Below are 111691 nucleotides of genomic sequence, written 5' to 3' on the forward strand. Positions count from 1 at the left end.
TGAACTGGGATCCGACTTCATCGTCCCCTGCGATGTCGAAGATATCGCGTCTGTCGATGCTCTGTTCGAAGCGGTGCGTGAGCGTTGGGGTTCGCTGGATTTCGTCGTCCACGCCATCGGCTTTTCCGACAAGAATGAGCTGAAGGGGCTTTACGCCGATACGACGCGGGAAAACTTCAGCCGTACCATGGTGATCTCCTGCTTCTCCTTCACCGAAATCGCAAAGCGTGCCGCAGCGCTGATGACGGATGGCGGGTCCATGCTGACCTTGACCTATAATGGATCGCAGCGGGTCATCCCCAATTACAACGTCATGGGTGTGGCCAAGGCAGCACTCGAGGCGTCGGTGCGGTATCTGGCAGCTGACTACGGTCCGAAGGGCATTCGTGTGAATGCCATCTCCGCTGGCCCCGTGCGCACACTTGCCGGCGCCGGTATTTCAGACGCGCGCGCGATCTTTTCGTGGAATCAGAAAAACGCGCCCATGCGTCGTACGCCCGATATCGATGATATCGGCGGATCGGCACTCTACCTCCTGTCGAATCTCTCGCGGGGCGTCACGGGCGAATGCCACTATGTCGATGGCGGTTTCAACATCACCTCGATCCCGACCCTCGACGTGCTTCACAATGCTGACAGCGAATAGCTGACGTCTCATCACGTTCGAAGGCCCGGCTCAGCCGGGCTTTTTCGTGTCACCGGTTGGCTGGCGCAAAGCCAAAGAGCTCTTCCGGATTCGTGACGAGCGCTTTGTAGCGCGCCTCCTCGGATGGCAACCAGGACAACACCGTGTCGAGAAGTGCTGCATCGTCTGGGTAGTCCGCCGTCGTTTTTGCGTTGTTATGCGGCCAGTTCGTGCCCCAGATGATGCGTTCGGGCGCGTGCGCGGCCATCGCCCGTGCAACAGCGGCGATATCCTCGAAATCGGGGCCGCCGGACCGGCTGGATTCATAGCAGCCTGCGAATTTGAACCAGCAGCGGCCGCGATCGATCAGTCGCTTCAGTGCGTCGATTTGCGGGCTATCAGGCGTAACGCCCGCAAAGAATTTTCCGTGATGATCGAAAATCCAGCGGCTCTTGAGGCCGGAAAGGCGCTGTTCGTGTTCAAGCAGCCGCGACCCATCGAACTGGATCGCGATACACCAGCCAAGCTGGCTTGCCATATCGTCCACCTCTTCCAGATGTGAAAGATCGACGGCACCGCCCGGAAGGTCCATGATGCGCGCGCCCACCACGCCAGCTTCGGCAAGCTCCTGCAACTGGTCCGGAGAGGTCTGGCGGGTAATGACGGCCACGCCTTTTGCCGCGGGCCCCATGGCGCGAAGACAGGCAACCAGGTTGCCATTGTCGCGCTGATGGGCGTTGCCCTGGGTAATGACGACACGTCCAATGCCAAGCCATTGCATCAGCCGGCGGTATTCGTCGGGACCGGGTGCATCCTCGGGCAGGGGAGGCCCGCCCTCTTGTCCGGGAAACTCCGGCAGATACATGTGCATCTGCGTATCGATCGTACTTTTCGGTAGAGCGGTACCCGGTTGCCTGCCTTCGAATGTTCTGATGATTGTCATGACGTCTCCGCTCCTTCGGCACGACTGGGTGGGGATAGGGGAGTGTCGATTCTTGCCGCTCTCGCCGCGGCCTAGCGCTCTACGTGCCGCAGCATTGCCCGGTACCGCTGCTGGCTGCCCTTGAGGTGCTGTCGCATCGCTTCGCGCGCTGCCGAGGAATCGCCATCGGAGATGGCATTGACGATCGTCTCATGTTCATTCTGCAGCTGGTTGAGATAGGCCGCCGCAGATTTTTCCGATTGCGATGCCCGAAGTGCCGCACGCGGAATGACGTTTTGCCCCATCACTTCAAGGAATTCGCGAAAACGCGGATTGTTGGTAGCATCGGCAATGGCGAGGTGAAGCTTGAAGTCGGCCTCTGCGGTTGGTTGTCCCTTCTCGATACAGTCCTGAACGACGGAAAGACAGCGCATGATCGCTTCCTCCTGAGCAGGGGATCTGCGAATGGCAGCCAGTTCCGCCGCTTCCGTTTCGACAGCGGCGCGCAGCTCCAGCAGCTCGATGATGGATGAAATGCGGTCGTGGTCCACATCCTGAAAAGGTTGCGCCTGCTGCGCGGGAAGGGCCAGCACGAATATTCCCGCTCCGTGTCGGGCTTCCACCAGCTTGTCGGCACGCAACGCCGCCACAGCCTCACGTACGACGGTGCGGCTGACCTTGTACATCTCGGTCAGGCCTGCTTCGCTTGGCAGCTTATCACCCTGTTTGTATTCGCCCGAAAGGATTGCCTGGCGCAAGGCGTCGGCGGTCTGGGTGACGAGCGAACCGCCCGCGCGGCCGATCGATGACTGTTCTTTCGTGCTGCCTTCGATGTTTTCGTTCAAGCTGGCCACCCATCACTCCAGGCAATATTGAGGCGTGTTTCCGCGACCTCGACGTTAATTTTCGCGCGCAAATATCCCGTAATTCCACGCAATAGGCAATATTTATATTATTTCCAGAGGATATTGATATGACGTCCTGAGGGATCTGGTCGTCTGGAAATCGTTTCATCGAAGCAATGCGATGTTTTCGTGCAAGAAAATGTAAACGAAGCCGTCATATGCTTTGTCTCGCATAAACGCTTTCGGGCAGAAATGCTTTCCTGTCATGAAGATTGAAAAAGCTCGATGCGATTACTTGTTTCGAAAGCCAGACTTGCCCGGCGCTTCGCGGCTTCGCGCGAGGGGGCGGCAGCGATAGAGTTTGCCATTCTGGCAATTCCCTATTTTCTCGTTGTCTTCGCCATCATCGAGACCTTTCTGGCGCTGGTGGGCGAGCAGCTGGTGACCAACGCGACAGATACGCTGGCACGCAAGCTGCGCACCGGACAGATTTCCAACACCATCACGCGCGAAGAGTTCAGAAAACAGTTCTGCGCCGAAGTTTCCATTCTCATCACCTGCTCGGCCGATGAAATCAGAACACCGCAGAAGCTGTATATCGATCTGAGGCGGTTCAACGCTTTTGCGGATATACCAAAAAACATCGCGCTCGTTCCAAACGGACAGTATTTCGATCTCGATACGTCGGCTTTCGGCTTTTCGCCAGGAGGTCCGTCATCCATCAACATGCTGCGGGTCTATTATCGCTGGCCGGTCATCACGGATCTGGTTCGTCCCTATCTGACGAAAATCCGCCCGCTGGACGGGTCGATGCCATCCCACTTTCTGATCGTTGCAACGGACGCCTTCCGCAATGAAGCCTATCAGTGAGCGCCGACAGATGATGACACGGTCAAAAAAGATGTTGAGCGCGCTTGGCCGAACGCTGAAGAGGCTCAAAGGTGATCGTCAGGGGTTGGGCGCGGTTGAATTCGCAATCATCTTCCCGATCCTGCTTTCGCTTTATATCACGGCCTTTGAGCTGACGATCGGCTTCAGCGTCTATAAGCGGGCAACGCGCGCAGCCGGAGCGATAGCCGATCTGGTTTCGCAGCCGCAGACGGTCAACAAGGCCTATCTCGCCACCATGACGGACGTGGCATCGGCTGTTTTCGCCCCCTACCAGACCACCGGGATGACGTTGAAGATCAGCGGTATCCAGATCGACGCGAACAAGGTCGCCAGGATCGCCTGGTCGTGGGAACAGAGCGGAAAGCCGGCCTACAATGAAGGTACGATTGTCAACATTCCCAATAACTTCAAGCAGGCGAACGGCTTCATCATTCACTCCGAATTGACGATCCCTCATTCCCTGCTGATGTTCATGTCCTCGCTGTCATCGACGATAACGCCGATAACCATCAGCCGGGACTATTATTTCGCCAAGCGCGAAGCTGACCCCATCACCTGTGGCGATTGCTGACAGCCATTTCAGTCTCGATATTCTTTTCGAATAATAGAACACCGCAGAGTGGTCGTCACTCTGCGGTGTTGATTGCCGAAATTCACTCGGACGGCATGTCCAGCGTGCGGCTGAAATACAGCGCGACGATGGTGCAGACGGCGCCAGACAGAAGATAGATACCGACTGCGAAGAGGCCGAACTTGGACGAGAAGCCAAGGGCCACGAGTGGTGCAAAGCCCGCACCAATCAGCCAGGAAATATCCGACGTCAGGGATGCACCCGTGTAGCGATATTCACGGCTGAAACGGGACGCCAGCGCACCACCCGATTGACCGAAGGACAGGCCGAGCAGGGCAAAGCCGATCAGCACGAAGAGATATCGTCCGATGTCACCCGAGGCCAGCAGAACGGGCGCTGCAAAGCTGAAGATGGCAATCAGGGCTGCCGCGATGCCGATCAGCTTGCGGCGACCGATCTTGTCGGACAGTACGCCGGAAACGACGATCATGCCGCCAGCGATAATGGCACTGACGAACTGGACGAACAGGAAGTCGGACACTCTCTGGCTGGTGTTGAGCGAAACCCAGCTCAAGGGAAATACGGTCACAAGGTGAAACAGCGCGAAGCTCGCAAGCGGCACGAAGGCGCCGGTCAAGACAACGCGGGACTGGTTGCGCAGCATCTGGAACATGGGCTTGGGCTCAAGCTCATGCTGTTGCAGCATGGTCTGGAACTCGGGCGTGACGATCATGCGCAGGCGGGCAAACAGGGCGAGCACGTTGAGAGCCAAAGCCACGAAGAATGGGAAGCGCCAGCCCCAGGCGAGGAATTCCGGATTGGAAAGCTGCGTCGTGAAGATGATGAAGAAGGCACTGGCAAGGCCAAAGCCCATGGCGGCACCAAGCTGCGGCATCATCGCATACCAACCGCGCTGTCTTTCCGGCGCGTTCATGGCCAGAAGCGACACGAGGCCATCCCATGCGCCACCGAGACCAATACCCTGGCCTATGCGGAACACGGCCAGCAGGATGGGCGCGATCATTCCGGATTCGGCGTAAGACGGCAGGAAGCTGATGGCCATGGTGGAGCCGCACAGCGTAAACAGGGCAGCCGTGAGTTTCACGCCGCGACCAAACTTCCGGTCTATCTGGAGGAATATGAGCGAGCCAATCGGGCGGGCGATGAAGGCAAGCGAGAATACCGCAAAGGAATAGAGGGTCGCGGTAAGCGGATCGACGAAAGAGAAGAAGACGTGAGGGAAAACAAGTGCCGAGGCGATGGCATAGACGAAGAAGTCAAAAAACTCAGTCATTCTTGCCAGGATGACCGCAATCGTGATGCGGTCCGGATCGACAGCGACAGGCGCTTTGGCTTGGCCGTTTATCTGATTTCCGTCTTTGTAAGATGAGGCCGTGTCGACATAACTCATGAAATTCCCTCCTGCGTATGGTCTTGCCATGTCAGTAACGCGCACGGCTCCTCATCCGTTCACATCACTGCGGCGGATTGTCACACACGGGTTTCACCTCGTCAAATGAAGTTTGTCGCCAAGGGTTGCCCAAAGGGCATCCTGTGAGATAATGCAGCGACTTCTGCATAAAGGCCGATTTCTGGTAGCCGCGATGAGCGCGGTCAGAAACTTATGTTGCACCGCGACAAACTACCTCATGTCTTTTATGACGTTTGCTAAGTATACGCCACAATACCCAAAACAGTACGAGTCCCAAAACGTGCGCACGCTTATGAAATTACCCCCAGCCCTCGTGGCTATTTCGTCCATGCTGCTCCTGAGCGGCTGTGACCTCGTTGTGATGAATCCATCCGGAGACATTGCAGTCCAGCAGCGAGATCTCATCATCACCTCCACGGTCCTGATGCTGCTGATCATCGTTCCGGTTCTGGCGCTCACTCTGTTCTTCGCCTGGAAGTACAGAGAGTCTGCCAAGGCCGAGGATTACGATCCCGAGTGGCACCATTCCACGCGTCTGGAAATGGTCATCTGGTCCGCTCCGGTGGCGATCATCCTCATGCTTGGCACGGTGACATGGATTTCGACACACCGTCTGGATCCTTATCGCCCGATCGAGCGTATCGACGAAGACCGTCAGGTGACAGCCGACATGAAGCCGATCACGGTCGAAGTCGTCGCCATGGACTGGAAGTGGCTGTTCTTCTATCCGGAGCTGGGCATTGGCAGCGTCAATGAGTTTGCAGCACCGGTCGACGTGCCGATCAACTTCAAGATCACCGGCACGACGGCGATGAACTCGTTCTTCGTTCCGGCGCTTGCGGGGCAGATCTATGCCATGGGTGGCATGCAGACCAAGCTCCACGCGGTCATCAACAAGCCGGGCGTCTATGACGGCTTTTCGGCAAACTTCTCCGGTCCCGGCTTTTCGCACATGCGCTTCAAGTTTCATGGCTTGAGCCAGGAAGGCTTTGACCAGTGGGTTGCCAAGGCCAAAGAAGGCGGCAAGGGCTTCGGCCGCATGGAATATCTGGAGTTTGCCAAGCCGAGCGAGCGTGAGCCGGTGCAGTATTTCGCCAATGTCGATCCGGAGCTTTACGACGCAATCCTCAACCGCTGCGTCGAACCCAACAAGCTGTGCATGCGTGACATGATGCATATCGACGCCAATGGCGGCGGCGGCAAGGAAGGTATCGATGTTGCCAAGGCGCTGAACTCGGTCGTCTGCACGCCTCTTTCGCCTTACGGCGTGGCGTCCGGTCCGCAGTCTCTGCCAGCAGCGATCGAAGGCCAGACATTCCAGCCGGCTGCTCTGCCTGCTGACACGAAAGCGCAACTGCAGCCCGCCAGCAAAAGCGCTGGCTGACCAGGTGAATTGCATGGGGGCGTGCGCGGCACTCGCGCAGCCCTGAGCGTCGGATCGTCCGGTGCGTAAATTCAATGATGTGGAGTGATTGTTGTCGTCCCGTTGGACGGCTGCGCTCCAGAAAATCGCAAGAGGCTAAAATGGTCGTCAATACCGATCAAACGTCGTTCCTTTTCGGGAAGCTGACGTGGGAGTCAATTCCCCTCCATGAGCCAATCCTGATCGTGACCTTTGCGGTCGTGGCCCTTGGTGGGGCCGCACTTCTGGGTGCGATCACCTATTTCCGGCTCTGGGGCTATCTCTGGAAGGAATGGTTCACCAGTATCGATCACAAGAAGATCGGTATCATGTACATCATTCTCGCCCTCGTGATGCTGATGCGCGGCTTTGCCGACGCCATCATGATGCGTCTTCAGCAGGCCATCGCATCCGGCGGTTCGGAAGGCTATCTCAACCCGCACCACTATGACCAGATCTTCACCGCCCACGGCGTGATCATGATCTTCTTCATGGCGATGCCGATGATCACCGGCCTGATGAACTACATCATTCCGTTGCAGATCGGCGCACGTGACGTGTCGTTCCCGTTCCTCAACAACTTCTCGTTCTGGATGACGACTGCCGGTGCCATCATCACCATGATCTCGCTGTTCATCGGTGAATATGCGCAGACGGGCTGGCTGGCCTATCCGCCACTGTCGGGCATTCAGGGCAGCCCGAGTGTGGGTGTCGACTACTATATCTGGGGATTGCAGATCGCCGGTGTGGGAACGACGCTGTCGGGTATCAACCTCATCGTCACCATCATCAAGATGCGCGCACCGGGCATGACCATGATGCGCCTGCCGATCTTCGTGTGGACCTCGCTGTGTTCCAACATCCTGATCGTGGCCTCCTTCCCGATCCTGACCGGAACGCTCGCACTTCTGACGCTCGATCGCTACGTCGGCACAAACTTCTTCACCAATGACCTTGGTGGAAATCCGATGATGTATGTCAACCTCATCTGGATCTGGGGTCACCCTGAAGTCTATATCCTCGTGCTGCCTGCCTTCGGCATTTTCTCGGAAATCGTTTCGACCTTTTCCAACAAGCGCCTCTTCGGCTATGCCTCGATGGTGTATGCGACGGTGGTCATCACCATTCTCGCCTATGTCGTGTGGCTGCACCACTTCTTCACCATGGGCTCGGGCGCCAGCGTCAATGCCTTCTTCGGCATCACCACGATGATCATCTCGATCCCCACGGGCGCGAAGATCTTCAACTGGCTCTTCACCATGTACAAGGGCCGCATCAAGTTCGACGTTCCCATGCTGTGGGCCATCGGCTTCATGATCACCTTCGTCATCGGCGGCATGACCGGCGTTCTTCTCGCCGTGCCTCCAGCGGACTTCGTGCTGCACAACTCGCTGTTCCTGATCGCCCACTTCCACAACACGATCATCGGCGGCGTGGTCTTTGGTGTTCTGGCCGGTATTGCCTACTGGTTCCCGAAGGCCTTCGGCTATCGTCTGGATCCATTCTGGGGCAAGCTGTCCTTCTGGTTCTGGTTCGTCGGCTTCTACTTCGCCTTCATGCCGCTCTATGTTCTCGGCCTGATGGGTGTGACCCGCCGCCTCAGCCAGTTCGAAGACACCTCGTTGCAGATCTGGTTCATCGTCGCTGCCTTCGGTGCATTCCTCATCGCACTCGGCATCGCCTCCTTCATCATCCAGCTCATCGTCAGCTTCCTGCGCCGTGAAGAGTTGCGTGATGTCACCGGCGATCCCTATGGCGGTCGTACACTGGAATGGTCCACCTCTTCACCGCCGCCTGCCTACAACTTCGCTTTCACGCCGGTCGTGCATGAAATCGATGCCTGGGCGCATATGAAGAAGCACGGTGCAGAACGCCCGGTCGATGGCTTCATCCCCATCCACATGCCGAAAAACACCGGCACTGGCGTGATCATCAGCGCGATCAGCGTCGTGCTCGGCTTCGCACTGGTGTGGCACATCTGGTGGCTGGCAATCGTCTCGATGGTTGCGATCATCGCGGTCTCCATCGCCCACACCTTTAACTACAATCGCGACTATTACATCCCGGTTTCGGATGTGACGGAAGTCGAAGCAGAACGTACGAAGCTGCTGGCAACTCAGGCGTAACAGAATGTCTCAAGCACCTGCCCAGAGCGCCGATGGCGCAGAAAAGCCGGTCTTCTACCTGAAGGAAGACCACCATCCGGAAAACGGTACATCCATCGGTTTCTGGCTGTACCTGATGAGCGACTGCCTTATCTTCGCAACGCTCTTTGCAACCTATGCCGTCGTCGGCCGCAGCTATGCGGCCGGTCCTTCCGGCGCGGATCTGTTCGATCTCAAGCTGGTGGCGATCAACACGGCCTTCCTGCTTCTGTCCTCCATCACCTATGGCTTTGCCATGCTGGAGGCAGCCAAGAAGAACGTCAACACGACGCTGGTGTGGCTGGCCATTACCGGCCTGTTTGGCCTCGCCTTCCTCGGGCTTGAACTTTACGAGTTCTCCCACCTGATCCACGAGGGTGCAACGCCGCAGCGCTCCGCCTTCCTGTCGGCCTTCTTCGCGCTGGTCGGCACGCACGGTCTGCACGTCACCTTCGGCGTCATCTGGCTGGTGACGCTGATGGTGCAGGTCAAGAAGTTCGGCCTGCATCCTGAAAACATGCGTCGCCTGACCTGCCTGTCCATGTTCTGGCACTTCCTCGACGTGATCTGGATCGGCGTCTTTTCCTTTGTCTATCTGGTTGGAGTTCTGTGATGGGTTCGAACGCACACGACCATAGCCACGCGCATGATCACGGTCATGATCACCACCACGACAGCGGTGAGGATCACGGCTCCTTCAAGAGCTACATGATCGGCTTCATTCTCTCGGTCATCCTGACGGCAATACCCTTCTGGCTGGTCATGGGTGATGTCATCGAAAACCGCACGACAACCGTGATCGTCATCATGATCTTCGGCGTCATCCAGGTTTTCGTGCACATGATCTACTTCCTGCACATGAACACCAAGTCGCAGGGAGGCTGGACCTTCATGTCGCTGCTGTTCACGCTGGTCGTCGTCATGATCACGCTCGTCGGTTCGCTCTGGGTCATGTACAACATGAACAAGAACATGATGCCGACCATGACCATGGAGCAGATGCGCAACATGCCGTAACCGGCATCGCTGCAACCTTCTGGCGGCCCGCGCAAAAAGCGGGCCGCTCTTCTCCGAGAGACACAAAACCCCATGAATCGGAGAGCGGATTCATGGGGTTTTCTGTTGAGCGGGAAAGCTCGAATGACCATTCAAAGTGAAAACACGCCGCGCAGGGGCATCCGCCCTGCGGCCATCGTCGTCATCCTCATGACCGTTGTGCTGACCGCTTGCCTCTTGGCGCTCGGCACATGGCAGGTCAACCGGCTGGCATGGAAGCGGGACCTGATTGCCAATGTCGAGGAGCGTGCCCATGCCGCCCCCGTGGAGGTGCCTGCGGCCAGCGAATGGCCTGCCATGACCGACCCATCGCAATACGAATATCGCCGCGTTCACCTGTCCGGCACATTCCGCCATCGCGACGAGGTGCAGGTCTATACGGTCTCCGATCTCGGCCCCGGCTACTGGGTGCTGACGCCGCTGCAACGGGATGATGGTTCCTCCGTCATCGTCAACCGTGGCTTCGTGCCGACCGACAAGCGCGAGCCTGCCTCGCGTCCGCAAGGCGAGGTCGAAGGCCGTGTCGATGTTGTTGGTTTGATGCGCGCGCCTGAGACCGGCGGGCTATTCCTGCGCACCAACGATCCGCAGAACAATCGCTGGTATTCGCGCAACATCGCCCAGATTGCCCAGATCAGGCAGATTGAAAATGCAGCGCCGTTTTATGTCGATGCGGATGCGACGCCCAATCCGGGCGGGCTTCCCATCGGCGGCAAGACCATGCTGACCTTCCCCAACAATCACCTGTCCTACGCCATCACCTGGTATATTCTGGCAGGCATGGTCGTTGCTGCGGGCTGGTACGTCACGCGTAATCTCAATACGCCGAAGGCAGGCAGAGCCGGTGATCCGGCGTCCGACGCACAAGAGAGTGCTTAAAGAAAGCGTTTCACCTTTTCTCCTGCGGTGATTATATCACTCGTTTGTTATCGCGGCCCTCTGCGCCGCGCTTTTTGTGGTGACATATGGCACGGGCCTTTCTTCTCGTTCTTGATTCCTTCGGCGTGGGTGGCGCGCCGGATGCCGAGCAATATGGTGATCTCGGTTCCAACACGCTTGGGCATATCGCGGAGTTCTGTGCTGCCGGTGCTGCCGATCGCGCAGGCCTGCGCTCCGGCCCCCTGAAGCTGCCGAACATGTCGGCGCTCGGGCTCTTGAATATCGCCCATCTCTCCAGCGGAGAGGCGCCAGCGGGAATGGAGCCGCCGGAACGCATCTATGGCATTCACGGCTGCGCCAACGAGGTTTCCAAGGGCAAGGACACTCCGTCGGGCCATTGGGAAATTGCAGGGACACCGGTGCGGTTCGACTGGGGCTATTTCCCGACGGAAGGTGACGCCTTCTCGCCCGAACTGGTCGAGGCCATCTGCGAACAGGGCGAGGTTCCCGGCATTCTCGGCAATTGCCATGCATCCGGGACCGAAATTATCGCCCGCTTCGGTGCTGAGCACATCCGTACCGGCAAGCCAATCTGCTACACGTCCTCGGACTCGGTGTTTCAGATTGCCGCGCATGAGCAGCATTTCGGGCTGGAGCGTCTGATCGCTTTTTGCCAGACGGTGCGCAAACTGGTCGATCCCCTGAATATCGGCCGCGTCATTGCCCGTCCCTTTACCGGCGAAACCGTTGCCACGTTTGAGCGCACCGGCAATCGCCGCGATTTTTCCGTTCTGCCGCCGGAGCCAACCCTGCTCGACCGTCTGGTGGAAATGGACCGCAAGGTTCTCGCCATCGGCAAGATCGGCGATATCTATGCGCATCAGGGCGTTTCCCGCGTCATCAAGGCCAATGGCAACGAGGCGCTTATGGATGCGACATTGCAGGCGATGGAAGAGGCCGAAAACGGCGATCTCGTCTTCACCAATTTTGTCGATTTCGACATGATCTATGGCCACCGCCGCGATGTGGCAGGTTACGCCGCAGCACTCGAGGCATTCGACGCCCGCCTGCCGGAAATTCACCGCAAGATGCATCCGGGCGATATCGCCATTCTGACCGCCGACCATGGCTGCGACCCGACATGGCGCGGCACGGACCATACGCGAGAGCGCGTGCCGATCATGGCCTTCGGCCCCGGCATTCGTGAACGCAATATCGGGATACGCTCGAGCTTCGCCGATATCGGCGAAAGCATCGCTTCCCACCTCAGCATACCAACCGGCCGCCACGGCAGGAGTTTCATGTGACGTCGCATTTGTTGAAAGCAGAAATCCACTGCCATCTGGAAGGTGCCGCCCCGCCCGCGCTGGTGGCAATGCAGGCCCGGAAATACGGCATCGACAGCAGCAGCTTCCTGCGCGATGGCGCCTATATCTGGACCGATTTTGCCGAATTCATCCGCTGTTATGATGCCGTGGCGCAAGTCTTCAAGACCGAGGAAGATTATGCGCTTCTGACCGAGACCTATCTGACCGAACTGGCCGGTGAGAACACCATCTACAGCGAACTCATCATTTCGCCCGATCACGGCGACCGGATTGGCCTGGGCGCGGATGCCTATCTCTCCGGCATCGCTGCAGGCATTGCGGCGGCAAAGGAAAAGACCGGTATCGAGGCGCGCATCATCGTTACCGGCGAGCGCCATTTCGGCCCGGACAGCGTGATTGCCGCTGCGGAATATGCGGCGCGCGTCAAACATCCGCTGATAACGGGCTTCAACATGGCGGGTGAAGAGCGGATGGGCCGGGTGGCGGATTATGCCCGCGCCTTCGATATCGCCCGCGATGCCGGGCTGGGGCTGACCATTCATGCGGGCGAAGTCTGCGGCGCGTTCAGCGTGGCGGATGCGCTCGATCTTATCAAACCGCAGCGGATCGGCCACGGCGTGCGAGCCATCGAAGACGATGCATTGGTGGCGCGGCTGGTGGAACTCGGCACGGTGCTGGAAGTCTGTCCCGGCTCCAACATCGCGCTTGACGTCTACCCGGATTTCGAAAGCCACCCCTTGAAGCGTCTTCGCGATGCGGGCGTGCGCGTCTGCATCAGCTCCGACGACCCGCCGTTTTTCCACACCTCGCTGGCGCAGGAATATGAGATTTCCCGACATGCCTTCGGTTTCAGCGATGCGGAGATCGATGCCATGACCCGCACCTCGCTGGAGGCTGCGTTCGTGGACGAGGAAACGCAGGCGCGACTTCTGGCGAAGCTGGATGCGCACGCAACCGCCTGAGCATCGATCAAGCGAAGGCAGGGCAAAATGCGCTTCCGGTCTTGCGAAATCCCCTCATTCGGTGAAATACAGAAAACATCATAGATCAGAGAAAAGGCCAGTTTTCATGGACGGCGTCACCGTTATCGATCATCCGCTCGTGCGGCACAAACTTACCATCATGCGCAAGAAGGAAACTTCCACGGCGGGCTTTCGCCGCCTGCTGCGCGAAATTTCCACGCTTTTGTGCTACGAGGTCACGCGCGATCTGGAAATGACGATGGAAACCATCGAAACGCCGATGCAGACCATCGAAGCGCCGGTTCTGGAAGGCAAGAAGCTTGTCTTCGCTTCCATCCTTCGCGCTGGCAACGGCCTTCTGGAAGGAATGCTCGAACTCGTTCCCTCCGCTCGCGTCTCGCATATCGGCGTCTATCGCGATCACGACACGCTGGAAGCGGTTGAATATTACTTCAAGGCACCGGAAAATCTCGATGCCCGCCTGATCATCGTTGTCGATCCGATGCTGGCAACCGGCAATTCGTCCATCGCCGCTGTCGAGAAGCTGAAGGAACGCGGCGCAAAGAACATGCGCTTCCTCTGCCTGCTGGCGGCCCCGGAAGGTATCAAGAACTTCCGCGAAGCCCACCCGGATGTTCCAATCTACACCGCCGCTATCGACAGCCACCTCAATGAGCAGGGCTATATCATGCCCGGCCTGGGTGATGCGGGCGACCGCATGTACGGCACCAAGTAATCAAATTTCGAAGTCTATCGGACTGCTTGTTATCAGCGTCCGTCAGAAACGCCGCCCTCAAGCGGCGTTTCTGCTTTTTCAAGCCGGAACGGCATTGACGGAAAGATCAACCCCAATTGCCACGGCTGCTGCCGAGTTCACCTCAGGCCGATCAGCGAAGCGATAACCCTTTTCCAGCAGTCGCTGCGTAAATTGCTTGTTGTAGAGGAAGCAGAAAATCAGTTGCGCGATCCCACAGCTGAAGATCGCCAGAAAAAAATGCAGCACGGCAACTCCCAGTTCGCCCCTGATGAGTGGAACGAACCAGCCGAAGAATAAGTATGTCCATGAAAAACCGTAGAAGCCCTTTCTCAGGACGCCATTTTCATTGTTTTTCATCATAACTGTTTTAGCCATTGAAATAATCCTTTCTGAGAAAATGAAGCGATAGAAAGGAATTATGAAAATACGAATTAAGTCCTGATAACAAAAAAAGGCGACCTTAAAAGATCGCCTTTCTTGTAAGACAAATGAAACGATTACATCGGAACTACTTCATCGTCGGCATGACGAATTCTGCGCCGCTCTTGATGCCGGAGGGCCAGCGGGCCGTGACCGTCTTGGTCTTCGTCCAGAACTTGATCGAGTCGGTGCCGTGCTGGTTGAGATCGCCGAAGCTCGAAGCCTTCCAGCCGCCGAAGGAGTGGTAGGCCAAGGGAACCGGGATCGGAACGTTGATGCCGATCATGCCGACATTGACGCGGCTGGCAAAGTCGCGGGCCGCATCGCCATCACGGGTAAAGATCGCAACGCCGTTGCCATATTCATGCTTCATCGGCAGCTCAAGCGCGTCCTCGTAGTTCTTGGCGCGAACGACGGACAGAACCGGTCCGAAGATTTCCTGCTTGTAGATGTCCATGTCGGTCGTGACATGGTCGAACAGGCAGCCGCCGACGAAATATCCGTCTTCATAGCCCTGAAGCCTGAAATCGCGACCATCGACCAGAAGCTTTGCGCCCTGTTCGACGCCACTGTCGATCAGTCCCTTGACGCGGATCTGTGCTTCCTTCGTCACCAGCGGGCCCATATCGGCTTTGTCATCGGTGTAAGGGCCGATCTTCAGCGCCTCGATCTGCGGAATGAGCTTTTCGACGAGGCGGTTTGCGGTTTCCTCGCCAACGGGAACGGCTACCGACACAGCCATGCAACGCTCACCGGCAGAACCGTAGCCCGCACCCATCAAGGCGCTGACAGCCTGGTCGAGATCGGCATCCGGCATGATGATCATGTGGTTCTTCGCACCACCGAAGCACTGGGCGCGCTTGCCGTTCATGGCTGCCGTGCCATAAACATATCGTGCGATTGGGGTCGATCCGACAAAGGATATTGCACCGATGTCAGGGTTGGTCAGCAAGCCGTCAACCGCGCTCTTGTCGCCATTGATGACATTGAGGATACCGGCTGGAAGGCCAGCTTCCATCATCAGTTCCGCAAGGCGGATAGGCAAAGACGGATCGCGCTCCGAAGGCTTCAGGATAAAGGCGTTGCCGCAGGCAATGGCCGGGGCAAACATCCACATGGGTATCATGCCGGGGAAGTTGAAAGGCGTGATGCCAGCGCCGATGCCCACAGGCTGGCGCAGCGAATACATGTCGATGGATGGGCCAGCACCTTCGGTGAACTCACCCTTCTGCAAATGCGGAATGCCGCATACGAATTCGCAGACCTCTAGACCACGGATGATGTCGCCCTTGGAATCTTCCACCGTCTTGCCATGTTCGCTCGAAAGCAGCGTGGCAAGCTCGTCCATGTTCTGGTTCAGCAATTCGACAAATTTGAAGAACACACGGGCGCGACGCTGTGGATTGGTGGCCGCCCATTTTGGCTGTGCGTTTTTCGCACTTTCGACGGCGGCGAGAATTTCCGCATCGCTTGCCAATGACAGCGTGGCCTGCACTTCGCCGGTAGCCGGATTGTAGACGTTGGACGTGCGGCCGCTGGTGCCTGCCACCTGCTTGCCGTCAATGAAATGGCCGATCTGCTTCACGGGTCTTTCCTCCATAAAATGATGGTCACAGTTTTGCGCTTTGAATTGCGCAAATCAATGGCCTGCAATAATCATCCATTGTGCAGAAATAGGCATAAGGCTTGCGCTATGAATTGGGACGATGTGCGTTTTTTCTTGAACGTGGCCCGAAGCGGTCAGTTTCTGGCGGCCGCCAGAAAGATGGGCGTCAACCACGCAACGCTGAGCCGCAGGGTTTCGGCGCTGGAGGACACGCTTGGCTGCCAGCTGTTCTTGCGCAGCACCACCGGCTGCACATTGACGGAGGATGGCACGCGCTTTCTGGCCTCCGCAGAACGGATGGAAACGGAAATGCTGAGCGTGCAATCCGATCTCGGGCGCGGGGATGCCGCCATCACGGGCACCGTGCGCATTGGCGCGCCCGATGGTTTCGGCGTCTCGTTTCTGGCGCCACGCCTCGGCGCGCTGACAGCGCTTCATCCCGATCTGACAATCGAGCTGGTGCCGGTGCCGCGCTCCTTCTCGCTGTCGCAGAGAGAGGCGGACATCGCAATTACGATCGAGAGGCCAGAGCAGGGGAGGCTGGTGTTTTCGAAGCTCACCGACTACTCGCTTGGCCTCTATGCATCGACGTCATATCTGGACAGCTATGGCGTGCCGACGACGGTGGAAGACCTCAAGGACCATCGCCGGATCGGCTATGTCGAAGATCTGATCTTTTCGCCGTCGCTCAATTATACCGGTGAAATTCTGCGCGATTGGGGCGCAAGCTTTGCCATATCCAGCGCTATAGGACAGACGGAAGCCGTGAGATCCGGCGCAGGCATCGGCATTCTCCATGACTATATCGCCAGAAACCATGGAGGCCTCATGCGGATTCTGCCGAGCATCTCAATCCACCGCTCCTACTGGACCGCCTTTCATGAAAATGCCCGCCAGTTGGCACGCGTCAGAACCGTGGCGCAATTTCTGCAGGACATCGTCGCAGGCGAAAGGTCCATCTTCAGCCCTGCGGCGTGAGACGGATTACATAGCAGACGATGTCATCCGCCTGAACGTCGGTCGCTGCGTCAATCGATATCGCATCCAGTGCCTTCAAGGCAAAGGACTGGTAAGCCGACACGGCAAAAGCATCACCCGTTGCCAGCACGAAAACACGGTCGCTTGGTGCATTCCTGCTGACGCAGAAACGACCCGTTACGCGCTCTACGCTGTGACTGAAACGTCCTCGCCTTGTCATGACGTTCAGGTCTGTAATCGGTCCATCGACCAGCATTGCCTCCACAGGCACATCCGCCGCGAATGTCAGCGGCTGGCTTTCACGCGTCAGCAGCACGGCCGCTCTGCCATCAACCTCCAGCCCCATGCCGTTTCCATCCAGGATGGATAGTGTGCGATCTATCCCGGAGAAAATCGAAAACGCCCCATCGCTGGCAACCGTCGCCATGCTGATGCGCCAGTCGAAATTATCGACCGATGCATCGGCAGGAAAAACGGCGATCTCCACCGTCTCTCCGCCACCGTTCTTCCACGGCATCCGCTTGTGTTCGCCTGCGCGGAAGAGTGCCATGGCGCTCAGTTGCCCAGAATGCCGGGCAGGCGCAGGCCCTTTTCCTTCGCACAATCCAGCGCGATGTCGTAACCGGCATCGGCATGGCGCATGACGCCTGTTGCCGGGTCGTTCCACAGCACACGATCCAGTCTGCGGGCTGCATCATCGGAGCCATCGGCGCAGATGACAACGCCCGAATGCTGCGAGAATCCCATGCCGACGCCTCCGCCGTGGTGCAGGGAGACCCAGGTCGCACCCGAGGCCGTGTTCAGGAGTGCGTTGAGCAGCGGCCAGTCCGACACGGCGTCGGAGCCATCCTTCATCGCTTCCGTCTCGCGGTTGGGCGAGGCCACGGAGCCACTATCGAGGTGATCGCGACCGATAACGACGGGCGCTTTCAACTCCCCGCTTTTGACCATCTCGTTGAACGCCAGCGCCAGTCGATGGCGGTCGCCAAGGCCAACCCAGCAGATGCGGGCGGGCAGGCCCTGAAAGGCAATGCGCTCCCTCGCCATGTCGAGCCAATTGTGCAGGTGTGTGTTGCCGGGCGTGAGTTCCTTCACCTTGGCGTCCGTCTTGTAGATATCCTCAGGGTCGCCCGAAAGAGCCGCCCAGCGGAAGGGGCCTATGCCGCGACAAAAGAGCGGGCGAATATAGGCGGGAACGAAGCCGGGAAAGGCGAAGGCGTTTTCCATGCCTTCTTCCTTGGCAACCTGGCGGATATTGTTGCCATAATCGAGCGTGGGAACGCCGGCATTCCAGAAATCCACCATGGCTTCGACCTGCAGCCGCATGGAAGCGCGCGCCGCCGCCTCCACGGCTTTCGGGTCGCTCTCCTGTTTTGCGCGCCATTCGCCAACGGTCCAGCCAATCGGCAGATAACCGTGAACGGGATCATGCGCCGAGGTCTGGTCGGTGACGATATCAGGACGAATGCCGCGTCTGACGAGCTCGGGGAAAATTTCGGCAGCATTTCCGAGAAGACCGACGGACTTGGCTTCACCTGCCTTCGTCCACTGGTCGATCAGCTCAAGGGCCTCATCCAGCGTATGCGCCTTTGCGTCCACATAGCGGGTGCGCAGCCGAAAATCGATGCGGGTTTCGTCACATTCCACGGCAAGGCAGCAGGCGCCGGCCATGACGGCAGCAAGAGGTTGCGCCCCGCCCATGCCGCCAAGGCCGCCGGTCAGGATCCATTTGCCCTTGAGGTTGCCGTCATAATGCTGGCGTCCAGCCTCCACGAAGGTCTCGTAGGTGCCCTGCACGATGCCCTGGGTGCCGATGTAGATCCACGAACCGGCGGTCATCTGGCCGTACATGGCCAGCCCCTTCTTATCCAGTTCGTTGAAGTGCTCCCACGTCGCCCAATGCGGAACCAGGTTGGAGTTGGCGATCAGCACGCGCGGCGCGTCCTTGTGTGTGCGAAACACGCCCACGGGCTTGCCGGATTGCACCAGCAAGGTCTCATCCTCGTTGAGGTCCTTCAGGGTGGCGACAATCCTGTCGAAATCCTCCCAGGTGCGTGCGGCGCGACCGATACCGCCATAGACCACCAGCTCATGCGGGCGCTCCGCCACATCGGGGTCGAGATTGTTCATCAACATGCGCAGCGGCGCTTCGGTCATCCAGCTTTTGGCGTTAAGCTCCGGTCCGCGTGGCGCACGGACCTCGCGTTCATTGTGGCGCGGGTTGGTCATGCTGTTACTCCCCTGTCCTTGGCATCGAGCGCAAATTTTTCCAGGCGCTGCAGAATGTCCTTGAGATGAATGCGTAGCTTTGACGCCTTGTCGCCGTCATAGGCGAAAGGTGGCGTTTCCGTTGCGAGATGGGTGGATTGGGCCAGTTCCATCTGGATGGCGTGAACGCCGGTTTCAGGCTTTCCATAATGGCGTGTCGTCCACCCACCCTTGAAGCGGCCGTTCAACACGGAGGTGTAGCCTTGCGCCTCTGCCGCACCATCGCGGACGATCGTTTCGATGGCAGGGTCGCAGGTGCGGCCCATATCCGTGCCGATGTTGAAATCTGGCAGCGCGCCATCGAACAGGAACGGAATGTGGGAGCGGATCGAGTGGCAATCATAGAGAATGGCAATGCCGTGGATGGCTTTCACCCGCGCAATTTCAGCCGAAAGGGCTGCGTGATAGGGCGCGTGAAACTGTTGCAGCCGCTTTGCGATATCCGCATCGGTCGGCTCCTCGCCCTTGTTCCAGATCGGATTGCCATCGAAATCCGTCTCAGGCACAAGGCCGGTCGTATTCTGGCCGGGGTAGAGGCTCACACCCGCAGGATCGCGGTTCGCATCGATGACATAACGATGGAACGTGGCGCGAACGGTCGTCGCGTCGTCCAGCAGTCCGGCATAGAGGTCGTGAATGTGCCAATCGGTATCGGCAAGGGTTCTGCCATTGCTGTTCAGCCGCTCCCATATGTCCGCTGGCACTTCGGTGCCGGTGTGCGGCAGCCCTAAAATAATCGGCGATGATCCCTGATGGAGTTCGAAAACCGGCATCCTCATCCCTCCAGTTTGGGCAGAATGCCGTCCGAAATGACCGAAACGAGCGAGCCGGATGCGATCAATTCCGATGCAGCCTTCAGATCGGGAGCCATGTAACGGTCATCATCCAGCGAGGGAATGACGCCGCGCAGCACGTCAACGGCTTTGAGCAATTCCGGGCTGGTCTTCAGCGGTCCGCGCAATTCCACGCCCTGAACGGCAGACAATGCTTCGATGCCGAGAATGGCAAACAGGTTTTCCGTCATCGGCAAAAGCCGCCGCGCCCCATGGCACGCCATGGAAACATGGTCTTCCTGGTTTGCTGATGTTGGCGTCGAGTCCACCGAGGCCGGGTGAGACATCTGCTTGTTCTCGCTCATCAGGGCTGCGGACGTCACCTCGGCAATCATCAGGCCGGAATTGAGCCCCGGCTTTTTCGACAGGAACGCGGGCAGGCCGTAGGACAGAGCGGGATCGACCAGCAGGGCGATACGGCGCTGGGCGATGGCACCGATTTCGCAGATCGCCAGTGCCGTCTGGTCGGCGGCAAAGGCCACCGGCTCGGCATGGAAGTTGCCCCCGGAAACAACCGAATTGTCGGAGAGAACAAGCGGATTGTCGGTGACCGCGTTGGCTTCGATTTCCAGGGTACGCGCGACCTGTCGCAGAAGGTCGAGGCAAGCGCCATCCACCTGCGGCTGGCACCGGATACAATAGGGGTCCTGCACGCGCTCATCGCCCTCGATGTGGCTGACCCGAATTTCCGAGCCCTCCAGCAGGGTGCGAAGCGCAGCTCCGGCGTCGATCTGGCCCTTATGGCCGCGCAGCGCATGAATATCCGGGTGGAACGGCGCGGAAGACCCCATCGCGGCATCGGTGGAGAGAGCGCCTGTCACCAGCGCGGCCTGTGCCGCCCGGTGTGCCCGAAACAGCCCGGCCAGCGCCAGCGCAGTGGACGTCTGCGTGCCGTTGATGAGCGCCAGACCTTCCTTTGCCGCAAGGACGACAGGCTTGAGCCCCGCCTTCTCCAGCGCGTCTGCGGCGCTCATGCAGGCGCCGCCGTAAAATGCCTCGCCTTCACCCATCATAACGGCGGCCATATGCGCAAGCGGTGCCAGATCGCCGGATGCGCCGACCGATCCCTTTTCCGGGATGGACGGGATCACGCCCTTGTCCAGCATGTCCTCGATCAGCCGCACGAGTTCCAACCGGACGCCGGAGGCTCCACGGCCGAGCGAGATCAGCTTCAGCGCCATGATCAGGCGAACGACATTTTCCGGCAATGCCGCGCCCACGCCGCAGCAATGCGAAAGAATGAGGTTGCGCTGGAGCGTTGCCACATCCGCAGCATCGATACGGATCGATGCCAGTTTTCCAAAGCCCGTATTGATGCCGTAGACCGGGGCGTTGCCAGCCGCGATCTCCGCAATACGCCGGGCGGCCTTTTCAATGCCCGCCTCGAAGGACGAATGAAGCCTTGCCGCGCCATTGTTCCAGTAGATGTCAGCGAGATCGCCAAGCGTTACGGAGCCGGGGTAAAGAATGATGCTCATGGTTTGATGGTCCGTCCTTTGAAAACATGCGCATGAAGTGGATTAAAGCCGATGCGGTAGACAAGCTCGGCAGGTCGTTCGATGTCCCAAATCGTGAAGTCAGCTGATTTTCCGGTCTGCAAAGTGCCGGTTTGCGCCGAGAGGCCCAGAGCTTTCGCCGCGTTTCGGGTCGTGCCCGTCAGGCATTCGTCGACCGTCAGACCAAACAGGGTTGCGCCCATGTTCATGGTCAATAAAAGTGATGTCAGGGGCGAGGTTCCGGGGTTGCAATCGGTCGCCAGCGCCATGTCGACGCGCAGGTCGCGAAGCATCTGCACCGGCGGTTTGCGTGTTTCCCGCAAGGCATAAAATGCGCCGGGAAGAAGGACCGCAACCGTGCCTGCCTTTGCCAGCGCGCCTGCCCCCGCCTCGTCCAGATACTCCAGATGATCGCTGGAAAGGGCGGAATAGGACGCCGCAAGCTCTGCACCGCCAAGATTGGACAATTGTTCGGCGTGAAGTTTGACCGGCAGACCCAGGGACTTCGCCTTTTGAAAGACAAGCTTCATCTCTTCGACAGAAAATGCGATGCCTTCACAAAAGCCGTCGACGGCATCGATCAGCCCCTCGGCATGGCCGCGCTCCATACCGGGCAAGACAATGTCGGAGATGTAATCTCTGTTGCGGCCCTTGTATTCGGGCGGGGTGGCGTGGGCCGCCAGATAGCTGGTGACGATCCGCACGGGGCGCAGCTGTGCCAACCGACGCGCCACCCGCAGCATCTTGAGTTCCGTTTCGATATCGAGGCCATAGCCCGATTTGATTTCCACCGTCGAAACGCCCTCGCCAAGAAGCGTATCCAGACGCCGCAGCGCTTGTTCGGTCAGTTCTTGCTCGGAAAGGCTGCGGGTGGACCGCACGGAGGAAAGAATACCACCGCCCGCCCTGGCGATCTCCTCGTAAGCAGCGCCATTCAGCCGCATCTCGAACTCCATGGCGCGATCACCGCCGAAGACCAGATGGGTGTGGCAATCGATGAGGGCGGGGGTAATCCAGCGACCAGCGCAATCGAAACGCTCGCCAGCCATGGCAAGGTCGCCAGGAAGCTCTTCCTGCAGCCCCGCAAAGGCTATTTTTCCATTACGAACGGCAATGATACCGTTTTCAACAATTCCAAGGCCGGGCAGGGTTGGGGCGAGGGTCGCCAGCCTCGCATTGTACCAAAGCGAGATGCTGTTTCCCTGTCCGCCGACGGTTGAATTGAAGTTTGCGGTCATGCCAGATTTTCCTTCCCCTGGGTTTAATATGTATATACATAATGGACCCGTAGGCAAGTGCCATGATCAGGAAATTGAGGTGCTCGAATGTGGATCCACGCCGAAACCGCTTTGTTGCCAGAGGGTTGGCAGAACAATGTCAGGCTCGAAATTGTCGATGGCAAGATCGCTTCGGTCGCCACCGGTGTCCCGGCGCAAGCTGGTGACGACCGGCAACAGCTTCTTGTGCCTGCGATGCCCAACCTCCACAGCCACGCATTTCAACGCGCCATGGCAGGTCTGGTCGAAAGGCGAGGAGAGACGGCCGACAGTTTCTGGAGCTGGCGCAAGCTCATGTATCATTTCGCACTGACCATGACGCCGGATCAGATGGAAGCGATCGCCGCGCAGCTCTACATGGAAATGCTGGAGGCGGGTTTCGGGCGTGTCGGCGAGTTTCACTATCTCCACCACGACAGGGACGGCGGGCATTACGCCAACATTGCCGAAATGTCGGAGCGCATCGCCTCGGCGGCGTCGCACACAGGAATTGGGCTGACACTCTTGCCCGTTTTATACGCCCATGCGGGTTTTGGCGGGCTGGCACCGGTCGAAGGGCAGCGGCGTTTCATCAATGGTCCCGATAGTTTTGCGCAGCTTTTCGAGGCTGCGACCCGGGTGGTTTCGACGCTGCCCGGTGGCGTCATTGGCGTGGCTCCCCACAGCCTGCGCGCGGTAACGCCGGAAGAACTGGCCTTCGCCACCCGGCTCGCACCTTCGGCCCCTCTGCATATTCACATCGCCGAACAGGTCAGGGAAGTGGAGGATTGCCTTGCATGGTCCGGCCAGCGACCGGTGGAATGGCTGCTGGACAATGCGGATGTGACGGACCGGTGGTGCCTGATCCACGCCACACACATGACGCAGGAGGAAACGGTTGGCCTTGCCCGCAGCGGCGCGGTGGCGGGACTTTGCCCGGTAACCGAGGCCAATCTCGGTGACGGTACGTTTCCCGCCCGCCAGTTCATCGATGCCGGTGGAGCGCTGGGCATAGGGTCCGACAGCAATGTGCTGATCGGCGTTGCCGATGAGTTGCGGCAGCTAGAATATTCACAAAGGCTGGCTGATCGTGCGCGCAACGTGCTGGCGCCCGCGGGCGGATCGACCGGCAGAGCCCTGTTCGATGCCGCCATTGTCGGTGGCGCGCAATCTCTGGGAACAAGGGCAGGCATCGCAGAGGGCCTTTCGGCAGATTTCCTGTTGCTCGACACATCGGCAGCACCCTATCTGACCCGTGACGATGTGCTGGATGGATGGATATTTGCCGGTCTCGCAAAGCCTGACACCGTCTGGATCAATGGCAGGCCGGTTGTGCGTAACGGGCGGCACGTGCAGCGTGACGTCATTTCAAAACGCTTTCTCGCGGCCATGAGAGACCTCATGTTAAAATAGATATCCCTAAATTACACATCTGCTCACCCCAGGGCTTGACTTGGAAAAGGGCCTCATCGATCCATGGAATCTCCAGGGAGTGCAGATAATGCCCAATTTCATCCGCCAGCTTTCCCCCACCGGTCTTGGGGTGGCTGTCATGCTGCTCGGTATGCTTCTTTTTGCGTTGAATGATGCCATGGGCAAATGGCTGGTCTCCACCTATAGTCTGGGGCAGGTCATCCTGATCCGCAGCGCCGCTGCACTCATCGTTCTCGTTCCCATTCTCTGGCGTGCGAACATATCCAGTGTCCTGCGCGTCGAGCGCCCCATGCTGCAGGCTTCCCGTGCGATGTTCTCGACAGCAGAGCTGTTCTGCTTCTACTTTGCCGTCAAGGCGTTGCCCCTGGCGGATGTGATGACCTACTGGCTCGCCGCACCGATCTATGTTGCGGCACTGTCACCATTCCTTCTCGGTGAAAAAGTCGGCTGGCGGCGCTGGACGGCAATCGCCATCGGCTTTGTTGGCGTGCTCATCGCGCTCAAGCCAAGCTCGGCATCGCTCACACCAGCCGCTCTCTTTTCCATTCTGGGCAGCGCGGCCTTTGCATTCATGATGCTGTCAGGCCGTCAGCTGAGGAATACGCCGGATACCGTGCTTGCGTTCTGGCAGATCATCGGTGCGGCCCTTGCCGGGATCGTCGCAATTGCCGTCACGCCAGACGGATGGGTGCCGTTGAAATCAGGCTTCGATCTCTCCCTGCTTGCCCTTCTCGGTATCGTCGCCATGGCTGCGCATATGCTCGTCAACAGGGCGCTCAAGCTGGCGGATGCAGCGACGGTTGCACCGCTGCAATATACGCTGCTGCTCTGGGCTGTCGTCTTTGGCTGGCTGATGTTTGGCGATATTCCACAGCCAAGCATTGTCATCGGAGCGGGGCTCATCGTTCTGTCCGGTCTTTACATCTTCTTTCGGGAAAATGCGCTCAAACGCAGGCTGGCAACAGCCGCAAACGCGCCGCTCGAGGACGTCGTCTAGCTCGTCCCGCTGCCATTTTCCCATGGTGAAAGAAGCATCCGGTTAAAGCGGCGCGATCTTGGTCGCAAAGATGGAGATGCAACTTTTATTTGCATTATCGGCTATATTAGCCGCGATTAATCTGAATTGGCCGCGAAAAACAACTTTAAACTTGACGAAATCAAAACTTTGAGAGACTACAGCCTGACATGGCCCCTGACATCGGGCCTTGATTGAACTTTGGTGCCGGGCCCCTCTGGCGAGAGTTTTACGGCGCTCTCGCGATGTCGGTACCGCCTGCTTATGACGCCGGCGGATTTAAACCCATGAATAATCTGACCATGCATTCCATGCGTGCGCTTTGCGCAATGCCTGCTCCACGTTTTCCCGTTCGGCCAGCAAGCGCGGGGGCACTGTGATGACACCGACAACAAAATCCTCACTCACCTATTTCAAATGGGCCTTCATCGTTACCGTCGTCGGCCTTTTGCTGGGCGGTTGGCTCGGTTGGGAAATGACGGGAACGGTCAGCGGCACCGCAACGATCTTCTTCATCTGTGCCGTTCTGGCGGTTCTGGAAATCTCCCTTTCCTTCGATAACGCCATCGTCAATGCCAACAAGCTGAAAGAAATGACGCCGGAATGGCAGCATCGCTTCCTGACCTGGGGCATTCTGATCGCAGTTTTCGGTATGCGTATCGTGTTCCCGCTGCTCATCGTCGTCATCGCGGCCAATGTCGGTCCGTGGAGTGCCATGGTCATGGCCGCGACGGAGCCTGAGCGCTACGCCCAGATCATGCAGGACGCCCATTTGCCGATTGCGGCCTTTGGCGGAACCTTCCTGATGATGGTTGGCCTCAGCTTCTTCTTCGACCATGAGAAGGACGTTCACTGGGTTCGCTGGTTTGAGGAAAAGATCGCAACCTATTCGTCGATCAAGGGCATCGAGATCGCCTTTGTTCTGGTCGTCATGCTGATCTTCTCGCGCATCATCAGCAACAGCGATGATCCGAGCCTCGGTCCCGAAGCTGCGACGCTCTTCTTCAGCTCAGCCATCTGGGGTCTGCTGACCTTCCTTCTGGTCGAAGTTCTCGGTGGCATTCTGGACCGCAGCCAGCAGGTGCTGGAAGGCGCAGCCAAGGGCGGCTTCGGCGCGTTCCTCTATCTCGAAGTGCTGGATGCCAGCTTCTCCTTCGATGGCGTGATCGGTGCCTTTGCGCTGACCTCCAACCTGTTCATTATCGCCATTGGTCTTGGCATCGGTGCCATGTATGTGCGCTCGATGACCATCATGCTGGTCGAAAAGGGAACTCTGGCCGAGTACCGCTATCTCGAGCACGGCGCATTCTACGCCATCCTCATTCTCTCGGTCATCATGTATGTCCAGAGCCTTGTCCACATCCCAGAGGTCATCACCGGTCTGGGTGGTGCGGCTCTCATCGGTCTCTCCCTGTGGTCCTCCATCCGCTACAACAAAAAGGAGCGGGCACGGGAGATTGAAGGCGGACAGGGCGCAGAAATCTAAGCTCTCAAAGAATGCGCCAGCTCTATCGGGCGGCGCATTTTTGTGCGAGGCGGAAATATCGCTTAAAATCTAGGCTTCGGTGACTGCGTCATCGCAGCCTTTCTGTTTTCCATGGCCTGGAAAAGATGGTGTTTCGGCGCCTCAATCCAACTGGCACGTTTGATGCTTCTCTACTGTCAAGTCCAGAGGGGACATGTCGCTCAAAATGAGCACAGCAGCCGCCGCCAGACCGATGCGCCAGTTTTGGCCTTCGTGATTGGCGGCGGTTTCGTTTTGTTCACTGATTTGCGCCAAGATTGGCGGATATGACCACGCCACACAAAGAAACGGAGTTGGAACGTGTCTGTCGAACTGTCCCCTAGTCAGGCGCTGGGCCTTTGGCACAGGGTCGTGCTTGCACAGGTCGAGCAGGATGCGCCTGATCTCACATCACGGCAGATGGCCTTGCTGCTTCACATCTATCTCGTTCCGCCGCCGCACACGGTAAGAGGGCTTGCCACCGTGCTGGGCGTCACCAAGCCGGTCATTACGCGAGCGCTCGACAGCATGGGGGCGATGGGGCTGGTTGACCGCGAGCGCGATAGCCGTGACCGCCGCAATGTCATCATCAAGCGCACGGTCAGCGGTGCTCTCTATCTGGAAAAATTCGGCGATCTCATCATCGAACATGCCCGGAGGGCTTAGCGGGCGGTGCCGAAACGTGTATTCCGGTAAAGCTGAAAGACATGAGGTAGGCCGAAATGACAGAAACCGAAACGAAACTCGATCGTCGCCTGAATATCTTTCGTCCCGATCTGGCCGATGAAAAACTTCAGGGCAAGGTTACGGCAGAGCGTTTCGTCAAAGGCTCACCCGCGCAGATAACGGTTCCTGTCATCGGGCTGAGACCGAAGCCGGATCTGACCGCCGGTATCGATACGGAACTGCTTCTGGGCGAAACACTGCAGGTCTTCGAAAGAAGCAATGGCTGGGCCTGGGTGCAGGCCGATGCGGATGGCTATGCGGGCTACCTGCCGGAGACGGCATTCGGTGAAACCGTTGTTGCTACACATCGCATCTCAGCGCCGCGCACCTTCCTTTACCCGCAGGCCGAACTCCGCAAGCCACCGCTTGCGGCGCTGTCCATGGGAAGCCTTGTCCGCTTCGTCGGTGAAGAGGAAACACGCGGCACCCGTTACCTGATGACGGAAAAGGGCGAGGGCGTCATTGCCGCCCATTGCCAGAGCGTCGAAGAGGCGCAGGCCGGCGACTACGTTTCCATTGCCCTTCGGTTTCTGGAAACGCCCTATCTTTGGGGCGGTCGCTCGGGATTCGGTATCGATTGCTCCGGTCTCGTTCAGCTTTCCATGGCGATGACGGGTAAATCGGTCCTGCGGGATACCGATATGCAGGTAAAATCCGTCGGCAGCGAAATTGAGCGCGCGGATCTCCGCCGCGGTGACCTTGTCTTCTGGAAGGGGCATGTCGGCATCATGGAAGACGAGAAAACGCTTCTCCACGCCAATGGCCATACCATGAATGTGGCACGGGAAAATCTCGACGAAGCGATCAAGCGCATCGGTTGGCTTTACGAATTGCCCACGGCCTTTCGTCGCCCCTGAGCTTCACGAAAACGTTTGGCGCATCGGCTGTTCTCGCCCATGCGCCGCTCTATATATGGGACAGAGATGTTTCCCGCAGGACCAGACGATGGCACGATCAGCAATCATTCCGGTAATTGTTTTCAGCAGTCTTTTCGCAGCCTCGGCGGTTCAGGCGCAGACGGTCTATGAAAATGGCTATATGCCAGCGCCGGACGCCTATGCCAATCTGCCAGGCGTGAAGGATCCGAAAACGCTGCAGCCGAAAGAGCGCTACAATTGCCACACGACGTCGGTCGCTTCATCCTATCCCGATGGCCCGTATCGCGATGTTTTCGGCAGCAGTGGTCTGGCCGTTCAGGGTTATCGTTGCACAGGTTCTGCAGGTGCCTCTGCCACCGGCACACGCGTGCCCACGTCGAAGGACTGGTATCCCGGCATCAATCCGCCAGCGGTTGATTTCTGATCGCACGCCGCTCCATGCGTTTTTTTGCCAGCACGCTCCTCCGGGCAGCTTTAGAACCATCTCTGCTGCAAGCGGTCTGGACTTGCCGCTGTCTTATCAGATAAGTCTTTGTTTGCGGAGCGGATCAGGCTCTTGAAGGCTCAAGGCCTTTTCGAAATGCGCGGCGATACCGGCGAGGTCCGGTTCGGGGGATAGCAGCAGCAATGACGAAGACAGATATCGCGACCCGTGTACACAATCACACATGGAAGCTCGACCCCATCATCCGCAGCCTCATCGATACGGATTTCTACAAGCTATTGATGTTGCAGATGATCTGGAAACTCTATCCGGAGGTCAATGCCACATTCTCGCTCATCAATCGCACCAAGTCCGTAAAGCTTGCCGATGAGATCGATGAGATGGAGTTGCGCGAGCAGCTGGACCATGCACGCAGCCTGCGGCTTTCTAAGAAGGAAAGCATCTGGCTCGCGGGTAACACATTCTATGGTCGCTCGCAGATTTTCGAGCCGGAATTCCTGTCATGGCTGGATAGCTACCAGCTGCCCGAATATGAGCTTTTCAAGCGCGATGGCCAGTATGAGCTGAATTTTCACGGCCGCTGGATGGATACCACGCTATGGGAAATCCCAGCACTCGCCATCATCAACGAGTTGCGGTCACGCAGCGCCATGCGGTCGCTGGGTTATTTCACGCTCGACGTGCTCTATGCCCGCGCCAAGGCCAAGATGTGGGAAAAGGTCGAGCGACTGAGAGAGTTGCCGGGCTTGCGCATTTCCGACTTCGGAACACGCCGTCGCCACAGCTTTTTGTGGCAGCGCTGGTGCGTGGAAGCCCTGAAGGAAGGCATCGGCCCGGCCTTTACCGGCACGAGCAATGTATTGCTGGCTATGGATTCCGATCTGGAAGCGGTCGGCACCAATGCGCACGAGTTGCCCATGGTGGTTGCGGCCCTTGCTGAGACCGACGAAGAACTGGCGGCCGCGCCCTATCAGGTCATGAAGGACTGGAACCGTCTCTATGGTGGCAACCTGCTGATCGTCCTGCCTGATGCATTCGGCACCGCGGCTTTTCTGCGCAACGCCCCTGAATGGGTTGCCGACTGGACGGGATTTCGTCCCGACAGCGCCCCTCCCAAGGAGGGCGGTGAGAAAATCATCGAGTGGTGGCAGAAGATGCACCGTGACCCGAAGAAAAAGCTGCTCATTTTCTCCGATGGTCTGGACGTCGATGCGATCATCGACACCTATAAACACTTTGAAGGGCGTGTGCGGATGAGTTTCGGTTGGGGCACAAACCTGACCAATGATTTTGCCGGATGTGCGCCAAAGACCATCGAAAGCTTGAAGCCCATATCGATTGTCTGCAAGGTCATCGATGCCAATGGCCGCCCCGCCGTCAAACTGTCTGACAATCCGCAGAAAGCGACGGGCGAGCCGCATGAGGTCCAGCGTTATCTGAAATTCTTTGGTCAGGAAGACCGCAAGGAACAGATCGTCCGGGTGTGAAGCGAGGGCGTCTTCGCGCCCTCGCGGTCGCGCCTACTTCTTCGCGAAGCTGCGTGAAATATAGTGGAACAAGGCGCGTATGGCCTGCGCTTCGCCGCCTATGGAAGAATGCGGGCGTTCGCTCAAGGACCAGCCATAGATGTCGAAATGAGCCCATTTCTTCGTCTGCGTCACAAAACGCTTGAGGAAGAGTGCGGCGGTAATCGACCCTGCCATGCCGCCGGCGGGCGCGTTGGTAATATCGGCTGCGCGTGAACGTATGTCCTTGTCATAGCCCATATAGAGCGGGAGCCGCCATAAGGGGTCGTCCACATCGATGCTGGCTTCGGCGATGCTGTGCGCCAGATCCTCGTCGTCGGTGAAGAAGGGCGGTACATCCGGACCCAGAGCAACGCGGGCAGCACCCGTCAGTGTCGCCATATCGATCATCAGATCCGGCGCATCCTCATCGGCATAGGCCAGGGCATCGGCCAGAACCAGTCTGCCTTCGGCATCGGTATTGTCGATCTGTACCGTCAGGCCCTTGCGGCTCTGGTAGATGTCGCCGGGGCGGAAGGCATTCGAAGAGATCGAGTTTTCAACCGCAGGCACGAGGACCCGCAGGTTGACCGGCAGTCGCGCATCCATGATCATCAGGGCCAGGCCAAGCACGTTGGCGGCGCCGCCCATGTCCTTCTTCATCAGCGCCATGGATGACGATGGCTTGATGTCGAGGCCGCCCGTATCGAAGCAGACACCCTTGCCCACCAGCGTCAGACGTGGATTGCCCTTCTTGCCCCATGTAATTTCCAGAAGCCGTGGTGCACTTTCGCTGGCGCGACCGACCGCATGGATGAGAGGGAAGTTTTCCTTCAGAAGATCCTCCCCGGAAACGACCGATACATGCGCCTTGTAATGCGCTGCAAGGCTGCGAAATGCGATTTCCAGCTGGTCCGGGCCCATGTCGTTGGCAGGCACGTTGATCAGGTCGCGGGCGAGATAGACCCCGGCCAGAACACGCTTGATCTCGGCATCTTCAGCGTCGCGAGGGATCAGAAGCTTTGCGCCGCTTCCCTTGACCGTGCGGTACTTGTCGAAGCGATATGCCCCGAGGCCAAAGCCCATGATAAGACGATTGACCGTCAGCGGTGCCGTTTCGATGTGCCAGTCGCCCTCGGGCAATTCCCGGGCCAGCTTGCCGGTAATGAAGGGCAGTTCCGACGGGTTGGTACCGAGACCAAGAAGCGCGCCCCCCAGTGCGCCTTCCGCGGAAGGGATCAACAGAATCGCGCCCGCATCGGCCTTGAAACCTGCCTTTTTCGCCCAGTCCAGCGCGATAGGATCAATCGCACCCTGTTCGATATGGGCCGGCGTCACGGCAAAAACAGGCAGCGTCTTGCCCGCTTTGGAACTGAAAGGCGTGGTGCGTTCGATATATTGATAGAGGGCCATAGGCTGCTTTCGTAAAGCTCAAGAATCGGCAAATTAACACTCTGTTAGGGTTAACAGATTATTGCTGGAGCGAGGGTTGCGTCGCGTGAATCACGCTTCCAAAGCCCTATCTGCAACCGAACCGGGGCGATGTCATGATTGCTGTTTTTAACATCTCAGCGTGTCGGACGACATTGCTTCGCAGCACATGCGCCGTTGCTCTTGCGCTTTTTCTTGGCGGTTGCGGTGCCACCAACAAGCCTGACCGCATCTCGACCGGGTCAGTGGCTCCGGTTTCTCACTCCTATGATCAGATGAACATGGAGCAGTTGAAACAGGCGGAAGCTTCCATGGGCAAGGCCTATGAGCGCAACCCGAAGGATCGCAACACTGGCCTCAACTACGCCAATCTTCTGATGATGACGGGAAAGAACACGCAGGCTCTGGCCGTCATGCAGCAGGTGGCCATCGCCTATCCGGCAGACCGCGAGGTTCTGGCATCCTATGGCAAGGCGCAGGCAGCCGCGGGCCAGCTGGAGCAGGCGCTCAACACCATTAACCGTGCGCAAACGCCGGATCGTCCGGACTGGCGCCTTTTTTCAGCCGAAGGGGCGGTTCTGGACCAGCTCGGCCGCTCGAACGAAGCCCGCGCCAAATACCGTCAGGCGCTGGATCTAAAGCCGAACGATCCGAGCATCCTTTCCAATCTTGGCATGTCCTACGTGCTTCAGAGCGATCCCCGCACCGCCGAGACCTATCTTCGCTCCGCAGCGTCGCAGCCCGGTGCCGATAGCCGCATTCGCCAGAACCTGGCGTTGGTGGTAGGCCTTCAGGGGCGTTTCGAAGAGGCGCAACGCATTGCCATGCAGGAATTGTCCGCCCAGCAGGCGCAGGCAAATCTCGCCTATCTGCGTGGCATGTTGGCCCAGCAGAATGCCTGGTCGCAGCTTTCCGACAAGAACAAAAAAACCGCCACCAACTGATCCGGTCTCATCGCTTTTCAGTATGCCTTTCACATCGACCCTGCCTAAGGACGGTGTCAGAATGTGTCGGCGATGCGAATGCCCGCCGGGCCGAGAATGACGGCCACCAGGACGGGTAGAAAGAACAGGATCATCGGCACAGTCAGTTTCGGGGGCAGGGCGGCGGCTTTCTTTTCCGCCTCGTTCATTCGCTCGTCGCGGCCTTCCTGCGCCAGAACCCGCAAGGCCTGCGCCAGCGGCGTTCCATAGCGTTCCGCCTGGATAAGGGCCTGCACAACGCTTTTCACACCATCCAGCTGCGTTCGAAGCCCGAGGTTTTCGAGCGCCGTGCGCCTGTCTTGCAGGAACGACAATTCGGCGGTCGTCAGCACCATCTCTTCAGCCAGTTCCGGAGACTGGTCGGCCATTTCCTCGGCCACCCGGCGCATGGCTGCTTCCATGGAAACACCAGACTCGACACAGATCAACATCAGGTCCAGCGCATCCGGCCAGGCGCGCTTGATGGATTTCTGTCGCTTGGACATCTGGTTGGAAACGAAGATGTTGGGCGCGTAGAACCCCAGATATCCAAAGCCGAGAACGACCATGAGGCGCAGGCCGAAGGGTCTTTCGCCGAGATTTCCCATCATGAACACCCACAGGAACGCCAGGATTAGGAAGACGAAGGGAAGAATGAAACGTGCTGCAAGGAATGTATTCAACGCATTCTGCGAGCGATAGCCGGCGGCTCGGAGCTTGTTGACCGTATTGGCATCGACGAGTGCTTCGCGCAGATTGAAGCGTTCAACGATCTTGCTTGCCGATTTGTTGTTGTTGGCGCGCAGTGTGGCCTTGCCCCCCTTGGAGGCTTCGCTCATGCGGTCGCGCTCCCGGCTTCTGATCTGGTCTCTCTCCGTCGAGACGGCCTTCATGCGTTTGGAGAGGTCACCCTTGTCGAAATAGGGAGCGGCCAGCGTATAGAAGGTGGCAAAGACCGCAATGGATACCAGCACGGCAACGATAAGATGCAGATTGGTGAGGCTGGAAAGAAGTTGATCCGTCATGACTGCCTCAAATATCGAAGTTGATCATCTGGCGCATGACGAGAATACCGATGGACATCCAGAGCGCCGATACGCCCAGAATGAGATGTCCACGCGTATCGGTAAACAGCACCATGATGTAGTCTGGTGAGGTGAAATAGACGAGCATTGCCACGATGAAGGGAAGAGCGCCGATGATGACCGCCGAAGCTTTCGCCTCCATGGAAAGGGCGGAGACCTTGGCCTTCATCTTGCGCCTTTCGCGCAGGACCTTGGAGAGATTGGCGAGAGCCTCCGACAAATTGCCGCCCGCCTGCGCCTGAATGGTGATGACAGTGCCGAAGAAGTTCACTTCCGACAGCGGCATGGTCAGCATCATGCGGTTGATGCCCTCAGGAATGCTCATGCCAACCTGCTGCGCTTCCACGACCCGCTGAAACTCGCTCTTGACCGGCTCCTGGCCGTCGGAGGCAATCAACCGCACCGAGTCGTTGAGCGGAAGACCTGACTTGATGGAGCGGTACATGACGTCCAGCGCATTGGGAAACTCTTCCAGAAACCTGTTCTGGCGCCGTTTGACGAGAAAACTCAAGACCCATCTGGGCAGCCCCAGTGCGCCGACAAATCCGCCACCCAATGCCAGCAGCAATGGAGCTTCATACAGCAGGGCTACCAGAAACACGACCAGTCCAAGACCGCCGCTCATGAGGTAGAATTTTCGCACGGATATGGAGAGACCAGCCTGGACCAGCCTGCCGCGCAGGCTCGTATCCTTCCGGTCCTTCAGTTTTTCACTCTGCTTGCGTTCAAGATCCTTGAGCGTATCCTGCACCGATTTCCGGCGCTTGCTCAGCTCCTGCACCCGGTCGCGCGCGGCCTTGATCTTGGTGTGGTCGGTTTCTGCGGATTTGACACGGCTTACCCTGCTTGCCGTCTTCTTCTCCACCTCTATCTGGGAAAACAGAAAGACGTAGGCAATCGCTCCTGCCGATATGGCGACGAGAACGATAAGCAGCATCACCGACATGTTCATCTAGTGTCCGCCCTGACCAGTCTGTGTCCTGCGCTGCGCGCCAAGGTGCCTCATTGGGATTTGCTCTCCATTTCGTCGAGCGCCGCCGCCAGGCGTTTTTCCTCATTGAAGTAACGGGCGCGATCCCAGAAATGCGGCTTGCTGATGCCGGTGGAAACGTGCCGGCCGATGATGCGACCGCTCGCGTCCTCTCCCTCCATCTCATAGCGCATGAGGTCCTGCGTGATGATGACATCGCCTTCCATGCCAAGCACTTCGGTGACCTGAGTGATGCGGCGCGAACCATCGCGAAGGCGGGCGGCCTGAATGACCACATCGACCGACGAGGAAATGATCTCGCGCACCGTCTTGGCGGGAAGGCTGAAGCCGCCCATGGCGATCATCGATTCCATGCGGCTTAAGCACTCACGCGGGGTATTCGCGTGGATCGTCCCCATGGAACCATCATGGCCGGTATTCATCGCCTGCAGAAGGTCGAAGACTTCAGGTCCGCGCACTTCACCGACGATAATGCGTTCAGGCCGCATACGCAGGCAGTTCTTGACGAGATCGCGCATGGTGATTTCGCCTTCGCCCTCGATGTTCGGCGGGCGGGTTTCCAGGCGCACCACATGCGGCTGCTGAAGCTGCAGTTCGGCTGTGTCCTCGCAGGTAATGACGCGTTCGGTCTTGTCGATGTAACTTGTCAGGCAGTTGAGAAGCGTCGTCTTGCCCGAGCCGGTACCGCCAGAGATGACGACATTGCACCGCACACGCCCGATGATCTGCAGCAGCACTGCACCCTCGGGCGTGATCGCTCCGAAACGAACCAGCTGGTCAAGTGTCAGCTTGTCCTTCTTGAACTTGCGGATCGTCAGCGCCGGGCCATCGATGGCAAGCGGCGGGGCGATGACGTTGACACGCGATCCATCGGGCAGGCGCGCATCGCAGATCGGGCTCGATTCGTCCACGCGGCGGCCCACCTGGCTGACGATGCGCTGGCAGATCGACAGAAGCTGGGCATTGTCGCGAAAGCGAATATCGGATTCGATGGTCTTGCCGCCGACTTCGATGAAGGTCTGGCCCGAACCATTGACCATAATATCGGCGATATCGTCGCGGGCGAGAAGCGGTTCCAGCGGACCATATCCAAGAACATCGTTGCAGATGTCTTCCAGCAGCTCTTCCTGCTCGGAGATCGACATGGCGAAGTTCTTGATGGTGATGATATCGTTGACGATATCGCGTATTTCTTCGCGCGCGCTTTCGGTGTCGAGCTTGGCGAGCTGCGAGAGGTCAATCGTATCGATCAGCGCGGAAAAAACCTGCGCCTTCGTCTGGTAATAATCCTCGGTCCTGGCACGCTTGCGCGGTTGCTGCGCAGGGGCGTGAGATGGGGATTGTGCCGGAGCCGGTGCCAAAGAAACCCTTTCGGCGGGCTCTATGCGGGGAGCAATGACAACAGGAGCCGCCACAGGCGCGGCGGCGACCGGACTGTTGTTTGTGGCTCTGGGGAAGCCTTCGTTGCCACGTTTTCCGAACATGTTTTTCTTCCGGCAGATCGCTGCGCAGGCAGCGATGCATTACTTGCGTTTGATGAGGTCCATGAATTTGCCGAGACCCGCACGCTTTGCCTTGCGCACGGTGGAACGGCCGGTGACGATGTGTGAAATTTGCGAGAATGTTTCGGCAATCGGTGATTTCGCGTCGATTTCGCTGATCATCCGCCCGCTATTGGCCGCATTGCCAAACAGTTGGACATCAAAGGGTATGATCGCAATCGGCTCGATTTCCAGTGGCTCGAAGAAGTCCGCAGGTGCAATTTCAGGGCGCTTCATCATGCCGACCTGGTTGAGCACGAGATGCGGGACCTTGTCGTTCGGGCGCAGTTTCTTCAGCGCGTCCAAAAGGTTCTTGGTGTTTCGCAGATTGGCAAGATCCGGCACCGCCGTGATCACCACCTCGTCAGCTTCCGCAAGCACGGTCTGCGACCATTCGGACCAGATATGCGGCACGTCAAGCACGGCCACCGGCGTGCTGCGCTGCAGAAGCTCCAGCAATGGCTGGAAGCTCAGCCGTTCGAAATCATAGGGCCGGTCCAGAAGGGAAGGGGCGGCAAGCAGCGAAAGATGTTCGGAACATTTGGTCAGAAGGCGATCGAGGAAGACCTCGTCCAGCCGCTCCGGAGAATAGACCGCTTCGGCAATACCCTGCGCAGGGTCCTGGTCGAAATCGATATTGGCGGTGCCGAAGGGCAGGTCGAGATCGGCAAGAATCGTTTCCGTCGAGAACAGGCTGGAAATGCCGAATGCGCAATTATGGGCAATGGTGGAAGATCCCACACCACCCTTGGCGCCGATGAAAGCGATGTTGCGGCCAAGCGGCTCTGCCTCGGGATCCACGAAGATCGCCGAGATGGATGAGAGCAGGTCCGGCAAATTGATGGGCGCTACGAGATATTCCGAAATGCCGTTGCGAATGAGATCGCGGTAAAGTGCAATGTCGTTATGGCGGCCGATGATGATGACGCGCGTCGTCGGATCACAGACTTCCGCCAGCGGCGCCAGATCGTTGAGCAAGGTTGCAGGCTCACGCCCGGTTTCGAGAATGATCAGGTTCGGTGTCGGACTGGACGAGAACATCGTCGCCGCCGCCTCGATTTCACCATTGGTGATTCTCATGCTCACCTTGGTCATGCGACGGTCGCTGGAAAGGCGCTCCATCAGCCTCTGGACGCTGTCGCTTTCGCAGAATGCGTGAACCGATATGCGCGGCAATGGCCTCAGCGCATCGAGATCGCCTGCGCGCACGGGCTCCTCGGCATAGGCCTCGTTCGGTTCATCGCGGTGAATATCGTAGTCTACCGGGCTCATTGTGCTTCCTGTGGGCGCGTGCGGTCCATCGTGAACATTAATCCGTGGTTGCCGTGGTCTTGCCGGAACGATAATTGCCGATCACGACGGAGCGCCGCTCGGCGTCGATCGGGCTCATGCCACGGGGCCCGACCAGATCCATCGGATTTGCCACCTGTGCTGCAAGATTGTTCTGGGATGCGCAGCCGAAATTGTACCAGTTCTTGTTGGAATAGGTATTGTCGGAAAGATCTTCTGGCCATTGCCCGCACTGCCCGGTCATGGCGGTCATCGCAATGAAGCTGAGCCGGATGGGTGCGGCATCTCCGCTTGGCGAAGCGCCATAATGGGTCTCGACGATCTTGCCCGAGGGTACGCCGGAAGATGCAAGCACGGACCGCACATGACGCTTGAGGATCGAGGCCGCAGCGGAATTTGGCGATCCCGTCGGCACCTGGATCTGCACAACGCCTGACGACGTTGCCGTATAGCTCTGCGCAAAGCCCTTGATGTTATCGGCCATCGCAATCGTTAGGCGGTTGTCGCCGGAGGAAACCGGAATATCGAGCGAATGCTGCGCTTCCGAAAGCGTTATCGGGTGGCGCGTGCGATAGTCGTCAGGAATTGCTCCCGTCGACATGGGGTCGCGGGCACATGCCTGCAGCAGCGTGGCGGCAGCCAGAACCGCGACTGTAAGACCGGTCCGGCGCAGCGGTTGAGAAACAGGTTTCATCGGATGCATCTTTGTCATTTGTAGATAAACCCTACCGAGCCCTGATAGGGCTGTGTGTGAGCCTGCTGCCTGTTGCCATAGACCTTGTTGACGCGGTTCATGAAATACATCGCCGCATCGGCTTCCGGATTGAAATTGTCGTCGGGCCGGGCGATTTCGTTGCGCGAGACCGGACGCACGAGATAAGGCGTGGCGATGATGACGAGCTCCGTCTCGTTACGGATGAAGTCCTTGCTGCGGAACAGCGTGCCGAGAACCGGGACCTTGGAAACACCCGGTATTCCCGACATTGCCTGCCGCACATTATCCTGCACCAGACCGGCAATGACGATGGAGCCACCGGATGGCAGCTCGACGCTGGTGGAAGCCTCGCGTTTACGGATGGATAGATAGGTGCTGCCGGGTACGCTGATGGTACTGCCGTTGCCGGTCGCGGCGCTGCCCTCATAGGTGGGCTCGGAAACATTGGTTTCGATCTTCAGGCTGATACGTCCAGGCGACAGGACCACCGGACGGAAATTCAGCTCGATGCCGTAGTCAACCGTGTCGGTGGATCGCGTGACGGTGGGTTGGCCGGTCGTGCTGTCGATCGTAACTTCCTGTTCGGCCGGCAGACGAAATTCGCCGCCGACATAGAATTTGGCCTGCTCTCCCGAGATGGCAGTCAGGCTGGGCTCCGCCAGCGTGCGCATGACGCCAGCCTGCTCCATGGCATTGAAATAGCTGCTGAGTGCGACCTTGCCAATTGTGCCAGCAATGTTGCCGGTACCGGCCAGGCTGGCCGCATTGCCCAAATTGGCCGGGTTGGAGAAGGAGATGCGTCCGCTCAGATCGCTGCCGGAGCCGCTGATAGAGCCGTTGAAGCCGAGTTGCTTGAGAACCTGACGGCTGACTTCAGCCACGGTTACCTTCAGGGTTACCTGATCCTCGCCCTCGATGGTCAGCATGTTGACGATGGAAGATTGCTGCCGGTCTTCGGCGAAGATGGCAACGGCGCCATCTCCATTGCTCTGGCTTGTCTCGGTGATGTTGCGGGTGGTGGCTTCACCGCCCTTCAGAAACGCGGAGGCAAGCTGCACGGCACGGGCAGAATCCTGCGGGGTGCGCACACTGCCGGAAAGAACGATGTTGTCAGAGACGATTTCAACGCGAATATCGGATTCGGGAATGAACCGGCGCAGGTTGGCCTGAAGCCCGGAAATATCGCGCTCGACTTCCAGATCGAGGCTGACGATTTCCTGACCCTGATCACCGAAGATGAAGATATTGGTCTGGCCAACGGACTTGCCGAACAGGTAGATGCGCCGCGAGCTGCGCGTCACGGCGTCCGCCATGCCGGGGTCTGCGACGAGAATGTCATGCGCATCCTCAGGCAGGTCGATGACGAGAGCCTTGTTGAGCCCAAGTTTCAGGCGCTTGCGAACACCCTGTCCACTTTCGTTGATTCGCACGATGCTGGCGCTCTGTGCCAGAGCTTCATTGCTGGGCGTGCCGAAAGAGGCGGGTATGCCTGGAAAGCCCGTAAAGGCGACACAAAAGGCCAAGCCGCCAGCGACGGATGACCGCATGGCCCGGGCAAGACGCGCGCTTGAGTAAAAGCTGGTCATTGCGAAGCTCCTCCCTGTCCTTCACGGACGATCGAGCCTGATTTGATCACCTGGATCGCCGGCTGGCCGCTGCTTCCGCTCAGCAGGTAATCCGCAGCGGTGGTGTCATTGTCCTGCGCATCGGCAACCGAGCGCAGGGCAAGCGTCAGCCGGTCTGCCATCTGCTGGGCGACGGTCATGATCTTGGCCTGTTCAGGCGTCAGTTCCAGCGTTGCGGTGGCGCCCACGACGGCACTGGTGCCATCCTCGCCTTCCTTGATCTGCTGATCGATGGCGAGAACGCGGACATTGTTGAGAACATTTTCGGTCAGGAAGGATCCACCCTCGCCCTTGCGCACCATGATGACATCAACGCGGTCATTGGGAAGCACGAAGCCGCCGGCACCGGTCGCGACAGAGATTTCCGTCGCCACCGCCCGCTTTCCTGCCGGAAGCAGCGAAGACATGATCCGCGTGCTGGAATCGACGACTTTCTCCGCGCGAAGCGGTTCGCCTTCAAACAGCGGCAGGCGAACGATGGAGCCGGTCAATTCGATGATGGCGTCGGGACGCTTGTTTTCGGTGACGAAACTGTCGTTGATGGCACCTTGCGGCCATGGTGCCCAGCGCATCGAATCAGCGGCCAGACGGCTGCCGACCGGGAGATTGGCCGACGACACCAGCACATTGACCGTCGGTTCCTTCTGGATGATGGCTTCCGCTTTTTCCACGACCTGCTGAGGGCTTGCCAGCTGCATGGCCAGAAGACCGGCAAGTGCGGCGGCAACAACGGCTACGGAAAGAATGATGACGCGCGACGGTTTCATGCACAGGCCTTGAGGGGGATCAGAATCTCTTCTGCCACCATGGCCTGCCATTCGTGTAATTATGGTTAATAAATTGTCTTCGTGACTGGTTAATGAAAAATAAACGAGGGTTCGACCTCGTTAGACCGGCGTCACATCATATGCTGCATGGCCAGCTGGACCAGGGGCGCCTCGGGATAGGTCAGCAGTCCGGCAATGGCAATGGCGATGCCGTAGGGCACCTTCTTGGCAACAAGCAGCGAATCGGGAACCGGCAGGCCGGTAATCATGATTTCCTGGCGGTAGGACCGGATGAACAGGATACCAACGGTGAGGATGCCACCAAAGAGAGCGACGGCAACCATATAGACCGCCAGCGCCTGATCAAAGCCGAACCAGATGGCCGATGCGGTCAGCAGCTTTGCATCACCGCCGCCCATCGTATTTAACGCAAACAATGCAAAGGTTGCCGCAAAAACGGCAAGGCCCGCAACAAGGCTCATGGCGAACGTCTGCATGTCCATTCCCGACAGTGGTGCGACGACCACGAATGACAAGGCCAGGATGATGGAGATGCGATTGGGGATCGTCATCGTGAAAAGGTCATTCAGCGCTGCAAAGGCAAGACACAGCGGCACGATGAGAAATATGGCTGCGGTTACCATGAAGCGCCTCTGACGTGACTGACCTATTCTAAATAGCATTGCGCCGCCCTTCAGGAGGGCGGCGTCTATGCCGCAGACTCGAGTCTGTTAGTTTGTGGCAGCAGGCATGTTTGCGTTCAGGCGAGCACCGAGGTTCGTGAACATTTGACCAAGGCGTGTTCCAACTGTCGTAGCGCCTGTGATGATCGCAACGGAAATCAGGGCGGCAATCAGGCCGTATTCAATGGCGGTCGCGCCGGACTCGTCTTTCATGAAGCGAGCGAAAATCTGTGTCATGCGGTTTCTCCTAAACTCTTTCAACTTTGTTCAGCACGCCGACAACTGTTTGCCGTTGTTCGGTTGCTGGTGAAGCTACAGAAGTTGGATTTCCAACCACTTAAAAAATCTCCTTAAAAAATGATTAAACAGACCCTGCGATGTAAATAGTAAACAGATAATTCAAGTATATTTTCAAATTTTAATGAGATGAAAAACCGCTTATTATTATGGATTTCTGGGCTTCAAACGGCTTGTTTCCTGCCCCAAAAGGATGCTCGTGGCTGTGCTATTCTGAAGCAACTCCTTTGCTTTTGTCCCGTAATGGAAATCGTCTCTGGCGCAATACCATTATGGGATTCGAGCTTAACGCTTCATTCACCAATCCCGCGCATGGTGAAAGCATCCGATCTTCCGTTCAAGGCTGCCCAGGTAAATGTCGTCCGCTTCCAAGGCTCGAATCGCTGTTGTTCTGACCGTGCTTGCCGCAATGCCGGCCACCGCGGTCCTGGCAAGTGATGAAATGCTGCGTGTGTCCATGAACCATGCGCGCGTCCTGAAGCTGGATAGACCCGTCAGCAAGGTCATTATCGGCAATTCCAAGGTGGCAGATGCGACCGTGGCAGATGCCCGCACCATTGTGCTGACAGGCCGCAGCTTCGGTACGACCAATCTCGTTCTTCTGGATGCGCAGGGCAATGCCATCGTGGACGAGCGGGTCATCGTTTCCATCGATGAAGGCAACACCGTGCGCGTCTTTCGCCAGACAGCGCGGACCGTTCTGTCCTGCACGCCCAATTGCGAAGAGCACTCTCCCAACGAGAGCGCATCTGCAGGAACCAGCGCGAGCCAATAGGCCAATTTTACTGATTTAACGTGAGAACGAAGCCCTGCCGGAAAAGCGCGCGGTCGTGGAAGCGATGCCTGTTGCACGGCTGGAAAAAGCAACGCGTGACGTCCGCCCGGCGGGCGATTTTCACTGTTGCAATTTCGGTAAGTTGTTGATCTGGCTAAGATCAAAATGGAATGGTGCCCAGAAGAGGACTCGAACCTCCACACCCTTTCGAGTACCAGCACCTGAAGCTGGCGCGTCTACCAATTCCGCCATCTGGGCGACGAGGAGCCATGTACGGGGGCAGCCGTCTGGTGTCAACAGAGATTTTGAAGTTTTGTGACGATCTTTGATTTTTCAGCAGAAAAACTGATTGTGGAAAGCGGTTAGGGGGGCGGTCCCCATGCGCGGTACCACCCTTGGCCAGAATCAGCCGTCGGCGCCGTCACTGTTGGATCGGTCCAGGTGGCCAAGGTCGCGGTCTGGTTCGATGACATCTCGCACACGCTGTTTGAGGTCCTTCGGCCCCGGAAATCCGCCGTCGCGCTTGCGTTCCCAGATGACGTCACCGTCAACAAGGATTTCAAAGCGCCCGCCGGTCGCTGGAACCAGTGCCACTTCCGAAAGGCTGTCGGAAAATGTGTGCAGCAATTCCTGCGCCATCCAGGCTGAGCGAAGCAGCCAGTTGCACTGGGTACAATAGATGATGGAAATCCGGGGCTTGGGTGCTTCGTCTGACATGGCCGTCCTCTTCAAGGTGTTTTGTAACAGGGCTGTTCAGCCGTCGGTTTTTTGCAGTGGCAATTGCGACCCGACCTGGCCGATCCGCTTGTAGAATATCGTCGTGTCGCAATAACGCCCATCCGGAAAAAGCGCATAGTCGGGGATGACACCCACATGTTGCCATCCCAGCCTCGGGTAGATCGCCTCGGCTTCGCTGCCGGTTGCGGTGTCGAGCACCAGAAGCGTCCGGCCTTTTGCCACCGCCTCGGCCTCTGCCCGTTCGGTCAGCTTGCGCGAAAGGCCAAGGCCGCGCGCGCGGCGGTGCACCAGAAGTTTCATCAGATCGCCACGGTGCGGCTGGTTGGGCTTATCCGCCAGACCCACCTGCACGGTGCCGACGATTTTCCCATCCATTTCCGCAGCAACGTGGATTGTGTCACCATTGTCGACGGACTTTGCCACCTTTTGCCAGAAGGCTGTCGCTTCCCTGTCGGTGAAGGGCAGCATGAAGCCCACCGATGCGCCACCATTGACGCAGTCAGACAGGATGTCGCACAGATCGGGCAGCGCCGAGAGTGTTTCTTCGCTGTTCAACATCCGGATTGTTGCCATTTTATCTCTCCTTGCAATGTCAGCGCTTGCGCTGGTCCAGCACCACGGCGTAGCGGGCGGCTGTGTCGGACGGGTTGTGGAATGCGTGTCCGTCGCCCACCGGCATGAATAGGCAATCGCCAGCGGACATCAGGTATTCTTCGTCGCCGGTCGTCATCTTCAGCGCGCCTTCCAGCAGCCAGACATATTGCGTCATGCCGCGACTGGCCGTGTGAGGGGGGAAGCTGACCCTGGCACGGGCAGGAAGATGAACCTCGACAATATCGACATCGGAGCCAACTCGGGGAGGAGAAATGGCGCGACGTATGTAGCCCGTCTCGGGGTCCTTCCATGTGGGTTGGTCTGCACCCCTGACCATTGGCGATACCACCTCGTCATCCTCGGCAAAAAAGCCGGAAAGCGAGAGACCGAGAGCCGCACAGATGCGCGCGAGAAGCGCTGCCGTGGGGCTTGCCTCTCCCCGCTCGATGCGGGAAATCATGGCGCGGCTGACGCCGGACGCGCTCGCCAACTGGTCCAGTGTAAGGTTGCCCTCAATGCGCAAATGCTTGATCCGCTCTGCGATGGAGCGCTCGAATGTGCCGGTTTCAATTTCCATCATGTGAGAGTATTTATCTCATATGATGGAGTCAATATCCCGGATAGTGAAAAATAGTGGCAGATACAGAAGCTGTATTTGATGCGGGTCTCGACTGCACTCATTTCGCGGCCCTTAAGCTGAGTTACCGACTGGAAAAGCCCAACTTTAAAGGCTTTTAACCAAATTCCTGCTTTTCCGGCGCAAGAGCCCCTGCTATAGCGCGGAGCATGAGCACACAATCGACCCGCACACCGCTTGACCATATCCGCAACTTCTCCATCGTCGCCCATATCGACCATGGCAAATCGACCCTTGCCGACCGGTTGATCCAGTCGACGGGCGGGCTTGCCGAGCGCGACATGTCCGAGCAGGTGCTCGACAACATGGACATCGAGCGGGAACGCGGCATTACGATCAAGGCACAGACCGTGCGCCTGCATTACAAGGCGAATAACGGTGAAACCTACGTTCTGAACCTCATCGACACCCCCGGCCACGTCGACTTTGCCTATGAAGTCTCGCGCTCGCTTTCGGCTTGCGAAGGCTCGTTGCTGGTTGTCGATGCCTCTCAGGGTGTCGAGGCGCAGACGCTGGCCAATGTCTATCAGGCGATCGACAACAATCATGAGCTGGTGACCGTTCTCAACAAGATCGACCTGCCTGCCGCCGAACCTGACAGGATCAAGGAACAGATCGAAGAGGTCATCGGTATCGATGCTTCGCAGGCGGTCCTCATTTCTGCAAAGACCGGTCTTGGTATTCCAGATGTGCTGGAAGCCATCGTGCATCAGTTGCCGGCGCCCAAGAGCGAACTTGGCGAAAAGGGCCCGCTCAAGGCTCTGCTGGTTGACAGCTGGTACGACACCTATCTCGGCGTCATGGTTCTGGTGCGCGTGCTTGATGGCGTCCTGACCAAGGGCCAGACCATCCGCATGATGGGCACGGATGCAAAATATCAGGTTGAACGCGTCGGCGTTCTCACGCCTAAGATGGTCGCGGTCGACAGTCTCGGTCCGGGCGAAATCGGTTTCATCACCGGTTCCATCAAGGAAGTGGCCGATACCCGTGTTGGCGATACGATCACTGAAGACAAGCGCCCGACGGCCAAGGCGCTGCCAGGCTTCAAGCCCGCGCAGCCCGTGGTCTTCTGCGGCCTGTTCCCGGTCGATGCCGCGGATTTCGAAGATCTGCGCGCCGCCATGGGCAAGCTTCGTCTGAACGACGCATCCTTCTCGTTCGAAATGGAATCGTCTGCGGCGCTCGGTTTCGGCTTCCGTTGCGGCTTCCTCGGCCTGCTTCACCTTGAAATCATTCAGGAACGTCTCGAGCGTGAGTTCGATCTCGATCTCATCGCAACCGCTCCATCGGTTGTTTACCAGCTGACGATGACGGACGGTTCCGAGCGCGAGTTGCACAATCCCGCCGACATGCCTGATGTCGTCAAGATTGCGGAAATTCGCGAGCCCTGGATCAAGGCAACGATCCTGACGCCGGATGATTATCTCGGTGGCATCTTGAAGCTCTGCCAGGACCGTCGCGGCATTCAGACCGAGCTGACCTATGTCGGCAAGCGCGCGATGATCACCTATGAGCTGCCATTGAACGAAGTCGTCTTCGATTTCTACGACAGGCTGAAATCCATCTCCAAGGGTTACGCATCCTTCGATTATCATCTGGATGGCTACCGCGAAGGCAATCTCGTGAAGATGTCGATCATGGTCAATGGAGAGCCGGTCGACGCGCTGTCCATGCTCGTCCACCGCATGGCTGCAGAAAAGCGTGGCCGCGACATGTGCGAGAAGCTGAAAGATCTCATTCCGCGTCACATGTTCAAGATCCCCATTCAGGCGGCAATCGGCAGCAACGTCATCGCCCGTGAAACGATTTCTGCGATGCGCAAGGACGTGACCGCCAAGTGCTATGGCGGTGACGCCACGCGTAAGCGCAAACTTCTGGACAAGCAGAAGGAAGGCAAGAAGCGGATGCGCCAGTTCGGCAAGGTAGACATTCCGCAGGAAGCCTTCATTGCAGCTCTGAAGATGAAGGACGACTGAGGCTCAAAACCTCGCGACTGTTCAACGCGCCGCAAAGGCATGTACCAAACGAAAAGAGCCGCTTGCATGTCGCAAGCGGCTCTTTCGCATTCATAACACTACGCTGTTACGGCTGTGTGGACGTGCCACCAGTGCTCGGCGAGGCAGGAGCCGTATTGTTAGGCGCTGCTGGCGTCATCGGTGCCGGTGCAGGTGCCTGCTCGGTTGCTGCCGGTGCCGTCGTCGAGGACGTCGTGGTCGGGTCCGTCGTAGACGGGGCGCTCATCTGCATCCAGATGAAGCCGCCGACCAGGAGAACTGCGATGATGGCTGCCCAAGGTGCCCAGCCCGCGGACTTGCGCGCCGCTTCGGGCGTTGTGCGCAGTTCAGGGCGGTCAGGTCTCAAGTTGGGATCGCGTGGCATGTTAGGGTCAAAAGTCATGTTTTCTCTCCTCTTGCTGTGGGGAGAAAATGCACATCTTCTAAATTTGTTCCAGATACGTGAGAAAGACGAAATATACCCTCAGGAAGAGCACTGCGCGGCCGCTATCCCCTCCTTGAGGATTTTAATCATCTCAGGATGATCACATTGCGAAACATTGAAGCGCATGAAGCCCGAAGATATTTGCCCCTGGCTGAAGATATTTCCGGGGGCAAGCACCATGTTCTTCGTCAGGGCGTAACGTGCAACCGCTGCGGCATCGATGCCGGAAGGCAGCCGACACCACAGGAAAATACCGGCCGCAGGCTCCATCCAGGGCATGATGCCGACGTCGCTCAATTGCGCAGAAACCCGCAGCCGGGCCTGTGACAGCCGCATTCTGACGCTTTCCATGTGGCGGCGATACTGCGTGTCCTTGAGTGCGCTGAAGACGATCGTCTCATTGATGCGGTTTCCGGAAAATGCGGTCGCAATCTTGATGTCCGTCAGTGGCTCGATCCAGTCACGTGGCGCTGCAATATATCCGCAGCGGGCTGAAGCCGAGAGCGTCTTGGAAAAGCTGCCGATCTGCACGCTTCGCCGCAAGCCATCGAAAGCGGCGAGGCGAGGGGCTTTCTGTTCCTCGAAATCCGCAAAGATATCGTCTTCGATCACGGTCACGCCCGCCCGTTCGGTCAACATTAACAGCCGATGCGCAGTCGCCGGTGAAAGAACGGAACCGGTCGGGTTGTGAATGGCTGAATTGGTAATGTAGAGGCGCGGCTGGTGCTCGTTCAGCGCTTGCTCGAACCGCGCCACATCCGGCCCATCCCGCAGATAGGGGATGCCGACGACCTTGACCCTGTGGGCGCGTAGCAACGCATGAAAATTGAAGTAGCAGGGATCGTCCACCAGCACGGTCTGCCCGGGCTCCAGCAGAAAACGACAGAGGAGATCGATGGCATGAGTGCCGGAATCGACAAGCATGATCTGCTCTGGTCCTGCCATCACACCCTGCTCGCCCAAGCGGCGGGACAGGAGTTCCCTGAATGGCAGAAGACCAAGCGGACTGCTGTAGTCGCTTAAATCGGCTTCCTGCCCGCGTGATGCGCTGCGCAGGGCGCGACGCATCACCTCCTGCGGCATCCAGGAGGCGGGCATCCAGCCGCATCCGGGCTTCGACATCGCATCGCTTGCCTCCAGTGCAAGACGCGATACCCAGAACGGATCGATCGCCCGGTCAAGCCTCGGTCCAAGATCGGCAAGGGAAAGCGGAGCAAGGGCATTGGCAACATAAAAACCGGACCCCGGGCGTGACCGGATCGCATCATCCGCGACCAATCTCTCATAGGCCTCCACCACGGTTGACGTGGAGACATCCATCGCCTTGGCAAAGCTGCGGACCGAAGGCAATCGCGCCCCCGGCAGCAGGGCACGCGATGCGATGCGACGCCTTATTTCCAGCATTACCGCATGGGTTCGTGGCGCCGCCTGCCTCTGTCCATCGTTGCTGCCGTGCATCTGTACTGCTTCCTGTACCATTACAGTTTTTTGAAACTGTAATGCATTGTCACTGTCATGGCCATGGGGGCTGGGGCATGACCGGTGCATGAGCGGGAGTGGTATCATGAGCAAGACATCGAGCGGCTGGTGGAGCGGATTTCTGGGGGTGGTGATCTTTAGCGGGTCGTTGCCCGCAACCCGTATTGCCGTAGAAGGCTTCGATCCCGCCTTTCTGACCCTTGCCCGGGCCAGCATTGCGGGCGTGCTGGCGCTGGCTATTCTGTGGATATTTCGGCAAAAACCGCCCGCGAAGTCCGACCTCGCGTCGCTCTCCATCGTTTCACTTGGCGTGGTGATCGGCTTTCCGCTGCTGACGGCTTTGGCGCTGAGGGAAATAACCTCCGCGCATTCCATCGTCTTTATCGGGCTGCTGCCGCTCGCGACGGCAATATTCGCGGTCCTGCGTGGCGGTGAGAGACCTCGCCCGGCTTTCTGGTTCTTTTCCTGCCTCGGAAGCATCCTCGTTGCAGGCTTTGCGCTGCTTCAGGATATGGCGGGCTCCATGGTCGGAGACGGTCTCATGGTCTGCGCTGTGATAGTTTGCGGGCTTGGCTATGCGGAAGGTGCGGCGCTGTCGCGACGTCTGGGCGGCTGGCAGGTCATTTCCTGGGCACTGGTCCTGTCGCTGCCGGTCATGCTGCCGCTTGCCGTGTTTCTGGCGCCGCAATCCTTCGCGGATATAACGGGTGCTGCATGGGGCGGACTGTTCTACGTCTCGCTTTTCAGCATGTTGATCGGCTTCATCTTCTGGTATCGCGGGCTTTCGCTTGGTGGCATCGCAGCCGTCGGGCAATTGCAATTGCTGCAGCCCTTCTTCGGCCTGACGCTTGCCGCCACGCTGTTGGGCGAACCGGTCAGCGTGGCGATGGTCGGCGTCACGCTCGCGGTGGTCGCCTGCGTGGCGGGTGCCAGGAAGTTTTCGAAATAGGGTGCGGGCGGTCAGCCGTTGCCGCCGCGCGACCACCTGTTCCATGCCTCTTCGCTGCCACTGAAGACGTTGAGGTCGATCTTTCCTTCCACGCCGTGCGAAAGGCCGGAACCGGAATACTGCCAGAACAACCACTTGCGGTCCGGATAGACACGCGACGGATGCTGGGCAACTGCGCGCAGCCAGAAGGGGTAATTCAGGAATTCACCGGACAGGTGGTCCTTGTAGAAGTCCGGCGCGGTATAGATGATCGGCCGCTGGCCATAGTGGCGCTCCAGCATGTCCATGAAGACCTGCATCTTTTCCAGAACCTTGGCGCGCGGCAAACGCATCTTGCAGCTGGACTCGCCATTATATTCCACGTCGATGACCGGCGGCAGCGCGTCGGGGTCACGCGGTACGTTGCGAATGAACCACTCGGCCTGATGGCTTGCGGCGCGGCACCAGTAGAAGAAGTGGTAGGCACCACGCTTCACGCCCGCTGCCTTGGCGCGGTTCCAGTTTGTCTTGAACATCGGGTCCAGATGGTCGCCACCATCGGTCGCCTTGATGAACGCGAAATTCGCACCGCGGGAGCGCAGGCGTTCCCAATCGATATTGCCCTGCCAGCGGGAGACATCGACACCGTGGACGGGGAAATGGCGGGGCGTGACCTTGCCGAAATTGATCGGCTTTGCATCGCTGAAATTCGACCTGAAGATGCGCGAGCGAACGGCAGACCCGGCGCTGATGGCGGGCGCGCCGGCCATGGCAAGCTGGACGGGTCGCTCATTGGGAAGGGCTGCGCCGATTTGCGGAGCGATGGAGGCGCGCGGTTGCGGCAATGTGGGCGCTGCTGCATTCTGCTGGTCCACGGCTGCAAAAGCGGGCGAGCCGGAAGGCATGGGGCCGCCCCAGGCCAGCACCTTCTGTGCCGGTTCGGCGCGCAATGGCGCGCGAGTTTCGCCAACGCTTGCCTGCGGGACTGGCGCTGTCGGCGTAACCGAACTCGTGGTTTCCCTGGAGGGAATGCCTGCCACAAGGGCTTCCGGCCCTGAACTGGACGTACAGCCCGTAATGGATAGGCAGGCTAGGACAAAGGCTGGCACTGTCGATCGATGCATGAGAACCCGTACGCAAAACAAGCGGGCAGGCACAATGCGACCACCCTGAGACCCAAAAAACTATGACTAACGACAAATTATCAAAAAAGGCTGAATGCAATCTTTACGCCCGGCAGAGATCGGGCCGGACCGAGGCGGTTTCGCCATCACCATCGCGCTATTGCGGCGTGAGCGCATAAAAAAACGCGCGGACTTTCTGGGTCCGCGCGTTTCGTGTGAATTCGCTTGCTGCTTACGCGGCGAAACGGTTGGCTCTGTGAACCTCCTGCGACGTGGCAAGGCGGAACTGGGCCAGAAGTGCCAGCAGCTGATCCGTCTCTTCGGTCAACTGCTCGCTTGCGGCGCTGGTTTCTTCCACCATCGCAGCATTCTGCTGCGTCAGAAGATCGACTTCACCGACGGAGCTGTTGATCTGCTGCATGGCAACGGACTGGTCCTGTGTCGCCTGCGTGATCCTCTTGACCTGGTCGCTGACGTCAGAAATCTGGCTGCCGATCTTGGCCAGAGCTTCCCCGGTCTTGGAAACCAGGCTGGAGCCTGCGGCAACTTCGCTGGATGAAACCGCAATCAATTCGCGGATTTCCTTGGCCGCCGCTGCAGATCTCTGTGCCAGCTCCCGCACCTCATGGGCAACAACCGCAAAGCCCTTGCCCGCTTCCCCGGCGCGTGCCGCCTCAACGCCCGCATTGAGCGCGAGCAGATTTGTCTGGAAGGAAATGGAGTCGATGACCTCGGTGATGTTGCCGATGGTCTGGGATGCGTTCTCTATCCGCTGCATGGCGGATACGGCACTGCGCACGATGACCAGCGATTCCTCGGTGTTGCGGTGTGTCTGGTCAACGATTGCGTTTGCCTCACGTGCACGATCAACGGCATTGCGCATGTTGGAGTTGACCTCATCGACTGCCGCTGCCGTCTCCTCAAGGGAAGCGGCCTGCCGCTCGGTGCGCCGGGCCAGATCCACTGCCGAAGCCGACATCTGCTGCGCATTCTCGCGGATAGCTCCGGCATTTTCGCGGATGCCGCCGATCGTCTCGCGCAGTCGCAGCATGGACTGGTTGAAGTCCACACGCAGCTGTTCCAGACGACCGTTGAAGGGTGTGTCGATGGTGGTGGAAATATCGCCGGAGGAAAGGCGCTCCAGACCTGCTGCCAGCGCGCTGACCGCAAACTGGATCTGGCGTTCCACTTCCTTGCGTTCGGCGTCGTTGGACTGGCGCTGCGCCTCGGCAGAAGCGCGTTGCTCTTCGGTTGCCGCTTCCAGTCGAATGCGTTCTTCTGCATTCTCCTTGAAGACTTCCAAGGCGCGCGCCATGTCGCCTATTTCGTCGTGGCGGTTCTTTCCTTCGAGCGCGATATCGACATCCCCTGTCGCCAGACGCTTCATGGCGCCGACGATACCCAGTATCGGTCCCTTGAAGGTCAGAACGAGGCCGATGCCGGCGAAAATCGCAACCAGCACGCCGATGACCATTGCAGACAGCGAAATCCCATCGGCCTTGCTGCGTTCGGTATCGGCTGCGGTGCGCTGCTTTTCGGCAAAGCCTGTGAGACTGGTCCAGACGCGGCGAATTTCCTCTTCGGCGTTGGCAAAGGCGACCTTGCGCTGTTCGGACAAGGCGAAAAGCTCTGCCGCTGCCCGGTCCAGCTTGGTTGCACTGTCGTCAATGGCCTGCGCACTCTTGCGCGCGGCTTCCGACACTGCGGCGTCACCGGTCATGGCACCAGCCGAGACGTTCAGGCGGAATGCCACATCGCGAAACTTTTCCAAGCCAGCCTTTGTGGGGGCGGCGACAAAGCCGGCCATTTCCAGCTGAAGGTTCTTTGCGTCGTCGCCAATCTGTCGGGCGGTGGCCAGGAATGTCGTCGCCTGTTCGATTGGCTGGTCAAGCTGGCCGAAGACTTCCGTCGCCTGCCGAGACTTCACTGTCGCAAAACCCTGCAGACGGATCGTGGCAGGGCGCATGAGGTTGACGACGCGCTCGATGGTTCCGACGGTTGCGTCGTTGATGATGCCAATGTCCAGCTGCGCGCGGATCTGCGTCACGCCTTCGGCAAGCTGCTCGATGATCATCTTCTGATCGACGGAGGCAATGGCAACCAGTTCCTTGATGGTCGCTTCCAGTGTGCCGATGGCGGCTTTTACCACCGCCGTCTTTTCTTCCTGTGAGGTCACGCGGTTGAAGTCGGTTACGACGGTTGCGATGAGATTGGCGCCGCGGTTCAACTTGTCCGCCTCGCGCAACAGCAGCTTGGCCTTCGTCTCGTCGGTCAGCAGCGTGTTACGGATGTTTGTCGCGTTTGCGAGAAGGCCGTTCAGTTCCTTAAGGACAATTGCGAGGTCGCCGCTCATGGACGCGCGAAGGGCTTCTTCCTTCTGGTGACTCGACCACAATTGATCGACCTGTTCGGTAATAATTTTTGTTCGTGCAATGGCATCTTTTATCTCGCCAGACTCGCCATCTTCCGTTGCGCGCAGAAAATTGGCCTGTTCGGCAAGTTGGCGGTTCAGGGAGCCGCGGGTCTCTTCGTTAGTATTGGTAAGAAACGATGTCATTCCACCATAGACTTCCTTGAAACCTGTCAAGGACTGGAGGATTGTGTTGGAAACATCCATTCGGCTTTGTAGAAGGTTCGACGCGTATAGACCCGAAAAACCAACCGCAAGAATACTCGCCACGAATGGCGCAATGAAGACGATGACTTTGGTTTGGATTTTAAACCGCGCCAGCAAATTATCAATTATCATTAATTTTCCCCAAGGCCCAATTTGAACCAACGTCTCTGTTTTCTGGTGAGATCGTCGTCCCTGAACTTGTGCAGCCAAGGTTTGAAAAATCCATTAATTTTAGGGGTGTAGCTTTACAGGTTGAGGCCGACATTCTGTGCCGGCCTCATCATGGACTGTTGTTGTAATCGTCTTGCCGAAGCTCATTTGTTAATTTTCAGAGTTTCTTTAAAAGCATTTACGATCAGTTCCGCCAGCTGCCGGTGAATGTCAGCCCGGTCGCGGCCAGTCGGAACGCAGATCGGATCGATCTCTCCCACAGACTTCAGAAACGCGTCCGCCTCCGGCTTGCAGACCGGCAGGAAGCTGAAATGATCCGCGTCATCAACCTGTGCATAGGTTGCGCCAGGCACATCCTTGGCCAGTTGATCGGACAGAACGGAAACAGGGATCTTGCCTTGGCTGCCCAGATTGATGAAGGTCAGGGGGATATCGATGGTGTTGAGGCTGTCTCTCGTGAAAGCGACTTCCAGTCCGGGATCGACCAGAACGGCACTGCGGATGCGCCCATCGTGGTTGGACTGTTCGAAACGCGCTCTGTCCACACTGCGCAGATCAAATTTCGGCACGCTGATTGCTGCGCCGTCCTTAAAGCCACGCCCGCCGGAGAACCATGTGCAATCCATCGATTGCGCATAATCCACGCAATACTGGACATAGGCATCCAGATTGGCCCGCGCACCCGCAAGCTCCATTGCCGTGCTACCACCCAGTGAGAAGCCGAGTACGCCGATCCTGTCGGCATCGACGGATTTCGACCATTCCGCATCAGATGAGAGCGAGCTTATGATGGTCGAGATATCATCCGTACGCTCCCAGATACTGGGTGTGTCTGCAGGGGTGGAATCGCCGCTGGTCGTGCCGGGGTGATCGGGCGCCACGACGAGGAAGCCTGCTTCGGCCAGTTCCTGCGCAATCCAGGACATGGCGATGCCGCGAGAGCCGGAGCCGTGCGACATGATCACGACAGGCAGTTTTCCGGGTTGAATGGCTGCGTTCCTGAAGGCTGCGGCGCCTTCAAAAATCCTGTTATCGCCGACCTTCACCGGTTCGCCCTTGCCATCGGACGGATACCAGAGCGTGACGGCCAAATTCTTGGCACGGGCGGGTGAGGGGACGGCGATGTCGCCTGTGCCGACAGGCTCGCTTGCCAGAGCGGGTTGCAAAGCCAGCGCCGACAGGAGAAGGGTGGTAGAGAGAAGGAAACGCATGGTGGCCCTCATGGGTTGAAACAACGTATCCCATTTTGATCGAACCCCTGTTTTTCACGCCCTCAAACATGTTTCAGGTCGTGCACCAACGCGATCTGGTCCATGGAAAAGCATGATCCTTTCGTTTCAGGTTGTCCGCCGTGATTTTCCTACCCCTGCCAATCGTCGTCGCACTGCTTCTGTTTCTGCTTCTTCTGTCGGTCCTGAGAGCGAAAGGCGAAGGCAGGGCCAATCACCCCTTTCTTCTGCTGCTCGCTCTCAGCGCAACCCAATCGGCACTCGTTGGCCTTCGCTGGGGCTATGGCATCGAGCAGTTGAAATTCGCCCTCCCGCTCATGGCGTCGCTGTTGCCACCCCTGGCCTATGCCAGTTTCCGCAGCCTGATCAGCGGCTGGGAGATGAAACGTGCAGCAAATATTGCGAGCCTTACGCTGCCGCCGCTGGTCGTTGCTGTTACCTTGGCCGTCTTTCCGGTCGCTATTGATCTGGTCCTGATCGCGCTCTTCGTGGGCTATGCCATCGCCATTGTTCTGCTGGGGCGGCGTGGACCGGACGGCCTGGATGAAGCGCAATTTGCCAGCGTTACATCGGTGCACCGCGCGCTTTACATCGCTGCCGCCGCACTTTGTTTTTCCGCCGTCTTCGATGTCGTCGTCCTCCTGGATTTTCAATGGGCGAGGGGTGCCAATGCAGGCATCATCATCAGCAATGGCAACCTGCTCGGCCTTCTCATGATCGGCCTGACGGCATGGGTCGCAGGAGACAGCAAGCCCGAGACATCGCGCGGTGTGACCGAGGCGGAGCCGCCGCCATCAGGTCCGACTGCGGAGGATCACGAGATCATGGTGCGTCTGGAGGAGCTGATGGCACGGCAGCACGTCTACAGGGATGAGAACCTCAATCTGACGCGACTTGCCCGCAAGCTGTCTCTGCCCAGCCGGCAGATCTCGCAGGCCATCAATCGGGCGACCGGCGGCAATGTCTCGCAATATATCAACCAGTTGCGGGTGAAGGATGCCTGCCGCCTGCTGGAAGAGACGGAGCAATCGGTGACATCCATCATGCTCGAAAGCGGCTTCCAGACGAAGTCCAACTTCAATCGTGAGTTCCGCCGCATTACCGGCATGAGCCCGCTGGCATGGCGCGAGCGGGAGGTCTGGAAGCTTGTGTCCACAGACAGAAAAGGCCGTCCGGCATAGTCGGACGGCCCCTCGATGCTTTGGACTTGGATGATTACAGATTGCCGTTGCGCTGCTGGATCATCATGTAGGTGTCATAGGTATATTCGGAGATCTGCGCCCAGAGATAGGCATCCTTCTTGAAGGCCTGCTGGCTTTCATAGATCTTCTTGAAGTTCTCGTTGACCGCAGAGATTTCCGCATAGGTTTCGAGCGCCGCCTTGTGGCAGACATCAAGAATTTCCTGGCTGAACGGACGCAGGATCGCGCCCTGTGCCACCAGTTCCTTCAGGGCCTTCGGGTTGCGCGCATCGTAACGCTCCAGCATGGAGGCGCTTCCGGCAGCACAGGCATCCTTCAGGATGCGCTTGTAGTTTTCCGGCAGGCTGTTGTACTTCTCGAGATTGACGAAGGCGTGGCAGGCCGGGCCACCTTCCCACCATGCGGGATAGTAGTAATATTTCGCAACCTTGTAGAAGCCAAGCTTCTGGTCGTCATAGGGGCCAACGAATTCCGTCGCATCGATTGTGCCCTTTTCCAGCGCCGCATAGACGTCGCCGCCTGCGATCTGCTGTGGCGTGATGCCAACCTTCTGCATGACCTGGCCGGTCAGGCCGGCAATGCGCATCTTCAGACCCTTCAGGTCATCAATGGTGTTGATTTCCTTGCGGAACCAGCCGCCCATCTGGGCGCCGGTGTTGCCGAGCAGGATGGAATAGATGTTGTGCTTGGCCAGAAATTCGTTGAGCAGCTCGTTACCGCCCGCCTGGTTGAACCATGCATTGGTCTGGCGCGCATTGAGGCCGAAGGGAACGGAGGTACCCAGAGCGAAGGTCGGATCTTTCCCGACATAGTAATAGGAGCAGGTATGGGCCATTTCGACCGTGCCCGATGTCACGGCATCCGCGGCCTGCAGGGCCGGCACGATTTCACCGCCGGCAAAATGCTGGATGGTGAAGTTGCCGCCGGACGCTTCCTTGACGTGGTCGGCAACGATCTGGCCAGCGCCAAACAGAATGTCGAGACCCTTGGTAAAGGAAGAAGTCATGCGCCAGGTTATCTTTGGATTTTCCTGGGCGATGGCCGGTGCGGCAAGTGCTGTTGCGGTAATGCCAGCGCCTGCGGCGCCTGCATTGCGGATGAATGATCTGCGATCCATTTCGATTCTGCCCTGAATGAAGACTATAAGGCGAACCGCCTGGTACGCCTCCCGCGAACTACTAATCATGTCCGCCTTTAGCCTTCAAGATAAACTTGGTCATATTGCGTCAAGAATGCCCGTTTTCTAATGAACGCAATCGTTGCCGCGTCACCGTTTGCGGGCCGGGTCATCAAGGGCGGGATTGTAGAACAGCGACAGCATCAGGCTGCGTGCGATGCGCTCGGCGGTTGCCATGAACCAGTCATGGGTTTCACGGTTGGGCGCGATATCGCGCAGCGTTTGCGAAAACAGCTCCAGCCACTGCGCAAACAGGGCCTCGCTCAAACCGTCCATGCCGTAATGGGCCTGAACCGGCTTGCCGCCATAAGCGCCCGTCTTGAAGGCGATTGCGGACCAGAAACCCTTCATCTTCTCCATATGGTCGGCCCATCGCCCGGCAAGACGTCTTTCAAAGACGGGGCCGAGTGTTTCGTGCTGTTGAATACGCCCATAGAAGGTCTCGACCAGCCGGTCGATAAAGGCGGAATCCACGCCCATTTGCGCCATGGAAATCTGCGCCTGCCTCTGGCTTTCGGCATGGGGAGCGGCGCGCGCGGTGATTTCTTCGGTCATGGATATCCCTTCGGCAAGGCCTGCACTATCTGCCCGCCACCACCAATTCACAATGCGACCTTTTAACATTGTCGGGCTAGAATTAGAATGGTTCTAAACAGGCTTGTGAAATCCCCGCATTCGTATTATTTAGAATTATTCTAAATAGGTGATCCCATGTTTCGCAGCCTCGTTTCCCTCTCCAAGCGCCCCTTTTCCTCGTTGAGCGAGCAGGAAATACTCGCCCTTGCCATCTCCTCCGAGGAGGATGATGCGCGCATTTACCGGTCCTACGCGGCGCATCTCAAAGCGCAATATCCCCAGTCGGCACGCATTTTCGATGATATGGCTGAGGTCGAGCAGGCCCACCGCAATATGCTGATCGAGCAGCACAGGGCGCGGTTTGGCGAGGTCATTCCGCTTATCCGGCGCGAGCATGTTCGTGGCTTTTACGAGCGCAAGCCGGATTGGCTCGTCAAGAATCTACCGCTCGAAACAATTCGCGAAGAGGCGGAACGGATGGAAGCGCAGGCCATCCGCTTTTACGACGAGGCGATAAAACACGTCACCGATGCCTCCACGCGCAAGCTGCTGGGTGATCTTGCCGAGGCGGAACGCGGACATGAGGATGTGGCCGCCATGCTGGGTGACAAGCACCTGCCCGAGGATGCAATAGCTGAGGAGGGTGAAACCGAAAAGCGTCAATTCCTGCTCACCTATGTTCAGCCCGGTCTGGCCGGTTTGATGGACGGTTCGGTCTCGACGCTGGCCCCGATATTCGCCGCCGCCTTCGCCACGCAGGATACATGGCAGACCTTTCTCATCGGCCTGTCCGCATCCGTCGGTGCGGGCATTTCCATGGGCTTTACGGAAGCTGCCCATGATGACGGCAAGCTGTCGGGTCGCGGCTCACCGTTGAAGCGGGGGCTGGCATCGGGCATCATGACCACCATCGGCGGTCTGGGACATACGCTGCCCTATCTCATCTCGCATTTCTGGACGGCAACCGCCGTTGCCGCCGTTATCGTCTTTCTGGAACTCTGGGCCATCGCCTTCATCCAGAACCGCTACATGGAGACGCCGTTTTTGCGCGCCGTCTTTCAGGTGGTGCTGGGCGGTTCACTGGTTCTTGCGGCGGGCATTCTCATCGGCAGCGGCTGACAGTCACGGTGCTGCCAATTATCCGGCGTCGGGAAGCCGTGCGATGACCTTGATTTCGAAGTCGAAACCGGCAAGCCAGTTGACGCCGACCGCCGTCCAGCTCGGATAGGGCTTTTCCGAAAAAGCCTGTTCCTTGATACCCATGAAGGTCTCGAACTGCTGTTCCGGATCGGTATGGAAGGTCGTCACGTCGATAATATCATCGAAGGATGCACCGGCAGCCGCCAGCACTGCCTTCAGATTGTTGAAGGCAAGCTGCACCTGTTTCGCATAGTCAGGTTCGGCTGAGCCATCGTCGCGGCTGCCCACCTGACCGGAAACAAACAGCAGATCGCCTGAGCGGATCGCGGCGGAATAGCCATGCTTTTCATAAAGTGCATGACGGTTGGGCGGGAAAATTGCTTCGCGTTTGGTCATCGTGATCTCCAGATCGATGCACAGCGATACCCTTCCCGCAAACCGCAGATGCGGGCGGGTGGTTCGCCGATGTTTCATTGCTTTACGGGCGGTCATGGAAACTGATATACGGCCCGTATGTTCAGATAATAGACATACGTCGCGTATGTCAATAGCATACGCGACGTATGTGAAAATCAGAAGGGCTGCCCCATGGCAAGAACGCGGTCGCAGATGGTGGAGGAAACGCGTGCCAAGCTTGTTGCTGCGGCGCGAACGTCCTTTGCAACAAAGGGCTATGCGGCCTCATCCATGGATGATCTCACAGCTGAGGCAGGCCTGACGCGCGGCGCGCTCTACCATAATTTCGGCGACAAGAAGGGATTGCTCAGGGCCGTGATCGATCAGATCGATGCGGAAATGCTGGCAAGAATGCATCTTGTCCAGCAGGCAGCAAAAACCCCATGGGACGGCCTGATTGCCGAAAGTCTCGCCTATATTGAAATGGCTCTGGAGCCCGAAATCCAGCGCATCATGCTTCTGGATGGTCCGGCTGTTTTGGGCGATCCGGCGCAGTGGCCAAGTCAGACCGCCTGCCTGCAACGTATCGAAAAAACGGTTCAGTCGCTGGTGGATGACGGCACGCTGGCCCAAGTCGATGCAAGGGCTGCAACGTGGTTGCTGAACGGCGCCGTGCTGAACGCCGCTCTCTGGATCGCCGCCGCTGAGGATCCCAAGGCGGCCTTTGTAAAGGCCGCAGAGGTATTTCAGCTCATGGCATCAGGCTTGCTGGCGAAATGATTGGCGGCCCCTGGCCGCAAATCTGTGGGGCTTAGCGCAGAGCGCCGACCAGAACGTCGCGACCGTCTTCAATCGAGACCCAGCGGCCGGTGTTGAAGGACGCCTGACGCTTGAGATAGGTGTAGTTGGTGTCCGTCCACAGCTTCACATCGTCGGACAGGTTGTCCAGAATGAAGTCGCCATTATTGGTACGCACTGTCAGCACGGCATGGCCCTCGCCATCCGGCTTGCGCACGACCGTAATCAGAAGGTCCGAAACCGCAAAGCCGCGTTCCATCAGCTTGCGACGCTTCAGAAGCACGAAGTCTTCACAGTCTCCGGCGGTCTTGGGATATTCCCAGACCTCGTCCTTGCCATAGACTTCCAGATCGGTCATCGCGACGATGGAGGCGTTCACTTCCTTGTTGACGTCGCGAATGACCTGCCAGCCGAACTCCGTCACGCGGGGCGGCGGGGTCAGCTTGCTGCGAATATCGCACTCGTCCATGTATTTCTGGCAGAACTCATAATGGCCGATTGGCTGGGACGTAATGCCACCTGTGACCATGGACAGGCTGCCGATGTTGTCTGCCTGCGCAGAGGCCGCAGACATTATTCCGGTCGCAACTGCCAGAAGCAGCGCCCGCGCCCGTGATGCATTCATCATGAAACCCGTCCCTTAAAATCTTAACGAAAAGTTAAAAAGGTTAGGGGCGGGAGTCAATCGGAACTCATCATTCATGAATGCAAGATGAATAATATGGTTAAGATCGTTGCGGTTTTGCCGAGAAAACAAGGGATTGGGCGGCAGCCAGCATCCGCTCTATATCCTGTGGACGCGACAATCGGTGGTCTCCATCGCGGATAAGGCTGAGCACGATGTCGTCTGCCGGAAGGTGGTCGAGCAGTTTCAGCGCATGGGTATAGGGTACGTCCTCGTCGCGCATCCCCTGCAGGATGTGGACGGGGCAGCCCGTTTCGATGATGCCCGTGAGGACGCGATTGTTACGCCCGTCTTCAATGAGGTCGCGGGTAAAGATGTTGGGCTCGGTGCTGTATTCCGAGGGCTCTTCGAAATAGCCGCGCTCAGCGAGCGATGCCTTTTCCTCGTCGGAAAGGTTGGGTTCGATCAGTTCTGCCGTAAAGTCCGGGGCAGGGGCGATCAGCAGCAGGCCGGCGACCTCGGTACCGTCTGGATCCTTTCGAAGTTCCTGAATCAGCCGCAGCGCAATCCAGCCGCCCATCGAGGAGCCGACGACAATGATGCGCTTTGCACCCTTGTGGCGCAGGACGGCGATGGTTTCTTCCAGCCAGCGCGAGATGGTTCCCTTGTTGAAGTCACCCCCGGAAGCGCCGTGGCCGGAATAGTCGAGGCGAATGCAGGCAAGTCCTGCCTCTTTTGCGTAACGGTCCAGTTCGACAGCCTTGGTGCCCGTCATGTCGGAACGATAGCCGCCCAGCCACACGAGTGCAGGGGCGTCGTCCTGTGTTGCGGCCTTGCGGGCGAGGATGGCGATGTCGCGCGCATCCTGCGCGCTGCCAACGGTAATATATTCAACCATATCTTCAGTCATCGGTGCCCAATTCTCCTGCTTTTTACTCTCCCTGTAGCGCAGATTCTTAAAAAGCACGACAGGAGGTGATTTTTTTGCGCGGACGTGCTATTGACTTCGCGGCGGCATTCACGACATTTCCGCCATTTGCACCGACAAGCTGTTTTTGCCGACGCGATCCCGAAACAGATCAGGAGAATACGACCATTCGCAGACCGTTCAAAGCCGATGCCCCCGTCAAAGAGGGCCCGCGCTCCAACAGGGAAATTCGAATTCCCAAGATTCAGCTGATTGATGAAGAAGGCCAGAACCTTGGCGTCATGCCGACGGACCAGGCTTTGAAGATGGCAGAAGATGCCGGGCTTGATCTGGTTGAGATTTCGCCGAACGCGGAACCGCCGGTCTGCAAAATTCTTGATCTTGGCAAGCTGAAGTACTCGACCCAGAAAAAGGCGGCCGAAGCGCGCAAGAAGCAGAAGATCGTTGAGGTCAAGGAAATCAAGATGCGCCCCAACATCGACACCCATGACTATGAGGTGAAGATGAAGGCGATGAACCGTTTCTTTGACGAAGGCGACAAGGTGAAGGTAACGCTGAAGTTCCGTGGCCGCGAAATGGCCCACCAGGAACTCGGCATGAAGCTTCTTCTGCAGGTCAAGGAAGACACCCTGGCAATTGCCAAGGTTGAAGCCGAGCCAAAGCTCGAAGGACGTCAGATGATGATGGTTCTGGCGCCGAAGTAAGTCCAGAAACGTCTGCAGGGCAGGCGTTTTGCCGAAGTGGCAGGGGAATTTCTCATTCCCCGTTGCTCTTTGCCGTGAACGCGGTTATAGGAGCGCGTCCGAACGGTCCGGCAGGGCATGCCGTGTCCGTTCCAGAATAGCTTGAAAGCAGGCTTCGTCTGCCTGTCTTTCGATACAAATAATGGAGTAGCAAAATGCCCAAGATGAAGACGAAGTCCGCCGCTAAAAAGCGGTTCAAGATCACTGGCACTGGCAAGGTTCTCGCAGCCGCTGCCGGCAAGCGCCACGGCATGATCAAGCGTTCCAACAAGTTCATTCGCGACGCGCGCGGAACCATGGTTCTGGCCGAAGCTGACGGCAAGAAAGTCGTCAAGAACTACCTGCCGAACGGTCTCTAAGACTCTTCCGCATTTTTGGACACTTTTAAGGAGATCATGACATGGCACGCGTAAAACGTGGCGTAACTTCCCGCGCCAAGCACACCAAGACACTCAAGGCAGCCAAGGGCTTCTACGGCCGTCGCAAGAACACCATCCGCGCAGCAAAGGCTGCTGTGGATCGTTCCAAGCAGTACGCTTACCGCGACCGCAAGGTCAACAAGCGCAACTTCCGCGCGCTCTGGATCCAGCGTATCAATGCTGCCGTTCGCGAATCTGGCCTGACCTATGGCCGCTTCATCGACGGCCTGAACAAGGCTGGCATTGAGGTTGACCGTAAGGTTCTGTCCGACATGGCTATCCATGAGCCTGCTGCATTCGGCGCTCTCGTCACTGCTGCAAAGAAGGCTCTTGAGTACCTCAAGGACGCAGGCACCGCCAATGAGTTTGAAGCCGCTGTAAAGTAATTACGGCGCGGACAGATTGTTGTTCATTTGAAACCCGCGCCGGGCCACCGGTGCGGGTTTTGTTATTGTCGGGTTCCTTTGCGTGGAACAATAGGCGGGTGCGACGATCCGCAAAGGTGTGGCGATCATGTTGGCAGCCAGTGCAGATGAAAAAGCACAGGGCTTCGAGGTGCATCTCGAAGACGAAGATGTAACAGCGCTGATGTATGCCCTGCTCAATAGCAAGCGCCGCATACAGAAAATCAGCCTCTCTACCGGATCTGTCTGGATCAAGCGGCAGGGAACGGAGAAGCCGTCCTGGGGACCAAAGGCGCAGTCCTTTCTGTCGAAGTTTCTGCCCTATTCCTTCATGCGCCCGTCTCCCGTGCTCGACCCCGCAGGCATGATGCGCCGGGAGGTGGATACGATGCGGCTGTTTGAAGCGCGGGGCTTTCCCGTGCCGCAAATCGTCTATTCATCGACAACGGCTGTCGTTCTCGAAGACGTCGGCCTGACCATCGCCCAGCAACTGGATCGGTTGCAGACGACCGACGTGGATGCGCATGACGAATTGCTCATCGGTGTGGCGGCCGGACTTGGCGACCTCCATTCAGCCGGCCTGTGTCACGGGCGCCCGCATGTGCGGGACTTCTATATGCGTGACGGACGGCTCGGTTTCATGGATTTCGAAGAGACGCCACAAGCCGTCATGCCGCTGGAAACCGCGCAGGCGCGCGATCTCTGGCTGCTGTTTTTACCGCTTTCGCAAAGGGCGATCAAAGGGACGCCATCGCTTGATGCGGCCTACGAGGCCTGGGCATCGCGTGCGCCGGATGCGGCAATCGCGGAATTGCGCCGGCTGGTACATGTTTTAGGCCGCTTTTTGCCTTTGGCACGGTTGATTGGGCGAGTGCAGATGGGTAGTGATCTGCGACGCTTTATCAAGGCGACCGATTATCTGAAGAATGCTGTGAACCCGAAGCCGCAGGCATAAGCCCGGCGAGGCAGGAAAATATGACCGAACTGGATACTTTGAAATCGCAATTGATGTCGGACATCGCCGCCGCCGCGGATGAAGCGTCTATCGAAGCTGTGCGCGTGTCGGCAATGGGTAAAAAGGGTTCGGTCTCCGAACTCCTGAAAACCCTGGGTTCCATGACGCCGGAGGAACGCCAGACGCGCGGCGCCGCCATCAACCAGCTCAAGAACGAAGTGACCGACCTCATTACCGCTCGCAAAGCGGAACTGAAGGACGCGGCCATTTCCGCGCGTCTCCTGGCGGAAACGCTTGATGTCAGCCTGCCGGTGCGCCAGTCGCCTGCCGAGCGCGGCCGCATCCATCCGATCAGCCAGATCGTTGATGAGATTACCGCCATCTTCGCCGATATGGGCTTCTCCATCGCGGAAGGCCCGGATATCGAAACCGACTATTATAACTTCACTGCCTTGAACTTCCCCGAAGGCCACCCCGCCCGCGAGATGCACGATACCTTCTTCTTCCAGCCGGACGAGAACGGTGAGCGCAAGGTTTTGCGCACGCACACATCGCCGGTGCAGGTCCGCACCATGGAAGCCCAGAAGCCGCCGATCCGCATCGTCATTCCCGGCAAGACCTATCGCCAGGACTCGGACGCAACCCACTCGCCCATGTTCCATCAGGTCGAAGGCCTCGTCATCGACAAGAAGTCGAATGTGGGCAATCTGCGCTGGGTGCTGGAAGAGTTCTGCAAGACCTTCTTCGAGGTCGACAGCGTCGTGATGCGCTTCCGCCCGTCCTTCTTCCCCTTCACAGAACCGTCTTTCGAAGTGGATATCCAGTGCGATCGCTCCGGTCCCATCGTCAAGTTCGGCGAAGGCAAGGACTGGATGGAAATCCTCGGCTGCGGCATGGTCCACCCCAATGTCCTGCGCGCCGGTGGTCTCGACCCCGACGAATATCAGGGCTTTGCCTGGGGCATGGGTCTCGACCGCATCGCCATGCTGAAATACGGCATGCCCGACCTGCGTGACTTCTTTAATGCGGATGTGCGCTGGATGACCCATTACGGCTTCCGCCCGCTCGACATGCCGACCCTGTTTGGTGGCTTGAGCGCATAAGTCATGCCGACCTTACTGATCTGGCATGGGTACAAATTCCGGTTCTACTCCTCTGACGGAGCAGAGCCGCCCCATGTCCATATCGTCAAGGACAAGCTGTCTGCCAAAGTCTGGCTCATCAACATGGAAATCGCCTATAATCACGGGTATAATAGCCGCGAAGTGGCGGAATTTCTGGCGAAGATAAACGAAAGCCGCAACGACTGGATGGAGAAATGGAATGAGTTCTTTGGAATTTGAAACCGAGGAAATGTCGCCTGTTGCCGCCGAGTGCGACGACCATTTCGTCTATGTGGCGCTGGCAGACGGTAGGCAAATTCGCGCGCCTCTTTGGTGGTACCCATTTCTGAACAATGCAACACCGATACAGCGTGCGAATGTCGAGATGCAATTTTCCGGCGTCTGGTGGCCTGACATGGACGATGGCGTTTCCGTCAAGTCCATGCTTCTTGGCTGGAAAGCTCCAGGCGCCAAGGCGCCACAGCAAGCCGCATGATTGCCAGACCGTTCTTTGAAGTCATTGCCCAAGATAGCCAGTCCAGAAGAGACACATACCGTTAAGGACAGACACACATGAAATTCACACTCTCCTGGCTGAAAGAGCATCTGGAAACCGATGCGTCTCTCGAACAGATTTGCGAACGCCTCACCGCCATCGGTCTTGAAGTCGAGGACGTTGACGACAAGGCCGCCTACAAGCCCTTCGTCATCGCCAAGATCCTGACGGCTGAAAAGCACCCCGAAGCGGACCGCCTCAAGGTGCTCAGCGTCGATGCCGGGGACGGCAAGCCGGTGCAGATTGTCTGCGGCGCGCCCAATGCGCGTGCCGGTCTCGTCGGCGCTCTCGCTCGTCCCGGCGTCTACGTTCCCGGGCTCGATGTGACGCTTGCTGTCGGCAAGATCCGCGGTGTCGAAAGCCATGGCATGATGTGCTCGGAAAAAGAGCTCAACATGTCCGATAGCCATGATGGTATTATCGATCTGCCTGACGATGCGCCTGTTGGTACTTCCTTTGCGAACTATGCGGGTCTCGATGATCCCGTCATCGAAATCAACCTCACGCCGAACCGCCCGGATTGCACCTCGATCTACGGCATTGCCCGCGATCTTGCAGCGTCGGGTCTCGGCACATTGAAGACAAAGCCCGCACCGGGCTTCAAGGTCGAAGGTCAGACGACCGTCGATGTGACGCTAGATCTTGATGACGCCGCACTCTGCCCCGGCTTTAGCTTGCGTCTCGTACGCGGCGTCAAGAACGGCCCAAGCCCGAAATGGATGCAGCAGCGTCTTCTCGCGATCGGTCTTCGCCCGATCAATGCGCTGGTCGATATCACCAACTACATGACCTTCGATCAGGGCCGCCCCATGCACGTCTTCGATGCGGCCAAGGTAAAGGGCAATCTCGTGGTTCGCCGCGCCAAGGAAGGCGAAACCATTCTTGCGCTGGATCAGCGCGAATACAAGCTCGGTTCCGCCAACGTCGTCATCGCCGATGATAACGGCATCGAATCCATCGGCGGCGTCATGGGTGGCGAACATTCCGGCTGCGATGAAAACACCACGGATGTGCTGATCGAGTCGGCGCTCTGGGACCCGATCAACATCGCCAAGACCGGTCGCTCGCTCGGCATCATCACCGATGCCCGTTACCGCTTCGAACGCGGCGTTGATCCCGAATATATGGTGCCAGGTCTGGAGCGCACGACGGAGCTGGTGCTCGAACTGTGTGGCGGCACGGCAGCTGAAGCGAAGGTTGTCGGTTACAAGGGCTTCGAGCCCAAGTGGATCGATTTCCCGCTCTCCGAAGTCAAGCGCCTGACGGGTCTGGATGTATCGGCGCAGGAAACGCTGGACATTCTCAAGGGCCTCGGCTTCGGCGTCGAAGGTTCGGGCGAGCGCGTCAGCGTCTCGGTTCCCTCCTGGCGTCCTGATGTGGATGGCAAGGCCGATCTGGTGGAAGAGGTCATGCGCATTCATGGCGTCGATAACATCAAGCCCGAGCCGCTGGAAAGCTTTGGTGCCGTCAATGGCCGCATCCTGACGACTCTGCAGATCCGCACGCGTACGGCCAAGCGTTCGCTTGCCTCGCGCGGTATGCTGGAAGCAGTAACATGGTCGTTCATCCCGGAAGCACAGGCAAAGCTTTTCGGTGGCGGCACGCCCGCGCTCAAGCTTGCCAACCCCATCGCAGCCGACATGTCGGATATGCGCCCCTCGCTCTTGCCCGGCCTGCTGGCCGCCGCACAGCGCAATGCCGACAAGGGCCATGGCGATGTCGCGATCTTCGAAGTCTCCGGCACCTATGAAGGTGATACGCCGGAAGGCCAGCGTCGCGTCGCAGGCGGCGTGCGTCGTGGCACGGCATCCATTGCCGGTTCCGGTCGCATGTGGTCCAACGCGGCCAAGGGCGGCGGCAAGCCTGTTGATGTGTATGATGCCAAGGCGGATGCGCTGGCTGTCATCGAAGCCTGTGGCCTGCCGATGAGCAATGTGCAGATCGAAGCGGGTGCTCCGGGCTGGTATCACCCCGGCCGTTCCGGCACGATCAAGATGGGTCCGAAGGTCATTCTCGGTTATTTCGGTGAATTCCACCCGAAGACGCTGTCCGAACTGGATGTCTCGGGCGTCTATGCCGGTTTCGAAATCTATCTCGATGCCATGCCGGAGCCGAAGAAGAAGGCGACCCGCACCAAGCCCGCGCTTGAACTGTCGCCCTTCCAGGCGGTCAAGCGAGACTTTGCCTTCGTGGTCGATCGTACGGTTGAGGCGGGTGCCATCATCAAGGCCGCAACCAGCGCCGACCGCAAACTCGTCACCGGCGTCAATGTCTTCGACGTCTTCGAAGGCGCATCCGTCGGCGAGAACAAGAAGTCCATCGCCATCGAAGTCCAGATCCAGCCGGTCGACAAGACGCTGACGGATGAAGACTTCGAAGCGCTGACGGCAAAGATCGTCGGCAATGTCGAGAAGTCGACAGGCGGCGTGCTGCGCGCCTGATTTTTAACGATCGTGCTTGAACTGAAAAGGCCGGGGAAAATGCTTCCCCGGCCTTTGCTTTTTAACGGTTCGCCATTGCCGCCATCTGCTCGGGATAGCGCCCGCCAGCGACCTTGGTCGGAGACAAGAGTTCACCGAGCTTTGCGGCTTCATCGGCGCTGAGCGTGACATCCGCTGCCGCCACGTTCTTTTCCAGATTGGCGATTTTCGTGGTGCCGGGAATGGGGACGATGAAGTCACCCTGCGCCAGCACCCATGCCAGCGCCAACTGGCCTGCGGTTACGCCCTTTTCAGCCGCCATGTCTTCCAGCAGAGTAACGAGTGCCAGGTTCGCATCGAAATTCTCTGCCTGGAAGCGGGGCAGGGAGCGGCGGAAGTCGGTGTCGGAGAGGCCGTCGAGCTTCTTCAGCGCACCGGTCAAAACGCCCCGGCCGAGCGGGCTGAAGGGCACGAAACCGATGCCGAGTTCGCGGCAGGTGTCGAGCACGCCGTTGGTCTCGACATCGCGGGTCCAGAGTGAATATTCGCTCTGCAGTGCCGTGATCGGGTGCGTTGCGTGCGCCTTGCGGATCGTCGCCGTATTGGCTTCTGAAAGGCCGAGATGCCGGATCTTGCCTGCCTTGACCAGATCGGCCATGGCGCCAATCGTCTCTTCAATCGGCACGTTTGGGTCGACACGATGCTGGTAGAAGAGGTCGATGACGTCGACGTCAAGACGTTTCAGCGAGGCCTCGGCCACGGCGCGGACGTTTTCCGGCCTGCTGTCGGTGCCCACCATCATCTGGCCGGATGGTTTGGTCGCATCGATCTTGAAGCCAAATTTGGTGGCGATAGTCACCTTGTCGCGGTAGGGCTTCAGGCCTTTGCCGACAAGGGTCTCGTTGGCGTAGGGGCCATAGACTTCCGCCGTATCGAAGAAGGTCACGCCAAGTTCCACTGCCCGATGAAGCGTGGCGATGGAGCCGGCTTCATCTACAGCCGGGCTGTAGGCATGGCTCATGCCCATGCATCCAAGCCCGATGGCGGAGACCGAAAGCTGGTTTCCAAGAATTCTGTTCTGCATCTCTATGTCCTTCCAGAAAGGGTCTGCCCGTCATGGGGCGTACAAACAGGATACGCCTTCAAGACGGCAAAAATAATCGCTGGCTTTCGTGTTGGCTTGTTCTATCATTTAGAACAATGAACCGTGTGCAACTCTCCCAACTCGCCGTCCTCGCCACTGTGGCTGAAAGTCTGAGCTTCCGAAAGGCAGCGGCAGAGCTGGGCATTGCGCCCTCTGCCGTCAGTCATGCCATCTCTGCCTTAGAACTCAGCCTTGGTCTGCGGCTGCTTCACCGCACAACCCGCAGCGTCTCTCCCACACAGGAAGGCAGGCGCCTCCTCGAAACGCTGGCGCCGGCGCTGGCCGATATCGATGCCGTCATCGGTGCACTGGCAGAGCATGGCGGGCGCCCCGCAGGTCCTTTGCGCATCACCATGCCGCGCCTGGCCGCGCAGGATGTCATCATGCCCAAGCTCGGTGCCTTTCTCAGCCGCTATCCGGACATAGCACTTGAGATTTCCACGGATGATCGTTTCGAAGATATTGTCGCCAAGGGCTTCGATGCCGGTTTGCGGCTGGGTGAAAATCTGGAGGCGGATATGATTGCCGTGCGCGCCAGCGGAAACTGGCGCGGCGCCATCGTCGGTTCGCCTCTTTATTTCGAAACAAACCCGGCACCACAGCACCCACGCGATCTGATGCAACATCGCTGTATCAGACGGCGTTTCTCCAGTGGCCTGATCTATCGCTGGGAACTGGAGAAGGATGGCAAGCCGTTGGTTGTCGATGTACAGGGCCCGCTGGTCCTGTCCGATCAAAGCCTCATTCGTGCCGCAGCACTGGATGGTGCCGGACTTGCCTTCGTGTTCGAACAGGGCATCGAAGAGGATGTGAAGGCCGGGCGTCTGGTGCAGGTGCTCAAGGACTGGTGCGCACCATTCGATGGCTTCTACATCTATTACCCCTCACGCCGGCAGATGCGACCGGCGTTGAGGGCTTTCGTGGATTTTTTCCGCGTCAAGTCCTGAGGTCAGAACTTGATTCTGTATCGGATGTGGCCATCGCTGGAAACATAGCTGTCATAGAGCTTTCGCGCCCGCTCATTGTCCTCGTTCGTATGCCAGTAAAGACGCGACCACCCCTTTTCCCGGCAGATGGAAATCAGATCGTCGATGAGGGCGCGGCCAATGCCCCGGCCACGGATGTTGGCGTCGATGAACAGGTCTTCCAGATAGCAATCCGGCGTCTTGACCCAGGTCGAGTCGTGGAAATGGTGGATGGCAAAGCCAACGACGTTTCCATCCTGTATTGCCAGACGCGCGCTGACACGGGATGCCGGGTCGATGATGCGCGCCCATGTGTGGGCGGTCACATCCTCGGCCAGATCGACGTTATAGAATGCCAGATAATCATTCCACAGCTTCAACCATGCGTCCTGGTCGTCGCTGCGGGCATCGCGAATGCTCAAATCCATTATGCGCCAGCCTTGTCCAGAAGGGTCACCATGTCGTCCGTCAGTTTCAAATCCACAGCCCGCTTGAAGCTCTCAAGCTGGGAAAGGCTGGTTGCGCTCGCAATAGGTGCCGTCACGGACTTCTTCGCCAGCAGCCATGCCAGCGCAATATCGGCAAGCTTCGCGCCGGTCTCTGCCGCAATCGTGTCCATCACGCCAAGAATGGCCAAGCCACGTGCATTGACATAATCTCCAACGCGGTAGGATCGCGCCACGCCCTCGGTGTCTGCCTTGCTGCGGTATTTACCGGTGAGGAACCCGGCGGCCAGGCTGTAGTAATTGATGACGCCGATGTCCTCCTTTGCCGTTAACTCGGCAAGCGGACCTTCAAATCTTTCGCGGGTGTAGAGATTGTATTCGGGCTGCACCACATCAAAGCGGGCAAGTCCGGTAGCTTCGGAAGCATCCAGTGCCGCCTTCAATTCCGGCGCATCGTAGTTGGAGCAGCCGATGGCGCGCACCTTGCCCTGTTCCTTCAGCTTCGTGAAGGCACCAAGCGTTTCCTCGATTGGCGTTTCCGGGTCCGGCTTGTGGGCAAGATAGAGGTCGATATAATCGGTCTGCAGGCGTCTTAGCGAAGCATCGACCGCATCGGCAATCCGCTGGGCTTTCAGTCCCTTGTCATATCCGACCTTGGAAACGATGATCGCCTTGTCACGCGAAACGCTGCCGCGCCTAAGCCATTTGCCGATAATGGTTTCCGACTCGCCACCTTCGTGGCCTGGCACCCAGGCCGAATAGACATCGGCGGTATCGATGGTGTTGAAGCCGGAATCGAAGAACGCGTCCAGCAGCTGGAAGGAAGTGTTTTCATCCGCAGTCCAGCCAAAGACGTTTCCGCCAAAAACGATTGGGGCGATGGAAAGGCCGGTTCGGCCAAGCGCGCGTTTCTCCACGGGCAGTACTCCCTTTGTTGTTCCGTTGGATATCAGCAGTAGCAAGCGCGGGACGGCATAACCATTGAATTTACGTGATGTCGAGCCGACGCCTGCGTGATGGAAACGACATTCAGGAGGAAAGGGTTCGATAGGAACTTGGCGGCTGTGCATGATGCTGCTGCCACACACGCCGCATGTGGCGGGCAGAGGCAAAGCCGCACCGTTCTGCCACGGCTTCCATGTCGAGCCGGGAATTGGTGAGAATGTCCCGGGCGAGATTGACGCGCATCAGGTTGATATAATCAACGACGCTGACACCTGCATGGTCCTTGAACAGCCGTGAAAGATGGCGCTCGCTCAATCCCGCAACGCGGGCAAGCCGTTCCAGAGACCATTCTGCGGAAGGATCGGCCACGATGGCATCCTGCGCTTTGTGGACCGAGGGGTGAATATGGTTGCGGCCTGAAAGCCATGGTGAAATCTGCGGGTCCTTGGCAGCCCGCCTGATATAGATGACCATGGTCTGTGCGATATGGGCGGCAGTTGCAGGGCTGGTCAGCCCCGATACGATGTGCAGCAGCAGGTCGATGCCTGTCGAGATTCCAGCGCTGGAAAATCGTTTGCGATCCTCCACGAACAACCGGTTGTCGCGCACGTCGGCCAGCGGAGACAATCTGCGCAGTTGCGAAATGCAGTCGGTATGCGTGGTGCACTGGTAACCATCGAACAGGCCTGCCTGCGCGGCGATCAGGGCACCGGAACAGATGGAAACGAGCGTCATGTCATCACGGGCAACGCGCCGCAGCCATTCGGCAAGCAGCCGTCGTTCCCGCGCAGGCTCTGCATCCCCGCGCTCCGCAAGTGCCCCTCCGCATATCATGACCATGGCATTGGCAGGCAAGGCGTCAGGCAGGGGTGTCAGACCAGACAGCGACAGTCCGATGGTCGTTGTCTGCGTCTCGCCGACCGAGAGATAGGTGAGGTCGAACCGGACCTCATCCTGAAACTCGTTGGCATAGCGCAGCACCTCCACCGGCCCTGCGACATCCATCAGCAACGTCCTTGGCGGCAAGACCACGAAGACTGGAATGATCCTGTCGCGCAAGGCGTCGCTCACATCTGTCATCCGGCGTTCTCCAGCGTCTTCAATGCTTCATCGACGGTTACGATGCGCGCAAAACGACCCGCCAGCACCAGTTCCGTGCGGGTTGCGATATCCTCTGCGGAAAAGACTTTTCCGGACGCGTGGGTCATGGGAAAGGTCAGCGTTGCCTCGGTTACGAAATCGACGCTGTAACCCATATCGGAGCCCTGCCGCGTGGTGGTTTCGCAGCACTGTTCTGTCCTGATGCCGGAGACGATGAGCCGGTTGATCCCGTGGCTGGTCAACCACACGTCAAGCCCCGTGCCGACGAAGGCCGAATGGCGGTTCTTGCGAAAGGTTACACTGGGATCGATTGCGAGCCCCTCGATGGCCCGGATAAAGCCGCTGTCTTCGCCAAAGGCGCGGTCGCCGTCGACATGAAAGATCTGAACGACCGGTATCTGAGCCGCTTTGGCGCCATCGATCAGTTTCTGCTGGGCAGAAAGATAGGCTGGCAGGGTCTTCTCATCGAAATAGGGCGCGTGACGGAAGGATTCCTGCGCATCTATCACCAGCAGTGCCGTGTTCGAATGGGACATTTTCTGTATCTCCTGATTTCAATGGATACAGTTTTTAGCATTTGGTTGGAAGGCGAAAGACACGAGCCTGCCGAGTATGGGACATATCCAGCCACGGTGTAGTCAGCACATGAGCGGCTTTGTGCCCATTGCCAGCCATCTCAGGCATGGTAAGGTGCCCGCCGCTACAATGGGAGATAGGCATGTTACGTTTTGGTATTCTGTCGACGGCAAAGATTGGCCGCGAACTCGTTATTCCGGCCATTCAGGACGCGGAAAATGCCGTTGTCACCGCCATCGCCAGCCGCGATCTGGCAAAGGCGCGGGCGCTTGCCGACCGGTTCTCCGTTCCCCATGCCTTCGGTTCCTACGAGGAGATGCTGGCTTCCGATGCAATCGACGCGGTCTATATTCCGCTGCCGACGTCGAAGCATGTGGAGTGGTCGATCAAGGCCGCCAATGCGGGCAAGCACGTCCTGTGCGAAAAGCCAATCGCGCTCAAGGCTGATGAGATCGACGGTTTGATAGAGGCCAGAGATCGCAACAAGGTGCTGGTATCGGAAGCCTATATGGTCACCTATGCGCCGGTGTGGCTGAAGGTCCGCGAACTTCTTGCCTCCGGTGCCATCGGCACGTTGAAGCACGTGCAGGGTGCCTTCACCTATTTCAACCGCGACCCTTCCAACATGCGCAATATTCCGGAACTCGGAGGCGGCGCGCTGCCGGATATCGGCGTCTACCCGACCATTACAACCCGGTTTGCCACGGGCAAGGAACCGCAGCGCGTTCAGGCAACGGTGGAGCGCGATCCGGATTTCGGCACCGATATCTATGCCAGCGTCAGGGCAGACTTTGGCGACTTCGAACTCAGCTTCTATATTTCTACGCAGCTTGCCGGGCGTCAGTTGATGGTGCTGCACGGAACGAAGGGCTATATCGAAGTGAAGTCCCCGTTCAACGCAGACCGCTGGGGCGCAGAAGAGGTGGAACTGACCAGTCAGGATCACGGCCAGTCACAGATTTTCCGCTTTCAGGACAGCCGCCAGTATCGGCGGGAAATCGAAGCTTTTGCCGCAGCGGCCAGCGGAAAGGGCGGGGAGGTCGTTACCCTGGAAAGCTCCAGGAACAGCCAGCGGTTCATCGATGCCATCTACCGCGCAGCCGAGCAGGACGGCTGGGAGAAGGTCTAGCCCACCCTCTCAAGTCCCGGAACCCATGGCCTTTGCCGCTCGGGCATATCCGAATGCGGCAAAGGCCAGACTGGCGATAGCGCCCGCAACAAAGGCGATCGGCCAGTGAACGGCTGGATTTCTGATGATGATGAGGCTGGACACCGCCAGGCTCACGGCAAGGCTGATGAAGCTGACAGCAAGCGCAGAAAAAAGTGATATTGAACTTGGCCGACCAAGATAGAATAGGGCAGTCGCAAGCGCTGCGTAGGAAAGCGCAGCACTCAGGGTTCTCGCAAGCACTGCCCCAAAACCATAATGTGCAATGAAAACGTAGGAGAGCGCTCCATCCAGCGCAGTCAACGCGCAGAAAAGAAAAAGCGGGTTAATAGCTTTCAAACGGGATCATCCTCGCGGTAAGGCAAGCTGGCCAGTCAGGGCCGCGAAGATGCAATATCCTCGTTCAGACCAGTTTTAGCCTCATCACCGCTAGCATGGCAGCAAAGCCACCGGCAATCCCGAGATTATAACCGGCAAGTGCGATGAGAAGCGACAGGACCGGCACTCCCGATGCCGAAACCATTGCCGAAACTGCAAATATGCCTGTAATCGTAACACCAATCAGCGCCAGCGCTGACATGGACCGTAAAGCCAGCGCGGCAACGCCGAGCGAGATTCCTAGAAAAAATACCATGATGCCGCTCCTCCTCCTGAGGGCTTGAGGAAAGGCATCGTCATCCCCAAAAACCCTTATTCTCCTCCAAGGCATGCACTCTCAACGATGGACAGTATCAGATTGTTGCAATTTTGTGAAATTCATTCGACCAAAAATTGTCAACTCAGTGTTATCGGCGCGAGTTGCAAATCACGGACCATAGGGTAGAAACGGGCATGAGCGATATTTTCAGCCAGCCCCTCACCAATCTTGCCGAATTTTCCGTGTCGGAACTGTCCGGTTCCATCAAGCGGACAGTCGAGACCGCCTTCGATCAGGTGCGGGTGCGCGGGGAAATCTCCGGTTATCGGGGGCAGCACACATCGGGACATGCCTATTTCTCGTTGAAGGACGACCGTGCCCGTATCGATGCCGTTATCTGGAAAGGCAGCTTTTCCAAGCTGAAATTCCGCCCTGAAGAGGGCATGGAAGTGATCGCGACCGGCAAGATCACCACCTTCCCAGGCTCGTCCAAATACCAGATCGTGATTGAAAGCCTGGAGCCCGCCGGTGCAGGCGCGCTGATGGCGTTGCTGGAAGAGCGCCGCCGCAAGCTGGCGGCGGAAGGCCTGTTCGATCAGGCCCGCAAGCGCCGACTGCCTTACATGCCAAGGGTCATCGGCGTCGTCACCTCACCCACAGGGGCTGTCATCCGGGATATTCTCCACCGCATTTCCGATCGTTTCCCGGTGCATGTGCTCGTTTGGCCGGTCAAGGTACAGGGCGAGGGCTCGGGCGAAGAGGTGGCGAATGCCATCAGAGGCTTCAACGCGCTTGAAGCCGGCGGCGAGATTCCGCGTCCTGACGTGCTGATCGTGGCGCGCGGCGGCGGAAGTCTGGAGGATCTCTGGAGCTTTAACGACGAGATTGTCGTTCGGGCCGCAGCCGAAAGCCAGATCCCGCTGATATCCGCTGTCGGTCACGAGACCGATACGACCCTGATCGACCATGCCGCCGATGTGCGCGCGCCCACGCCAACAGGGGCGGCGGAAATGGCCGTGCCGGTTCGCGCGGATCTGGAAGCCCAGCTTGCCGGTCTTTCCGCGCGTCTTTCCGGCTCAATGTCGCGCCAGATGGATAATCGCCGCCAGGGTGTAAGGGCGCTGGTTCGCGCACTGCCTTCGCTCGATCAATTGCTGGCTCTTCCACGCCGTCGTTTCGATGAGGCAGCCAGCGGCCTCGGTCGTGGGCTGGAGTTGAACACGCTCAACAAGCGCCGCAGCTTTGAGCGCACCGCATCCGGCCTGCGTCCAGACGTTCTGGCGCACGGTCTCAAGCAGCAGCGACAACGCATTCAGGAACGTATGCAGCGTGCCGAGGGTCTGGTGGAGCGTCGACTTCTGCAGGCGCAGTCGCGCGTATCATCGTCGGACTCGTCCCTGCGCGCTTTGCCCGCCCGCCTTCTCGGCCAGCTGGAACGGCAGAAGGAGAGGGTTGCCGGCGCCATCCGCCGTACGGATACCGCGGTCCTGCACCGCATGGCGCAGAACCGTTCCGGCATCGCCGCCCATGATCGCATCCTGCAATCCCTGTCCTACAAGAATGTGCTCAAGCGCGGCTATGCGGTCATTCGCGATGAGGATAACCGCCCGCTGACCCGCGCTGCCGCAGTCGTATCAGGTGCTGTGGTGTCGATGGAGTTCGCCGATGGGCGCGTGTCTGCCGTAGCGGGTGGTGCCGATGCCTCACCCCCGGAAGGCCCCGCGCCCGCGCCTAAAAAGAAGCCCGCTAAACCGGCCTCATCCGGTCCGGTTGATCAGGGTACTCTCTTTTAAGGCATAAACAGGCGACGGCAGGCGTTGCACAGAGAGCCGCGTGCCTCATTCGAAATCTGATAGAAACACCTTCAGCAGCCGGTCAAATTCCCGTCTGTCAGCTTCGCTCACGCCCGCAAGCAGCTCATTCTGCCTGGCGACATGCGCCGTCACGGCTTCGTCGACAATGGCAAAGCCCTTGTCGGTGAGGGCTATCAGCACGCTGCGCCGGTCCTGCGGATTGTTGATCCGCTCCACAAGGCCCGCCTTTTCCAGCTGGTCGATGCGGTTGGTCATCGTGCCGGAACTGACCATGGTCATGGCCAGCAGTTCCCCGGGAGAGAGCTGGTAGGGCGCTCCTGCGCGCCGCAACGTCGCCATCACATCGAAAGCTGAAATCGAAAGGCCATGTTGCATCAGCACGGCCTCGATCTCGCGGCCAAGATGGGTCGTCAGCCGGTGAAGCCGGCCAATGATACCCATCGGCTCAACGTTGAGCTCGGGTCTTTCCCGCCCCCACTGGGCCAGAATTTTGTCGACGTGGTCAGGAGAGGCATCTTTGGTCATGGCGACAAGGGATACCATTATTTGTCTTGACGTCAAGATAAACTGTCATATGGTGCAGATATCTTGACATCGAGAATCTTGAAATGAAGAAAAACCTAAATTACCTTGCCGACGTCGCCATGACCGGGCTTGCCCCAGCCGTCTGGGGCAGCACCTATTATGTCACGACGCAGTTTCTGCCGCAGGGTTATCCCATGCATGTCGCCATGCTCAGGGCCTTGCCAGCGGGCTTGCTGCTGCTGCTTCTCGTGCGCCAGCTGCCAACAGGCATCTGGTGGGGTCGCACCTTCATCCTTGCGGCGCTCAACTTCGCCTTCTTCTGGGTGATGCTGTTTGTTGCCGCATATCGCCTGCCGGGTGGTGTGGCGGCGACCGTGGGCGCGGTGCAGCCCTTGATCGTGATCGGGCTGTCGCGCATTTATCTCGGGCGGCCCATCCGCGCGCTCACGGTCTTGGCCGGTGTCGTCGGTATCGTGGGTGTAGCGTTTCTGGTGATGACGCCGCAGGCCGCGCTCGACCCGGTGGGCGTTGCGGCGGCTTTCGCCGGTGCAGTCTCCATGGCCTTTGGCACGGTTCTAGCGCGCAAATGGCAGCCGCCGGTCTCAAGCCTTACCTTCACGGCGTGGCAGCTGGCAGCCGGTGGATTGATGCTTGTGCCGGTCGCCCTGTTTTTCGAGCCTGCCTTGCCGCCCCTTACCTCTGTAAACCTGCTCGGACTTGCCTATCTCGGCCTGTTTGGTGCTGCCTTGACCTATCTCTTGTGGTTTCGCGGTCTGGCCCGCATAGAGCCCTCGGTTGCGGCCTCGCTCGGCTTCCTCAGCCCGGTCACGGCAACGCTCCTCGGCTGGCTGGCGCTGGGTCAAAACCTCTCGCCAGCGCAGATTGCCGGTTTTGTCATGGTGCTATCAAGCGTCTGGCTCAGCCAGAAGAGCCAGGCGCCGAAATAGCTTTCATCAGGCCCATTCGCCCTTGCGCATCACAGGCACCTTCGAACCATCGGCTCTGACACCGTCAATATCGACCTTGTCGGAGCCGATCATCCAGTCGATGTGAATCAGGCTGGAATTGCCGCCCTGCGCCTTGATCTGGTCCTGCGTCAACGTCGCGCCATCGATAAAGCACTTGGAATAGCACTGTCCCAACGCGATGTGGCAGGATGCATTTTCATCGAACAGCGTGTTGTAAAACAGAATGCCGCTGGCAGAGATCGGCGAGGAATGCGGCACCAGTGCCACTTCGCCGAGGCGTCGTGCGCCTTCATCCGTGTCCAGAACCTTGTTCAGCACGGCCTCACCCTTGGATGCCTTGGCTTCCACGATGCGGCCTGCCTCGAACGTTACCCTGATGTCGTCGATCAACGTACCCTGATGCGACAGCGGCTTGGTGCTGGAAACATAGCCATCCACCCGCAGCGCGTGCGGCGTGGTAAAGACTTCCTCGGTCGGAATATTCGGGTTGCAGGTCACGCCATTCTTGGCTGCGGATGCGCCGCCATGCCATTCGTGATTGTCCGCAAGACCAATCGTCACATCCGTGCCGGGGCCGGTGAAATGCAGCGCGGCGAAACGCTCGCCGTTCAGCCAGGAGGAACGCTTGGCAAGATTGGCATTGTGCTCAGCCCATGCCGCCACGGGGTCGGCGACATCGACGCGCGACGCCGCAAAGATCGCATCCGCCAGCTTCCTGACCGCTTCGTCCTCGGGAATGCCGGGGAACACCTGCTTCGCCCAGGAAGGGTTCGGATAGGAAATGATGTTCCAGTTGATGTCGAAGTTGGAAATCTTCTCCAGCGCCGGTTTGTAGGCCGTGGAATTGGCCTTGTTGGCGCGGGCAACCTTAGAAGCGTCCTCATTGGCCAGCAGCATGGGGTTGTCGCCGGAAATGGCAAGCCGCGCGGCACCATTGGCATAGGCCTTCGCCATGCCTTCATAGAGCCAGCCGGATGCCCGGTCGAAATTCGCGTCGCTTGCGTGCCTGTATCGGGCAAGCGTCGTTTCCTCGTCGGAATAGAAGGTGGTGACCAGACCGCCGCCTGCCATATAGGCGTGCTTGGTCAGGAAACGCACCAGCGGCAGCGCGGCAAGCGGCGCCGTGATGACCAGATCCTGATCCTTCTGCAATTGCAGCCCGACCTTGACGGCGACTTCGGCCAGCTTTTCGAGTTTGACGGGATCGATGGGAGAAACTGTCATGATGCGCCTTCACATGTCTTCATTGCGAGGCGCAAAACATAGCCCATTCGTCGCGAAAGCCAACCGTCTTTGTGCTATTCGGCAACCAGGGGAGCGGCGACGGCTTTCAGAACGACCTGCGCATCCCTAGGCGAAAGCCGCACCTGCAGTCCCCGCTGGCCGCCATTCATGTAAACTTCGTCATGGCTGAGAGACTGTATCTCGATGGCTGTCGGCACCTGCTTCTTCTGGCCGAAGGGGCTTATGCCGCCGACGTGATAACCGGTTGCGCGTTCGGCATCTGCCGGTTTCATCATTTGCGCAGACTTGCCGCCAAAGGCCGCCGCCAGTTTCTTCATGCTCACCTCGCGGTCGGATGGTACGACCACGCAAACCGCCTTGCCATCCACCTCGGCCATGAGCGTTTTTAAAACCAGATGCGGCTCGGCGCCAATGGCTTGCGCCGCCTGCAGGCCGATGCGGTCGGCGTTCGGATCGTACTCATAGGTCACGGCGGTAAAGACGATACCGACCTTGCTGAGCATCTGTGTCGCGCGGGTGGTCTTCGACATGGCAGATCTCAGCGAAACAGGGCCGCATAGGTTTCCGGCCTGAACCCGACGGTGATCTTGCCCTTCGCCTCCAGCACCGGCCGCTTGATCATCGATGGTTGTGCCAGCATCAGCGCAATCGCCTTGTCGCGGTCGAGATTCGTCTTCTGCTCATCTTCGAGTTTCTTGAAGGTCGTCCCGGCCCGGTTCAGCACGGTCTCCCAGCCTGCTGCATCGCACCATGCGTTCAGATGCCCGTCATCGATACCGGCTGTCTTGTAATCATGAAACTGATAATCGATGCCCTCGGCCTCCAGCCATGTGCGAGCCTTCTTCATCGTGTCGCAATTCTTGATGCCGTAGATAGTGATCGTCATGAACCAGCCCCTGATGGAAGACCACCGGAATAGCAAACTCTGGCCGGAATTCAAACAGCCCCTTAGCTATGCAAATTTGCATGGTCTGTCATCTGAATGAGTTCGAGCTAACCTGCATGGCTCGCTTGCTGTATCATGAGTTGTAGAATTGCCCGGGAATGCTCATATTCTAAGCAACACAAAGGAGAAACGCACATGCGTAACGTTGCCAAGACATCCCGTAACTTCATCGGCGAAACCTTTGCCGTTTTCGGCGCAGCTCTTGCCGTTTCCGCTGCTGTTCGTGCACATCGCAAGCCAGCTGGTGCTGACCTTGACGCTCTGGGCATCGACCGCAAGGCTTTCGACAAGGTACAGCTCTAAGTCTGATATCGACGCTGGCGAGGCATGATGGCCTCGCCTTGGCATGAGGCGGATTCCGCCTGTGCTTACACGCCAGAGCGCTTCAGGCCTCGACGACGTGCTTAATGCCTGCCGCCTGAGCGGCCCTTATGAACTTGCGATCAAACGTGACAAATCTCTCGTAGTGAGCAGTTCTGACAAGATGCAGAGCATCGCCAAAATCCATCGATTTTTCTGTTAAGTCCAGCGCCTCTGCGATGCAGTCTGCGTCCTCGACGCTGACGGTCGGTAGCCCGCAAAACGCGCGGAGTGCGCCAACCGCTTGTATGCGGCTAAATCCATAGGCGCTTCGCAAAACCCATTCGGTTTCCAGTGCCACTGTCACGGCCACAAACACCAACTGTCCATCAACGATGGTGCGGGCAAGGACAGACTGCTCAGGGTGATCCCCCGTCAGGTAGCGGACAACGACGTTGGTATCAATCGCGATCATGATGTCTGTGCGCTTCAGCCAATATGGCCTCATCCATTTCTTCCAACGTCTTTGGCTTTCCCCTGAACGGTAGCATTCCGAACACGTCTTCCGATGTCGTCGGTGCAAAGGCGGGAGCGCGCTTCAGCAGGACGCCGTCAGCGGTTTCCTCGACCGTCAAACGCGTTCCAGCCCGCCAGTCGCGATGCTGGCGTATGGTTTTGGGGAGAATGACCTGTCCTTTGGTGGAGACAGTGGTGGTCAGTTTTTCCGGCTGCGGCATCATATCCACCTTGGGTAAGACGGAAGTAAGATAGCCGATTTAAAGCTTATATCAATGCCGCAAAGAAAAACCGGGCCCGTCTTTCGACGGAGCCCGGTTTGTGTCGTTCAAGCCCGATTGGACTTATTCCCACTCGATCGTGCCGGGCGGCTTGCTCGTCACGTCGTAGACGACGCGGTTGATGCCCTTGACTTCGTTGATGATGCGGGTTGCCGCGCGTCCCAGGAAGTTCATGTCATAGGGGTAGAAATCCGCCGTCATGCCGTCCACCGAGGTCACGGCGCGCAGCGCGCAGACGAAGTCATAGGTGCGGTAGTCGCCCATGACGCCCACGGTCTGTACCGGCAACAGCACGGCAAAGGCTTGCCAGATGGTGTCGTAGAGACCGGCTTTACGGATTTCATCGAGATAGATCGCATCGGCCTTGCGCAGAATGTCGAGCTTTTCGCGGGTCACGACGCCGGGGCAGCGAATGGCAAGACCCGGACCCGGGAAGGGGTGGCGGCCGATGAAGCTCTCGGGAAGGCCGAGTTCACGGCCAAGTGCACGGACCTCGTCCTTGAACAATTCGCGAAGCGGCTCGACCAGCTTCATGTTCATGCGCTCTGGCAGACCGCCGACATTGTGGTGGCTCTTGATGGTGACCGATGGGCCGCCGGAGAAGGATACGCTCTCGATAACGTCGGGGTACAGCGTGCCCTGCGCCAGAAACGCTGGAGCGCCCTTGCCGTCAGAGGCGATCTTGGCAGCTTCCGCCTCGAAGGTCTCGATGAACAGGCGGCCGATGGTCTTGCGCTTCACTTCCGGGTCGGAAACGCCTGCCAGTTCCGTCAGGAACAGGTCGGAGGCATCCACATGCACCAGCGGAATATTGTAATGATCGCGGAACATGCCGACGACCTGCTCGCTCTCGGCCTGGCGCATCAGGCCGTGATCGACGTAGATACATGTCAGCTGATCGCCAACCGCTTCATGGATCAGCACCGCTGCGACGGAGGAATCGACGCCGCCAGACAGGCCGCAGATCACCCGCTCGGTTCCAACCTGCTCACGAATCTTGCGGATCATCTCGGCGCGGTAGGCCGCCATGGTCCAATCGGATTTCAGGCCGACGATCTTGTGCACGAAGTTGGACAGAAGCTTTGCGCCATCAGGCGTGTGCATCACTTCCGGGTGGAACATGGTGGTGTAGTAGCGGCGCTCTTCATTGACGGCGATGGCGAAGGGTGCGTTTTCGGATGTCGCGGCCACTTCGAAACCTGCCGGCAATTGCGTCACGCGGTCGCCATGGCTCATCCAGACCGGGTAACGTCCACCGACATCCCAGAATCCGTCGAACAGCGGGCTTGCCTTCTTGATCTCGATATCGGCGCGACCGAATTCTGCCGCATGTCCGCCTTCGACAGTGCCGCCGAGCTGCGTGCACAGTGTCTGCTGCCCGTAACAGATGCCAAGGATCGGAATGCCGGAATCGAACACCGCCTGTGGAGCGCGCGGGCTGCCTTCAGCGGTTACCGATGCCGGGCCGCCGGAGAAGATCACGCCCTTCGGCTGAAGTTTCTCGAAGGCTTCCGCCGCATTCTGGAAGGGGTGGATTTCGCAATAGACTCCGGCTTCGCGCACACGGCGCGCAATAAGCTGCGTCACCTGGCTGCCGAAATCTATGATGAGGATGCTGTCGGGATGGGCTATCTGGGTCATGGCGAGCCTTTAAAGAAATCCGGGCCTCAACGCAACCCGGGAGTTGGCCTGAAAAGCCAGAACATAAGCGGTTGCGCAAGCTTTACAGAGCAATCTCACCCTCTTGTATCGCAGCGCACAAGCTGTCAACCGCTTGCGCCAGTTTCTGGTCGATCACATGCAGATAAGCGGTCCAGTCGGATATGTGGCTGACCTCGGCCTTGCCGTCGGAGATGCCCCGCAGTCCGATCATCGGCACACCGAACCGCTGGCACGCCCGCAGGATGGCGAAAGTCTCCATCTCCACCATGTCGGCATCCACATGGTCATAGCCTGAGCCCGAGACAACATTGGCGCCGGTGGAAAGCCGCGCTTTTGCCACGCCGGGAATGCTCAGCGTCAAAGGAATTTCGGCCGGAAGATCCAAAAACGGCGTGCAGCCCTTTTCAAAGCCAAAGGCGGATGCGTCCATATCCCGGTAGGAAACGGACGTGGCCTGATAGACCTCTGCCTGCTCCAGCACCCGCGATCCGGCGGATCCGAGCGAAACGACGAGGTGGGGCAGCCGGTTCGCGCTGTCGAGAGTGGCGAGCGTCGCGGTCAGCGAAACCGCCGCTTCCACGGGCCCCACGCCTGTCATCAGGGGCTTAAAACGGGCCTTGAGCTGCGGGCCATATTCCGCATCCGCAGCCATGACGAATAGCAGGCGCTTGCCCGCAATCTCCAGGATCTCGTAGCTCACTCTTCGAAGCCCTCGCGGTCTTTCATCACCATCATCGTGCCCGTCATCGAGGCGATCAGCTTGGCAGGGCCGTCCGTCAGCGCATAGGCGCGACCGTCTGCCACGATGATGTTGCTGCCGGGCTTGGTGATTTCGCCGCGAAACAGAAAACGATCTCCCCGACCGGGCGACATGAGATTGACCTTGAATTCAATGGTCAGCAACGAGCTTTCAGGGGCGATAATCGTGTAGGCGGCATAGGTGCAGGCCGTGTCCAGCGCCGCGGCGATGACGCCTGCGTGGAGAATGCCATGCTGCTGCGTCAGCTTGGGGTGGAACGGCAGTTCGATTTCCACCAGCCGATGTTCGATGCGCGAAAGATTCGCCTTGATGGCCTGCACGACGCCCTGGCGCTTGAAGCTTTTTTCTATCCGCTGACGATAGTCGCCGGAATCGGTAAATTCCATTCCCCTGCCTTTCCGCTTTTAAAAAGACATGGCGCGAGGTGGCCGCGAACGCAAGGGCACGTTGCAGTTAATTCAGATAAACGATGCTGGCGTTGAGAAGTGTGGCAAAGCCGACCCATGCCGCATAGGGCACGAACAGCCACATGGAAATCCTGTCGCGCGTTGCGGTCATGATGATGAAGGCGACAACGCAGATCAGCATGGGCACGATGAGAATGAGCGCGCCTACCGGGCTCTCCATGGTAAAGAAAATCGGCGACCACATGAAGTTCAGCAGCATCTGGCTGCCCCACAGCTGCATCCGCCCGCCCATGCGGCTTTGCAGCCATGTGCGTGCGCCTGCCACCGCAATCATGATGTAGAGCGCTGTCCATACCGGACCGAAAATCCAGTTGGGCGGGTTGAAGAAGGGCTTGTTGAGCGATTGATACCATTCGCCAGGCACGTTGTTCATGCCAATCAGCGCACCTGTCGTCACAACGACGAGTATGAAAATGAGGTAGACCAGCGCTTTTTTCATGCGCCATGAAATGCACGGAAACGCTATTCGTTCCAGCGTTATTTCAGCAATTCATCCTGCAAGCCTGACAATATGCTGGTCCCAGGCCACATCGCTTGCCCTTGAACCAAAATGTCCGTCATAGGAGGAGGCGACGATTCCATGGGCCGCAGGTGCCACGCCGGCTGCTTCGCGCAGTGCAGCCTCGCTCAATATCCGGCCGGTTTTTTCATCCAGCGTCACGCTTGCATTGCCGTTGGGAGATGTCAGCCCGACGATGCCGTCGCGGCGGTTCACCGCAATCGCCCCCACATAATTGGCGAGCCGCGCCGTTGTTTCCGGTGGCAGATCAAGGAAATGCAGGTCGTCACCCTTGCAGAAATACCCGACAAGCGCAGGCAGATCGTTGCGCGGACCTTCGTACTGGCAGGCAAACCAGATGCGCCCGTCACGGCCCAGATCCACGTGCCGGGTAGAGAGCTGCGCAAGCGGTCCTCCAAGTCCGTGCTTCTGGATCAGTCGTCCCGTCGCCGCATCCAGAAGCACAAGCGAGGGCTCCATGGCGTCGATATTGAGCTTCGTGCGCCCGAAATCCGGATGGGTCTGAATGCCGCCATTGGCGATGATGAGCATCCGTCCATCTTCGCTCACCGTCATGTCATGCGTGCCGATGCCACAGGCGTCGTGTTCGCCAATGCGTCGAAAACCGTCGCGGGCGTCATAAAGGCCGATCACGCCACGGTTTTTGTCGAAATCATTCTCGCTGGCATAGAGAATGGTACCATCGGGCGAAAACTGGCCGTGACCGTAGAAATGCCGGTTGGGCGGCGTATGCATCACGATTGGTTCCCGGCGTCTGGCCGGGTCGAAAGCCATGAAAAACGTGCCGGGCCTTCGCGCAAAGGCAACCGTCACACCCGTTGCATGGCTGGTTGCCATGCCATGGGCGCGTGCGGGCAAAACCAGCCGGTCGATGATCTCGCCCGCTTCGCTGACCGTTGCTACGCCGTAAGCGCCATTGCGGTCGCGAAAGGCCGAGGCGAAGACGGCGTCCGTGCGCTCAAGCGCGTGAAGAGACCGCGGCGCAAGCGATGCCAGAAACGGCAGACCCGCCGCCTTGATGAAGGCGCGCCGGTCGATCAGCAGCCGCTTGTCGTTGGCCATGGGGTCAATCCCCATCCGAGAAGGAGAAGCCGGAACTCAGGCCGATTGCGCCGCCATACTGGTCGTTGATGCGATAGATCAGGTCCTTGCCATTCAGCAGCAGATAATCGACCTTGCCGCGTTGAGCATCGTCGGCCAATGCCTTTTCAATGTCGGGGTCGATGTTACCGGCCACGCGGACCATGGATTTGGCGATGAAGTCGATCGAGCCGGTGATCGATCTCTGGTCAGGCGGCAGAAGATCGCTCATCCCGGCCTTGCTCATCAGCGTCTGGACGGCGGCAATATTGTCGGCGATGCTTTTCCAGGTCAGGCCAGAGCGCCAGAAGATCGCGGTGCGCGGAAATTTCGCATTGTCCGGCCCCTTGTAGAAAGTCTCGATGCGCTGGTCGCGAATGGCCTCGGCTGCGTGCACCAGTATGCCCAAAAGACCCACCAATGCCTCCCGCTCATCGCGAAACACCGGGTTGTCCGGCCCCGGTTCCTTCCAGTGCCGGGCGGTCCCATCCGGCGCGTCCCACGCATCGGAAAGCTCGGTGCCGATTTTGGCTATGTTGCCCGCAATCGCCGCGCCATAGCGGCAGCGAAAACCGTCTTTTGTGCTCAAGAGGTCATCGGCGTCCTTGCCGTAAAGCACATATTCCAGCGCACCAAAGCCCTGTGCGGCGACGCTTTTTGCCTGCAGGCCGGCGGGCGTGGTCACGCTTTCGTCGCGCTCGGAAAGATATCGCTGCACCTGTCTGAGGCCCAGCCCCTTCCTGTCGGGGTAATAGAGCACGCGCTCAAAGCGGTTCTGCTCGATAACAGGACCGACGCGGACAATCTCGATCCGGGCCCAGGCCTCCGCCGCATCCGCAAAGCCCGCTTTGGCCGCAGCCATCGTGTCGGCAGACGGTGTGGCGCAAAGCGCTGCCATCTTGCCCTCAAGCGCCGTGCCGCTGTCGCGAAAAGCATCATAGCCGGGGCGGATGAAGCCATCGACCGCCTTTTCCATGACGGTGCGCACCTTTGCCGGGTCAAGCGGCGGTGGCGGCATCAGTTCAACATCCTGCGCCAGTGCCGTGCCGAAGCTGCAAAGAAAGGCGAGCGTCAGAAGGCCGTGAAATTTTCGCATCGCATTTTCCATTAAAGAGAAGAGAGAAAGCTGAGCAAAGCCTGCCTGTCAGACTTTTGCAAGGCAGCAAAGGCGTCGCGCGCGCCTTGCGCCTCGCCGCCATGCCAAAGAATGGCCTCTGTCAGGCTGCGGGCGCGCCCGTCATGCAGGTAAAAACCGTTTCCGTTGACCGCTTGCGTCAGGCCAAGTCCCCACAGCGGCTGGGTCCGCCACTCGCGACCTGTCGCTTCGCCAACCTGTTGGCCATCTGCCAATCCCTCGCCCATGTCGTGAAGCAGAAAATCGGAATAGGGCCAGATCAGCTGGAAGGAATGCAGCGCATCCTTCGCATCGCGTCTGGTGACGAATTTCGGCACATGGCAGGAAGCGCATCCCGCCTCGTAAAATCGTTGCTTGCCACGCAGCACCTCTGCGCCGTCCACATTGCGCCGTGCCGGCACTGCCAGATTTTCGGTGTAGAAGGTCACGAGATCGAGAACGGGGGAGGGGGCTTCCACATCGCCCAGCCGCTTTTGCACACCACTGGGCAGGGAAAGACAGTCGCTCTCAGCCTTTGTGCAGTCGCCATAAGCATTCGGCGCGTCTGGCGTGGAAATGCCGATATCGTTGGAAAACGCATCTGCCGCCTGGTCGCGAACGCTTCCGTTCTGCGCCTTCCATCCAAACCGGCCAAGCACAAGCGCGCCGGTCAGATGGTCGCGCACCCAGGCGGGTTTGCCGGATATGCCATCATTCGCTGCGCTCTGCCGGTCCGCGATTTCGAGAATATCCTCCTCGGCAATCGCTTTTATCAGCCCCAGACCCAGCGTTGGCTGGGCGATGCGACCGGACAGTGTGGTGTCCACGCCGGTCGGACCATCGGCCGGATCGGCGATGGCATAGCCTGGCTTGCGCAGCGAGACGGTTTCGCCATCAGCCAGCGTCACCGTCTGCTCGGCATAGGTGACAGCCAGCCGCCCCTCTGCCTTGAGGCCGGGCACGGCAAGGTTCTGAAGCTGCCGACCATAGGTCGCATCCGGGAAATTGACGACACCATGCTCGCCTGTCGCCTTGATTTCCTCCGGGGTCCGCGCGGGACGGGCGAGGCGCAGGACCATGGAAACGGCATCTTCGCCACCCTCGGGCGGCCGCCCGCGACCGTCCTTGATATGACAGCTCTGACAGGAGCGCGCATTGTAAAGCGGCCCAAGCCCATCGGATGCCTGGGTGGAGGAGGGCGATGAAACCCATAATTTCTGAAACAGCGCGTTGCCGAGCTTGAAGTCCTGTCCGCGCTCAAGCGGCATATTGGCGGAAGCTTGAGAAAAAGGGTCTCGCAAAACGGTCGTCGTCGCAGCGCCCGCAGACATGGCTTCGAAGGTTTCCGCCCTGGTAAAATCGGTGGTCGGGCGCGTCACCTGCCGCACACGGCTGTGGTCGCTGCCGGAGAGGTCACGGCGGGCTGCGGTCTCGGCTTGCGCCGCGGCGCCCAAAGCTACAATCAGCAGGGGATAGATGAGATGGCGTGGCCGCAGGCGTATCATGAAGGCAGACCATGAAACGCTACCGAAAGTGCGGCTTTGATGTCAGCCCCGCCTTGCTTCTCGACCCGGAGACATTGCGTCTGCACGGCAAAAGAACGCCTTTGCGCCGCAGACATGGCGCTGCTCAATCTCGGCTCAAGGCCGGGATGACGGAAGGAGACAAACCGCGTTCTTCGCAAAATGATCCGCCTGCAAATGGTCTGGCAGCTGCAGGCAGGCCGCATGTCATCCATGCGGCCTGCATTTCATGGTCTTACTTGAAGACCTTGTCCGGGCTGTCGAGGCTTTCAGAGCCTTCCAGCTCGATCTTGCCGAGGTCGAGAGCGGCAATCACGCGCTCGACCGTCTTGGTCTGGTCCAGCAGTCCGTCAATCGCCGCCTGCACGGTGGCATTGCCGTCCTTGTTGCCCTCGGCGATCATCTGGTCATAGGCTTCCACCGTCTGGCCGCGCTTTTCCATCGCGTGCATTGCATCCAGCGTCTTGTTCAGCTTCGCCTTCATTTCCGTATCCAGCGCCTTGTCGCTGGCGGCAACGAGGTCGGAGAGCGAAGGTCCGGTCAGCGTCTTGCCATCAACGGTCTTGTATTCGCCCGTATAGGCTGCGGCGATGCCAATCGCGTCATTGAGGTGGGAGTTATAGGTGTTGTCGGAGAAGCAATCATGCTCTTCCTCGGGATCGTGCAGCAGAAGACCAAGCTTCATGCGCTCGCCCGCCAGCTCTCCATAGGACAGCGAACCCATGCCGGTCAGAATGGCGGTCAGGCCCTTTTTGGGGTCGGCTTCCACCGTCTTTGCAGCTTCGCCATCCGGTGCCCAGTTGGCCACCATTTCGGTCAGGTCGGCAACCAGAAGCGTCGAGGCCGCTTTCAGGTAATCGGCGCGGCGGTCGCAATTGCCGCCGGTGCAATTCTTGGTGTCGTAATCGGTGTAGGGACGGTTTCCGGCGCCCGGGCCGGTGCCGTTCAAATCCTGGCCCCACAGCAGAAACTCGATTGCGTGGTAGCCCGTCGTGACGTTAGCTTCAACTTCACCGGCCTCGGCAAGGCTCTGGATCAATTCCGGCGTGATCTTGGAGGCATCGACCTCTTCGCCGCTGATCGTGATCTTCTTGTTGGCGATGATGTTGGCGGTATAGAGCTCGTTCTCGTCGCTCTCGGTCCCATAGGCGCCGTCGACATAGTCGATCAGGCCCTCGTCCAGCGGCCATGCATTGACCTTGCCTTCCCACTCATCGACGATAGGGTTGCCGAAGCGATAGACTTCCGTCTGCTGGTAGGGCACGCGGGCCTTGATCCATGCCTGCCGGGCGGCCTTAAGCGTTTCGTCGCTTGGTTTGGCAATCAGCGCATCGATCGCCTTGTCCAGCGCCTGCGCCGTGGTCAGCGCATCCTGATATTTCGCATGGCCAAGCTCCGCATAGTGCTTGACCACTGCCGCCGGATCGGTTGCAGCACGCACGGGCAGGGCGGTAAAGGTCACAGACGTGGCCAGAAGCGCAAGCGTTGCGCCAGTAAGTGATTTGCGGAACATGATCTCTCCTGTCGGTCCTCTCGTCGCGAGGCCGTGAAGGCGAGTTCTGAACCAATCACAAACTTGTGTCAAACATTCTAGTTTAGAAGCTTTCCAACCAGCGGCTGGAAACTTGTCCTTCCTCAATTCCTTCGGGCGTTTGCCGGAATTTTGTCAGGCGTTTCGCTTCATGGCGCAGAAGAAGAAGCCATCCGTATCCGTCGTCGCGGGGGTCAGAGTCAGCGTCTCGCCATCTGCCGAATGCGGCTTGATGGCGTCCGCCCCAAATGTCTCGGTCCAGCGCGGCAAGGCAGGCCGTATCGAAAATTCGCTGTTTTCCGCGCAGAACCGGCGAACCTGTCGCTCGTTTTCATCCGGCAGAACCGAACAGGTCACATAGATCAACTCACCGCCTGCGCGCACGAAGGACTTGGCCTGCTCCAGCGCCTGGGCCTGCTGCTCGACACGTTCTTCCAGATTGCGCTGCGTCAGCCGCCATTTCGTGTCAGGGCGGCGGCGCCATGTGCCGGTGCCGGTGCAGGGCGCGTCGACGAGAACGCGATCGAACTTGCCGATATAGCGTTCCAGTCCTTCGGCCCGGTCATGCACCTGCACATTGCGGGTACCGGCGCGCTTCAGCCGCTCGATGATGGGTGCCAACCGCTTGCGGTCGGCATCGAACGCGTGAACCTGCCCCTTATTGTTCATGGTCGCGGCCATGGCCAGCGTCTTGCCGCCACCGCCTGCGCAGTAATCGAGAATCTGTTCGCCTTCCTGCGCGCCCGCGAGATCTGCAACGATCTGCGATCCCTCGTCCTGAACCTCGAACCAGCCCTTCTGGAAGGAAAGCTCGGCGGTTACGTTGGGCAGACGCGAGGGGCCTTCACCGGCTGCGATCCGCACGCCCTGTCGGGCGATGCGTGTGGCTTCCGCGCTTGCATCTTCCAAAGCCTTGATGACCTTGGTTCTTGATGCTTTCAGCGTATTGGCGCGAAGGTCGAGCGTCGGGCGCTCGTTCAGCGCCTTTGCCTGGCGAAGCCAGTCGTCGCCGAATGCGGCTTTGAAGGAGGTCTCTATCCAGTCGGGAATATCGCCCTGCACATGAGCCGGCGCATCGGAAAGCGCGCGCGATGCGAAGGCGGTCAGCATGTCCTGGGAAATCGGTGCGGGCGCGAATTTGTCGTCTTCGAATTCTGATGCCAGCTGTTCGGCGGATTTGCCCCATTGGCGCAGCATCACCGCATATCCAAGAGCGGTTGGGCTGTCGTCATCCATCAGCCATGCGTGGGAGAGTTTCATGCGCAGGGCATCGTAAACGATGTTGCCGATGGCGGCCCTGTCGCCGGAACCGGCGAATCGATGTGCCAGTCCCCAGTCCTTGAGTGCGTCAGCGACAGGACGCCTGCGCGCCTCTATATCCGCCAACACTTCCATAGCCCCGGCCAAACGCCCACCCAAACGCATATTCTACCTCACAAACACTGTGCCCGGGTTGGTAGACGCGAATGCTGGCGAGGGCAAGCCTTCACTGATCATTCCCTAAAAAACGCCCGATCGCCGCCGGCGATCAGTTGGCCGCCAGAATCTCGTAGCAGACCTTGGCCGTGCCGGAGCTGACCATGCCGATATTCTTGGCAGCTGCCTTGGAGAGATCGAGAACGCGTCCCTTGATGAACGGGCCACGGTCGTTGATACGCACCACGACGGCCTTGCCGTTTCGGGCATTGGTCACCTTGACCTTGGTGCCGAAGCGCAGCGAACGATGCGCAGCGGTCAGGTTGGAAGGATTCATCCGTTCGCCCGAAGCTGTCTTGGAAGTCAGCGCATACCAGGATGCGCCGCCGCAGCCGGTTCCGGCGCGGGCTTCAAGTGGAACGATGATGGAACAGACGGCTATAGTTGCAGCCGCAAAAGTCATGCGTCGGATATTCGTCAAACTGTGCTTCCCTGATACTCGGCCCCGCGCCGATGAACTTAGGCGAATTGAACTGAGGTGAGTGTAGGGCGAGGGAAAAATGGCAAAAAATGGCCAAGTGCCAATCACGAAGTATTACAGACTGTAACATTCGTGATGAAAATCCGCGGTCGAGAATTTAGATAGCCTTCGATCCATTGAGAAAAAATTCATGTAGAATCAAGGGTAAACAGGAATCCCATTGCTGACGATGCCGGAATGGATTCGGATCACAAATTGGTGGTGAAATATTTTTCCAAAGTCCGAAAATTTTAGCCAAATTTGCGCATTAACGAAAGGTTAAATGGCTAAATTAAGAATAAAACCTTCCGCTAAAACGCCTTTGGAAGGATTTTTCATCGCCTCGAAGATGAACGTTTATTCATCTCGCCAGACGCCGTCATCCCACAATTGGCGCAGCGAAACCCTGTAATTCGGGTAGGAAAAATTAAAGCCGAGGGCGCGCAGCTTGGCGTTGGAGACGCGTTTGTTCTCGCCATAGAAGGATCGTGCCATGGCGCTCAGCTCAGCCGTCTCGAAATCCTGCTCTTCCGGAGGCTCCACACCCATCAGCCCCGCGGCAAAGGCAATCACGTCCTGCGGCGGTGCCGGTTCGTCGTCGGTGATGTTGAAGATGCCGCCCTCATGCGCCTCGATGAGGAAGGCCGTTGCTGCGCCGATATCCTCCACGCGGATGCGGTTGAAGACCTGATCCTTCTTGACCAGCCGTCGCGCCGTGCCCTTTTCGAGATTGACGAAGCCGTTGCGTCCGGGGCCGTAAATGCCGGAAAGCCGCAGGATCGCAAGCGGAACATCCGCCTGCCGTGCCGCTTCCGCCCAGGCCTCTTCCGCCGCCACGCGCTCTGTCGAGCGGACCGAAACCGGGCGACACGGCGTGTCTTCGCTCACCCATTCGCCATCATGGTTGCCATAAACACCGACGGTGGAAAGATAGGCCGTCCACGCCAGCTGTGGCATCAGGCTCTTGAGGTCGCCATTGCAAAGCCGCAGCAGCGGATCGCCGGGAGCGCCGGGCGCAATGGACTGCACCAGATGCGTCACACCGCGCAATTCGCTGCGCAGGTCCTCGCTTAGGGCTCCCCCATCGAAAATGAAAGGTGCGATGGCCTGGCATAGCAGCGTGGAAACATTGCCTTCTCCCCGGGTTGTCCCGGAAACCTGCTCCATCTTGCCTCGAAGCGCTCTGGCGATGGCCTTTCCGGAATATCCGGCGCCAAAAATCATCAGATGCGACATTTACTCTCCTGCCATGCGCCATTCTTCCAGCACGTCCGAATCGTCTTCGGTCATGCGCGACGAAGCGTAGGCATTGAAGCCGTCCCTGTCCATCAATCTTGACAGCGCCCACACCGCCATACCGCGCACCTCGGGCGCTTCGTCCTGGTTAAGTAATTGACATTGCGCGATGAAATCGGCGTTGCCGGAGTTTCCCGCGGCAATCAGAACGTTGCGGATGAAGCGGTTGCGACCAATGCGCTTGATGGGGGATCCGCTGAAGAAAGAGCGGAATTGCGCATCGTCGAGCGTCAGCAGAAAGGCGATTTCAGGCTCTTTCAGATCGTCTCGCGCCTGCAGTTTCATTTCTGATGCGGAAGCGGCAAACTTGTTCCACGGGCAGGCCGCAAGACAGTCGTCGCAGCCATATATGCGGTTGCCGATCAGCGGCCTGAATTCAGGCGGGATCGGCCCCTTGTGCTCTATGGTCAGATAGGAAATGCAGCGCCGCGCATCCAGCTTGTAGGGTGCGGGAAAGGCATCGGTCGGACAGGCGTCCAGACAGGCGCGGCACGAGCCGCAATGGTCGCGCTCCGCTTCGTCCAGACAGAGTTCTGCGGTGGTGAACATGCTGCCCAGAAACAGCCAGGAGCCGTGGCTGCGGCTCACCAGATTGGTATGCTTGCCCTGCCAGCCCAGACCCGCTGCCTGCGCCAGCGGTTTTTCCATGACGGGTGCGGTATCCACGAAAACCTTGACGTCTTCGCCGGCGCGCGCACCAAAGCGGGTGGCGATTTCCTTCAGGCGGCCCTTAATGACGTCATGATAATCGCGGTTGCGGGCATAGACGGATATGGCCGCCTTGTCCGGCTGCGCAAGCAGGCCGCGCGGGTCTTCCTCCGGCCCGTAATTCAGCCCGAACATCACCACGGATCGCACGTCGCTCCACAGCGTTTTCGGGCTTGCCCGGCGCTCCTCGGTCTCTTCCATCCAGCCCATCGTGCCGTGATAGCCCTGATCGATGAATTCGCGCAGCCTTGCAGGCGCTTGAGGAATGGCATCGGCCGAGGTCACACGACAGAGGTCGAAGCCAAGCGCACTCGCCTCTGCCCGGATAAAATCCGTCAGCTTTCGGGCACGTGCCTTTCGCTTGTCCGTTGCCGTGTCGATGGCTCATCTCCTGCGCCGGATGCAGCACTCCGCCACATCGTCACGCCATTATATAGCACGCGCAGATGTCAGAGCTAAAAATCGAGGTCCGCGTAGTGCGAGGAGGGCGCAAGCCGTGGCACGCGCTCGGCCAGAAGCGGGCGGAAGGAGGGGCGCGATTTGACGCGCTGGTACCATTCCTTGGCAATGGGTGCTTCCAGCCACTTGATCTCGCCGAGATAGTCGAGAATGGAAACCGAGGCAGCAGCGGCAAGGTCCGCATAGCTCAGGCGGTCACCGGCAAGCCATGTGCGCGAACCCGCAAGCCATTCCAGATATTTCATGTGCTGGTGCACATTGGAGCGGGCCGTGCGCAAAAGCTTGCTGTCTGGCGGGCCACCACCCTGTGCCGTGGACATTTGCAGCTTGTACGCCCGCTCCCGCACCAGCGGTCGTGTCACATCCGTTTCCATCTTCTGCAGAAACCACTCCGTCAGGCGGCGGATTTCGGCCCGTTGAAACGGGTCTTCCGCCAGAAGACGGCGGTCACGCTTCAGCACGCCATGGGTCTCGTCCAGAAACTCGGCCAGCACATAGGGACCGCAGAGCGAACGCATATTGTCGTCAAGATAGACAGGCAACGTTCCCGCAGGGTTGAGGGCAAGAAACTCGCGCCGCTTTTCCCAAGGCTGCTCCTCGACCAGATCCGCCTGGAAACCGTATTCCGACAGGATGAGCCGAACGAATCGGGAAGCGGTCGACATGGGGGAATGAAACAGAGTTGGCATCGGTACTCAAATTTTCGATTGAGCAATCCCGGCAAGATGAAGAACGCTTTGCACTTGGAATCGCATGAAACATGGATCGAGAACATTTTCGCGTTTCGAAGAAAGCGGAAACGCTCTGGTGATTGATTTTTCGAGATCGCCAGAAGGCAAGAACTGCGTCTTGTGCAGAAACTATAAGTTCAGCTTTTTTAAGACCAGTTTAACGACAATCCATTTGCCGTTGCAGTTTCCTGTCGAATGGCTGCTTGAGCCATGAAAAAAGCGCCGTCGTGGGATCGATGGCGCTTCTTGGAAAGATCCGGATCAAGCGCGTTGCTTGAGGCGATCAGTTTGCCGAGATCGAACTCGTAGCGCATGGATCCACGCCATAGGCTGGCGAACAACCGGTTTTACCAGCCGCGACTGTACCCGGTGCCATGAAAGAACCTGCCAGAACAACCAAAGCCGCACACGCAAAAAAGAGTGCGATAGACCTGCCCATTTTATACTTGCCTTTCAGACGATTAACCAAACGGTCCAAGCCGTTGCGCTATGATTTTTAGGTTCGGGATGTGTGTAGGATGTGGCGTCTATCAATAAATCAGCTTGCTGAACACCGGGTTAATGCGAACTCTTGTCCACAGTTGCGCTTGTGCCACGCTGACCACGACGAAATGCGATTTTCATGATGTGCCCCCACATTGGAATTGATCAGCGGGCAAGGCCGCTGGCAGTCGCGAGCTAAACTCACGACTGCGGAAATGGTTGCAATCTAATTTTATGAAATTTTTACGGCAGAAAGCCGGATCGTTCGAACATAACCCGGCCTTTGGACGTGAAGCGCACGAAAGACGCAAAGATCGCTATCAGGCCCAGTCGAGCCCGATGACCCCAAAGCGTCACGCCATTCGCTCTGCGTAATAGAATCAGGCGGCCTTGCCTGCATTGCTGAACTGGCCGTTCGTGCGGTAGCTCACCATGTAGGATGGCAGAACAGACGCGACACGAACCGGCGTTATGCCAACGCCTTCGAGCGTCAGGCCTGCTTTTTCAGCATCGCCCGAAACCACGTTGTCGGTCTTGAGCATCGTCACCTGGTCAGCCGTCAATGGCGGCGAAATCAGCGGGACCATGGAAGCAATCGTGCCGAGCAGCGAAGCAATGCCAAAGGGCACGTTTACCAAAGGACGCTGGCGGTAGGTCGCAGCCAGAACGGCCTCGAGACAGTCACGGAAGGTCATGACGTCCTGTCCGCCCAGCTCATATGTCGCGCCGGGCTTGAGGGCGCCATCAACGCTCTTTGCAACCATCTCGGCCACGTCTTCGACATAGACGGGCTGGAACTTCGTGCGTCCACCGCCAATTAGCGGCAGGAACGGCATCTTCTGGGCCATTCCGGCAAACTTGTTGAAGAAGTCGTCTTCCGGTCCGAAGATGATGGAAGGACGCAGGATGACGGCCTCAGGCAGAAGGGAGCGAATGGCGGCTTCGGCGCGGCCCTTGGTGCGGGCATAGCCGACGGAAGACTGCGCATCGGCACCGATGGCGGAAATATGGGTCAATGTCGCGCCAGCATTCTTGGCGGCTTCCGCCACGGCGCGTGCACCGAATTCCTGTACGGAATCGAAGGTGTTGCGACCGCTTTCAAACAGAATGCCAACGCAGTTTACCACATGGTCTGCGCCTGCAACGGCCTTGGCGATGGACTCCTTGTATCGCAGGTTTGCCTGGGCAAAGGAAATCTGCCCGACATTGCCCAGCGGCTGCAGAAAACCGGCCAGATCAGGGCGGCGAACGGCGACGCGAATGCGGTAACCGCGCTTTGCCAGAGTGCGCACCACATGCCGCCCGACAAAGCCCGAGCCACCGAATACGGTCACGAGAGGGGGAAGGTTGGCCAAAGGCATGGGAGGCTCCTGCGAAGCGTTGAATATAGCGTTTCCGTCTCTTAGCTCAAAGCCGAAGCAACGGGAAGAGAGAACAGTATACGCTTTTGACCAGAATGAAGCGATGCTTGACGCTTATCAAACGCCGTCCATGATCATCAGTTCAGCGTCCGCCACTTCCTGACGTATTTTCAGCGCCTGCTGGTATTCCTCGCTATTGTAGCAATCCAGCGCATGTTGCATCGAAGGAAACTCGATGACCACATTGCGGGCGCGGCCCTTGCCTTCAAGCTGGGTCACAGCACCGCCGCGCGCCAGGAAGTTGGCGCCGAAGAGCTCGAAAGCGGGCTTGGCGGTGGAGATGTAGTCCTTGTAACGCTCGGCGTCGCGCACATCGACATTGGCAATCCAATAGCCTTTGGCCATGATGGTGGTCTCCTGTTACGGGGCTTCCCTCAGATCAGGGAAGCGCTTCAAGAACGGGTCTGGCCCATGGCGTCGGCCATTTCGGCAAGGATAGCGCGGGCGGCTGCGGCTGGATCGACTGCCTTGACGATGGGGCGACCGACCACGAGATGGCTGGAACCCGCCTTGATGGCGTCAAAGGGTGTCATAACCCGCTTCTGGTCACCGGCATCGGCACCTGCGGGGCGAATGCCGGGTGTGACCACCGCCATGTCCGGTCCGACGATCTCTCGCACGGCAGCCGATTCCTCGGCGGAACAGACGATGCCGCCCATGCCGGCCTGTCGCGCCTGTTCGGCGCGCTTCAGCACCAGCGAACGGGCATCGCCCGCATATCCTGCTTCAGCCAGATCGGCATCGTCCATGGATGTCAGCACGGTCACGCCCAGAAGCGTCAGGCCTGAGCCCTCGGCTGCCTTGACGGCAGCGCGCATTGCTTTTGGATAGGCATGGAGGGTGAGCATGGTCATGCCCATTTTGACGATGTTTTCGACGCCCGAGGCAACGGTGTTGTCGATATCCAGAAGCTTCATGTCGAGGAAGATCTTCTTGCCGCTTGCGGCCAGCTCGCGCGCGAATTCCAGCCCGCCCGCAAAGGCCAGCTGATGGCCGATCTTGTAGAAGATGACCTCATCTCCCAATGCGGTGACGATGCTTTCGGCCTGTTTTACCGTCGGTAGGTCCAGCCCGACAATCAGGCGCTCGCGTGCGGTCATTGCGTCATTCCCTGCCATGTTTCCATCGCTGTCCAGTCGCATGTGAGCCGCCTGTCCGCAAGGGAAAAACAGAAGAGATTGCCGCCGCCCGCAGGCTGGTCTTCCCGCCGCGTAATGATCTCGCGCGACAGGTGGCATTTCAGCAAGGTGCCCACCGCGCCATGGCCGACAAAGGCAATCGGGGCTGCTGGATCGTGGCGGCTGAGAACAGCCTCGACGGCAGCAACGACACGCGCCTGCGCGTCCACCGCCGTCTCCCAACCCTTGTAGCTTGCCATGGGGTGGGCAAAGAACCAGTCGGCGGCCCGCTCGAACTGTTCCGGTGGCAGAAAGCCCGTGGCGCTGCGGTCGTTCTCATGCATCCCGTCAGCGGTTTCCGGCTGTATGCCGGCGCCGCGCGCAATGATCTTTGCGGTATCGTGCGCCTTTGCCTCGCTGCTGGAAACGATGCGACGCAGCGATTTCGCCCAGGGCGTCAGGCTTGCCCTGCGCGCCCGCTCCAGTCCTATGTCGGACAATTGCCATTCGGGAACGGACACATTCGCTTCAATTCTGACCTGTGGATGGGTGATATAGAGCGCAAACATGCCCGCAAGCCTAACTCAGGCGCGGGTATAGGTCCACAGCTGCGCTGGTGGAATGTTGCGCACCACGAAGTCGAAATGGCGGATGTGGTAGAGGTGCGGCTGCGCCACGATGGGCGAGACCGGGCCGTAGGAAATCTGCACCACCGGACGACCCTTGGGAATGCGTTTCAAGAGATCGTCGAGCAGCTGAATGCGCGCGGCCATGGGGAAGTTCAGCATTGGCACGGCAGAAATCACGCAGTCGAACATCTGGTCCTTCTGGTCGCCCAGCGTCTTGTCCAGATCGAAAGCGTCGCCATTGATGAAATTGACACCGGGATAGCTGCGCAGAAGCTGCTGATAGAAGTCGGTCGAATATTCGATGGCCGTGATGGCCTCGGGCTTTACGCCGCGGCCGAGAATGGCCTTGGTGATACAGCCGGTGCCCGGTCCGAGTTCCAGCACGGGCAGGCCGGAATGCGGGTTGATGACGCTTGCCATGCGGCGGGACGTGACGCCCGATGTCGGAACGATGGCACCCACCTTCTTGGGCTGGTTCACCATGCCCTTGAAGAAACGGATTTCCTCTTCGAATTTTCTGCCGAAGCGTTCTTTAAGGCTCAATCCCATCCGCGTCCCCTCTGTTCACGTCAACACAACATTTGTTGAAACTATGGCGATATGTTGTCTCGTTCTGTCGTAAAGCCAATGAAAAATGTCGCAACTGGAAAATCTTAACAAACTATAAAAATTCCGCAAACAAAAATGCCGGTGAGGGCACCACCGGCATTTCGTCATTCAGTCATCTCTCTCAGCCGCTATACGCGCATCGGCATCAGCACGTAGAGAGCGTCATCGCCTGCGGTGTCGCGCACCAGCGTCGGAGATCCGGCATCGGCCAGAAGGAAGATGGCGTCTTCGCCGGAAAGCTGGGCGGTGATATCAAGCAGATACTTGGCGTTGAAGCCGATTTCCATGCCGTCATGCTCATAGCCGACAGCGACTTCTTCCGTCGCGCTGCCCGAGTCCGGGTTGTTGACGGTGAGCGTCAGCTGCCCGTCGGCAATGGCGAGCTTTACGGCGCGGCCGCGCTCGGAAGAAATGGTCGAAACGCGGTCCACGGCCTTGGCAAAGGTCTGGCAATCGACGCGCATTTCCTTGTCGTTGCCGGTCGGAATGACGCGCTGGTAATCCGGGAAGGTGCCGTCGATCAGCTTGGAGGTCAGCACGATATCGCCGATCGTCATGCGGATCTTAGCGTCGGAAACCTCGACGGTGACTTCCAGCTCGGGATTGTCGACCAGCTTCTGCAACTCGCCAACCGTCTTGCGCGGAATGATGATGCCCGGCATGCCCTCGGAACCCGATGGCGCATTCACGTCGGCGCGGGCCAGACGGTGACCATCTGTGGCAACAGCGCGCAGCTTCAGGTCGCTGCCGCTTTCGATCGTGTGGAAGAAAATGCCGTTGAGGTAGTAGCGGGTTTCCTCGGTGGAAATCGCAAACTGCGTGCGGTCGATCAGCATCTTCAGGTCCGATGCCTTCAGCTTGAAGCTGTGGCTGAACGTTCCTGCCGTCAGGTCCGGGAAATCCGTCTCGGGAAGGCATTGCAGCGAGAATTTCGAGCGACCGGAGGCAACCGTCATGGTCGAACCGTCTGGGTTCGTCGCCAGCAGAACTTCGGAGCCATCGGGCAGCTTGCGCACGATTTCATAGAGCAGGTGTGCGGGCACGGTGGTGGAACCGGCCTGCTCGACCATGGCTGGTGTCGCTTCGGTAATTTCCAGATCAAGGTCGGTCGCCTTCATGTCCAGCTTGGCGTCTGAAGCGCGCAGCAATACGTTGGACAGAATAGGGATCGTGTTGCGCCGTTCCACCACACGGTGAACGTGGTTCAGCGATTTCAGAAGGTTCGACCGCTCGAGAGTAATACGCATGGACATGCCCGCTTTCAACCGATGCGATCCTGAAGGGAGGGATCGCCAAGATAGTGTCTCCGGCTTGGGCCGGATAATGTGGACGGGCAAAATGGCAGAGTTATCGTAGAAAATGCAAGGGGCCACAGCGCGTCATTTCCGCATTTTCCCCGCTATACATTGGCTTGAGCGGTGCCTTAACCAAGATCGGCCTTGTTCACGCGGTCCGTCTTGCCCATAAAGGCAGGCAATCGAGACAGAACGGGAATGATGCAGTGACAGACGACGCTTTGGGCGACCACACCACGGATGAGGCAGAGGGCACCGGGCGCAGCTTCAAGGTCGGCGGCTTCACCGTGCCTGCACGCCCCATCGAAGCTGCCCTCTATCTTGTCGCGACACCCATCGGCAATCTCGGCGATATCACCGTGCGCGCATTGGAAACACTGGCCTCATCGGATGTTCTCGCCTGCGAGGATACCCGCGTCACCCGCATTCTGCTGGATCGTTACGGCATCCGCAACCGGCCCTATTCCTATCACGAACACAATGCCGAAGAGGCGGGCCCGAAGCTCATCGCCGCGCTCGATGCTGGCAAATCCGTGGCTCTGGTCTCGGATGCAGGCACTCCGCTCGTCTCCGATCCCGGCTACAGGCTTGGCCAGATGGCGCTGGAGGCCGGACACCGCGTCGTGCCCATTCCCGGCCCGTCCGCACCGCTTGCCGCCCTTGTCGGGTCTGGAATGCCGAGCGATGCCTTCATGTTTGCGGGCTTTTTGCCGGTCAAGGATAAGGGCAAACGCGACCGTTTTTCCGAACTCGCAAAGATACCGGCGACGATGATCTTCTTTGAATCGCCGCACCGCATCAGCGCCACCGTCAAGGTCGCCTCGGAAGTCTTAGGGCCTAACCGCCGCGCCGTCGTCTGCCGCGAACTGACCAAGACCTTCGAGGAATTCCGCCGTGGCACACTCGGTGAACTCACCGAGTTTTACAACGAAGACCGCATCGTCAAGGGCGAGATCGTGCTGCTCATCGAGCCGCCGTCCTATGACGAAATCCCCGATATGGAAGATGTGGAAAAGCTGCTGAAAGACCTCGTCTCGACCATGCCCGCAGCCAAGGCGGCGGCAGAAGCCTCGAAGCTCACCGGCCTTCCGCGCAAGGAGCTTTACCAGCGCATTCTGGATATGAAGAGCAGCGATGGCGGCTGAGGGACGGCGTGACAGGAAGCGCCTCGCCGAAAGGCGAGGCCATGCGGCGGAATATTGGGCCGCCGCCTATCTCATGCTCAAGGGTTACCGCATTCTGGGGCTGCGCCACCGCACACCCTTGGGAGAAATAGATCTCATCGCCCGCAAAAGGGATGTGGTGGCTTTCGTCGAGGTCAAGGCGCGCGCAACGGAAACCGGCGCGGTCAATGCCGTCAGCCACACCTCGCAAAACCGCATCCGCGCCGCCGCAGACCTCTGGCTCTCCCGCCGCCGGGACGCCGCCAGACTCTCCCTGCGCTTCGACATCATCGCCGTCATCCCGCGCCGCCTGCCCAGACATTTCATCGATGCCTTTTAAGGTTGCAAAAAGCCGATATCGCCCGGTCTAATCGATTCAGCCTGTTATAAATCTGCAATGAAACTGTAAAAACCCCGTCACGGAACGAGCCTATTCGCATCCTCACCCATCAAGGGCGGTAGAGGATATTATCATGTTCAAGAATGTTTCCATGGCGGCTTTGGCTGTCGCTCTGTCTGCGTCGTCTTCGCTTGCCGCGACCGAAGTAACCTGGTGGCACGCCATGGGCGGCGAGCTGGGCCAAAAGCTCGAAGCCATCGCAAAGAATTTCAACGAGACGCAGAGCGAATATAAGGTCGTGCCCGTCTACAAGGGCAGCTACCCGGAAACCCTGACCGCTGCGATCGCCGCTTTCCGTGCAAAGCAGCAGCCAGCCATCGTTCAGGTGTTTGAAGTTGGCACCGGCACTATGATGGCCGCCAAGGGCGCGGTATATCCTGTCTACAAGCTGATGGCAGACGAAGGTGAAACGTTCGACACCAAGTCGTTCCTGGCGCCGGTTGTTGGATATTATTCCGATACCAGCGGCAACATCCTGTCGCTGCCTTTCAACTCTTCCACACCTATCATGTATTACAACAAGGACGTCTTTAAGAAGGCTGGCCTTGACCCTGAAGTAGCTCCAAAGACATGGAAAGAAGTCGAGGAGTTTTCCAAGAAGATCGTCACATCTGGCGCTGCAAAGTGCGGCTTCACATCGGCCTGGATCACCTGGGTACAGACGGAAAACCTGTCGGCCCTGCATGATCAGCCTTTCGGCACGCAGGAAAACGGCTTCGGTGGCTTTAATGCTGAGTTCAAGTTCAATGGCCCGGTTCAGGTCAAACATTGGTCCAACCTCAAGAAGTGGCAGGATGAAGGCCTCTTCAAGTACGGCGGCCCTGTAGGCGGTGACCAGGCTGCCACCATGTTCTACGCGCAGGAATGCGCCATGACGATGAATTCGTCCGCTGGCCGTGCGGGCGTCATCGCAAACGCCAAAACCTTCACACCCGGTTTTGCCCCGCTTCCATATTATGATGATGTGATCAAGGAGCCGAAAAACTCGATCATCGGCGGTGCAACTCTCTGGGTGCTGAACGGTAAGGACAAGGCCACCTATAAGGGCGTCGCCAAGTTCTTCAGCTACCTCTCCAAGCCTGAAGTGCAGGCCGAATGGCACCAGGCCACCGGTTACCTGCCAATTACCAATGCTGCCTATGAACTCGGCAAGACCCAGGGCTATTATACAAAGAATCCGGGTTCCGACATCGCGATTGAGCAGATCACACGTGGCACGCCAAGCGCCAATTCAAAGGGCGTGCGCTTTGGAAACTTCACCCAGGTCCGGACCATCGTGGATGAAGAATTCCAGTCGCTTCTCGCTGGCAAGAAAGACGCTCAGCAGGCACTCGACAGCGCTGTAACGCGCGGCAACACGCTTCTGCGTGAATTCGAAGCGGCAAACTAACCATCTTTGATGCTCTGGAAGAGGGCCGGCTTGCGCCGGTCCTCTTCTTGTCTGTTCAGCACGCCGTGCGAGGCTTCATGGAAACCAAACGAACCACTTTCGACAGTCGCCTGCTGCCTTACCTGCTGCTGGCACCACAGCTGATCATTACTCTAGTCTTTTTCATCTGGCCCGCAGCACAGGCAGTCAAATCATCCTTCGAGCGTGAAGATCCTTTCGGCTATGCCACGGTTTTCGTCGGGCTCACCCATTACCAGAATCTTCTTGCCGACCCCAACTATCTCGATGCACTCGCGAGAACTGCGGTCTTTGCCGTATCCGTAACCGTGCTTTCTATGGTCCTCGGGCTGGCATTTGCCGCCGCCGTCGATCGCCTCGTTCGCACCGGCCGGGTCTATACGACACTTCTCGTCTGGCCCTATGCTGTGGCGCCGGTCATTGCGGGTGTGCTGTGGTGGTTCATGTTCAACACCTCGACCGGTATTTTGCCCTATTATTTGCAGTTTATCGGCGTTGAATGGGATCACGATCTCAATGGCACCCACGCCATGATCCTCATCGTCATCGCCGCTGCCTGGAAGCAGATTTCCTACAACTTCCTGTTTTTCCTGGCCGGTCTGCAATCCGTTCCCCAATCATTGATGGAGGCGGCGGCCATTGACCGCTCCGGTCCGGTGAAACGCTTCTTCACCATTTCACTGCCGCTGATTTCGCCCACGACGTTTTTCCTGTTCATCATCAATGTGAATTACACGATGTTCGACACCTTCCCCATCATCGACGCGACAACCGGTGGCGGACCGGCGCAGTCCACGACCACGCTTGTCTACAAGGTGTTTGTCGACGGATATCTCGGCCTGAATATCGGATCATCTTCTGCGCAGTCAGTCTTGCTGATGCTGATTGTGATGGTCCTGACCTTCATTCAGTTCCGTTATGTCGAACGCCGCGTCCAGTATTAAGGAACGACAATGGTCGAAAATCGCCCCTTCCTCACTTTTCTCACGCATGCCTTCCTGCTCTGCGGCTTTCTGGTGGTTGCTTTCCCGGTCTATGTTGCGATTATTGCATCGACGCATGACACCGCCACCCTGGTCGGCTCCTCCATGCCGCTTCTGCCAGGCTCGCATTTCATCGAGAATTACCGCCACATATTGACGGGGGCCTCGGCTGCCAATGGTTTGCCCAACTATTCGAGCATGGCAATCAATTCACTGATCATGGCCTTGGTCATCACCGTGGGCAAGATTGCCATCTCCATTCTCTCGGCCTTCGCCATCGTCTATTTCCGGTTTCCATTTCGGCAACTGGCCTTCTGGATCATATTCGTTACACTGATGTTGCCGGTTGAAGTGCGCATCATGCCAACTTACAAGATCGTGGCAGACCTTGGCATGTTGAACTCCTGGGCAGGATTGACAATCCCGCTGATTGCGTCGGCAACAGCGACTTTCCTCTTTCGGCAGTTCTTCATGACTGTTCCCGATGAGATGCTGGAAGCAGCGCGTGTCGATGGTGCCGGTCCTATGAAATTTTTCCGCGATATCCTGCTGCCCCTGTCACGCACGAATATCGGTGCGCTCTGCGTCATCCTCTTCATATATGGCTGGGTTCAGTATCTTTGGCCCATGCTCGTAACGACAGACCCGGGTTACTACACCTTGATGATGGGCATGAAGCGCATGGTCACTGTGCAAGATGGCGTCATCGAATGGAATATCGCTATGGCAGGCGCCGTTCTGGCAATGCTGCCATCAATCTTGATTGTGATTTTCATGCAGCGGCTGTTCATCCGCGGCCTTACAGAGACGGAGAAGTAACATGGCTCCCATCACGATAGCCAATGTATCGAAGATTTACTCAGGTGGTGCCCGCGCGGTGGATGCCGTATCGATCGATATCACCGATGGCGAGTTCATCGTTCTCGTCGGGCCGTCCGGTTGCGGCAAGTCGACGCTTTTGCGGATGGTCGCTGGCCTTGAAACGATCTCTGACGGCGAAGTGTCAATCGCTGGAAAGATCGTCAACCGCATGGAACCCGCCGATCGCGACATCGCCATGGTCTTCCAGAACTATGCGCTCTATCCCCATATGTCGGTTCGCCAGAACCTTGAATATGGCCTGAAGAACCGCAAGACGCCCAAGGCGGAGATTGATGCGCGGGTGGCGGAGGCGGCGCGGATGCTGGAGCTTCAGCCCTATCTGGATCGCAAGCCGCGTGCCCTGTCTGGCGGTCAGCGTCAGCGCGTTGCCATGGGCCGTGCCATAGTGCGCAAGCCCGCAGCCTTTCTCTTCGATGAGCCGCTCTCCAACCTCGATGCCAAGCTGCGCGTTTCCATGCGCGGTGAGATCAAGCGCCTGCAACGCCGCCTCGGCACCACCTCCATCTATGTCACCCACGACCAGCTGGAAGCCATGACGCTGGCTGACCGTCTGGTGGTGCTCAATGCCGGTCGTATCGAACAGATCGGCGCACCGCTGGAGGTTTATCACCGCCCGGCCTCAACCTTTGTCGCAAGCTTCATCGGCTCTCCGGCCATGAACCTTCTGTCCGGTGAATTGCATGGGGATCGTCTCGCCATGGGCCCGGCTGTGCTTTCGCTCAACGGCTATGCGCCAGCGTCGGGTCCGGTAACGGTCGGCATTCGCGCAGAGGACATGCGCCTTGCCGGTGTCGGTGAGGAGGGGCTGCGCCTGCGGGTGGATTATATCGAAGAGCTCGGTTCGCAGCGTCTCGTCCACGGTATGCTGGGCGATCAGCAGCTCACCTTCGCTACCTCGGCAGAAACCGAACTGCCGGAGGATCTCGTGCTGACCATCACACCGGACAGACTGCATTTCTTCGATATGGAAAGCGGCAAGCGCATCGAAGGCAATGCGCCCAGGGTGCAGACCCAGCCCGTGCAAAGCCTCGCGGCAGCCCATTGAGCGTTTCGCTTCGCCCTTCCATTAAAATTGAAGGTTTTTTTGGAAGGGCATGAACACTCCATTTGTGCTATGACCCCGTCGTTGCAAAGGTTGGGGACAAGAGATGGTTTTGCATGGAATGATTGCAGCGGTGGCGGCATTGGCGGCGCGTGCGGTGCCGGGAAGACCCGTGCCAGGCATAAGAATGCGGCCGCAGCCGGTGGTTTCTGCCAGCTCCTGCGCGCTGGAGATGCGTTCCGCCCCGATCAATCCGGATTGGATCATTGCCGGTGAGCCGCAGGCCCGTATGGCGGACCACTCCCGCAGCGACGACCGCGCCTCCTACACGGCCCTCTGGGATTGCACGGCTGGAACGTTCCGCTGGTATTTCGGCTGGGATGAAACGGTCCATATTCTAGAAGGCGAGGTGCATGTGACCGCCGAGGATGGATCGGTACATGAGCTGCGCGCGGGTGATGTCGCCTATTTCAAGGCGGGCACCTGGGCCACATGGCGGGTGGACACTTACGTTCGCAAGGTCGCCTTTCTGCGCCGCCCGTTCCCGACGCCGATCGCCATCGCATATCGCGTCAAGAACAGGCTGCTGCCTGCGGCAACACCGTCGCTGTGAGTGCAGGATGCCTCAATAAAACTCATAGATAGGCCATCTCGAAGCAGTTGCCTTTGAAGTTTGCCTGCCCTACACATTCCGGGCTTTCAAAAGGAAATTGCGCATGGCCAAAATCAAGAACGTCGCGATCCAGATGGATCATGTCTCCGGCATCAACATCGCTGGCGACAGCACATTCGCGATCAGCCTTGAGGCGCAGGCGCGCGGATACCGCCTTTTCCACTACACGCCGGATCGGCTCTCCATGCGCGATGGCAAAATCTACGCAACCGTCGAACAGATGGAGCTGCGCGACATCAAGGGCGACCACTTCTCCCTTTCGGCGCCTGAGCGCGTCGACCTGTCGACCATGGATGTCATCCACCTGCGCCAGGACCCGCCATTCGACATGGCCTACATCACCTCCACCCATCTGCTGGAGCGCATTCACCCCAAGACATTGGTGGTGAATGATCCGGCATGGGTGCGCAATTCGCCCGAAAAGATCTTCGTCACCGAATTTGCCGACCTGATGCCCGCCACGTTGATTACCAAGGATGTGGCCGAGATTGCCCGCTTCCGTGAAGAAATGGGCGATATCATCCTAAAGCCGCTGTACGGCAATGGCGGCGCTGGCGTGTTCCACTCCACCCGCGATGACCGCAACTTCTCGTCGCTTCTGGAAATGTTCGGCCAGATGTTCCGCGAACCCTACATCGCCCAGCAATATCTGTCCGACGTCCGCAAGGGCGACAAGCGCATCCTGCTGGTGGATGGCGAGCCCGTCGGTGCCATCAACCGTGTGCCTGCGGAAAATGATGCCCGCTCCAACATGCATGCCGGTGGCCGCCCGGAGCCGACCGAGCTGACGGCCCGCGAGAAGGAAATCTGTGAGCGCATCGGCCCTGCCTTGCGCGAACGCGGCTTCCTCTTCGTCGGCATCGATGTCATCGGCAATTACATGACGGAAATCAACGTCACGTCACCGACCGGCATTCGCGAAGTCAAGAAGTTTGGCGGTGCCGATGTCGCAAGCCTGCTGTGGGATGCCATCGAGCGCAAGCGCGACGCGCAGGGCTGATTGCTCCAACCTCCGCCACCCCGGACTTGATCCGGGGTCCATCCGCCCTGCGTCTGCAAGACGAAAAGACTCTTCTCCCATCAAAGGCCTGATCGCACCGGGCGCCGGGTCATGACGTCAGATATCACGCCGCCTTTGCGACGTGATATTCCTTGATTGCAGCCATCTTGATGGATGGGTAGCGCTCCGCCTCGTAGCGCAGCGAAAAGCCATCCTGCGCCAGAAACACCGGATCGCCATCCAGATCGCGGGCGATATCGCCGCGCTTGACGGTCAGGAACTTCTCCATATCGGCGGGCTGGTCCGAAGAAATCCAGCGGCAGATCGAAAAGCGCGACATTTCGAACGATACCGGCAGGCCATATTCGCCCATCAGCCGCTCCTTCAGCACGTCCAGCTGCAGCGCGCCGACAACGCCGACAATGGCGGGGGAGCCATCTTCAGGCGAAAACAGCTGCACGACGCCTTCTTCGGCCATCTGATGCAGGGCTTCCTTGAGCTTCTTCGCCTTCATCGCATCTTCCAGCCGCACGCGGCGCAGAATTTCCGGCGAAAAGTTCGGCACGCCCTGGAAGACGAGGTTTTCGCCCTCGGTCAGCGTGTCGCCAATGCGCAATGTGCCATGGTTGGGAATACCCACGACGTCGCCCGCAAAGGCGGTGTCGGCAATGTGGCGCTGCGAGGCGAAGAAGAATTGCGGTGCCGTCAGGCCCATCTGCTTGCCGGTGCGCGCCAGCCGCGCCTTCATGCCGCGCTCCAGCTTGCCGGAGCAGATGCGCGCAAAGGCAATACGGTCGCGGTGGTTCGGGTCCATATTGGCCTGAATCTTGAAGACGAAGGCCGTCATCTTGTCTTCATCGGCATGCACGGTGCGGGTATCGGCCACCTGGTCGCGCGGCGGCGGGGCGATTTCGCCCAGAGCATTGATCAGGTCACGCACGCCGAAGTTACGCAGCGCGGAGCCGAAGAAGACAGGCGTCAGATGCCCCTCAAGAAAAGCGGTGCGGTCAAACGGGCGGCAGGCTTCCAGCGCCAGTTCCGTCTCGCCAATAAAGGCCTCGCGCTCATTCTCCGGCAGCCGGTCCGCCACCGCCTGCGGACCGTTGACCTGCGTCGCCTCGACCTCGTTGTCGGAGCCGCGCACCCGGTTGCTCGCCAGATGGTAGGAGCCGCAGAAGCTCTTGGAACGACCGATTGGCCAGGTCACAGGCGCGGTGTCCAGCGCGAGCTTTTCCTCGATCTCGTCAAGGATTTCAAAGATATCACGGCTTTCACGGTCCATCTTGTTGACGAAGGTGATGATGGGGATATCGCGCATACGGCAGACTTCGAACAGCTTCAGCGTCCGCGGCTCGATACCCTTGGCGGCATCGATGACCATGATGGCCGCATCGACCGCCGTCAGCGTGCGATAGGTATCGTCGGCAAAGTCTTCGTGACCAGGCGTATCGAGAATATTGAAGACCTTGTCGTCATATTCAAAGGTCATGACAGAGGTCACGACCGAAATGCCGCGCTCGCGTTCGATCTTCATCCAGTCGGACCGCGTCTGGATGCGATCCTTCTTGGCCTTCACCTCGCCAGCCAGCTGAATGGCACCGCCGAACAGCAGCAGCTTTTCGGTCAGTGTCGTCTTACCGGCGTCCGGGTGCGCGATAATGGCGAAGGTGCGGCGGCGGGAAACCGCCTCTGCGAGTGTTTCGGGCATTAGACAAATCCTGTGGAATTGCGGGCTATCTAACGTTTCGGGGCCGCTTTTGCAATTGACCTTGGCATTCACACGGCAAACTAATGCCGCATGACCGTAAAAAATGAAAATCGCCCCGTTCTCAATCTCCTCCGTCTGCCCCACGGCGAAGGTCTTGAGCTCCCGTCCTATGAAACCGCAGGGGCAGCCGGCATGGATCTGCGCGCAGCGGTGGAGGAGGGCGCACCGCTGGTGTTGAAACCCGGTGCCCGCGCGCTGGTGCCCACGGGCCTCGTCTTTGAAGTGCCTGAGGGTTACGAAGCGCAGATCCGCCCGCGCTCCGGCCTTGCCATCAAGAACGGCATCACCTGCCTCAACACGCCCGGCACGGTCGATAGCGATTATCGGGGAGAGGTCAAAGTCATCCTCGCCAATCTCGGGCAGGAGGATTTCGTGGTCGAACGCGCAATGCGCATCGCCCAGGTGGTCATCGCCCCTGTTACGCAGGTTGCCCTTGTCGAGGTCACGCAAACCTCGCAAACCCTGCGCGGCGCGGGCGGCTTCGGCTCCACCGGCGTTTGAGCGGCAGCCGGGTCGGGGTTGCGCGCAGACACCCGGCTCGCACCCCAAGGTGAAAATGTTCACTTCTTGTTCTTGTATCGGCTTGCAGAATGTGAAAGGTTGCATGAACGGACGAATACACTTTTTATTATAGTTTTCTAAAGTCCGCATATGGGGGCTTGCATGGTTGCGCGCGTCAACACGGTGGCGTTTCAGGGCATAGAGGGTGTGCCTGTCGAGGTTCAGGTCATGGTCGCGCCCGGCAAGGTCGGGATGCAGATTGTCGGTCTGCCGGATAAGGCGGTTGCCGAAAGCCGGGAGCGGGTGCAGGCCGCATTGCACGCGTCAGGGCTAGCGCTTCCGGCAAAGAAGATCACTGTCAACCTGGCCCCGGCGGATCTGCCCAAGGAAGGTTCGCATTTCGACCTGCCCATTGCGCTTGGCATGATGGCGGCGCTGGGTGCCATTCCGGCGGATGCACTGGATACCTATGTCGCCTTGGGTGAGCTTAATCTGGACGGCACCATCGGTGCGGTGTCCGGCGCGCTTCCTGCGGCCATCGGTGCGAATGCCCAGGGCAGGGGGCTCATCTGCCCGGCCGAGAGCGGCTCGGAAGCGGCCTGGGCTGGCAGCGATATCGACATTCTGGCACCACGCAGCCTGATCGCGCTTGCCAATCATTTTCGCGGCACGCAGCGCCTGTCCCGGCCCATGCCCTCCATTCGTGCCAACCCCGCCAATCTGCCGGATCTCGCCGATATCAAGGGGCAGGAAAGCGCCAAGCGGGCGCTTGAGGTGGCAGCTGCCGGAGGTCATAATCTCTTGATGGTCGGGCCGCCCGGCTCGGGCAAGTCGATGCTCGCCTCGCGTCTCCCCTCCATCCTGCCGCCGCTTTCTGCGGGGGAATTACTGGAAGTCTCCATGGTCCATTCCATTGCGGGGCAACTGGCCGGCGGCAAGCTGTCGGACCGTCGCCCGTTTCGCACGCCGCATCATTCCGCCACCATGGCGGCTCTCGTCGGCGGCGGCCTGCGGGCAAAACCGGGGGAGGCGTCGCTTGCGCATCACGGCGTGCTGTTTCTGGACGAGTTTCCGGAATTCTCACCGCAGGTGCTGGATGCCTTGCGCCAGCCGCTGGAAACGGGGGAATGCATCATCGCCCGCGCCAACCACCGCGTCAGCTATCCCGCACAGATCCAGCTCGTTGCGGCCATGAACCCGTGCAAATGCGGCAT

116 protein-coding genes and 1 tRNA gene (2 of these 117 only partly in view) are annotated in these 111691 nt (G+C 58.6%); 49 read left to right on the plus strand and 68 right to left on the minus strand.

The genetic code is table 11. The features are described from left to right. A protein-coding gene (gene fabI, locus QRN85_RS22635; RefSeq protein WP_062587480.1) for an enoyl-ACP reductase FabI crosses the window boundary here: on the plus strand, positions 1 to 646 show its 3' portion. It extends 161 nt beyond the left edge of the window; the window shows 646 of its 807 coding nt (coding positions 162–807); the start codon falls outside the window, past its left edge; the stop codon is at positions 644 to 646. Positions 647 to 695: 49 nt separating this feature from the next. Here fabI and QRN85_RS22640 read toward each other — a convergent pair whose 3' ends face one another. Further along, on the minus strand, positions 696 to 1568 hold the full coding sequence (locus tag QRN85_RS22640; protein ID WP_284760195.1) for an amidohydrolase family protein: 873 nt from the start codon (positions 1566 to 1568) through the stop codon (positions 696 to 698). Between the two features lie 71 nt (positions 1569 to 1639). After that, complete coding sequence (locus QRN85_RS22645) at positions 1640 to 2401, minus strand: FadR/GntR family transcriptional regulator (RefSeq protein WP_502870824.1); 762 nt, start codon at positions 2399 to 2401, stop codon at positions 1640 to 1642. Between the two features lie 276 nt (positions 2402 to 2677). On the opposite strand from QRN85_RS22645, the gene QRN85_RS22650 reads away from it, so the two are divergent. Together QRN85_RS22650 and QRN85_RS22655 are read left to right on the plus strand one after the other, a co-directional pair. Beyond that, on the plus strand, positions 2678 to 3262 hold the full coding sequence (locus QRN85_RS22650; protein WP_284760196.1) for a TadE/TadG family type IV pilus assembly protein: 585 nt from the start codon (positions 2678 to 2680) through the stop codon (positions 3260 to 3262). After that, positions 3246 to 3854 carry a TadE/TadG family type IV pilus assembly protein gene (locus tag QRN85_RS22655; RefSeq protein ID WP_284760197.1) on the plus strand — a complete coding sequence of 203 codons (609 nt, stop codon included), beginning with the start codon at positions 3246 to 3248 and terminating at the stop codon, positions 3852 to 3854. Before QRN85_RS22650 ends, QRN85_RS22655 begins: the two co-directional genes overlap by 17 nt. Positions 3855 to 3936: 82 nt before the next feature. Here QRN85_RS22655 and QRN85_RS22660 read toward each other — a convergent pair whose 3' ends face one another. Further along, positions 3937 to 5265: an MFS transporter gene (locus tag QRN85_RS22660; RefSeq protein WP_062587487.1), complete on the minus strand. Its 1329-nt coding sequence runs from the start codon at positions 5263 to 5265 to the stop codon at positions 3937 to 3939. 313 nt (positions 5266 to 5578) lie between these two features. Between QRN85_RS22660 and cyoA the strand changes: the two genes are divergently transcribed. From cyoA to upp, 8 genes are all read left to right on the plus strand, one after another. Then, positions 5579 to 6670, plus strand: a complete 1092-nt coding sequence (gene cyoA / locus QRN85_RS22665) for a ubiquinol oxidase subunit II (RefSeq protein ID WP_062587489.1) — start codon at positions 5579 to 5581, stop codon at positions 6668 to 6670. Positions 6671 to 6810: 140 nt separating this feature from the next. Further along, positions 6811 to 8814 carry a cytochrome o ubiquinol oxidase subunit I gene (cyoB, locus tag QRN85_RS22670; RefSeq protein ID WP_112963325.1) on the plus strand — a complete coding sequence of 668 codons (2004 nt, stop codon included), beginning with the start codon at positions 6811 to 6813 and terminating at the stop codon, positions 8812 to 8814. A 4-nt stretch (positions 8815 to 8818) separates the two neighbouring features. Then, the gene (cyoC, locus tag QRN85_RS22675) at positions 8819 to 9445 is read left to right on the plus strand and encodes a cytochrome o ubiquinol oxidase subunit III (RefSeq protein WP_062587492.1); all 627 of its coding nucleotides are present in this window, start codon (positions 8819 to 8821) and stop codon (positions 9443 to 9445) included. Beyond that, positions 9445 to 9849, plus strand: a complete 405-nt coding sequence (gene cyoD, locus QRN85_RS22680; protein ID WP_062587494.1) for a cytochrome o ubiquinol oxidase subunit IV — start codon at positions 9445 to 9447, stop codon at positions 9847 to 9849. Before cyoC ends, cyoD begins: the two co-directional genes overlap by 1 nt. A gap of 123 nt (positions 9850 to 9972) precedes the next feature. Further along, positions 9973 to 10767: an SURF1 family protein gene (locus tag QRN85_RS22685; protein ID WP_284760201.1), complete on the plus strand. Its 795-nt coding sequence runs from the start codon at positions 9973 to 9975 to the stop codon at positions 10765 to 10767. Between the two features lie 86 nt (positions 10768 to 10853). Next, a complete protein-coding gene (locus QRN85_RS22690) occupies positions 10854 to 12074 on the plus strand; it encodes a phosphopentomutase (protein ID WP_284760202.1) in 1221 nt (406 codons plus the stop codon). Then, the gene (locus QRN85_RS22695; RefSeq protein ID WP_284760204.1) at positions 12071 to 13057 is read left to right on the plus strand and encodes an adenosine deaminase; all 987 of its coding nucleotides are present in this window, start codon (positions 12071 to 12073) and stop codon (positions 13055 to 13057) included. Before QRN85_RS22690 ends, QRN85_RS22695 begins: the two co-directional genes overlap by 4 nt. A gap of 106 nt (positions 13058 to 13163) precedes the next feature. Next, on the plus strand, positions 13164 to 13793 hold the full coding sequence (gene upp / locus QRN85_RS22700) for a uracil phosphoribosyltransferase (RefSeq protein ID WP_062587503.1): 630 nt from the start codon (positions 13164 to 13166) through the stop codon (positions 13791 to 13793). Positions 13794 to 13871: 78 nt separating this feature from the next. Here the strand turns inward: upp and QRN85_RS22705 are convergent, their stop codons facing one another. Further along, the gene (locus QRN85_RS22705) at positions 13872 to 14189 is read right to left on the minus strand and encodes a hypothetical protein (protein ID WP_062587505.1); all 318 of its coding nucleotides are present in this window, start codon (positions 14187 to 14189) and stop codon (positions 13872 to 13874) included. A 133-nt stretch (positions 14190 to 14322) separates the two neighbouring features. Then, positions 14323 to 15819: a CoA-acylating methylmalonate-semialdehyde dehydrogenase gene (locus QRN85_RS22710; protein WP_284760206.1), complete on the minus strand. Its 1497-nt coding sequence runs from the start codon at positions 15817 to 15819 to the stop codon at positions 14323 to 14325. A gap of 108 nt (positions 15820 to 15927) precedes the next feature. On the opposite strand from QRN85_RS22710, the gene QRN85_RS22715 reads away from it, so the two are divergent. Next, a complete protein-coding gene (locus QRN85_RS22715) occupies positions 15928 to 16818 on the plus strand; it encodes a LysR family transcriptional regulator (RefSeq protein ID WP_284760208.1) in 891 nt (296 codons plus the stop codon). On the opposite strand, the gene QRN85_RS22720 is transcribed toward QRN85_RS22715, so the two are convergent. From QRN85_RS22720 to hutI, 5 genes are read right to left on the minus strand one after another with little or no spacing between them, the layout of a single operon-like run. Next, entirely contained in the window at positions 16802 to 17368 is a 567-nt protein-coding gene (locus QRN85_RS22720; protein ID WP_284760210.1) for a HutD/Ves family protein, read from the minus strand. The genes QRN85_RS22715 and QRN85_RS22720 overlap by 17 nt on opposite strands. A gap of 5 nt (positions 17369 to 17373) precedes the next feature. Then, positions 17374 to 19047 carry a urocanate hydratase gene (hutU, locus tag QRN85_RS22725; protein WP_113098470.1) on the minus strand — a complete coding sequence of 558 codons (1674 nt, stop codon included), beginning with the start codon at positions 19045 to 19047 and terminating at the stop codon, positions 17374 to 17376. Continuing rightward, complete coding sequence (gene hutG / locus QRN85_RS22730) at positions 19044 to 19859, minus strand: N-formylglutamate deformylase (RefSeq protein ID WP_284760211.1); 816 nt, start codon at positions 19857 to 19859, stop codon at positions 19044 to 19046. The genes hutU and hutG overlap by 4 nt, the downstream gene beginning before the upstream one ends. A 2-nt stretch (positions 19860 to 19861) precedes the next feature. Continuing rightward, entirely contained in the window at positions 19862 to 21397 is a 1536-nt protein-coding gene (gene hutH / locus QRN85_RS22735; RefSeq protein WP_284760212.1) for a histidine ammonia-lyase, read from the minus strand. Continuing rightward, complete coding sequence (hutI, locus tag QRN85_RS22740; RefSeq protein ID WP_284760214.1) at positions 21394 to 22653, minus strand: imidazolonepropionase; 1260 nt, start codon at positions 22651 to 22653, stop codon at positions 21394 to 21396. The genes hutH and hutI overlap by 4 nt, the downstream gene beginning before the upstream one ends. 87 nt (positions 22654 to 22740) lie before the next feature. Here hutI and QRN85_RS22745 point away from each other — a divergent pair, with 87 nt between their 5' ends. The 7 genes from QRN85_RS22745 to pncB all read left to right on the plus strand — a co-directional run bounded on the left by QRN85_RS22745 (position 22741) and on the right by pncB (position 30160). Continuing rightward, on the plus strand, positions 22741 to 24084 hold the full coding sequence (locus tag QRN85_RS22745; RefSeq protein ID WP_284760216.1) for a formimidoylglutamate deiminase: 1344 nt from the start codon (positions 22741 to 22743) through the stop codon (positions 24082 to 24084). An 88-nt stretch (positions 24085 to 24172) separates the two neighbouring features. Beyond that, positions 24173 to 25102: a DMT family transporter gene (locus QRN85_RS22750; RefSeq protein WP_113092136.1), complete on the plus strand. Its 930-nt coding sequence runs from the start codon at positions 24173 to 24175 to the stop codon at positions 25100 to 25102. A 397-nt stretch (positions 25103 to 25499) separates the two neighbouring features. Continuing rightward, entirely contained in the window at positions 25500 to 26606 is a 1107-nt protein-coding gene (locus QRN85_RS22755; RefSeq protein WP_284760217.1) for a DUF475 domain-containing protein, read from the plus strand. Positions 26607 to 26945: 339 nt separating this feature from the next. Next, positions 26946 to 27290, plus strand: coding sequence for a MarR family transcriptional regulator (locus tag QRN85_RS22760; RefSeq protein ID WP_113170382.1), 345 nt, complete (start codon positions 26946 to 26948; stop codon positions 27288 to 27290). 56 nt (positions 27291 to 27346) lie between these two features. Continuing rightward, a complete protein-coding gene (locus tag QRN85_RS22765) occupies positions 27347 to 28207 on the plus strand; it encodes a C40 family peptidase (protein ID WP_284760218.1) in 861 nt (286 codons plus the stop codon). A gap of 88 nt (positions 28208 to 28295) precedes the next feature. Beyond that, positions 28296 to 28652, plus strand: a complete 357-nt coding sequence (locus QRN85_RS22770) for a hypothetical protein (RefSeq protein WP_062587525.1) — start codon at positions 28296 to 28298, stop codon at positions 28650 to 28652. Positions 28653 to 28855: 203 nt separating this feature from the next. Then, entirely contained in the window at positions 28856 to 30160 is a 1305-nt protein-coding gene (pncB, locus tag QRN85_RS22775; RefSeq protein ID WP_062587527.1) for a nicotinate phosphoribosyltransferase, read from the plus strand. 33 nt (positions 30161 to 30193) lie between these two features. Here pncB and QRN85_RS22780 read toward each other — a convergent pair whose 3' ends face one another. Continuing rightward, the gene (locus QRN85_RS22780) at positions 30194 to 31591 is read right to left on the minus strand and encodes a leucyl aminopeptidase family protein (RefSeq protein WP_284760222.1); all 1398 of its coding nucleotides are present in this window, start codon (positions 31589 to 31591) and stop codon (positions 30194 to 30196) included. 248 nt (positions 31592 to 31839) lie between these two features. On the opposite strand from QRN85_RS22780, the gene QRN85_RS22785 reads away from it, so the two are divergent. Next, positions 31840 to 32553, plus strand: coding sequence for a tetratricopeptide repeat protein (locus QRN85_RS22785; RefSeq protein WP_082469706.1), 714 nt, complete (start codon positions 31840 to 31842; stop codon positions 32551 to 32553). A 56-nt stretch (positions 32554 to 32609) separates the two neighbouring features. Here the strand turns inward: QRN85_RS22785 and QRN85_RS22790 are convergent, their stop codons facing one another. The 9 genes from QRN85_RS22790 to QRN85_RS22830 all read right to left on the minus strand — a co-directional run bounded on the left by QRN85_RS22790 (position 32610) and on the right by QRN85_RS22830 (position 41505). Next, entirely contained in the window at positions 32610 to 33596 is a 987-nt protein-coding gene (locus QRN85_RS22790) for a type II secretion system F family protein (RefSeq protein WP_113092070.1), read from the minus strand. 7 nt (positions 33597 to 33603) lie between these two features. Beyond that, on the minus strand, positions 33604 to 34608 hold the full coding sequence (locus tag QRN85_RS22795) for a type II secretion system F family protein (protein WP_062587534.1): 1005 nt from the start codon (positions 34606 to 34608) through the stop codon (positions 33604 to 33606). Between the two features lie 50 nt (positions 34609 to 34658). Further along, positions 34659 to 36131 (minus strand): TadA family conjugal transfer-associated ATPase, encoded by a 1473-nt coding sequence (locus QRN85_RS22800; RefSeq protein WP_113092071.1) that lies wholly within the window; start codon positions 36129 to 36131, stop codon positions 34659 to 34661. 39 nt (positions 36132 to 36170) lie between these two features. Next, positions 36171 to 37460: a CpaE/TadZ family protein gene (locus QRN85_RS22805; protein ID WP_112963345.1), complete on the minus strand. Its 1290-nt coding sequence runs from the start codon at positions 37458 to 37460 to the stop codon at positions 36171 to 36173. Between the two features lie 37 nt (positions 37461 to 37497). Next, positions 37498 to 38172 carry a CpaD family pilus assembly protein gene (locus QRN85_RS22810; protein WP_244475452.1) on the minus strand — a complete coding sequence of 225 codons (675 nt, stop codon included), beginning with the start codon at positions 38170 to 38172 and terminating at the stop codon, positions 37498 to 37500. A gap of 14 nt (positions 38173 to 38186) precedes the next feature. Beyond that, positions 38187 to 39779: a type II and III secretion system protein family protein gene (locus tag QRN85_RS22815; RefSeq protein ID WP_284760226.1), complete on the minus strand. Its 1593-nt coding sequence runs from the start codon at positions 39777 to 39779 to the stop codon at positions 38187 to 38189. Further along, positions 39776 to 40585 carry a Flp pilus assembly protein CpaB gene (cpaB, locus tag QRN85_RS22820; RefSeq protein ID WP_284760227.1) on the minus strand — a complete coding sequence of 270 codons (810 nt, stop codon included), beginning with the start codon at positions 40583 to 40585 and terminating at the stop codon, positions 39776 to 39778. Before cpaB ends, QRN85_RS22815 begins: the two co-directional genes overlap by 4 nt. Before the next feature lie 131 nt (positions 40586 to 40716). Beyond that, the gene (locus QRN85_RS22825; protein ID WP_062587546.1) at positions 40717 to 41229 is read right to left on the minus strand and encodes an A24 family peptidase; all 513 of its coding nucleotides are present in this window, start codon (positions 41227 to 41229) and stop codon (positions 40717 to 40719) included. 87 nt (positions 41230 to 41316) lie between these two features. Beyond that, positions 41317 to 41505 (minus strand): Flp family type IVb pilin, encoded by a 189-nt coding sequence (locus QRN85_RS22830; protein WP_062587548.1) that lies wholly within the window; start codon positions 41503 to 41505, stop codon positions 41317 to 41319. Between the two features lie 415 nt (positions 41506 to 41920). Between QRN85_RS22830 and QRN85_RS22835 the strand changes: the two genes are divergently transcribed. After that, the gene (locus QRN85_RS22835; RefSeq protein ID WP_062587550.1) at positions 41921 to 42340 is read left to right on the plus strand and encodes a pilus assembly protein N-terminal domain-containing protein; all 420 of its coding nucleotides are present in this window, start codon (positions 41921 to 41923) and stop codon (positions 42338 to 42340) included. A 171-nt stretch (positions 42341 to 42511) separates the two neighbouring features. Here the strand turns inward: QRN85_RS22835 and QRN85_RS22840 are convergent. The 4 genes from QRN85_RS22840 to QRN85_RS22855 form a co-directional block, all read right to left on the minus strand. Then, positions 42512 to 42598: transfer RNA gene (locus tag QRN85_RS22840), tRNA-Leu, on the minus strand. A 147-nt stretch (positions 42599 to 42745) separates the two neighbouring features. Beyond that, on the minus strand, positions 42746 to 43057 hold the full coding sequence (locus tag QRN85_RS22845; protein WP_284760229.1) for an Rdx family protein: 312 nt from the start codon (positions 43055 to 43057) through the stop codon (positions 42746 to 42748). A 36-nt stretch (positions 43058 to 43093) separates the two neighbouring features. Continuing rightward, positions 43094 to 43651 carry a GNAT family N-acetyltransferase gene (locus tag QRN85_RS22850; protein WP_284760231.1) on the minus strand — a complete coding sequence of 186 codons (558 nt, stop codon included), beginning with the start codon at positions 43649 to 43651 and terminating at the stop codon, positions 43094 to 43096. A gap of 19 nt (positions 43652 to 43670) precedes the next feature. Then, positions 43671 to 44252 carry a helix-turn-helix domain-containing protein gene (locus QRN85_RS22855; RefSeq protein WP_502870825.1) on the minus strand — a complete coding sequence of 194 codons (582 nt, stop codon included), beginning with the start codon at positions 44250 to 44252 and terminating at the stop codon, positions 43671 to 43673. Between the two features lie 194 nt (positions 44253 to 44446). Here QRN85_RS22855 and lepA point away from each other — a divergent pair, with 194 nt between their 5' ends. Beyond that, positions 44447 to 46285 carry a translation elongation factor 4 gene (lepA, locus tag QRN85_RS22860; RefSeq protein WP_062587558.1) on the plus strand — a complete coding sequence of 613 codons (1839 nt, stop codon included), beginning with the start codon at positions 44447 to 44449 and terminating at the stop codon, positions 46283 to 46285. Between the two features lie 106 nt (positions 46286 to 46391). On the opposite strand, the gene QRN85_RS22865 is transcribed toward lepA, so the two are convergent. Together QRN85_RS22865 and QRN85_RS22870 are read right to left on the minus strand one after the other, a co-directional pair. After that, positions 46392 to 46706: a hypothetical protein gene (locus QRN85_RS22865; protein ID WP_284760232.1), complete on the minus strand. Its 315-nt coding sequence runs from the start codon at positions 46704 to 46706 to the stop codon at positions 46392 to 46394. 81 nt (positions 46707 to 46787) lie between these two features. Then, complete coding sequence (locus QRN85_RS22870) at positions 46788 to 48206, minus strand: aminotransferase-like domain-containing protein (RefSeq protein WP_284760233.1); 1419 nt, start codon at positions 48204 to 48206, stop codon at positions 46788 to 46790. A 106-nt stretch (positions 48207 to 48312) separates the two neighbouring features. Here QRN85_RS22870 and QRN85_RS22875 point away from each other — a divergent pair, with 106 nt between their 5' ends. Then, entirely contained in the window at positions 48313 to 49176 is an 864-nt protein-coding gene (locus QRN85_RS22875) for a DMT family transporter (RefSeq protein ID WP_284760234.1), read from the plus strand. A gap of 11 nt (positions 49177 to 49187) precedes the next feature. Here the strand turns inward: QRN85_RS22875 and QRN85_RS22880 are convergent, their stop codons facing one another. The 3 genes from QRN85_RS22880 to QRN85_RS22890 all read right to left on the minus strand — a co-directional run bounded on the left by QRN85_RS22880 (position 49188) and on the right by QRN85_RS22890 (position 54278). After that, positions 49188 to 50279, minus strand: coding sequence for a glycoside hydrolase family 25 protein (locus tag QRN85_RS22880; protein WP_284760235.1), 1092 nt, complete (start codon positions 50277 to 50279; stop codon positions 49188 to 49190). Positions 50280 to 50511: 232 nt separating this feature from the next. Continuing rightward, positions 50512 to 53028, minus strand: coding sequence for a methyl-accepting chemotaxis protein (locus QRN85_RS22885; RefSeq protein ID WP_284760236.1), 2517 nt, complete (start codon positions 53026 to 53028; stop codon positions 50512 to 50514). Between the two features lie 182 nt (positions 53029 to 53210). After that, a complete protein-coding gene (locus tag QRN85_RS22890) occupies positions 53211 to 54278 on the minus strand; it encodes an alpha/beta hydrolase family protein (RefSeq protein ID WP_284760237.1) in 1068 nt (355 codons plus the stop codon). A 140-nt stretch (positions 54279 to 54418) separates the two neighbouring features. Between QRN85_RS22890 and QRN85_RS22895 the strand changes: the two genes are divergently transcribed. Next, complete coding sequence (locus QRN85_RS22895) at positions 54419 to 55477, plus strand: helix-turn-helix domain-containing protein (RefSeq protein ID WP_284760238.1); 1059 nt, start codon at positions 54419 to 54421, stop codon at positions 55475 to 55477. 34 nt (positions 55478 to 55511) lie between these two features. Here the strand turns inward: QRN85_RS22895 and QRN85_RS22900 are convergent, their stop codons facing one another. Together QRN85_RS22900 and QRN85_RS22905 are read right to left on the minus strand one after the other, a co-directional pair. Beyond that, positions 55512 to 56615: a TRAP transporter substrate-binding protein gene (locus QRN85_RS22900; RefSeq protein ID WP_284760239.1), complete on the minus strand. Its 1104-nt coding sequence runs from the start codon at positions 56613 to 56615 to the stop codon at positions 55512 to 55514. Positions 56616 to 56765: 150 nt separating this feature from the next. Continuing rightward, entirely contained in the window at positions 56766 to 57230 is a 465-nt protein-coding gene (locus QRN85_RS22905) for a group III truncated hemoglobin (protein ID WP_284760240.1), read from the minus strand. 156 nt (positions 57231 to 57386) lie between these two features. Here QRN85_RS22905 and mbfA point away from each other — a divergent pair, with 156 nt between their 5' ends. Next, positions 57387 to 58370 (plus strand): iron exporter MbfA, encoded by a 984-nt coding sequence (mbfA, locus tag QRN85_RS22910; protein WP_284760241.1) that lies wholly within the window; start codon positions 57387 to 57389, stop codon positions 58368 to 58370. Between the two features lie 18 nt (positions 58371 to 58388). Here mbfA and QRN85_RS22915 read toward each other — a convergent pair whose 3' ends face one another. Then, the gene (locus tag QRN85_RS22915; RefSeq protein ID WP_062587575.1) at positions 58389 to 58787 is read right to left on the minus strand and encodes a RidA family protein; all 399 of its coding nucleotides are present in this window, start codon (positions 58785 to 58787) and stop codon (positions 58389 to 58391) included. A 192-nt stretch (positions 58788 to 58979) separates the two neighbouring features. Between QRN85_RS22915 and QRN85_RS22920 the strand changes: the two genes are divergently transcribed. Next, positions 58980 to 59567, plus strand: a complete 588-nt coding sequence (locus QRN85_RS22920) for a TetR/AcrR family transcriptional regulator (protein WP_284760242.1) — start codon at positions 58980 to 58982, stop codon at positions 59565 to 59567. A gap of 31 nt (positions 59568 to 59598) precedes the next feature. On the opposite strand, the gene QRN85_RS22925 is transcribed toward QRN85_RS22920, so the two are convergent. Together QRN85_RS22925 and QRN85_RS22930 are read right to left on the minus strand one after the other, a co-directional pair. After that, positions 59599 to 60213: a transglutaminase-like cysteine peptidase gene (locus QRN85_RS22925; RefSeq protein ID WP_062587579.1), complete on the minus strand. Its 615-nt coding sequence runs from the start codon at positions 60211 to 60213 to the stop codon at positions 59599 to 59601. Between the two features lie 97 nt (positions 60214 to 60310). Beyond that, entirely contained in the window at positions 60311 to 61120 is an 810-nt protein-coding gene (locus QRN85_RS22930) for an alpha/beta hydrolase (RefSeq protein WP_113170369.1), read from the minus strand. Positions 61121 to 61305: 185 nt separating this feature from the next. Between QRN85_RS22930 and infC the strand changes: the two genes are divergently transcribed. The 8 genes from infC (at position 61306) to pheT (ending at position 67759) form a co-directional block, all read left to right on the plus strand. Then, positions 61306 to 61842 (plus strand): translation initiation factor IF-3, encoded by a 537-nt coding sequence (gene infC, locus QRN85_RS22935; RefSeq protein ID WP_062587745.1) that lies wholly within the window; start codon positions 61306 to 61308, stop codon positions 61840 to 61842. Positions 61843 to 62036: 194 nt separating this feature from the next. Then, complete coding sequence (rpmI, locus tag QRN85_RS22940) at positions 62037 to 62240, plus strand: 50S ribosomal protein L35 (RefSeq protein ID WP_027674722.1); 204 nt, start codon at positions 62037 to 62039, stop codon at positions 62238 to 62240. 41 nt (positions 62241 to 62281) lie between these two features. Beyond that, the gene (gene rplT, locus QRN85_RS22945; protein WP_062587582.1) at positions 62282 to 62686 is read left to right on the plus strand and encodes a 50S ribosomal protein L20; all 405 of its coding nucleotides are present in this window, start codon (positions 62282 to 62284) and stop codon (positions 62684 to 62686) included. 127 nt (positions 62687 to 62813) lie between these two features. After that, positions 62814 to 63659 carry a lipopolysaccharide kinase InaA family protein gene (locus QRN85_RS22950; protein WP_112963361.1) on the plus strand — a complete coding sequence of 282 codons (846 nt, stop codon included), beginning with the start codon at positions 62814 to 62816 and terminating at the stop codon, positions 63657 to 63659. 20 nt (positions 63660 to 63679) lie between these two features. Next, on the plus strand, positions 63680 to 64762 hold the full coding sequence (pheS, locus tag QRN85_RS22955; RefSeq protein WP_062587584.1) for a phenylalanine--tRNA ligase subunit alpha: 1083 nt from the start codon (positions 63680 to 63682) through the stop codon (positions 64760 to 64762). Positions 64763 to 64765: 3 nt separating this feature from the next. After that, positions 64766 to 65002: a DUF4160 domain-containing protein gene (locus tag QRN85_RS22960; RefSeq protein WP_113170366.1), complete on the plus strand. Its 237-nt coding sequence runs from the start codon at positions 64766 to 64768 to the stop codon at positions 65000 to 65002. Continuing rightward, positions 64983 to 65258 (plus strand): DUF2442 domain-containing protein, encoded by a 276-nt coding sequence (locus tag QRN85_RS22965; protein ID WP_284760247.1) that lies wholly within the window; start codon positions 64983 to 64985, stop codon positions 65256 to 65258. Before QRN85_RS22960 ends, QRN85_RS22965 begins: the two co-directional genes overlap by 20 nt. A gap of 77 nt (positions 65259 to 65335) precedes the next feature. Further along, positions 65336 to 67759 carry a phenylalanine--tRNA ligase subunit beta gene (gene pheT, locus QRN85_RS22970; RefSeq protein ID WP_284760248.1) on the plus strand — a complete coding sequence of 808 codons (2424 nt, stop codon included), beginning with the start codon at positions 65336 to 65338 and terminating at the stop codon, positions 67757 to 67759. 61 nt (positions 67760 to 67820) lie between these two features. On the opposite strand, the gene QRN85_RS22975 is transcribed toward pheT, so the two are convergent. Then, positions 67821 to 68822, minus strand: coding sequence for an aldo/keto reductase (locus QRN85_RS22975; protein WP_284760250.1), 1002 nt, complete (start codon positions 68820 to 68822; stop codon positions 67821 to 67823). 116 nt (positions 68823 to 68938) lie between these two features. Here QRN85_RS22975 and QRN85_RS22980 point away from each other — a divergent pair, with 116 nt between their 5' ends. After that, positions 68939 to 69829: a LysR family transcriptional regulator gene (locus tag QRN85_RS22980; RefSeq protein WP_284760251.1), complete on the plus strand. Its 891-nt coding sequence runs from the start codon at positions 68939 to 68941 to the stop codon at positions 69827 to 69829. Positions 69830 to 69831: 2 nt separating this feature from the next. Here the strand turns inward: QRN85_RS22980 and QRN85_RS22985 are convergent, their stop codons facing one another. From QRN85_RS22985 to QRN85_RS23000, 4 genes are all read right to left on the minus strand, one after another. Continuing rightward, a complete protein-coding gene (locus tag QRN85_RS22985; protein WP_113098446.1) occupies positions 69832 to 70275 on the minus strand; it encodes a GNAT family N-acetyltransferase in 444 nt (147 codons plus the stop codon). Next, positions 70275 to 71210 carry an aldo/keto reductase gene (locus tag QRN85_RS22990; protein ID WP_284760253.1) on the minus strand — a complete coding sequence of 312 codons (936 nt, stop codon included), beginning with the start codon at positions 71208 to 71210 and terminating at the stop codon, positions 70275 to 70277. The genes QRN85_RS22985 and QRN85_RS22990 overlap by 1 nt, the downstream gene beginning before the upstream one ends. A 112-nt stretch (positions 71211 to 71322) precedes the next feature. Beyond that, positions 71323 to 72318: a GlxA family transcriptional regulator gene (locus tag QRN85_RS22995; protein WP_284760254.1), complete on the minus strand. Its 996-nt coding sequence runs from the start codon at positions 72316 to 72318 to the stop codon at positions 71323 to 71325. Beyond that, complete coding sequence (locus QRN85_RS23000) at positions 72315 to 72875, minus strand: isochorismatase family protein (RefSeq protein WP_284760255.1); 561 nt, start codon at positions 72873 to 72875, stop codon at positions 72315 to 72317. Before QRN85_RS23000 ends, QRN85_RS22995 begins: the two co-directional genes overlap by 4 nt. A 182-nt stretch (positions 72876 to 73057) precedes the next feature. Here QRN85_RS23000 and QRN85_RS23005 point away from each other — a divergent pair, with 182 nt between their 5' ends. Then, the gene (locus tag QRN85_RS23005) at positions 73058 to 74044 is read left to right on the plus strand and encodes a Gfo/Idh/MocA family protein (RefSeq protein ID WP_284760256.1); all 987 of its coding nucleotides are present in this window, start codon (positions 73058 to 73060) and stop codon (positions 74042 to 74044) included. A gap of 9 nt (positions 74045 to 74053) precedes the next feature. Here QRN85_RS23005 and QRN85_RS23010 read toward each other — a convergent pair whose 3' ends face one another. Further along, entirely contained in the window at positions 74054 to 74422 is a 369-nt protein-coding gene (locus QRN85_RS23010) for a hypothetical protein (RefSeq protein WP_284760257.1), read from the minus strand. Positions 74423 to 74486: 64 nt separating this feature from the next. Continuing rightward, complete coding sequence (locus QRN85_RS23015) at positions 74487 to 74717, minus strand: hypothetical protein (protein ID WP_284760259.1); 231 nt, start codon at positions 74715 to 74717, stop codon at positions 74487 to 74489. Between the two features lie 197 nt (positions 74718 to 74914). Here QRN85_RS23015 and xseA point away from each other — a divergent pair, with 197 nt between their 5' ends. Continuing rightward, positions 74915 to 76513 carry an exodeoxyribonuclease VII large subunit gene (xseA, locus tag QRN85_RS23020; protein ID WP_284760260.1) on the plus strand — a complete coding sequence of 533 codons (1599 nt, stop codon included), beginning with the start codon at positions 74915 to 74917 and terminating at the stop codon, positions 76511 to 76513. A 45-nt stretch (positions 76514 to 76558) separates the two neighbouring features. Here the strand turns inward: xseA and QRN85_RS23025 are convergent, their stop codons facing one another. After that, the gene (locus QRN85_RS23025; protein ID WP_284760309.1) at positions 76559 to 77059 is read right to left on the minus strand and encodes a MarR family winged helix-turn-helix transcriptional regulator; all 501 of its coding nucleotides are present in this window, start codon (positions 77057 to 77059) and stop codon (positions 76559 to 76561) included. Positions 77060 to 77142: 83 nt separating this feature from the next. Here QRN85_RS23025 and QRN85_RS23030 point away from each other — a divergent pair, with 83 nt between their 5' ends. Next, complete coding sequence (locus QRN85_RS23030) at positions 77143 to 78006, plus strand: EamA family transporter (RefSeq protein WP_284760261.1); 864 nt, start codon at positions 77143 to 77145, stop codon at positions 78004 to 78006. Between the two features lie 6 nt (positions 78007 to 78012). Here the strand turns inward: QRN85_RS23030 and QRN85_RS23035 are convergent, their stop codons facing one another. The 3 genes from QRN85_RS23035 to QRN85_RS23045 all read right to left on the minus strand — a co-directional run bounded on the left by QRN85_RS23035 (position 78013) and on the right by QRN85_RS23045 (position 80158). Next, entirely contained in the window at positions 78013 to 79251 is a 1239-nt protein-coding gene (locus tag QRN85_RS23035; RefSeq protein WP_284760262.1) for an aminopeptidase, read from the minus strand. Positions 79252 to 79325: 74 nt separating this feature from the next. After that, positions 79326 to 79802: a Cys-tRNA(Pro) deacylase gene (ybaK, locus tag QRN85_RS23040; protein WP_284760263.1), complete on the minus strand. Its 477-nt coding sequence runs from the start codon at positions 79800 to 79802 to the stop codon at positions 79326 to 79328. Between the two features lie 8 nt (positions 79803 to 79810). Continuing rightward, positions 79811 to 80158, minus strand: a complete 348-nt coding sequence (locus QRN85_RS23045; protein WP_284760265.1) for an ArsC family reductase — start codon at positions 80156 to 80158, stop codon at positions 79811 to 79813. A gap of 195 nt (positions 80159 to 80353) precedes the next feature. Between QRN85_RS23045 and QRN85_RS23050 the strand changes: the two genes are divergently transcribed. Continuing rightward, positions 80354 to 80521: a hypothetical protein gene (locus QRN85_RS23050; RefSeq protein WP_162928006.1), complete on the plus strand. Its 168-nt coding sequence runs from the start codon at positions 80354 to 80356 to the stop codon at positions 80519 to 80521. A gap of 82 nt (positions 80522 to 80603) precedes the next feature. Here QRN85_RS23050 and QRN85_RS23055 read toward each other — a convergent pair whose 3' ends face one another. From QRN85_RS23055 to dnaN, 22 genes are all read right to left on the minus strand, one after another. Then, entirely contained in the window at positions 80604 to 80993 is a 390-nt protein-coding gene (locus tag QRN85_RS23055; protein ID WP_113092104.1) for a type II toxin-antitoxin system VapC family toxin, read from the minus strand. Beyond that, the gene (locus QRN85_RS23060) at positions 80980 to 81255 is read right to left on the minus strand and encodes an AbrB/MazE/SpoVT family DNA-binding domain-containing protein (protein ID WP_284760266.1); all 276 of its coding nucleotides are present in this window, start codon (positions 81253 to 81255) and stop codon (positions 80980 to 80982) included. Before QRN85_RS23060 ends, QRN85_RS23055 begins: the two co-directional genes overlap by 14 nt. A 123-nt stretch (positions 81256 to 81378) precedes the next feature. Then, entirely contained in the window at positions 81379 to 82956 is a 1578-nt protein-coding gene (gene guaA, locus QRN85_RS23065) for a glutamine-hydrolyzing GMP synthase (protein ID WP_062587622.1), read from the minus strand. Between the two features lie 82 nt (positions 82957 to 83038). Then, the gene (locus QRN85_RS23070) at positions 83039 to 83629 is read right to left on the minus strand and encodes a 5'-methylthioadenosine/S-adenosylhomocysteine nucleosidase (RefSeq protein WP_502870829.1); all 591 of its coding nucleotides are present in this window, start codon (positions 83627 to 83629) and stop codon (positions 83039 to 83041) included. A gap of 44 nt (positions 83630 to 83673) precedes the next feature. After that, positions 83674 to 84123, minus strand: coding sequence for a PaaI family thioesterase (locus tag QRN85_RS23075; RefSeq protein ID WP_284760268.1), 450 nt, complete (start codon positions 84121 to 84123; stop codon positions 83674 to 83676). A gap of 67 nt (positions 84124 to 84190) precedes the next feature. Continuing rightward, positions 84191 to 84643 (minus strand): TspO/MBR family protein, encoded by a 453-nt coding sequence (locus QRN85_RS23080; protein WP_112963379.1) that lies wholly within the window; start codon positions 84641 to 84643, stop codon positions 84191 to 84193. A gap of 51 nt (positions 84644 to 84694) precedes the next feature. After that, the gene (locus QRN85_RS23085; RefSeq protein WP_284760269.1) at positions 84695 to 85786 is read right to left on the minus strand and encodes a DUF1513 domain-containing protein; all 1092 of its coding nucleotides are present in this window, start codon (positions 85784 to 85786) and stop codon (positions 84695 to 84697) included. A 4-nt stretch (positions 85787 to 85790) separates the two neighbouring features. After that, positions 85791 to 86912, minus strand: a complete 1122-nt coding sequence (locus QRN85_RS23090) for an imelysin family protein (RefSeq protein ID WP_284760270.1) — start codon at positions 86910 to 86912, stop codon at positions 85791 to 85793. Then, on the minus strand, positions 86912 to 88423 hold the full coding sequence (locus QRN85_RS23095) for a di-heme oxidoreductase family protein (RefSeq protein ID WP_284760271.1): 1512 nt from the start codon (positions 88421 to 88423) through the stop codon (positions 86912 to 86914). The genes QRN85_RS23090 and QRN85_RS23095 overlap by 1 nt, the downstream gene beginning before the upstream one ends. Positions 88424 to 88676: 253 nt before the next feature. Beyond that, complete coding sequence (locus QRN85_RS23100; RefSeq protein WP_284760273.1) at positions 88677 to 89954, minus strand: imelysin family protein; 1278 nt, start codon at positions 89952 to 89954, stop codon at positions 88677 to 88679. A 153-nt stretch (positions 89955 to 90107) separates the two neighbouring features. Continuing rightward, positions 90108 to 91397 carry an RsmB/NOP family class I SAM-dependent RNA methyltransferase gene (locus tag QRN85_RS23105; RefSeq protein ID WP_284760275.1) on the minus strand — a complete coding sequence of 430 codons (1290 nt, stop codon included), beginning with the start codon at positions 91395 to 91397 and terminating at the stop codon, positions 90108 to 90110. Positions 91398 to 91500: 103 nt separating this feature from the next. Beyond that, positions 91501 to 91869 (minus strand): septal ring lytic transglycosylase RlpA family protein, encoded by a 369-nt coding sequence (locus tag QRN85_RS23110; RefSeq protein WP_284760276.1) that lies wholly within the window; start codon positions 91867 to 91869, stop codon positions 91501 to 91503. A 396-nt stretch (positions 91870 to 92265) separates the two neighbouring features. Continuing rightward, positions 92266 to 93144, minus strand: coding sequence for an NAD-dependent epimerase/dehydratase family protein (locus QRN85_RS23115; protein WP_284760277.1), 879 nt, complete (start codon positions 93142 to 93144; stop codon positions 92266 to 92268). Continuing rightward, positions 93145 to 94293 carry a tRNA epoxyqueuosine(34) reductase QueG gene (gene queG / locus QRN85_RS23120; protein WP_284760310.1) on the minus strand — a complete coding sequence of 383 codons (1149 nt, stop codon included), beginning with the start codon at positions 94291 to 94293 and terminating at the stop codon, positions 93145 to 93147. It abuts the gene before it with no gap. 74 nt (positions 94294 to 94367) lie between these two features. Further along, positions 94368 to 95060 (minus strand): glutathione S-transferase family protein, encoded by a 693-nt coding sequence (locus tag QRN85_RS23125; RefSeq protein ID WP_112963386.1) that lies wholly within the window; start codon positions 95058 to 95060, stop codon positions 94368 to 94370. 188 nt (positions 95061 to 95248) lie between these two features. Further along, a complete protein-coding gene (locus tag QRN85_RS23130; protein WP_162726630.1) occupies positions 95249 to 95416 on the minus strand; it encodes a hypothetical protein in 168 nt (55 codons plus the stop codon). A 549-nt stretch (positions 95417 to 95965) separates the two neighbouring features. Next, on the minus strand, positions 95966 to 96946 hold the full coding sequence (locus QRN85_RS23135) for a complex I NDUFA9 subunit family protein (RefSeq protein ID WP_113170346.1): 981 nt from the start codon (positions 96944 to 96946) through the stop codon (positions 95966 to 95968). A 117-nt stretch (positions 96947 to 97063) separates the two neighbouring features. Then, entirely contained in the window at positions 97064 to 97351 is a 288-nt protein-coding gene (locus QRN85_RS23140; RefSeq protein ID WP_284760278.1) for a DUF1330 domain-containing protein, read from the minus strand. Between the two features lie 47 nt (positions 97352 to 97398). After that, on the minus strand, positions 97399 to 98106 hold the full coding sequence (gene pyrF / locus QRN85_RS23145) for an orotidine-5'-phosphate decarboxylase (protein WP_113098426.1): 708 nt from the start codon (positions 98104 to 98106) through the stop codon (positions 97399 to 97401). Continuing rightward, positions 98103 to 98693, minus strand: a complete 591-nt coding sequence (locus QRN85_RS23150; protein ID WP_284760279.1) for a histidine phosphatase family protein — start codon at positions 98691 to 98693, stop codon at positions 98103 to 98105. Before QRN85_RS23150 ends, pyrF begins: the two co-directional genes overlap by 4 nt. Positions 98694 to 98708: 15 nt before the next feature. Next, positions 98709 to 99302, minus strand: a complete 594-nt coding sequence (gene pmtA / locus QRN85_RS23155) for a phospholipid N-methyltransferase PmtA (RefSeq protein WP_112963391.1) — start codon at positions 99300 to 99302, stop codon at positions 98709 to 98711. A gap of 188 nt (positions 99303 to 99490) precedes the next feature. Next, entirely contained in the window at positions 99491 to 100609 is a 1119-nt protein-coding gene (dnaN, locus tag QRN85_RS23160; protein ID WP_062587753.1) for a DNA polymerase III subunit beta, read from the minus strand. A gap of 269 nt (positions 100610 to 100878) precedes the next feature. Here dnaN and rsmI point away from each other — a divergent pair, with 269 nt between their 5' ends. From rsmI to gshB, 8 genes are all read left to right on the plus strand, one after another. Next, positions 100879 to 101802 carry a 16S rRNA (cytidine(1402)-2'-O)-methyltransferase gene (gene rsmI, locus QRN85_RS23165; protein WP_502870830.1) on the plus strand — a complete coding sequence of 308 codons (924 nt, stop codon included), beginning with the start codon at positions 100879 to 100881 and terminating at the stop codon, positions 101800 to 101802. Next, entirely contained in the window at positions 101792 to 102160 is a 369-nt protein-coding gene (locus tag QRN85_RS23170) for a YraN family protein (protein WP_284760282.1), read from the plus strand. Before rsmI ends, QRN85_RS23170 begins: the two co-directional genes overlap by 11 nt. A gap of 133 nt (positions 102161 to 102293) precedes the next feature. After that, entirely contained in the window at positions 102294 to 103610 is a 1317-nt protein-coding gene (gene ugpB, locus QRN85_RS23175) for a sn-glycerol-3-phosphate ABC transporter substrate-binding protein UgpB (RefSeq protein WP_062587660.1), read from the plus strand. 77 nt (positions 103611 to 103687) lie between these two features. Further along, positions 103688 to 104572, plus strand: a complete 885-nt coding sequence (gene ugpA / locus QRN85_RS23180) for a sn-glycerol-3-phosphate ABC transporter permease UgpA (protein ID WP_062587755.1) — start codon at positions 103688 to 103690, stop codon at positions 104570 to 104572. Positions 104573 to 104581: 9 nt separating this feature from the next. Next, positions 104582 to 105430, plus strand: coding sequence for a sn-glycerol-3-phosphate ABC transporter permease UgpE (gene ugpE, locus QRN85_RS23185; protein WP_284760285.1), 849 nt, complete (start codon positions 104582 to 104584; stop codon positions 105428 to 105430). Position 105431: 1 nt separating this feature from the next. Then, positions 105432 to 106538, plus strand: coding sequence for a sn-glycerol-3-phosphate import ATP-binding protein UgpC (locus tag QRN85_RS23190; protein WP_284760287.1), 1107 nt, complete (start codon positions 105432 to 105434; stop codon positions 106536 to 106538). Positions 106539 to 106722: 184 nt separating this feature from the next. Continuing rightward, entirely contained in the window at positions 106723 to 107148 is a 426-nt protein-coding gene (locus tag QRN85_RS23195; protein WP_502870831.1) for a cupin domain-containing protein, read from the plus strand. A 103-nt stretch (positions 107149 to 107251) separates the two neighbouring features. Continuing rightward, on the plus strand, positions 107252 to 108208 hold the full coding sequence (gshB, locus tag QRN85_RS23200; protein WP_062587668.1) for a glutathione synthase: 957 nt from the start codon (positions 107252 to 107254) through the stop codon (positions 108206 to 108208). 124 nt (positions 108209 to 108332) lie between these two features. On the opposite strand, the gene QRN85_RS23205 is transcribed toward gshB, so the two are convergent. After that, complete coding sequence (locus QRN85_RS23205; protein WP_284760288.1) at positions 108333 to 109916, minus strand: peptide chain release factor 3; 1584 nt, start codon at positions 109914 to 109916, stop codon at positions 108333 to 108335. 90 nt (positions 109917 to 110006) lie between these two features. On the opposite strand from QRN85_RS23205, the gene dut reads away from it, so the two are divergent. Both dut and QRN85_RS23215 read left to right on the plus strand, forming a co-directional pair. Beyond that, positions 110007 to 110477: a dUTP diphosphatase gene (gene dut / locus QRN85_RS23210; RefSeq protein WP_284760290.1), complete on the plus strand. Its 471-nt coding sequence runs from the start codon at positions 110007 to 110009 to the stop codon at positions 110475 to 110477. A gap of 162 nt (positions 110478 to 110639) precedes the next feature. After that, positions 110640 to 111691: the 5' portion of a YifB family Mg chelatase-like AAA ATPase gene (locus tag QRN85_RS23215; protein ID WP_284760291.1), read on the plus strand. Its footprint extends 481 nt past the window's final position; only the first 1052 of its 1533 coding nucleotides appear in the window; it begins with the start codon at positions 110640 to 110642; its stop codon lies off the right edge, out of view.

This window comes from Agrobacterium sp. fls2-241-TYG-188a (genome assembly GCF_030209845.1).

Bases quoted from the DNA above. Each gene is read 5' to 3' on its own strand.
- QRN85_RS22640 (WP_284760195.1), bottom strand. From the start codon at position 1,568: ATGACAATCATCAGAACATTCGAAGGCAGGCAACCGGGTACCGCTCTA.
- QRN85_RS22650 (WP_284760196.1), top strand. From the start codon at position 2,678: ATGCGATTACTTGTTTCGAAAGCCAGACTTGCCCGGCGCTTCGCGGCT.
- QRN85_RS22655 (WP_284760197.1), top strand. From the start codon at position 3,246: ATGAAGCCTATCAGTGAGCGCCGACAGATGATGACACGGTCAAAAAAG.
- QRN85_RS22660 (WP_062587487.1), bottom strand. From the start codon at position 5,265: ATGAGTTATGTCGACACGGCCTCATCTTACAAAGACGGAAATCAGATA.
- cyoA (WP_062587489.1), top strand. From the start codon at position 5,579: ATGAAATTACCCCCAGCCCTCGTGGCTATTTCGTCCATGCTGCTCCTG.
- cyoB (WP_112963325.1), top strand. From the start codon at position 6,811: ATGGTCGTCAATACCGATCAAACGTCGTTCCTTTTCGGGAAGCTGACG.
- cyoC (WP_062587492.1), top strand. From the start codon at position 8,819: ATGTCTCAAGCACCTGCCCAGAGCGCCGATGGCGCAGAAAAGCCGGTC.
- cyoD (WP_062587494.1), top strand. From the start codon at position 9,445: ATGGGTTCGAACGCACACGACCATAGCCACGCGCATGATCACGGTCAT.
- QRN85_RS22685 (WP_284760201.1), top strand. From the start codon at position 9,973: ATGACCATTCAAAGTGAAAACACGCCGCGCAGGGGCATCCGCCCTGCG.
- QRN85_RS22690 (WP_284760202.1), top strand. From the start codon at position 10,854: ATGGCACGGGCCTTTCTTCTCGTTCTTGATTCCTTCGGCGTGGGTGGC.
- upp (WP_062587503.1), top strand. From the start codon at position 13,164: ATGGACGGCGTCACCGTTATCGATCATCCGCTCGTGCGGCACAAACTT.
- QRN85_RS22705 (WP_062587505.1), bottom strand. From the start codon at position 14,189: ATGGCTAAAACAGTTATGATGAAAAACAATGAAAATGGCGTCCTGAGA.
- QRN85_RS22715 (WP_284760208.1), top strand. From the start codon at position 15,928: ATGAATTGGGACGATGTGCGTTTTTTCTTGAACGTGGCCCGAAGCGGT.
- QRN85_RS22720 (WP_284760210.1), bottom strand. From the start codon at position 17,368: ATGGCACTCTTCCGCGCAGGCGAACACAAGCGGATGCCGTGGAAGAAC.
- hutU (WP_113098470.1), bottom strand. From the start codon at position 19,047: ATGACCAACCCGCGCCACAATGAACGCGAGGTCCGTGCGCCACGCGGA.
- hutG (WP_284760211.1), bottom strand. From the start codon at position 19,859: ATGCCGGTTTTCGAACTCCATCAGGGATCATCGCCGATTATTTTAGGG.
- hutH (WP_284760212.1), bottom strand. From the start codon at position 21,397: ATGAGCATCATTCTTTACCCCGGCTCCGTAACGCTTGGCGATCTCGCT.
- hutI (WP_284760214.1), bottom strand. From the start codon at position 22,653: ATGACCGCAAACTTCAATTCAACCGTCGGCGGACAGGGAAACAGCATC.
- QRN85_RS22745 (WP_284760216.1), top strand. From the start codon at position 22,741: ATGTGGATCCACGCCGAAACCGCTTTGTTGCCAGAGGGTTGGCAGAAC.
- QRN85_RS22750 (WP_113092136.1), top strand. From the start codon at position 24,173: ATGCCCAATTTCATCCGCCAGCTTTCCCCCACCGGTCTTGGGGTGGCT.
- QRN85_RS22755 (WP_284760217.1), top strand. From the start codon at position 25,500: ATGACACCGACAACAAAATCCTCACTCACCTATTTCAAATGGGCCTTC.
- QRN85_RS22765 (WP_284760218.1), top strand. From the start codon at position 27,347: ATGACAGAAACCGAAACGAAACTCGATCGTCGCCTGAATATCTTTCGT.
- QRN85_RS22770 (WP_062587525.1), top strand. From the start codon at position 28,296: ATGGCACGATCAGCAATCATTCCGGTAATTGTTTTCAGCAGTCTTTTC.
- pncB (WP_062587527.1), top strand. From the start codon at position 28,856: ATGACGAAGACAGATATCGCGACCCGTGTACACAATCACACATGGAAG.
- QRN85_RS22780 (WP_284760222.1), bottom strand. From the start codon at position 31,591: ATGGCCCTCTATCAATATATCGAACGCACCACGCCTTTCAGTTCCAAA.
- QRN85_RS22790 (WP_113092070.1), bottom strand. From the start codon at position 33,596: ATGACGGATCAACTTCTTTCCAGCCTCACCAATCTGCATCTTATCGTT.
- QRN85_RS22795 (WP_062587534.1), bottom strand. From the start codon at position 34,608: ATGAACATGTCGGTGATGCTGCTTATCGTTCTCGTCGCCATATCGGCA.
- QRN85_RS22800 (WP_113092071.1), bottom strand. From the start codon at position 36,131: ATGTTCGGAAAACGTGGCAACGAAGGCTTCCCCAGAGCCACAAACAAC.
- QRN85_RS22805 (WP_112963345.1), bottom strand. From the start codon at position 37,460: ATGAGCCCGGTAGACTACGATATTCACCGCGATGAACCGAACGAGGCC.
- QRN85_RS22810 (WP_244475452.1), bottom strand. From the start codon at position 38,172: ATGAAACCTGTTTCTCAACCGCTGCGCCGGACCGGTCTTACAGTCGCG.
- QRN85_RS22815 (WP_284760226.1), bottom strand. From the start codon at position 39,779: ATGACCAGCTTTTACTCAAGCGCGCGTCTTGCCCGGGCCATGCGGTCA.
- cpaB (WP_284760227.1), bottom strand. From the start codon at position 40,585: ATGAAACCGTCGCGCGTCATCATTCTTTCCGTAGCCGTTGTTGCCGCC.
- QRN85_RS22825 (WP_062587546.1), bottom strand. From the start codon at position 41,229: ATGGTAACCGCAGCCATATTTCTCATCGTGCCGCTGTGTCTTGCCTTT.
- QRN85_RS22830 (WP_062587548.1), bottom strand. From the start codon at position 41,505: ATGACACAGATTTTCGCTCGCTTCATGAAAGACGAGTCCGGCGCGACC.
- QRN85_RS22835 (WP_062587550.1), top strand. From the start codon at position 41,921: ATGTCGTCCGCTTCCAAGGCTCGAATCGCTGTTGTTCTGACCGTGCTT.
- QRN85_RS22845 (WP_284760229.1), bottom strand. From the start codon at position 43,057: ATGTCAGACGAAGCACCCAAGCCCCGGATTTCCATCATCTATTGTACC.
- QRN85_RS22850 (WP_284760231.1), bottom strand. From the start codon at position 43,651: ATGGCAACAATCCGGATGTTGAACAGCGAAGAAACACTCTCGGCGCTG.
- QRN85_RS22855 (WP_502870825.1), bottom strand. From the start codon at position 44,252: ATGATGGAAATTGAAACCGGCACATTCGAGCGCTCCATCGCAGAGCGG.
- QRN85_RS22865 (WP_284760232.1), bottom strand. From the start codon at position 46,706: ATGACTTTTGACCCTAACATGCCACGCGATCCCAACTTGAGACCTGAC.
- QRN85_RS22870 (WP_284760233.1), bottom strand. From the start codon at position 48,206: ATGCACGGCAGCAACGATGGACAGAGGCAGGCGGCGCCACGAACCCAT.
- QRN85_RS22875 (WP_284760234.1), top strand. From the start codon at position 48,313: ATGAGCAAGACATCGAGCGGCTGGTGGAGCGGATTTCTGGGGGTGGTG.
- QRN85_RS22880 (WP_284760235.1), bottom strand. From the start codon at position 50,279: ATGCATCGATCGACAGTGCCAGCCTTTGTCCTAGCCTGCCTATCCATT.
- QRN85_RS22885 (WP_284760236.1), bottom strand. From the start codon at position 53,028: ATGATAATTGATAATTTGCTGGCGCGGTTTAAAATCCAAACCAAAGTC.
- QRN85_RS22890 (WP_284760237.1), bottom strand. From the start codon at position 54,278: ATGCGTTTCCTTCTCTCTACCACCCTTCTCCTGTCGGCGCTGGCTTTG.
- QRN85_RS22900 (WP_284760239.1), bottom strand. From the start codon at position 56,615: ATGGATCGCAGATCATTCATCCGCAATGCAGGCGCCGCAGGCGCTGGC.
- QRN85_RS22905 (WP_284760240.1), bottom strand. From the start codon at position 57,230: ATGACCGAAGAAATCACCGCGCGCGCCGCTCCCCATGCCGAAAGCCAG.
- mbfA (WP_284760241.1), top strand. From the start codon at position 57,387: ATGTTTCGCAGCCTCGTTTCCCTCTCCAAGCGCCCCTTTTCCTCGTTG.
- QRN85_RS22915 (WP_062587575.1), bottom strand. From the start codon at position 58,787: ATGACCAAACGCGAAGCAATTTTCCCGCCCAACCGTCATGCACTTTAT.
- QRN85_RS22920 (WP_284760242.1), top strand. From the start codon at position 58,980: ATGGCAAGAACGCGGTCGCAGATGGTGGAGGAAACGCGTGCCAAGCTT.
- QRN85_RS22925 (WP_062587579.1), bottom strand. From the start codon at position 60,213: ATGATGAATGCATCACGGGCGCGGGCGCTGCTTCTGGCAGTTGCGACC.
- QRN85_RS22930 (WP_113170369.1), bottom strand. From the start codon at position 61,120: ATGACTGAAGATATGGTTGAATATATTACCGTTGGCAGCGCGCAGGAT.
- rpmI (WP_027674722.1), top strand. From the start codon at position 62,037: ATGCCCAAGATGAAGACGAAGTCCGCCGCTAAAAAGCGGTTCAAGATC.
- rplT (WP_062587582.1), top strand. From the start codon at position 62,282: ATGGCACGCGTAAAACGTGGCGTAACTTCCCGCGCCAAGCACACCAAG.
- QRN85_RS22950 (WP_112963361.1), top strand. From the start codon at position 62,814: ATGTTGGCAGCCAGTGCAGATGAAAAAGCACAGGGCTTCGAGGTGCAT.
- pheS (WP_062587584.1), top strand. From the start codon at position 63,680: ATGACCGAACTGGATACTTTGAAATCGCAATTGATGTCGGACATCGCC.
- QRN85_RS22960 (WP_113170366.1), top strand. From the start codon at position 64,766: ATGCCGACCTTACTGATCTGGCATGGGTACAAATTCCGGTTCTACTCC.
- QRN85_RS22965 (WP_284760247.1), top strand. From the start codon at position 64,983: ATGAGTTCTTTGGAATTTGAAACCGAGGAAATGTCGCCTGTTGCCGCC.
- pheT (WP_284760248.1), top strand. From the start codon at position 65,336: ATGAAATTCACACTCTCCTGGCTGAAAGAGCATCTGGAAACCGATGCG.
- QRN85_RS22975 (WP_284760250.1), bottom strand. From the start codon at position 68,822: ATGCAGAACAGAATTCTTGGAAACCAGCTTTCGGTCTCCGCCATCGGG.
- QRN85_RS22980 (WP_284760251.1), top strand. From the start codon at position 68,939: ATGAACCGTGTGCAACTCTCCCAACTCGCCGTCCTCGCCACTGTGGCT.
- QRN85_RS22985 (WP_113098446.1), bottom strand. From the start codon at position 70,275: ATGGATTTGAGCATTCGCGATGCCCGCAGCGACGACCAGGACGCATGG.
- QRN85_RS22995 (WP_284760254.1), bottom strand. From the start codon at position 72,318: ATGACAGATGTGAGCGACGCCTTGCGCGACAGGATCATTCCAGTCTTC.
- QRN85_RS23000 (WP_284760255.1), bottom strand. From the start codon at position 72,875: ATGTCCCATTCGAACACGGCACTGCTGGTGATAGATGCGCAGGAATCC.
- QRN85_RS23005 (WP_284760256.1), top strand. From the start codon at position 73,058: ATGTTACGTTTTGGTATTCTGTCGACGGCAAAGATTGGCCGCGAACTC.
- QRN85_RS23015 (WP_284760259.1), bottom strand. From the start codon at position 74,717: ATGGTATTTTTTCTAGGAATCTCGCTCGGCGTTGCCGCGCTGGCTTTA.
- xseA (WP_284760260.1), top strand. From the start codon at position 74,915: ATGAGCGATATTTTCAGCCAGCCCCTCACCAATCTTGCCGAATTTTCC.
- QRN85_RS23025 (WP_284760309.1), bottom strand. From the start codon at position 77,059: ATGACCAAAGATGCCTCTCCTGACCACGTCGACAAAATTCTGGCCCAG.
- QRN85_RS23030 (WP_284760261.1), top strand. From the start codon at position 77,143: ATGAAGAAAAACCTAAATTACCTTGCCGACGTCGCCATGACCGGGCTT.
- QRN85_RS23035 (WP_284760262.1), bottom strand. From the start codon at position 79,251: ATGACAGTTTCTCCCATCGATCCCGTCAAACTCGAAAAGCTGGCCGAA.
- ybaK (WP_284760263.1), bottom strand. From the start codon at position 79,802: ATGTCGAAGACCACCCGCGCGACACAGATGCTCAGCAAGGTCGGTATC.
- QRN85_RS23045 (WP_284760265.1), bottom strand. From the start codon at position 80,158: ATGACGATCACTATCTACGGCATCAAGAATTGCGACACGATGAAGAAG.
- QRN85_RS23050 (WP_162928006.1), top strand. From the start codon at position 80,354: ATGCGTAACGTTGCCAAGACATCCCGTAACTTCATCGGCGAAACCTTT.
- QRN85_RS23055 (WP_113092104.1), bottom strand. From the start codon at position 80,993: ATGATCGCGATTGATACCAACGTCGTTGTCCGCTACCTGACGGGGGAT.
- QRN85_RS23060 (WP_284760266.1), bottom strand. From the start codon at position 81,255: ATGCCGCAGCCGGAAAAACTGACCACCACTGTCTCCACCAAAGGACAG.
- guaA (WP_062587622.1), bottom strand. From the start codon at position 82,956: ATGACCCAGATAGCCCATCCCGACAGCATCCTCATCATAGATTTCGGC.
- QRN85_RS23070 (WP_502870829.1), bottom strand. From the start codon at position 83,629: ATGGCTGCGGATGCGGAATATGGCCCGCAGCTCAAGGCCCGTTTTAAG.
- QRN85_RS23075 (WP_284760268.1), bottom strand. From the start codon at position 84,123: ATGGAATTTACCGATTCCGGCGACTATCGTCAGCGGATAGAAAAAAGC.
- QRN85_RS23080 (WP_112963379.1), bottom strand. From the start codon at position 84,643: ATGAAAAAAGCGCTGGTCTACCTCATTTTCATACTCGTCGTTGTGACG.
- QRN85_RS23085 (WP_284760269.1), bottom strand. From the start codon at position 85,786: ATGGCCAACGACAAGCGGCTGCTGATCGACCGGCGCGCCTTCATCAAG.
- QRN85_RS23090 (WP_284760270.1), bottom strand. From the start codon at position 86,912: ATGGAAAATGCGATGCGAAAATTTCACGGCCTTCTGACGCTCGCCTTT.
- QRN85_RS23095 (WP_284760271.1), bottom strand. From the start codon at position 88,423: ATGATACGCCTGCGGCCACGCCATCTCATCTATCCCCTGCTGATTGTA.
- QRN85_RS23100 (WP_284760273.1), bottom strand. From the start codon at position 89,954: ATGTTCCGCAAATCACTTACTGGCGCAACGCTTGCGCTTCTGGCCACG.
- QRN85_RS23105 (WP_284760275.1), bottom strand. From the start codon at position 91,397: ATGCGTTTGGGTGGGCGTTTGGCCGGGGCTATGGAAGTGTTGGCGGAT.
- QRN85_RS23115 (WP_284760277.1), bottom strand. From the start codon at position 93,144: ATGTCGCATCTGATGATTTTTGGCGCCGGATATTCCGGAAAGGCCATC.
- QRN85_RS23125 (WP_112963386.1), bottom strand. From the start codon at position 95,060: ATGCCAACTCTGTTTCATTCCCCCATGTCGACCGCTTCCCGATTCGTT.
- QRN85_RS23130 (WP_162726630.1), bottom strand. From the start codon at position 95,416: ATGCGCTACGAGTTCGATCTCGGCAAACTGATCGCCTCAAGCAACGCG.
- QRN85_RS23135 (WP_113170346.1), bottom strand. From the start codon at position 96,946: ATGCCTTTGGCCAACCTTCCCCCTCTCGTGACCGTATTCGGTGGCTCG.
- QRN85_RS23140 (WP_284760278.1), bottom strand. From the start codon at position 97,351: ATGGCCAAAGGCTATTGGATTGCCAATGTCGATGTGCGCGACGCCGAG.
- pyrF (WP_113098426.1), bottom strand. From the start codon at position 98,106: ATGACCGCACGCGAGCGCCTGATTGTCGGGCTGGACCTACCGACGGTA.
- QRN85_RS23150 (WP_284760279.1), bottom strand. From the start codon at position 98,693: ATGTTTGCGCTCTATATCACCCATCCACAGGTCAGAATTGAAGCGAAT.
- pmtA (WP_112963391.1), bottom strand. From the start codon at position 99,302: ATGGGATTGAGCCTTAAAGAACGCTTCGGCAGAAAATTCGAAGAGGAA.
- dnaN (WP_062587753.1), bottom strand. From the start codon at position 100,609: ATGCGTATTACTCTCGAGCGGTCGAACCTTCTGAAATCGCTGAACCAC.
- QRN85_RS23170 (WP_284760282.1), top strand. From the start codon at position 101,792: ATGGCGGCTGAGGGACGGCGTGACAGGAAGCGCCTCGCCGAAAGGCGA.
- ugpB (WP_062587660.1), top strand. From the start codon at position 102,294: ATGTTCAAGAATGTTTCCATGGCGGCTTTGGCTGTCGCTCTGTCTGCG.
- ugpA (WP_062587755.1), top strand. From the start codon at position 103,688: ATGGAAACCAAACGAACCACTTTCGACAGTCGCCTGCTGCCTTACCTG.
- ugpE (WP_284760285.1), top strand. From the start codon at position 104,582: ATGGTCGAAAATCGCCCCTTCCTCACTTTTCTCACGCATGCCTTCCTG.
- QRN85_RS23190 (WP_284760287.1), top strand. From the start codon at position 105,432: ATGGCTCCCATCACGATAGCCAATGTATCGAAGATTTACTCAGGTGGT.
- QRN85_RS23195 (WP_502870831.1), top strand. From the start codon at position 106,723: ATGCGGCCGCAGCCGGTGGTTTCTGCCAGCTCCTGCGCGCTGGAGATG.
- gshB (WP_062587668.1), top strand. From the start codon at position 107,252: ATGGCCAAAATCAAGAACGTCGCGATCCAGATGGATCATGTCTCCGGC.
- QRN85_RS23205 (WP_284760288.1), bottom strand. From the start codon at position 109,916: ATGCCCGAAACACTCGCAGAGGCGGTTTCCCGCCGCCGCACCTTCGCC.
- dut (WP_284760290.1), top strand. From the start codon at position 110,007: ATGACCGTAAAAAATGAAAATCGCCCCGTTCTCAATCTCCTCCGTCTG.